The sequence below is a fragment of the Neochlamydia sp. AcF84 genome, from assembly GCF_011087585.1.
Taxonomy (GTDB): domain Bacteria; phylum Chlamydiota; class Chlamydiia; order Chlamydiales; family Parachlamydiaceae; genus Neochlamydia.
On record NZ_VJOT01000021.1, the window covers coordinates 57,672 to 166,531 of the forward strand.

Here is a 108,860-nt window from a genome sequence, read left to right on the forward strand (position 1 = left end):
CCTATAGGTTTATCTATAAGCAAAATACCTTGAGGGCTAGGAGCTATGGAGCCTGCTGAACGATTAATCATTGCCTCGCGACTCACGCTCACTGCTAATTTCTTCGAGGAGCTGCTCGATACGCATATGCTTATCTACGCTATCATCAAGCTTAAAGTGAAGCTCGGGAAAATAACGCATGACCACTTTTTTTGAGGCTGTAACCGCGACAAACCCCGCTGCCGTTTCAAGAGCTTGGATAGTCTGATCTTTTTGCTCTTGATTGCCAATCACGCTGATAAATACTTTGGCATGGTGCAAGTCTTTAGTAATCTCTACCCTTGTGACCGTCATAAGCTCATTGACGTGCGGGTTGCGCACATCTTTACGAATAACATCTGAGATAACTTCTTTAAGGAGGGAATTAAGTCTATCCGTGCGTTGTTTTGCCATGATTCATCTGCCTCTATAAAGAATCTTATAATTCTTGGGTAATGTAAGTAACTTCGTACGCTTCAAATACATCGCCTTCTTGTGCAGTATCAAAATTGGAAAGAACTATACCACATTCAAGGCCTTTTTGAACCTCTCTTACATCGTCTTTTACGCGTTTTATTGAGGAAATCGATGATTTTCCAATCAGCTGGCCATTGCGTATAATGCGCATCTGGTTATTACGATTAATCGCGCCTTCAGTAACAATTCCTCCTGCTATTTGTCCATAGTGGGAGGACTTAAAGAGCGCTTTCACTTGGAATTTTCCTTTTTCTGTTTCAATAGCAATCTTATCCAAAAGATCTACGAGCATGGCTTTAACATCATCAATAGCATGATAAATGATGTCATGCATTTTAACCTGTACTCCATGTTGTCTAATAAGGGCATCAGCATGGCTTTCAATCTGGGTGTGGAAGCCTATAATGACCGCTTTGGAGGTCGAAGCCATTTGCACGTCTGATTCCGAAACTTCTCCTACTCCTGCAGAAATAATATTAACTTCGGCTTTTTTCGAATAAATTTTCAGTAACCCTACTTTAAGGGCTTCAAGAGAGCCTTGTACGTCAGCACGCAAGATAATATTAAGAATTTTCTTAGAAGGCTCCGAAGCTTGCATCATCAAGTTTTCCATGGAGAGCTTCTTTTTAAGCAAGTTGTTTTGGCGCATACCTACCATACGAGCTTCAGCAATCTCACGAGCCTCTTTTTCATTTTTAACTACAATAAACTCTTGCCCTGCTTCTGGGAGGCCCGAAAGGCCTGTAATGGATACGGGTGTGGAAGGTCCTGCTTGCTGAATATTATGCCCATATTCATCTTGCATAGTTTTAACACGTCCCCAATATTGATCAAATACAAGAGAGTCGCCTATTTTTAAAGTTCCATTCTGAATAAGCATAGTAGCCACAGCGCCCATGCCTTTATGCATTTCAGATTCTAAAACACGCCCTCGAGCCCGGTTAGTAGGATCTGCGCGCAATTCCAACACTTCTGCTTGCAAAGCTAGCATTTCTAGCAGTGTGCTAATGCCTTCTTTAGTGACTGCAGAACAATTAACAGTAATAGTTTGCCCACCCCATGCTTCTGGAAGAAGTTCTTGCTCTGCTAGCTGACGGTAAACATTTTCAACGTTGAAATTAGGCTTATCACATTTGTTAATAGCTACTACGATGGTAACTTTTGCTTCACGAGCATGCTGGATGGCTTCCACTGTTTGTTGGCGAAGGCCTTCATCACCGGCTACAACTAACACCACGATATCGGTGACATCCGCACCACGGGCACGCATAGCAGAAAAGGCTTCGTGTCCTGGAGTATCAAGGATGCAAATTTCTCCTACCGCTGTTTTACATTTAAACGCTCCAATATGCTGAGTAATAGCTCCTGCCTCGCCAGCTGCACGGTTGCTGCTTCTTATAGCATCAATTAAGCTGGTCTTACCATGGTCTACATGTCCCATGAAGGCAACTACAGGTGCCCGAATGTGAAGCTTTTCTGGAGAGGTTTGTTTGATCTCTTCGCTAGCACTTTGATCAGTAATGCGGATCCTTTTTTCTTCTGAGGTATCAATGCTAATCTCGCATCCAAATTCATGTCCTAGCAGTTGAATAGTCGTCTCATCTTCTAACAAATCATTAAGGGTAACGACAAGCCCTTGCATGAACAATTTAGAGATTAGCTGGGAAGACTTTAATTTCATTTCAGCAGCCAAATCTTTAATGCTAATAGGCGTTCTGATTTTGAGCGCAGTAGGTCGAATAGTAGTATCTTCCTGAACCTGCTTGATTTGTCTGTTGCGCTTTTTCCTCCATTGAGAAGTATCATCCTCTGCTCGCAAGCCTTGTCTATCGCGTGCATCAAATGCTCGCGTGGGTTCAAGACGCCGGGTAGGTTTCAGATCACGAAATTCTTTAGCTTTACCTGGAAAGGTTTTCTTAGGAAGATTTTCATCACTAACAGCGGTTTCTTCACCCTCTTTGGGCTTAAATTTGTCTTTCGTAGCTTTAGCTGCTGCTTCTTTATCAGGAGTGGAAGCTGCCTCTGCTTTATGTTTTTGAGGTGGCTGAGGAGGAACATAAGCAGGCCGCGGAGCCGGTTTTCGAGGTAAAAGATCCTTAACATGCCGACCTGTAGGCCCCAGCTTGACATATTCTGGCATAGGCTTAATTGCAGGTATAGGGGCTTCTTGACGGGCTACTGCTACAGGTTTTTCGCCTCGAGAAGGAATAAATTCTTTTGCTATAAGAGGGGTTTCTTCAGCAGGAGCAGGAGTTTTTTCATTTTTAACTGCATCAGCAAAAATTTCTTCCGCCGCTGGCTTTTCTTCAAAAACTTTTTTCTCAGATAGCTCTACCAGTTCTTCAGCAAAAATTTCTTTACGTAGCTCTTCACTAGATTTTTTAATCTTAATGCCTTCTTCCTCGACCTCTTCAGCTGCACCTGCGCTTGAAGTCTCTGCAAATTCTACCTTAGGCTTAGCTTCAGGGACAGCACCTTCAGCAAAAGCAGATTTAGAACGCGCGCGAATTCGAGGTGTAGTTTCTTCCTTAGTTGGAGAATGAACTGAAGCGTTTTTCGTAGATTCATTTAGCTCTGCTTTAGGTGCTTTAGTCAGCGTACTTTTTTTAACAGGCTTTTCTTCTTTATCTTCTAAAGCCTTATTTGCTGCTATTTTGCTTTTAATTTTACCTAAATTGATGGCTTCAGCAATTTGAGTGTTTTTAATGGTTAGCTTCAGGTTTTTTGCCAAGGCTTTCTATCCTTTGTTTTCTAATTTGTTCTATAATCTTGTCGGCGGTATCTAGGCTTATGCCCGGAATTTTTGCCAATTCTTCTGGGGTTGCAATCAAAAGAGATTTGAGAGTAGTGTAGCCTTCGGCAATCAGATGCTGGAAAATCAGATTGTTAAGACCATCGATCTCTTCTAAGGGTTCGTTGAGAGAAGGATCATCGGACTCGGCTAGCTCTGTGCGTTGCAAAGCCATGGTACGGTTATAATCCGTCATCCGCTGCACTTCTAGCTCATAACCAATCAATTCGCTGTTAAGCCTTGCATTCATTCCTTTTTTACCAATCACAGCGGCAAAATCTTCATCATCCACGACGATAGAGATGGTGTGATCATCTTCGCTAATATTGATTTTACGAATCTCAATCGGCGATAGAGCATTCTGCAGAAGTTCAATAGGGTCGGCGGAAAAAGGAACAATATCGATTTTCTCATTATGTAATTCTCTGACTACATTTTTAACACGTACCCCACGCATCCCTACACAAGCACCTACTGGATCAACTTTAGGATCTGTAGAACGAACAGTTAATTTAGTTCGGTAGCCGGGATCACGAGCAATTTTGTCGATAACAACAATATTATCATTAATCTCAGGTACTTCTTGGATGAGCAATTGACGAACGAATTCTGGATGGCTACGTGAGAGAATAACTTCTGCGCCGCCATTTTCCGTATCATTCACTTCTAGCAGTAAGGCCAAAACTTTATCTCCAAGATTATATTTCTCAGTTTTAGGATAGTGCTTCATGGGCATTAAAGCTTCTACTTTACCTAAATCGATAATTAAATTAGCTCCTCGGACAAAGCGTTTGACAGTACCAGAAATTAATTCATTTACCCGATGGCGGTACTCTTCATAAATAACATCGCGCTCCGCCCCTCGCAACTTTTGAGTAATAATTTGGCGTGCTTTTTGGGCTGCAATACGACCAAAATCTCTAGGAGTGGCTATCACATCAATAAATTGGCCCACTTGGCTCTCAGGATCAATTTCGCGAGCTTCTTCTAATGAGATTTCTTGAGCAGGCACTTCCACTTCGTCTACAATCTCTTTTTCGCAGTAAACGTCAATATTACCTGTTTTGGGATGAATAGTCACAGTAACATTTGAGGCTCCGCTAATACTTTTACGGGCGGCGGCACGAAGAGATTCTTCTATGGCGCTGATTACGATTTCTCGCTTAATGCCTTTTTCTCTTTCTAGGTACTCAAAAATAGCTATGAGATCTTTATTCATCGTTTTTTTTGCCTCAAATTCTTAAGATAGGAATTATATATTAAAGAAGATTTGTAAAGCAACTTACAAGAGGGTATTTTATCTATGTAAGGTGTGTTAATCGGTAGAAAAGCTAGCTTTTCTACCGATTGAATGCGAGTCAGAAGGTATTCTAATCTTCGCTATCTTCTCTATCTTTTTCAGAAGATTTCTTTTTGCGCTTATTGGAAGTTAAAATGATGTCGTCATGACTGGTGTGATTTTGATCAATTAAATATTCCTTGATAGAAAGAGCAATCTTTTTATGCTCAGGATCTAATTTAATCACCTTAGCTGTTACATCATCGCCTTTAGAAACAACATCTTCAACTTTGCCGAAGGCCTGATCAGATAATTCAGTGACATGGATGAGTCCTTCTATACCGCTATCGAGTTCTACAAAAGCTCCAAAGGCAGTAATTTTAGTTACTTTTCCTTTAACTAAAGATCCCACTGGCATCGTTTTCTCAATACTTTCCCAAGGGTTATTACTTAATTGCTTAACACCTAAAGTAATTTTCTTGCTATCTCGATCAACGGATAAGATGCAGGCATCTACGACATCGCCTTTACGGAGAACCTCGGAAGGGTGGGAGACTTTTTTAATCCAGCTTAGATCTGAAATATGTATTAATCCCTCTACTCCTGGTTCTAATTCGACAAAAGCGCCATAGTTAGTTAAGCTGCGGATTTCTGCTTTCACGTTAGTACCCACTGGATATCTTCTCTCCACATCGTCCCAAGGGTTATGTTCAGCTTGTTTAATTCCTAAAGAAATTTTCCCTTCTTCTTTTTGTACCGAAAGAACTACAGCTTCCACATCATCACCTTTTTTGACCACTTCGCTAGGATCGGTGACGTTTTTTACCCATGACATTTCTGACACATGAATAAGGCCTTCAATACCTGGCTCAATTTCAATAAAGGCACCATAAGGGAGCAAGTTAACAATCTTACCTTTCACACGCGTTCCAGGTGGGTATTTTTGCTCGATTTGATCCCAAGGATTAGATTCTTTTTGCTTTAAGCCTAAAGCTACACGACCTTTTTCGCGATCGACGCTTAAAATCATCACTTCTAGTTTTTGCCCCAGTTGGACCATTTCAGAAGGATGCTTAATACGTTTCCAAGTCATATCCGTAATATGCAATAGTCCATCAATGCCATCGAGGTCAAGGAAAACCCCGAAATCGGTAATGTTTTTAACAATCCCATCGCGCACATCACCTTCTTTAATATTTTCCAAAAGCTCAGCCTTTTTAGAAATTCTTTCAGCTTCTAAAAGCTCACGTCTGGAGACGACTACGTTCTTACGTTCAATATTAATCTTAAGGATCTTAAATTCATATGTCTTGCCGAGATATTCATCGAGGTTTTTAATGCGCTTGTTATCGATCTGAGAGCCAGGTAAGAATGCTTCCATCCCAATATCAACCATTAAGCCACCTTTAACTTTACGGAGGACGCGGCCCTTGACAATCGAACCTTCTTCGCAATGTTCCAGAATATATTCCCATTGACGCATTCTTTCGGCTTTTTCACGAGAGAGAACAATCTGCCCATTATCATCTTCAGCTTGGTCAAGAAGCACTTCGACTTCCCCATCTAATACCACATTTGAAGGATCAGAAAATTCCTCAATAGGGACTAGACCCTCTGATTTTAAGCCTACATCTACGACAACATGATCTTTTGTAATTTCGACAATCCTTCCTTTGAGGATAGTTCCTGGGATCAATGCAGTGCTGTCTTCAACGTTATTATTGGATGACTGACCCTCCAATAAAGCTTTAAAAAGTTCTGCATCTGTTTGCTGGTAAGAGACATCATCGACGATCTTGCTCTCATTCCAGGTGTGTTGGGGGTTTTTAGACATTTAAAGGTTACTCCTATTTTTCATACTAATGGAGTAAAGATATCAGATGTGAAAGAAAAATAGCAATATATAAAACTGAAGTGAAAACAGGAGAGGGCAGGAAAGGAAATAAGGATAAAACCGAATTGAGAGAATATATAGAATGCTTATTTAATTTAATAAATTTTTTTTCATCAAATATGCTCTTCATTAAAGATGCTTCAGAATGAAATTAACGCGTAGCTATCTAGATCACTTGGAAAAAAAACGTTTATATCCAGTAAGTCGCTTTTGAAGAGGCCGTTTCATAAAGGGTGATAGCATACAGCTCGGGTAGTATAGGCTTAAGATAATCATAAATCCATTTGCACACAAATTCTACAGTCGTAGAATCTGACTGTAGGGTCTCATTCAAGCACTGATGATCTAAATATTTTTTTATCATAGGCTGGACAAGATCAGTAAGATCCTGAAAATCTATTACCATATTTTTCTTGGGCCCCTCTTTTTGTAAAAACTCCTTTCGAATAATGACATGGAGACTATAGGAGTGGCCATGCATACTTTTGCATTTACCATCATGATGGCTTAAAAAATGAGCCGCTTCAAAATAAAAAATTTTTTCTAATTCATGCATCTTGCTTCATTTGCCTTTGGAATATAAGGATTTAAATTGACAGATGGGAAGGCTTTTTTTTATAAGTAATTCAAGCTTATCAGAAAAAAAATAATAAAAAAGTAAAAAACTACTCCTATGCAGACACTTGTAATGAAATTTGGGGGGGCAGCAGTAGCTACTGCTGAGCATTTTTCCTATATAGCCGATCTTATCATTTCGCGAAAAAAAGATTTTCAACGTCTTGTAGTCGTAGTAAGTGCGATGGGAAAAACCACCGATCATTTGATTGCATTAGCTAAGCAAGTTAACCCTGACCCTCCTCGCCGAGAATACGACATGCTAGTGACCGTAGGCGAAAGGATAAGCTGTTCTTTGCTTGCAATGGCCTTGGCCGCCAAAGGATGCGAGGCTTTAAGCTTCACAGGTAGCCAATCAGGAATTATTACTTGTTCAAGGCATACGGAAGCAAGAATTATCGATGTGCGGCCTACGCGTGTTTTGCCCTTGCTAGATTCTGGGAAAATCGTTATTGTAGCAGGATTCCAAGGGGTAAGTAGATTAGGAGAGATTACTACTTTAGGACGAGGTGGCTCAGATACTACAGCAGTAGCTTTAGGAGTGATTTTAAAAGCCTCCATCGTAGAGTTCTTTAAAGATGTCTCAGGAGTTTATGCAGAAGATCCTAAAAAAAACCCTCACGCAATTTTTCATTCAAAGCTTACTTATAAGCAAGCTTTAGATGTAGTTGGTAAAGGTGGAAAGATATTACATCCCCGTTGTATAGAATTAGCCTATAAGAATTATTTGCCCTTAAAGATAAGATCTTTTAAGACATATGGTTTGGAAGAGAATGAAAGGTGCACAATAATTTTTGAAGATTCTTGCCAGCCGGATAAGCATTTGTTTGAAGATGAAACTTAACAATACATGCCTATAAGTAGCTTAAATCATGCAAGATAATGAGTGTTTTCCCGAAATAAAGATTCATGTTGAGGATCAAGATAATGACATAGGTATACATCTATTCAAAGAAGCTATTCATAGCATATTGAAGAAAATTATTCCTCTAAATTTTTTCAAAAATAAGAGTTATGAAAGTGAATTTCCCATTGTTAAGACTTTAGTTTCAAATCAGGCCCCTGGCTATCTAACCTTTTATTATTTTGGCAAATCTCAGGAACATACTCTAAAGTTCTTTATCGAAATGCTTTCGAATTGGCTAGTGCCAGGGCGACGTTTAAATCAATCGATGATATTTTCTTCTGAGTTTAGCATTCCTTCTCTAAGCCCCTTAGTTTACCGATTATTCAAAGTGGTCATCCATCTTGATTTAGTTTCCGATGTAGAGCAGATCCAAGCTAATTTACCTATTATCGAAGCAGAAATCCGCTTAGGAATGGATTCTTCTTATTATGCTAAAAGAATTTTAGAAATTAAAGGCTTAAGCATTGATGCTAAAACAGCTCTTATCCAAGAAAATATTGCCTATTTGATTGAGCGTAAACCTCAGTTTTTTGATTTTGATTTGCTGACAGAGATGCAACATGTGTTGGTAATATGTCACGATGATTTTAAATCTCAACGAAGTAGCCGCCATCTTAGTCGCATTATCTGCATTCAATATCTTTTTAGAAGATATCTTTTCGATCGACTTCAAATTCAAAATAAAAGGCATTTCTTCTTGAAAATATTTAAAACCTATTTGCGCGACCAAGAGCAAAATAAGCAGGTTTTAGGGATTATCGTTGGCTTTAATTTTTTAAGAGAAAAAGAAATTTTTGATAAACGGCATTTAATTCGAGCGATCCAAAATCATATTCCCAACGCCCTTATGGTAGAAAATTCTTTTATCGATAATCGGCGCTCTCCAGAAAATTTTTGTACTGTCTACATAGAAATAGAAAAAAGTATGGGAGAGAAATTTACCCACCAGGAAGTCTCTCAACTACGTAAAACTCTGCCTATAGATTTGCTAGATAGCATTGAACATATAGTGCATCCTATCTTCATGCCACGCAACGAAGAAGAGATTATGCGTAACATCTTTAGCTTAAGTAGCCAAGTTAAATTTGTACGAGACTTACCTCAAGTCATCATTAATTTTGACGAGCAAACCTACTCCAAATTGGTGTTTACTATCATTGTGGTCAGAGTGGTTGAGCCTAGTGGCGCTTCCATAAAAGAACTCTTTGATAAAAGTGAAACTTTTCTAGATTATACCCATGATCGTTGTAAAACTTTAGGATACTTGCGAGGAAAGCATAGTAAAGAAGCCACAGTATTTACTGTAAAGATTTCAAAAGATGATTTCATTAGACGAGATAATTCTATTGATCTAAATAAAGCCCGCCAAAGTGTAGTTTTTGAATTGCTAAGAATTTTAGGGGAATTTAGAGATTTTAATGGAGGAATGATCTCAAAACAGAATGAACTTCTAGCCGAGCTAAAAGCGCTCCTTGAAGAAGAGACGGATTTGAATGAATTGTTATTAGAAAATTTCTTCTTTTCTATTACTCCTATAGTCATGCGTACCGTTTTAGAGGCAGAAACTTTAAAAATGTTTTTTAGCTTGCTAAGAGAAACAATCGAGGAAGAAATAGTGCCACCTCTCTCTTATCATGTGAAAACATTGGCCAAGACGCCTTATATATATGTAATAGTGAAATCTGAAGAGCGTTTAAACCGGGAAGATTTAGCTCAAGCTTTAAATGTTTTACAAGCTAAATCCTCAGAAATTGCCACTGCTTACATGCAGGTGCATGAGATCAATTATAATTGTTATCTTTACCGCTGCTTGGATGGAAAGCGGCAAAAATTATTTGGCTCAATTATTCAAAAGGCAGTCGTCAACATGTTTGATAATAAAGTCTCCTAAGCTTTAAGTTTAATCCCTTATTTTGAGTTTCAAACGGGGACATAGTGAGTTTTGGCTTTAAAATTTTTGAATAAAGTTTGTATAAAGGCTTAAGAGGTTTTCTGGGTGGCCTTAAGAGAGGAAACTGGCAATAAGGCAAGCGACCAAGAAGAAAATTTATATACTTTGTTAGCATTCTTTAACTTAAGCATTAAAGGGATAGCGAGAAGGGATTTAAGTAGAGCTCTTTAGCTACCCGCACTTTTAACAGCCAGTGATCACCTAGGGATTGTATTACTTGACAAGCTCGTGTTGCTTAAGCTAACCTCTCTACACATAATTTTGACCAGGCATTAACAATGACAAAAACAAACCCAATAAAAGTGGCTGCCTCTATTTTAGCAGGTGACTTTGGCTACTTGGCAGATACGGCTAAGAAAATTGAGGACTCGGGGGCAGACTCTTTGCATATCGATATTATGGATGGAAATTTTGTGCCCAATTTAACGATGGGGCCACAAGCTGTTGCTGCTATTAATCGTGCTACGAATATGTTCTTAGATGTCCATTTAATGGTTTATCATCCCTTTGATTATATCGAACGTTTTGTGGAAGCAGGTGCAGACAACATTACTATCCACTTCGAGGCTACCGAAGATGTAGATGAAACTTTGGAATATATTCGTAAGTGCAATATTAAGGCAGGCCTAGCTTTTTGTCCTGAGACGTCGGCCTCTATGATTCCTAAATATTTGAATAAGTGTGACCTTATCTTGCTTATGACTGTTCATCCAGGTTTTGGGGGGCAAGAATTTATGCCTGAAGTTCTAGAAAAAATAAGCTTTACGCGTGAATGCTTGACTAAACTTGATATTTGCCAAGGGGGGATGACTGCTAAGAAAGATTCTCCTGAAAAGCTACCTCCTTTCGATATTCAAGTCGATGGAGGAATTGCTCCAGAAACTGCTAAGTTATGCGTAAAAGCAGGAGCTAACATCTTAGTGGCAGGAACATTTTTATTTAAGAGCCCTAATATGCATGAGGGAGTAAATAGCTTACGCGGCCTTTGAGAGATCTAATAAATTTTTTTATTTTCGGGTATCCGCAAGTTTGTTTTTAGTAGATATAAAAAGTTTTACTCCCTCTTTTTTATCGCATTGTGAAAAATAAGCAGTTTGCCTTTGAAAGTTTCTATAAAGGCGCTCTTAAGGCTTTATAGGCTGGGAAAAATAAATTTTTTTTAAAGTTTTGTCTCTATTTTTCTCTTTGACATTTGAGCCCTAGTTTCTTAATATGTCAAGGATAGCTTAAATTTTTTACTGAAGGACAGAAACGTCTATGGTTATGAGTAACCAGCTAACTCCTGGAATGACAATTTCTATCAATAATAAACTTTATCGCGTGGAAACTACGGTAAAAGTGATGGTACCTAAAGGTGCACCTTTTATAAAAACAAAAATACGCGATTTATCATCTAATGAGCTTATTGAAAAGAATTTTAAATTAAATCAATCAATTAAAGATGTTAATCTTGCAGAACGACGTCTAGAATTTCTTTATTTAGAAGGAAAAGATTATCTTTTTTTAGATATTGAAAACCTTAATCAAATTTTAATTCCTCAACATATTATAGGCAATAGCATCAACTACTTGAAAGAAGGCGTAGAAGTTAAAGCTTCTTTTTTTGGTGAAACTATTTTTGCTGTAGAGCTACCTCAGTTTTTAGAATTGATGGTTGCAAAAGTGGAGGGAGGAGAAAATAAATCTATATTAGCAAATGCTTCTAAGGCTGCTCTATTAGAGACTGGAGCTAAAATTGAAGTTCCACCATTTATCGAAGCAGGTGATATCATAAAAATAGACACGCGTTCATACGAATACATACAGAGGGTATAGGGAGGATTGTTGCGTGGAGCTAAAGCAGATAAAGGAATTGATGGGGGCGATGGGACGTACGGGAACCAAACGCGTAACTATCAAAAAAGAAGGCTTTGAAATTGAGATTGAAAGATATGATGGGGGAACAATGAAGGTTCCCGAGTCAATGTTTGAGTCGTCAGAAGAAACTTTTAATAAAACAGACGAAGCCTTGCGGCGGGCAAATATTAGTGTGGCTTCTTTGGCAGTACCTCCGGGTCAAGCGGTAGAACATAAGGAAGATGCAAATACATTTTTTGTCACTTCGCCCATGGTAGGAACATTTTATAATACACCTTCTCCTGAAGAACCTCCTTTTGTTAAAGTGGGTAGTAAAATTGATAAAAATAGCGTAGTCTGCATTATAGAAGCTATGAAAGTAATGAATGAAATCAAAGCTGGAGCAACAGGAACGGTGGCGGAAGTGCTAGTAGAAAACGGACATCCTGTAGAATTTGGAACAAAACTCTTTCGAATTACGTAGTATTGAAATATGCAAAAAGTTCTTATTGCTAACCGAGGCGAAATTGCCGTTAGGATTATCCGTGCTTGTCACGATTTAGGCTTACAAACAGTAGCAGTTTATTCGCAAGCAGACGCCGAGGCTCTGCATGTGTTGCATGCCGATGAAGCCATTTGTATCGGCGAAGCTCCTGCTGCTAAATCTTATCTTAAGATCTCCAATATCCTCTCTGCTTGTGAAATAACAGGAGCAGATGCCATACATCCAGGCTATGGTTTTTTAAGCGAAAATGCTAATTTTGCTTCCATTTGCGAAAGTTGCGGCTTAAATTTCATCGGGCCTGCTCCTGCTTCGATTACGTTGTTAGGAGATAAAGCTAAGGCTAAGGCCACGGCAAAAAAGGCGGGCTGTCCTGTTATTCCTGGCTCCGAGGGAGTTGTAAGCGATCTAAAAGAGGGCCTAGAAGTAGCCAAGGAGATTGGCTACCCGATCTTCATTAAAGCTGTATCAGGAGGAGGGGGGAAAGGAATACGCATTGCTTATAGTGAAGAAGAATTCATACGCCTTTTTCCTGCTGCACGTGCTGAGGCAGATGCAAGCTTTAGTAATCCTGATGTCTACCTGGAGAAGATGATCGTTGATCCTCGGCATATTGAAGTCCAAGTTATTGGGGATAAATATGGCAACTACATTCACCTTGGAGAGAGAGATTGTTCTATCCAAAGGCGTCGTCAAAAACTTATTGAAGAGGCCCCTAGCCCACTATTAAATAGCAAACTGAGACAAAAAATTGGCCAAGCAGCGATTAGTGTTGTTAAAGAGGCTAATTATCATTCGGTAGCTACTGTTGAATTTCTATTGGATGCTAATCATCGTTTCTATTTTATGGAAGTAAATACAAGGATTCAGGTAGAACATACGGTGACTGAGGAGCTAACAGGAGTGGATCTTCTTGGAGAGCAACTAAGTGTAGCCATGGGTAATAAACTGAGGTATGCCCAAGAAGAGGTTAACTTTAAGGGGCATGTCATCCAGTTTCGCATCAATGCAGAAAACCCTGCCGCAAATTTTTCACCTTCCCCTGGACGGCTTGAATATTATTTACCTCCTGGTGGTCCCCATGTTCGCGTGGATAGTGCTTGTTATTCAGGCTATCAAATTCCTCCTAATTACGACTCCATGATTGCCAAATTAATTGTCCATGGCAAAGATCGTTTAGAAGCGATAGCTATAGGCAAACGAGCCTTACGAGAGTTTCATATTGGCGGCGTAGACTCAACCATTCCTTTCCATCTCTATATGCTTCATGACAAAAAATTCCTTCATTCCGATTTTCATCTAAGCTACATTGATGGCTTGATTGCAGAAGGGTGCTCTTTTAGCCTAGAAGAGTAAAAATTGCTTAAAAAACAATACAGCGAGTGCAGGTAATTTAGATTGATAAGGCAGAGAATAGACATTCACATTCTTATACGTTTGCTATTCGTTTAAAAGCTCTATCATTGGGCCTGCTTAAAGGATGTCTTAAGCCTTCTTCGTTTTTGCTTTATCAATTCGTCCTCACATCAGCTTAATCATTAGATAGATCCCATTTTCACTTGTAGGGATAAAGCTACGAAAAGCGATTCCTTTTAGCGCTCTTAACCCTTAAGATCAACCCTCGCAGCTATAAAGTTTTATGCCCTATCTACTAAAGGGGCTTTAGCCTGATTCTTTTTCTTGCCTATACTTTGCTAAAGATGTTTTTTGTCTAAAGTCTTACTTCAGCTTTAAGCTCGATTTCACTCTTACTTTTAACTTAAAAATTCTTTTAGCTCACTTATTTCTTGCATTTACTTTCTCCTGGCACGAAAAAACAGTATAAGTTTTTAGATAGGTTTTTTAATTTTTGTTCTGCAAAGAATCAAATAGACGAAATAAAGCATGCCAGGATGCTCAGAAGATTAAAGGCTTAGTTAAAATTAAATTCCCTTCCTTTAGAAAAGAATTATACGCTTTTGAGCTACTCCTTATGTGCTCCCATACTTCATAAAATCCCTTTCGTTAAGCAGAGAGGCATCTTTTAGAGGGTTGGGTATGTATGCAGACTAAGTTTTTTAAAGCGTATTAGCTGCTCTCTTTAGGCATTTAGAAGCTGGGCTGTTGACCCTCTAGTAAGGATAGGGTAAGAAAGATAAAAACTCTTCCTTCGTTCAGATCTTCTTTCATTTTGTAAGAGTGCTTCTAGGATTAGCTTTACTTTTACCTACTTCCTTCTTAGCGATGCACTTGATAAGAAGTCTATTAGCACATCAACTTATTTAAAAGTAGAGAGTTAAGATGCGTTTACAGATAGAAGAAAGAGGATAACTTAGTAAATTCGGGAAAAGGAGATTGATAATTGCTCGTTTTAAAAGGCGATTTACAAACGCTATTTGGGCTTCTAGAGCTAACCATTTTTATTAAGCGAAGAAATTAATGGAAATGAGTGAACAGCTTTAAGATAAACTGCTTAGTCTATTCAATGAACAAAGCAGCCAGTAATTTTAACTTAAATTTTAAAAATTTTTTAGAACATGATTACGCTGGTAATGGCGTTCAATACCATTAGCTACTTCTTCTGGATCATCTGTCAAAGAAATTAACTTTAAATCATTTTCCGAGATACATTGTTGCGCAAGCATGGTAGATTTAATCCAATCTATTATTCCCTTCCAGTAATCCTTACCCATTAGATAGATAGGGAAGGGGTGAATCTTATGAGTTTGAATAAGTGTAAGAGCTTCAAATAATTCGTCCAAGGTGCCGTAACCACCGGGCAAAAAGACAAATCCTTGAGCATAACGAATAAACATGACCTTACGTATAAAAAAGTAGCGAAAATTTAGGCGATACTTTCTATCAATAAAAGGATTTAGCTCGGCTTCAAAAGGCAGGTCTACTCCTAATCCACAAGATTTACCCTGGGTCATTTGAGCTCCCTTATTAGAGGCTTCCATAAGGCCTGGCCCACCACCGGTAATAATAGCAAAACCTTTTTTGGCAATATGTCCTGCCACATCAATGCCTAACTTGTAATAAGGATGGTTAGCTTGTAATCTAGCGGATCCAAAGATAGATACCGAAGGCCCGAGGGTGGTCATATTTTCAAAGCCTTCTACAAATTCGGAAATAATTCTAAATAAGCGCCATGAATCGGTTTTAAACAAATGAGCTTCATCTTCGACATTATTATATAGCATGTAGCTCCTCAATGAAATTAGGCATAAGTTTAGCTGTTCGTGAGTGTATGTATATAGAGATAATTTTCAACTAAAAAATTTACAATAGGCCTTTATCTCATAAAAAGTCGCTTAAAAAATGCGCAGCCATTATTATTCACAGAAATAAAGATTAAATTTTATGTGTAGCAAAAAAATACGCTCTTGGAGCAGCTCTTGATGTAATTATATATTCAATAGAAGACTCGTGTTTAGGAAAAGCGTTAGCTTAAAAAGGGTTGATTCCTCTTTGGACTATACAGACGCGTTTACTTTAGAAGGCATGACTTAGTGATTAGAGAAAATGAAAGCAAAAGGGCTATTTATTTACTTTAGTTTTAAGGTTTCGGCAGTATATTTTAATCCTGTAATCCCTCGGCGTTGTAAAGGTGTGCCAAATAACTTCTCAGGATTTTTCTCACATTCTTCTATCTTTTTCAAATCTAAATAAATTCCATTGCCGCTCGCGGGAGAAAAAGCTGCCGTGAGAGAGGGTAAAGTTCTTTGGTTATGAGGACAAGCCTCTTGACAAATGTCACAGCCAAAAATATAACCTGGATTTTTTTGTTGTATTTCTAGAGGAATTGGTTTTTTAGATTCGATGAGGTGATAAGATAAGCATCTAGCAGCATCTAGCTTATAAGGGGAAGTTAAGGCCTGAGTAGGACAAGCATCTATACAACGTGTACAACTTCCACAACGCGGTAGTCGTAGAGAAATTACCGCTCCAGGTATCTCTAATGAGGTCAATATGCCTGAAAGCAGGGTGTAAGTGCCAAAACGTCGGTGGATAAGTAAAGTGTTTTTACCAAACCAACCCAATCCAGCCTGTACGGCCAAAGCTTTTTCTAAAAGGGGGCTAGAATCGCTAAATCCTTTAGCTATTCCTTGTGCACCTGCGCGTTCTTCTAGCCATTGAATGAATTTTTTTAACCGTTTACGATGCAGATGATGATAGTCTCTTCCTCTTGCATAGGAAGCTATCAAGCCTTGACCCGTAAGGAGATCTTCTTTAGGTTGCTTATAGTAGCTAAGAAAAATAAGTGCCGTCTTTGCTTGGGGGAAATATTGCTGAGGATAACAGCGTATTTCTTTTTCCATGTAGGCCAGATCTGCATGCTTTCCTTCGGCTAGCCATTCTTTGTAGGCTTGAATATCTTCTTGGCGAATATTTGCAGGCGTAATTCCTACATCATCCCAACCTAATTCTAATGCTTTTACTTTGATCTCATCAAAGGATAAAGTCATTTTTTTATACTTAACATCCGCGAAAATAGCTCTTTCATACTTGTTTTTTTGTATTTTCCGGTTTGATTGCCATTGGCTACTTCATGAAGATTTTCAATAGCAATAAAAGCTGCGGGATCCTCTCTATAAATAAGCTCTTTCAGATCAGCAAGCTGAAGGCGTTCGGCGATTACATAAAGAATCTCTCGCTCATCTCCTGAAAAGCCGCCCCGTCCATACATGATGGTTAGCCCTAAACCTAGTTCATGTACGATAGCATTGGCAATAATTTCTGATTTGGAAGAAATAATAATGACCGATTTAGTTTCATCTAAACCTACAATGACAGTATCCATAATTTTGCTAACTACCATGTAGGTAATTAAAGAGAGAAGAGGAGGATGCCAATCTTTAAAGGCAATTCCAGCAGCACTAAATACAAAAATATTAATAACCAAGACCACCTGTCCAACGGTAAAGCCAGTGAGGCGATTACTAATAATTCCTAAAATTTCTGTACCATCAAGACAGCCACCGTAGCGAATGATTAAGCCTATGCCTATTCCCAAAAGCGCCCCCCCAATCACTACTACCTCAAGCGTTTCTCCTTTAAATTCTGCCCATGGCATATAATGCTCAATAAAAAAAATAAAGCCGGTAAAGAAAAGAAGAGCAAAAAACATATGAAGGACAAAAACTTTGCCTATGTATCTGTAAGCCAGAAAAACAAAGGGCAAGTTTAAAGCAAAAGTAAAATATCCTAAATATTGAGTGCCAAAAATATTAGCGCATACCATGGCTATTCCTACAATTCCTCCATCGATTAAACGGTTGGGAATCAGAAAAACTTGAATCGCAAAAGCAGCTAAAAAAGCACCTGCAATCAAAAAGATATAAATAATAAGCTCTGAACCGATGGATTTAGCGCTAGCTGAGGTAGGATGGTGCATAATCTAAAAATAGTTAAGGGTTTGTCAAAGAAAACATTATAAATAAAATCTAACTAAATGTAAAGAAAAAGATGAGGCTATTTTGAAGATTATTGACTACCCTTAAGGATTTTTTTTTAGGCTCTTTGCTTAGCTCATTAAAAAGGATAAATTTTTTATAATGAGTTGGTTATTAGCGCAGAGCACTAATTTTCCTAAGAAATTGCGAAAATGCTTGAGATTAAATAACCCTAAAATGTATATTGAATGCTTCCTTTTGAGGGCGTATAGCTCAGTTGGTAGAGCTCCTGTCTTACACACAGGTGGTCATAGGTTCGAGTCCTGTTGCGCCCAACTATGCATACGCGGGAGTAGTTCAATTGGTTAGAGCACCGGCTTGTCACGCCGGAAGTTGCGGGTTCGAGTCCCGTCTCCCGCGTTTCTTTTAATCCTTTCACTTAATTTTTCTTAAAAAAGTTAATTTACCTTAAACCTTAGTATCACTAACCATCCCCCTTTATTAATTGAGTGATTTTCCTCAAAGCTTTTCCAAGCTGGCGAGAAGGAGAGCTCTAAAAAGTTGTGAATGCACTTTTGAGATACTTTTTATGCAGCTTTATACAAACCCCTCGAACTAAGTAGAGAGACATGTTTCAGAGGGTTGGTTATGCAGGCTAAGTTTTTTCAAAGCTTATCACTATTATTACTGCATATTCAGTAAACCTTTAAAAATAAAGAAGACAAGATGCGAGCCCAAGATTTTTTACCGGACATTATAAAGTCTTAAAAATTGAGAGTAAAAGCAAGAGCTGCTGGAATTGATAGCCAAGTAGGAAAGTTTTTACTAGAGTTGATATAATTCATTAAATAAAAAAAGCTTTATTTTTAACTTCTCTTATTGTTTTTCTTAAGGTCTAGCTTGTAAATTTAGATGATTTTCAAAATGGCTTTTTGCATCATTGAGATGAGCTAAATCTGTTAATTCTCCTACATGCACAGGTACTGCCGCAATATATCCACGGGCAAGCCAAGAAATATCGCTATCCTCATGTTCTTCGAATTGCTGCAGTTTAGCACCTAACCAATAATAAGAATGTCCTTCCGCAGGATGATTACGCTCTAACGGATCTTCAGCCCAAAATTCTTTCCCTTGGCGAGTCAGCTTGAAGCCTTTAATCTCATGTTGATAAGTGGGAAAGTTAACATTTAGCAAGCTACCCGAGGGTAGTGGATGCTTTACCACATACTCCACTAAAAGAGGTACATAGTGTTCTACCTTTTGATAGTCAGTATTGAAGTAATCTACGCAAGAAAAGGCAATGCCAGGCACACCTTGAATAATACCTTCAATAGTACCTCCTACGGTGCCACTATACATTAAGTTGCGGCCAGCGTTGGATCCACGATTAATCCCCGAGACAATTAAATCTGGTTTCTTATCAAGAATTACTTTAAGTCCCATCTTTATGCAATCAGCAGGAGTGCCTGTAAGACTCCAGGCTTGGGTTTGGCCCTCCCATTCAACCTGATGCAAACGAAGAGGGTTACGAACGGTAATGCTAACACCGACTGCTGATTGTTCGGTTGCAGGCGCCACGATCGTTATATCTGCAAAATCTTTTAAAGCATTCCAAAGATGTCGAATACCAGGGGCATAAATGCCATCATCATTGGTTATAAGTAAATGAGGCCGTTTAGACATGTTAAAACCATCTCAGTTGAACAGCAAATATAAATGTTTTTTAATGATAAGTCAATCATAATAATCATATTAACTTCTTTAAGAATTATCGCCTGACAAAAATAAAACTATGCGGTAAAGTGCGTTTTTACCGGATATTGATATAATTTTATGGCACCCAAGAAACCTAATCCTTCGACTGCTCGAGATTCCTTTATAAAAGAGCCTACAAAAAAACGTTTGACCATTTTGGCTCGCTTTGTAGATAGAATACGTTCAACTTTTCAAAGATTTCAAAGTAAACCCCCACAGGAGCATCCTCTGGTGGGGAGAATACAGGATCTGCAATCTAAAGCTAGCGCGGTGCTAATTCAATTACAAGCTATTAAGAATGAACTTTATAAAGAAATTGATGCAGAAGCTTTTGTTTACATTGAAGAGGTGATAGATCCGCTGATTAAGGAGGTTTCTCGTCTACATAAATCTATAGAGCAGCCACGCTCGGTTTTGCATCAAGCAAAAACTTATCAGCGTTATAACCAATGGGTAGAAAAAGCTAAGTTATGGATTCAAATTTGTTCGAAGACTACCGATAAAGAAGCTCTTTTTAAGGCTGTTATCCGCTATACGATCGATGAATTTCTTGAAGTGATAGACAGAGATGTACAAGTCATCACTGATTATCAAGAGCATATGCTAGAGGCTCTTTCGATAGATGAAGAGGAAAAGATAAATTTAGCCCAACGTCTTGATGTTCGTTTGCAATCTTATCTTCATGCTCTTAACGCCCTAAAGATAAAACCAGAAAATCTTCCCTTAAAAGAGATTGCTGTATGGAAAGCTCAAGTTGACAAGCGCCGCGAAAAATATTTCGATGCAGCTCTTCATGCAATTGATAAAATTGTGAACCAGTCATTACCTGACTTACATGGTGATGAAGAAAATGAAGAGTTGAAAGATGTGCTTATCCAGATTGCCTACTTAGAGAAACATATTCCTCCTTGGTATGATGAAATTAACCTAGCCGAAACGCTAACTTTTAATCAGAAAGCTGCTTTTAAATCTCAACTTGAATTATGGGAACAAAAAATCCATCGTTTAAATTTAGATCTACGTTTAACCCCTGAGCTAATTGAGCGCCTTAAAACTCTTAATGAAATCATTCATTATGCTCAGCATAAGCTGATGCCTTAAAAAGAAATACTCGTTCAGCTAATCAATCTTTTTATCTTTAAGCTTCTAAGAGTTGTTGGCTGGTAAAATTTTAAAAAATATAGTCGCCAGCAATTTCTCGCTTGCTTTGCCCATCTAATACATGAAATATGCGTAGCTTATTAAGGGTAAGGGGGGATAGTTGCCCTGAAGGGATGTAAACTATCTTTTTGCCATAGCGGCGTGCAAAGCTTTTTAATAGGGAGCGGGGTGGCTGATTGGCAACATAAACTACTAGCGATTGGACAGCATAGTCAATAGCCGCCATAAGAAGCACTTCAGCTTTAGAAGTACAATTTTGATAATCAGCGTCGGACCATATATCAAACATTCTACGGGGAGGATATGACATCATAAAACCCCCATACTGGCAACGCGAGATGCCAGGTCCGACCACATTGGCATGGAGATCAGTAGCGTAAAAAGCCATATCGGATTCCTGACTATGTTCTCCTAGCCAAGTCGTGCGCCAGGGAAATTTTTCTAGGTAAAGTTCATTTTCTTTAGGGGAATCTTCATCAAATATTACTACTATTGACCCTACTCCGCCTGGAGGCTTCCCTGAAACTTTGACATACAGCTTCTTTTCATGCCAATGGCGAATCGTTTCTCTAGTATCGATCCCATCTTCTAGGCTTGAAGAAAAAGGAATGATGCGAGCAGCTTCTTCGCGCATCAGCTGAGTGCCCTTCTTCTTTAAGAAATCCCCAAATTTTTCAATCACTAGGTCTTCTGGAGGATACGAACAAATACTAAACATGGGAGGGGGTCTAAAATGAAGCTGTGCGCGATTTTTGCGTTGCTTATGAAAGGTTAAATCTTTCCTGCTTTTTTCTTTCCTATGAAAACGAATGCTTTTACTAGCTCCCCAGATATCTTCAATAGATAAATCAATTTCAGGAAGCTGATCTACGTTACGTCTATAGGGATACTCTGTTGCCAAAGCCCATACTTCATAGGCATAATTGTGATCTACACATCCTTTGGCAGCGCTGATTAGCTGATATAAATCGGGTAAAAGTTGCTGATGGAGTAAGGCATAGTTGCGAGAAAATTTCATGATATTGCGCAAATTATAGCCTGGAAAACTGTTTCCTGTATTCTTAGTATAATTTATAGCGGCACCTTTAAAAAGATTATAAATGAGCTTTTGACGGTCAGGGGGAAAAGAAGAAAAAGCAAGCTCTTCTCTATTTTTTAAAGGAAAAGCATACCTGGCTTGTTCATAATTTTTAGTGATCCATCCATATTCTGCCATAACTTCTTGGGTAGATGATTCCGACAGGGTAAGTAGCTCAATATGCTCTCTTGGTGCATGCTTTAGGGGAGCAAAAGAAACTCTATCTATCAATGAAAGGATATTTTCTATGTGCGACATGCCTGCTATAAAAAGTATTCTTTCATAGCTAAAAGAGAGTTCTTTTAGGCGTCTTGCCATGAACAACTCCCGCTGTTGATCAACAGTACTTTTGATTGATTTTTCTAAGAAGAAATCCTTATATGCTTTGTAATAATTTTCTAACCCTATTTTGTGTATGGCATAAGTATCAGGCATATATTCTATATTATCAGGATAATCATCGACATCAAGGTCGATACAATAGGCAGGAATTTGAGCCTCCAGGGCACTGCGCAAACCTTCAAAAGCAGGATCGCAAGGTTCACACATATAATAGATAGGCGCATGATCTTTATTGTAGCACATCACTACACTAATATCGGGTAGACGAGAGGCGGCATGCAATAATTGTAGCTGCATAGTTTCTGCAAGTTCCACTGCAACGCAATCAGGTTGAATAACCTCAAACGCTATACGTACCTGAGCTGCCATTTCCATCTTATAATGAAGAATGGGGACTGCAAAGACAGCTCCTTTCTGAATATAAAAGGCTTGTAGATTGTTCATAAATTTTACATGAGGTGAGTAAGTGCTTCATCGCCAAGCGTCATAAGAACAGCTTGACGTAGCAAATTATCAATATTGATTTTACTGTTTTCTAAAGTTTTTAGCCTTTTCGCAGCATAACGGGCAATATTGATGCCATCCCTAATAGTATAATTTTCAGCGTTAGTATGGGCTTTTTGTAAAAAATTAATAACATAATCAACAATATACTCATCAATAAAAGGTAGATTTTCTTTAAGAATGCGTTTTTCTTCCTCAGCTTCGGGAAAATCTAGATAGATCTGAGGTTGTAAACGGCTGTGAATATATTCCGGAATTTCAAAAGTCGAAGCATCATCGTTCATCGTAATACAGATGCGGAAGCCAGGGTCTGCCGTTACTTTAAGGCCAGCTACAATGGATTCAATATAGCGTCTTGTGTCGAGAAGGGGAGCAAGTGATGCCCATGACTTTTCACTCATGCGATTAGCTTCATCAAGAATACAGACACCCCCTCGTAGCATGGCGGTAACTAAAGCGGAAGCTACATAGCGGATTCCGCCTGCTTTATCTATCACAGGGCTAATAAGTAAATCTTCTGGACGTGTATCCATCGTGCATTGAAAAATATAAACCTCCTTATCTAGCTTTTTTGCTGCCGCATAGGCAAGGGTAGTTTTGCCGACTCCCGGCTTGCCAATTAAGCGAGGGTTTAAAGGGATATCTTTTTCATCAATTACCAACCAAGCTGCTAGAAGTTGATCCAATACATCAGTTTGACCTATCCATTGAAAGCTGAATTGGTCAGGAAATCCTAAAGCAATTTCGACTCCTTGAATAGTGATATGATTTTCGTGCTCATTGGGCCTGGAATAAGCCATATGGATCTCCTTTTTGATAAAAAGTGTATGAATATGCAGAACAAATGTAAATAGTAAAAATAAAAGTGATTAGCTTTTTGAAAGAACTAAAAAAATCAAAATAAATTTTTAAAGAAAATTTTAAAAATTGATAAAAAACGATGGCTTTTCTATAGATGAAGTTAATCTTATGTTTCTAACTAGCTGAACATTTTATAAAAAACACTCTAAAAGTTTTTATCGATCTTTCGAAACTATGCACTAGGGCTTAGCAGCTTTATGCGAGCCGTATAAAAGAGATGCTCGGGCAATATTTTCGCTAGCATAAGGGTAAAGAATCTCCATTTCTTTAACTAGTTCCTTTACCTTCTTGCGCATGGAATTTTGTCCTACAGGACAGCGGCACATAATTCTGATGAATCCATACTGTTCTGCAAAAGCACGAATCTCTTCTTCTGAAATGTAAATAAGAGGGCGTATAATCGTTATCCCATATTTTTGCATATAAATTTTGGGTAAATTTCCTGCAAATTCACCTTTATGCAACAAATTCATTAAAAAGGTCTGAATGTTATCATCCCGATGATGACCAAAAGCAATGTTAGTGGCTCCTACACTTTTGGCAGCTTCAAAAAGAAGAGATCTCCTTTCGCGAGAACAGCTGTAGCACTCAAGGGTTTCGAGTTTTTGCTTAGATTCTTTAACAATAAAATGGACGCCTAGCTGATCGCAAATAGCTTTTAAATAGGTGACATTTACGCCTGCACCGCAAGAAAATTCACCATTAACAAGGATGGCATATATATCTAATTCAGGAAAGCCCCTACCTGCTATAGCTTTTAATAAAAATAATAGCGTTAAGCTGTCTTTTCCCCCCGATAGGGCTACCGCTATCTTATTATCGCTTTCTAGCATTTGATAGTCATAAAGAGCTCGGCGAAAAGTGCTTTCTAATTTTTTACCTAAGCGGGACCAGGGCGGTTGAGCTATAGGTATAGAGATAGTCATAAAAAATTAACTTTTATTTAAAAATAATTACCAAATACTTTATAGTACCCTTAGAGGCGGAGTCAAGGCATTTCTAAAATTTACTCTAAATCTTACCAATAAGTCTAAAGGATATGGATATGACAGAAAAAGTGAGCCGTAATGATCCCTGCCCCTGCGGATCAGGAAAGAAATATAAAAATTGTTGCTGGGGAAAAAAGTATACTAAAAAGAAACTTACCGCGAAATGGTTAAATCAGCCTGCTATGCCTAATCTTATGGAACGCACTTTCGGAGATTCTATTGCTAAAACTTTTAAGCAGCAGCCGCCCCTACTCCATGTAGAAAAGGAAGTCTCTTCTGCAGAAGCCCCTTCTTTAGAGAAGACGGAATGATCTATCAAGAGCTTTTTATAGCGTAAGTTTAAGGCTTTCCTTAAGCTTGCCTATAGCCTGCTTAGAATTGTTAAGCCAAACGATTCGTGAAAAAAATACACTAACTTGTTGAGCGCAAAAAAATTAGAATATCCCATTGTTTTTTTATAAAATGACTTGCTGCTAATCATGCATTTTTGCTATAAGTTACGCATAATTAAACGCTATCTTTTAAGCGAGTATTCTGTAAGCTGACATAGCTCAATTGGTAGAGCACCCGACTTGTAATCGGACGGTTGTGGGTTCAATTCCTACTGTCAGCATCCCTCTGGGGGTGTCGCCTAGTGGCAATGGCAAGAGACTGTAAATCTCTCGACTTCGGTCTGCGTTGGTTCGAGTCCAACCGCCCCCATTCTTTTGGACGTTTCTTACCGTCCACTAGTTTTGTAAATACTTCACACGCCTTTATAGACAGGTTTTCCTATCCAATTTTACGTTCTGGAACACAGAATCTAACCGTTGGCCTTTTTCATTGACTTCAGCGCTCTTGAAAATCTCCTTAGCACAAGCGGTTAAATTCATCACCCTGTTGGCGGTTATATAAAAGTTTTAATCTGCTTGCTCATAGCAAGCCATCTGCTCAATTTATTTTCTTCAAATCTTGATTGTAATTCTTTGCGATCAATTGCAGAATAAGCTCTATTCAAAGAATCTTCCCAAGATTTGTATTCAAACTTGCTGCCATCACCCCAAGAATCATAAGAGCAGCGAAGATAAGGCTTTCCAGAAGAAAGAAAAGCTAAATTGAGCTACATACCATTCATCGGATTAATTTTTTTTTAGTGTCTCGAGAAAAGCGATAGATATTTCCGTCGCAAATCAGGGGATCTTGGAAAGGAATATTATTTTCACTCATATGTCGAAGGCAATTTGATTCATACTTATTTTTTACCTCTTTAAATTATGCGATTGAGTGATCTCCGAACATCTCTTCAGCTTTATTGCAAATGGCCTGCTCAATTGCCTTGCTTAAACAAGGCTCAGTTGGATGGGAAAGCGTGAGATTTTGTTCGCCAACTTTCCGAGTAGGATAAGTGATTCTATAGTCAGTTTCATCGCGCCTTTTGAGGACACCAATAGAGCTGATGTAGAACTGATGATCAATCTCTACGCATGCAAATGCGATCAAGCCGTTTGGGGGCTTGATTGAGAGAAGCTCCGCTTTGGTGAGGCTCATAAGGCTCCGGATGGATTACGTTTGTCTATTTGGAGAAGCAAATCAAAAAAAGCTCCAAGGCGGCAAGATTCAGTCACTGCTAAAGGTTTAACGGTAGCCTTCTTTTTTGGTGGCTTGTGAGCTTTGAATTTGTTTTGTTTCATGTCTCCATTTTAAAAAATTTAGAAAAGAGGTACCGAAACCGGACAACGTCAGAATTCTTGAAAAGAACTCCGCGTGAAGGGATAGAAAAAGCCTAGCTGTTTGTCGGAAAAGTGTCGCAAAAACTGGAGAAATTAAATCCGATTAACAGAGTAGTTAAGGTATTTGTAGTGGTTAAAAGAGGAAAGAAGTTGTTTTTTTGAATTTTTGACAAAGGAAAGGTGCTATATTATTCGTCTGGCGTCAATTGGATAGTCAATTGCACCCAGTTTAGCTATAGAATCAAAAAACTTACCTTTAGAGAAGAATACTTTTTTTAATTCATTTTTGATCCCTAGCTCCCCAAGAGAATGTGAAAGAGCAGGAAAGTCGATGCAGGTATAGGAGTCCGTATTCAGCATTAATTTTAAAAGCTCATAAGGGCGCGAGGAGCGTGAAAATCTCTTCATAAAGAAGGGCTCCCTATCGTTACTTTTACTTCCCATATGAGCAATGATCCAAAACTGGTCTTCTTTATCTAAGTAAAATTCTAGGGCTGCTAAACATATTTTCCTACTAGGAATCAAGGTATCCACTCTCGAGAAAAAGACATCTCTAGCCTTACAAACGCTTAACCAGAAGTTCACCTATATCTTTCATACTTCTTTGCTCCTAAAATTCAGACTATCAAGTGCGTGTATATCTAAAATAAAAATGGTTTCTAAGGCATCAATCTCTGGAGTTTTCATAAATCCCCTAATACTTAAGGGTTTTATACAAGAAAAACCTCATAAGCCATCAGGGAATCGAAAATAAAAAATCTAGAAATTATTTTATATACCAAGCAATACTAATATCTCTTAGATCTCTTATAATTTTTTGTAAGAAAGGCCTTAAGAAGGCCCTTCTTACAAATAAAAGCTTAAAGGCCATCCGAGAGAAGTTTTTCATATCTTCTTATTAACTTCCCTTATGCCATTTGGTACTTTAGACTCTTAGCAAAGCTTGGGGCAGAGGGGCTTAAGACAGGCAAAGTAAGTGATCTAAAAAAATGTGCTTTAAATAGCAGAATTTAAAGCTTTTTTCATTATCATTTATCCTTTTCTGTCGATTAGCTTTTTACTTCATTTTCTGCCCGAGCTTGAAGATTGTAGAAAAATCGCATAAAGAAGGGGGTAAAGACTGTAGTAATGGCAATCACAATGATCATCGAAGCGTATAAATCGTTATCAAAAACTTTGCTATCTTTCCCCACCTCTGCAAAAATTAGTCCCACTTCTCCTCGAGGCACCATCGCAATACCCACAGCCCATTTGATCCATTTATTTTCTTTAAAAAGAAGAAAGCCTGAGGATAGCTTACCCACTATGGCGGCGATAAGTATAGAAATAGAGAGTAGCCAAATGAAAGTTGATCCCCAATTGATTTCGCTAAGGTTTAAAGATAAACCTATCGTGACAAAAAATAGAGGAGTAAATAGATGCACGATTGGCTTCATTTGGGTTTCCACTTTATGAGAAAATTCTTCATTAAAAGGAGAATAAGTTCCCCAAGGTAGAATAAATTGCCGAGAAAGAGCAAGACCTGCTGCAAATCCTCCTAAAAGTGCAGGAGCCCCCATTTGATGAGCTAGCCAAGCAAACAATAATATGAGAGAAACGATAGTAGTGGGAAGAAGCCCAGGAATTTCACTTTTCTTTTCATAATGTTTGATGACATTAGAAATAAATTTAGCAGCTATAGGTGCCAATATAAGAAATAAACAGATGAATACGAGTACCTTGCCAATATTTATAAAGCTGATCCCTCCTCCTTGAGAAAATTCATAAAGAACGGATAACAAAATGATTCCGATGATATCGTCGATGACAGCTGCGCCGAGCACAATTTGAGCTTCATCGCTGGTCTGTCTTTTAAGATCAGTAAGTACTCGAATTGTTATTCCAATGCTAGTTGCTGTCAATGTGCTTGCAATAAATAAAGATACGAGCAGGCTTAAGTCAAATAGCTGGTAGCTGACAAGAAAGCCGAGCGTAAAAGGAATGACAACGCCTCCTACTGCCACTATAAAAGGCTTACTACCTGTCTTTGCTAACCTTCCCATATCCGTTTCCAGTCCTACTTCAAAAAGAAGGAGAATGATTCCAATTTCTGCCAATAACTTAATCATCTCGTTAGGCTCTATTAAGTTAAAGAGGCTAGGGCCAATGAGGACGCCGGCAAAAAGTTCACCGATAACAGAGGGAATATTAAACCTAGCGAAAAATTCTCCTAATACTCTAGCCATAAATAAAATAATGACAAGCTGGAGAAAAAAGTTGTGAATTTGCATGATAATGTTTCCTTAAGGCTTGTAGATTAAGTTTTTCAGCTTTTCGTTTAAAGGGTCAGCTTCTGAAATAGAAGTGGACTTTTTAAGTAATGCCCTAATATTGCAACCTAGTATTTGAGAGAGTACAATAAAAATGATACTTATGCTAAATAAGTGCTTGGTTTATGTCAAACGCTTGGCTTACTCCTTTTACATTTTTTGCCTTTTTTATGTCATCCAAGTTCGTGGAAAAAGATAGTAATTATATTTTCTACTTGCTGCTTTAGCTTGATTGCAGCCAAGTAGAAAAGGCTTCAAAGCATGATTTCAGCAAAGACCCAGCTATATAAATGTAATTTCTTTATAAGGCCCACCAGCTGGACTTTAACGGAAAGATGGTGGGTAAAAATTTACAATAAGAAAGAAAAGCTATTCGTTTGTTTTAAAGCTTTTGAAATTTACCCCATGTAAGCTTTTCTTTTCTTCGACCAATTCTTTTCTTAAAATAGCCTTTACCTACCTAATTCTAGGAATTAGGAATCAAGCTGCCACATTATAATAAAATGTAGGAGAAAATGCTCTCACGTCATCCTTTTGCATAAGCGCTTAGTTGCGGACCAGGCTTGTCAACAGTGCCAAAAGAAAAAGATGCCCCAAAATTTACCAGGAGCGATGAGAAGATAATGACGCGAGGGAGCAGAAGGGGCATCCAAGAAGTTTTCTTGCTGGCACCGCCCCCGATTGCTTTAAGCGAGGCCATGGAGGAAATCTTCATCTTATAAAGCCGACCTATCAGCGAGCAGGATCCCCTTAGCCTTTAACTATAAATAAAAAATGAAATCGATTAAATATTCAAAGTCTAAGAGGGACTAATAGAGGGAATGAGGCCTAGCATGAGAGAGGCCATAAAAGACAATTGACTAAGTTGCTTACACAGCAAGCTCGAAAAATTACGAGCAACCTGCCGAGCAAATTTTTAGATTATTAACGAGACATATGCTTTTGACAGTTAATCAGTAGATGTGTTAAAAAGATATTAATTTATATCGTTCGTTTAATCCTATAACTGATTTTAAGGAGGTATAAAATGTCTTTTAATCTATTCCCTTCCATTTTCAATCGTGACCCCTTATTCCGTTTTCCAAAAAATCTTACGCGAGAGCTTGAGCAATTTTATGGTGAGGAAAGAGATCAAGACCTTACCATTTATGAGGACAAAAATAACAACATTGTCGTAGAGGCCGCTATGCCTGGTTTAAATCCGGAAGACATTGAAATTAATTTGAATAAAGGTGTTCTGTGGATCAAAGGCGAAAAAAAAGAAGAAGAAAGTGATAGGGATAAAAAATTTTATAGACGGTCGATGCGTTCGTTTTCTTATAGCGTAGCTCTTCCCGAACAAGTTAATGATCGTGAAGAACCTCAAGCCTCTTACAGAAATGGTGTTTTGCAGGTTAGCTTTCAAAAAGCGAAATCTTCGGAAGCTAAGCGGATCTCTATTAAAAGCGAAAAATAAATAATAATGAGGGGGAAGGTAAAAAACATATTACCTTCTACCCACCAAAATCTTAAAATAAAGCTAATGGAGCAGGCTGAGTAATTTTAAGCATACTCAGCTTCTCCTAGAATGATTTCATTTCTCCAATTGGCTTTTTTCTTCATGGAAAAGGCATTTTAAGTCCCTTTTCTGCAAAAAAGATGGCGCGATAGGAAGAAAAATCGGTGGATTGGCTATCAGATTCAGCTAAAATCTACTTTTATCTCAAGTAAGATAAAAATCTTTATACCTGATTCTTATTCTTTACTGGTTTTCATCCACTTCACGCCTAAAATGGCAGACGACCATTAATTAAAGCTCACCTGCTCTGAATATACTTATAAAGCTCGTCTGCTGCCGCTTTATCCGGAAATGACTGTTTAGCTGTAGGGGGTGGGGGTGATCCATAAAACCCGCCATAAAAGCCAGGCGGATTAGAAGGGGGCATATTGCTAGGATTAGCAGAAGGATCAGTGATGTTATTATAATTTTGATCGGCAGATGGAGGCATATAAGCTTGCGATTTCTTAGAAGGGGGTGGAGGATATTGCGAAGGAGTAGGCTTGCCTTGATCACTAGGATCTGCCTGAAGAGGTAATAAAATTCCCCATAAAATGAAAAGATAAAAACCCCAGCAACGAGTAAAGCTTATATTCATAAGACCTCTTTAAAAAAACTATGAGTGTTAACTTCAAAATACCTTAAAATTTATTTTATCTACATATAAATATCATTAGCAACTTTTTAGGCTATTTAAATTTTTTATGCAACCTCTTAAGCCTGCATACAATAGAAAGAATAGGAGAGGCTCGCGGATAGGATGCTTTTTCATCCAAGAATCCTTTTTTATTGGCTTGCTGGAAAATAAAAATTATTCTTTTTATTTATCTTCCTTAAGTTGCCTTTAAGAAAGCTTACCCAACAAGCTCTTCTTTAAGTTTTATCCTTTAAGTTAACTTTGAAAAATAAGCTGTAAGAAGTTTTTTTATTTGTTTTTTTTTGTTGCATGTCAGATTGATTGGAAATTTAATTATTTTTATCAAGCCCTTATAGATAAACGAGAGCAAACTTGTAACTCTTTTATATGAAGATCGTAGCAACTAAAAGGCTTTTTATTTGGGGATCTTAAGGTGGGTAAGGCCGAGAAATAAATTGTGAAGATAATCATTCATAGGCTATGAATGAAAGCCTAGCAAAGAGTAGAAAAAGGTTTTTTTATGAAAGTCTTACCTTTAACTTGTCTTAATCATTTAATTAAAGATAAAAAAAACCAAGAATTGCAGGAGAGTTTAAAATCTCTTTCAGGGTTTGAAATAGCCGATCTGATAGAAAAAAAAACTATGTCCGATCGGTTATTTGTGTTTACTTTGCTATCTCCTCAACAAGCAGCTGAAACGTTTGATTACCTTTCCGATAAGCATAAAAAGCAAATTTTGCGCTCCTTATCTTCCACGCAAATTGCGAGCATGCTAACAGCAATGCGATCTGACGATCGTACCGCTCTTTTAGAGGAACTACCTCAGCAGGTAGTGGAAGATTATTTAAAACTTTTGCCCGCCGAGCAACGCCTTGAAACTTTAACCTTGTTAGGCTATCCAGAAGATAGCGTAGGACGGCTGATCACTACGGATTATATAGCAGTCAAGATGAATTGGAGTATAGAGCAGGTTTTTGATTATATTCGCGAGTATGGAAGAGATAGTGAAACGATTGATGTTATCTATGTGGTGGATGATGCAGGCATCTTGATTGACGATTTAAGGCTTAAAGAGATACTTTTCCACCCTAAAGAGTATAAAATTGCTCAAATCACGGATCAAAAGTTTTTAGCTTTATCCGTTCATGAGGCAGCTGAAGAGGCCATTAATATATTTAAAGAATATAATCGCGTGGCTTTACCCGTTGTAAATGATGAAGGAGTTTTATTAGGCATTGTCACCATTGATGATATTTTGCGATTAGCTTCTGAAGAGAATACTAACGAAGTCCATAAAATTGGAGGAAGCGATGCTCTCGATGAGCCTTACCTGGAGACGCCTTTTTTTGAATTGATAAAAAAAAGAGCGCGCTGGTTGGTCATACTATTTGTAGGCGAAATGTTTACAGCTACAGCCATGAGTTTCTTCGAAAATCAAATTTCAAGAGCCGTCGTTTTAGCTTTATTTCTTCCTTTGATAATTTCCAGCGGGGGAAATGCTGGCTCGCAATCTTCTACCCTTATTATTCGCGCAATGGCTTTAGGTGAAGTAAAGCTTAAAGATTGGTGGAATATTATGCGGGGAGAATTTCTTTTAGGCGCCTCCTTAGGCTTAGTATTAGGAGTGGTAGGCTTTATTCGGGTTTCGCTATGGGGAACTTTAGGGCATGTATATGGTGAACATTGGTTTTTAATGGCTGTGACTATCTTTTTTTCTTTAATAGGCGTTGTTTTGTGGGGATCCCTTTCAGGAGCTATGTTGCCTTTTGTTTTACGCCGTCTAGGATTTGATCCCGCTACCTCTTCAGCTCCCTTAGTGGCTACCATTGTAGATGTAGTAGGAATTATCATCTATTTTACCTTGGCGATGGTGATACTTAAAGGCTCATTATTATGAATAATTTTAAAAAGAATGAGTTTAAGCCTCTTTTAGAGCGTTTTTCCTGATTTTCTAATCTATTAATTTGTTTTTTGAAAAAGCATTTATTTAACCAAGGAAGCAACATTTACTGTAGACAAAAATTACTTTAAGATAGATTGTATATCTCATACAGCCTAATTGATAAACTTAAAAATTAAGAGAAAATATTTTAAAGGTTAAAGCACGGGAAAAAACCTTAATTAAATAAGGACTTTAATAACAAAAAAGCTGTGCCGACATAACCATACTTTTATAAATCTAAAAGAATAAGTGAGTAAAGTGCTAAAAGCTGAAGTACTACAGCATGAGGCTTTACTCTAAAGAGTTTTGCTAGTTTATTTTTTTATTGAAGCGTTCCCTATCCTGCCATTTCCTGCTACTAAAGTTAGGTCTAGAAGTGGCGTTCGATAGGTAACAGTGTGCCCTGTTGTTAATTTGATCTTGCAAGGAAAATTTTTATTCTACTGGGTGTGTTTTTAGATAATGCCACCATGTTAGATTGAAATTAAGATGTGTATATAAGTTTCTATTCATAAATTTATGGTTAACTTTTAGGAGGTCTCTATGAAAAAGATTTTTTTAATGATGCTGTTATCTTTAGCTTTTATTTCTTGTGGTGGCAAGGATAAATCTGTCCCTTCTTCCTCCAAAGGGGAGCAGTCAGATTATTTAAGGGATAAAGCTGATCGCCATGCAGTAGAAAAAACTCCGTTAGATCAATCGGAAAGTGAAGCAGATCGTACCATTACCCAAAAAATTCGTCAGGCTATAGTGAAAGATGATTCTTTGTCTATGAATGCCAAGAACATTAGAATTATAACAATTGATGGAGTGGTAACTTTACGCGGCCCTATTGCTACGCTAGAAGAAAGAGAAATTATTATTGGAAAAACCAAAGAGATTCCTGGAATAAAAAAAATAGAAAATCAACTAGAAATAACCGGAAAAAAATATTAATTTATGGAGGCTGTTATGAAAAAAGTAGTTTTTGGCTTAGCTAGTAATGAAGCTCAGGCTCAACGAATTGTATCCCAACTTTTATCTGCCGGATTTCATAATAAGGATATTTCTATTCTTTCTCCTGATCAAAATCAGCCGACAGCTACATCCAATAGGTATGGCGAAGCTAGGGAGGGAGACTTGGCAAGAACGGCTGATAAAGATATCCCTTCTAGCAGCACGGGTTCCAAAGCTTCTGAAATGGGAGCAGTAGGAGCTGCGGCAGGTGGTGTGCTTGGTGGTTCTTTAGGATTGCTGGCTGGAATTGGCACTCTAGCTATCCCGGGGCTAGGCGCTCTTATTGCTGCTGGCCCGATTATGGCTGCTTTAAGTGGTTCGGCTGTAGGAGGAGGCTTAGGCCTTTTGGTAGGAGCTATTGTGGGTGCAGGAATTCCAGAAAATGAAGCAAAAAGATATGAAGCTGGCTTAAAAGCTGGTGATATTTTAATTAGTGCTCAGGCTGATACCCGCGAGGAATTGAATCGTGCTTACGAGATCATGAAAAATGAAGGAGCTAAAGATATCTCTACCACAAACGAGACATCGGAAAGCAAACTTTAAAAATCGATCTTCAGGGGTGCTTTAAGGCACCCCTGAGTAGTTTTTTTCTTAAAAATTAGGATAATAAAGTAAAAGTTACTAAAGACCTTATTAAAAGGCAGATTATTGTACCTCTATTCTCTTTTCTACCGTTCTCTTCATGGATACTCTACCTCTAAATACTGATCATTTCTTAGGTTGTTTTCTTGTAATTATTGGCAGGCAAGTAACTAGGCTCTTCTTAAGCTCTTACGGCCGCATATAAGATTTTAGAGAGGGTTTTTTCCGCCCTAAAAATGAATGGTTTGAAAAGAGATCTCTATTAAAAAGCTTTCCTTAAACTTTAAAAAATTCTAGTATCATCAGATATTTTTACAAAATCTATCGATTTTTAATAGCCCTTCTAAAGCAATTTCTTTAGATAATAGGAATAGGATAATGGTAATGAATGAAGTCGCCTTATATCTTCCATCCATAGCAGATGGAGAGGATAAAACTTCCCCTTTTAAAAATCGCCTTAGAAAGAATTACCGTCATATTCGCAAATGGGCAAAACGCACGACTACGGATTGCTTTCGCATTTATGATCGTGAAATAAGACATTATCCTTTAGCGATCGATTTTTATGCAGGAAGGTTTTGTGTACATTATTTTTCTCGCACGAGAGAAGCTCCTGAACCTTCGGCTGAATTAAAGGAAGAAATTGAGCAAACCTTAAGCTCTCTTTTTGGTGTGACCCCTGATTTGATCTATTGGCGTACACGCGTGCGGCGACAAAAATTGGAGCAATATGAAAAAAAGGGGAGCACTAAAGAGTATTTTATCGGGCATGAATATGGGGTGAGGTTTAAAATTAATCTTCGCGATTACCTGGATACAGGGCTTTTTTTAGATCATCGGGAGACTCGCCAAATAGTGGCGGCAGCCTGCCCAGGCAAAAGGGTTTTAAATCTCTTTGCCTATACTTGCGCTTTTAGTGTCCATGCGGCGATAGCTGGAGCAACTTTTACAAAAAGCGTGGATATGTCGAACACTTACACTGCCTGGGGAGCTGGCAACTTCGAGCTTAACGCTCTTCCATTGAAAAAAAATCCTATTATTCGTGAAGATTGCTTAAAATTTCTAAGCCTAGAAAGCCGTACCGGCACTAAATACGACGTTATTATTATCGATCCTCCCACTATCTCGCGCTCGAAAAAAATGCTGGAAATGTTTGATATCCAAATCGATTATGTGGACCTATTGTCTAAAGCTATTAAACTTCTTTGCAAAAAAGGAGTAATATTTTTCAGCACTAATTCGCGCCACTTTGTTTTTGATAAAAGCCTTTTTAGCACTTGTTCGATTATCGACATCTCTGCTAAAACTTTGCCTTTAGATTTTCACGATCCTAAAATTCATCGTTGCTGGAAAATTACTCCTTTCTCTCCGTAAATAAACGCATATTTTTTGATACATCTTTTTACTGTAATTTTCTCGACAAAAAGTAGTCCTATTTTTAATTTGCTAGGGGTAAAAAATATTTTTTGATTTTTGAAAACGTTTTTATTGAGGCAAAAAGAGCCCTTCTATTTACATTCTCTGCCAGATTTCATAAACATGTCCTTGCTTAGCAGAGAAAAAGTTAGGTCTGTCTATCTCTGGAAAAGCAAAATTTGCCTTTAAGATATCATGGTCGAGTTCGAATATACCTTTAAAAGCTTTTTCGGCAAAAGGCCCTGAATGAGGAATTAAATCTATCTGGTAGGGTTGAAAATTAACATTAATGGATATTTTTCCCTTATCACTTTTAGGAAAGCCTCCTACATAGTTGGGAAAAGTTAAGTCCCCCCAGGCTAATTTAAAATGTTCCACATCAGGGAAGCTATAGATAAAGTTCTCAAATATAGCAGAGGGTAACCACAGGCCATTAAGTTGGCAGCCTATTACTTTCCAATTTCCTTTCAATGCCTTGTCTATTTCAGGCTTATTAATTTTATTTGTGGTCATACAATTTCCTTATCTTGTTGAATTGCTATTTTTACCCAGCTGTTAAGGGCTTCGTTCATTTTTTGCAAAATTTGAAGGTTTTCTTTTATCCCATAGTTGGCTGCTAAATAAGTAGGATCTTTATAACCAATTTGAGTAAGGCCTTTATCGTCTTGCCATACAAGAATTTTTAGAGGCAGTTCTATCCCAATCGCAGGATTTTCTTGCATGAGTAAAGTGCCTGTTTTAGGGTCTCCAAAAATCAGTAGTTGTTCATAGGGTAACTCTAATCCTTTTTTTAAAGCTTCTCCTGCATGATCGATAGTTGTAAATAACGTAACATTACTAGCCTTAAAAAGGCTGATTAGCTTTTCGACTATTTTCAAAGGTGGTTCAGCACTAGAATAGGTGATAAAGGGATCGGAAGGGATGCTCATGATGAAAATCCTTGGTGCAGCCTAGATTGTAAAGTTAAGTTGAATATGACAAAATTAAATTTTAATTTAAAGTTTTTCTTAAGTGATGGGATAAAAGAAATTCATAAGTGTTAGAGCTCCTGCTTTTTACTCATACTTATTTTATCTTACGTATAAGGTCTAGCTAGTGATAAAAGATGGGGGGAATAAGAATAAAATAAAAAGATCATTTACACCTTTAAAGAAGGCGGCCTTATATCATGAATGATGCTTTACCTTTTTTTGAGCAGGTTCTTCGTACAATAGCTAGGAGATAGCCATTTCTCCCTTTATTGTATATAAATACAGTTGTGCTTTAGCTGGATTTGAAATAGGGTTTAAGGGCATGGAGGTGAGAAAAGTAGGAGGTAGCAAAGCCTTTTTGAATTTATAGGTTTGTACAGGATATCAAAAAGTAGCGAGCAAACTTTTATCCGGATAAACTTCAGGTTGGGTAGGAAAGTAAGATTAGGGAAATAAGGAGAGGGGAGAAAAACTCATTTTTGGATAACCAATAAAGCATTATCGAAATGATTTAATTTTGAAGGAATAATGATCACTTCTATATATTTTAATTGATACTCTTTTCTCAGGTAAGGGATAAGCTTTATAAAAGCTACTCTTGAATGAGCGGTAAGATCTTCAATAATATATATTCCTCCTTCTTTAAGTTTGTGAATACTGTGTTGCAAAAAATTGAGGTTAGCGTCAAATTCATGCAAACCATCCTCGATCATAATATCAAATTGAAGGCCATGTAAATCCTCATTGCTAAACAAATTGTGAATCGAGCTCTTCTGACGTTGGTCACAATAATAGGTTTTAATCGTTGGAGTCTGAAATAGAATTCTTTGATCTATATCGGCGCCGAAAATGTGTGCTTTGGGAAAAAAAAGAGCCCATCCATGCAGCGAAGCTCCAGGGGTGCCTTCTTTTCCCATATTATAGGGGATATCTGAATAGTTAGTCCCAATCCCTAACTCAAAAAGATTAATGTTATTATGCCTCCACGGGCCGAATAATTTAGCATACAGTGTGGTGTAGTTGTGCCTTTTATCTCCTTTATCACTGCCATATGAAGTCATGATGGCACATAAGGTCGTCGAGGTTTTATATTCTTGATGGGATAAATATGCATTTACCCATTCTTCCACGGGAATTTTTGCTAATCTATTCATTAGCTCCAAGGGTGATTTTTTTTATGTGTAAAACGCAATTCAGACTTTAAAAGATCTTAGAAATAATGTACCATAAAATTTTTGATTTTTTAAGGGGTCTTAAGATGTCTGTTCTTATTTATCTGCATGTAAAATGCTCTACTTGCCAGAAAGCTTTACGCTTTTTAGATAAAGCTGATCTTTCTTATACAGCAGTGGATATCGTGCAATCTCCCCCTTCTTTAGAGGAATTAAATAAAATGCTCGCTTATTATAAGGGGGATATAAAGAAGCTTTTTAACTCTTCTGGTAGGCTTTATAAAGAACTCCAATTGAGTCAAAAATTACCTTATATGCCTCAAAATGAAGCTTTATCTTTATTGCATGCCCAAGGAATGCTTGTTAAGCGGCCTTTCTTATTAGGGGATGGCATAGGCTTAGTAGGCTTTCAGGAAGAGCATTGGAAGCATGTTTTTTTAAGGTAGCGTAAGCTTTGGTCCTGCCATCATGCATTTTAAGATAATTTATTAATTTTGCTCTTAACCTTATCCTTCTATCATTCTTGAAAAATTTCTTAGCGAGTAGATCCATTTTTGTTCGTGAGTTGAGAAAGCTTTGAAAAAATTCTTGTTAGCTTCGCAAATATGGACTTTAAAGAGAATAAGGCCTCCCTCCTACAAAGTTGTAACTTCTTTCCCTCTATGAAAGAGGGATGTAGACTTGTATCTTGATAAGGTTATTTGATGTTTTTTTTAAATAGGCTCTAGTATATGAGCTATAAAAGCTATATCAAAATTTTTTGAGGGTCAAATATGCCTATTACGAAGCCAGGGGATGGTGTTATTGTGGGTACTTCCCATCGTTTAGAGTGGATGCTACCCTGGTGGTGGGCACATTTTCGTCAGCATAATGAGCATCCGGTATTATTCGTAGATTATGGGGATATGTCTTTACAAGCAAAAAACTGGTGTCAGCAGCGTGGGGAGTTGATAAAGCTAGAGTTAACTGATACATTTATGGCCAGGAAGGATCAGATAGACCCTATGCAAGCTTGCCTATGGGAAAAAATGCAGCCTCAAGTATGGGACCTGCGTTTTACCTGGTATAAAAAACCTTTTGCTTTGTTATTGTCACCTTTTAAAAGAAGCTTATGGCTAGATCTAGATTGCCAGGTACGGGGATCTTTGCAGCCTCTATTTGAAGGGTGTGAAAATGAAGCTGGTTTTGCTGTAGCGGCTGAACATGCACTTTCTCAAGAGTTAAATCTACATAGAAAAATAATTACTCCTGGTCAAATCATGTACAACGCGGGAGTCATAGCCTTTGCTAAGCATTCTAAGATAATTAAAGATTGGGCAGCCCTTGCTGTAGAGCAAAACCATTTGTTTTGTTCAGATCAGCAATTGATGGCCCATATTTTAAATTCGCACCATGGCTCCTTTACCGCGCTTCCTGCAATTTATAATTGGACAGCGGATCAGAAATTTTCTTCTGATGTAGTAATTTTACATCGCTGGGGCGATGAGGGAAAAAGAAATATTGCCAAAATAATGGAGATTTTAACCAGAGAGATGAACTTTAACTTTTCTTTCTAATAATCGAGAGGGACACGCATCACCCTCCTAACTTTTCCAAATATAGAAGGGCGAACTTTTTTAAGGGTAAAAGCTGGCCTCTGCTAAGTTTCTTAAACGATAAAAATAGTGGAATTTAGTTAAATTGAGGCTAAAGTAGAAGTTTTTTTATACTGTTTTTTTTCCATTTAATGATTTTGTTCCACTTACTCAATTTTTAATTCTTTAAAGAGATCCTATATCTATCCTAAGCAAGCATGAGGATAAAGAAGAAGTTTAGGGTAAGCTTTTTAGCTATAAGAATTTTTCAGGTAAAAGCAAAATCATCCACCGCTCCAGGAAGCAGCAGCCAAAGGAAGCTTATTCTTTTTCTCCTAAAATTAGTTTTTTTACTTAAAGCCTATGACTCCTTTTTCCAAGCATGCATGTGTGAGGGATAATAATGACTAAGCACCTACACAGCTATCTAACTGTTTAGATCTTTAAAATTTAGGCAAGGAAGAAAAATTTTTGAGATAGCTTCTCAGCAGAATTAATAGACAGATGGGTATCACCAAGTTACCAAACCATACTAAAATACCGCTATTATAAGGAGCTTTATTATGGTCCAGATAGGAAGCCATGTGTATGCAAAAATTGCCCATCAAAAAAATAGCAGAGCTTAACACGGTGGCCACCCAAAATAAACCCCGGAAATAAAGGGATAGGATCCCTAAGACTCCAAAAGCTAGGTCAGCTACGCCTACTTCCAACTGAAAAGGACTGCCGGGTGACCATCCAATTAAAGCTGCAATCTGGTCAGACTTGAAAATATGCCCACTAAAAGCAATAAGCTCCATTATTCCAATATTAAAAAAGAGGAGATAAGAAAGTAAAATCTCCCGAAGCTCAGCATGTTTAATTAATCTCTTATGGATAAGGGTAAAGACTAGTGCCATTCCAAAAAGTATAAAACCGATCATTTAAGGTCCTTAAGCAAGCAAAAATCAAAAGTCATTTTTAAATTTAATTGATTGGCAAGATTTCTATTCTTTTTGCTCGTTGTAAAATTTTCCTTTCTATAGCTCTTTAAAGCCGTTCTTCTTTTCACGCTAAATTTCTTTCTCCTCGCTTTCTAAAAAAGAGGCTTTGCTAATCTATGCATACCATATTTTTTTAGAATATCCAAGTAAAAGTAGAAAAAGTTGCTTTTCTTCTCTTTTTGTTTTATCTATAAAATAAAAAGAGGTGCGGGTACTAGAGGAAGCCTTGTCCTCCTTATCAAGGAAATTCATAAAATTTTTTATCTAAATTAAGTTTTCATGTTAAATCCTATCAAAAATGATAGATTAAGCCTTTTGATAGCCCCTGGCTTGGGATTAGCTTAGACGAGTAATTGCTGACATGGGATCGTCCATAACATTTTAGATAGGTTGAAAGTTAATCATTAAACTCATGCTATTTTCTAACATGCGCTTAATCTAGGCTCTCAATTATGCAAATATTTTTAGATGCTTATTGAAATTATTATAAAAAACTATTGGAGTTGAATATATGAAAAATTTTCTTTTGTTTACCTCGCTTTTTTTACTGATACTTTGCCAGGGGTTCGCGGGAGAAGAAATTACAGGTTTTTGGAAAACCATCAATGAGAAAACCGGCCGGGCAGAAAGCACTCTAGCCATTTATGAATATCAAGGGAAATATTATGGACGTATTGTGGCCACATTTGATGAGCAAGGTGAAATTGCGGATACTATCGATCATCCCCATGACAGAGCCCCAGGCGTCTTAGGTAATCCTTATTATGCTGGTTTAGATATTATTTGGGATCTGCAACAAAAAGGTAACAAATATACCAATGGAAAAATTTTAGATCCTGAAAAGGGCAGAGTGTATGGAGCTGAACTATGGCGTCAAAACGATAAGCTAGTGGTGCGGGGAAAATTGCTATGTTTTGGTAGAAATCAAATATGGTTGCCTCTTAATGAGGATGAGCTAAGGGGGCTGTTCCCGCAAACTGGCTTGCCTGCCTTTATACCTAACATCCCTAAAGTAAAATAGGCTCTCTGCCCTTTTTTAAGTAGCTAAAGAAAATTCTTTAGCTACTTCTCGTTTAATGAATTAATTCTTAAAAAAATAAAATTTTTTTCTTTAATTAAAATCTGGCATTCATGGCACGCATGAGCCCAAACATATCGCGCGCCATAAATTTTTTATTGGTAAAAAGAAGATGGCTGCTCTCGTAATAGGGCTTATATTTTTGCCAATATTTTCTTTTGCCATCGAGCTTAAACATCCAATTAGCACCTTTAAAGGCCGTTTTGGTAAACCAATTAGAAAAAGCACTTAAGCCGGTTATTCGATCAATTTTATCTAAGGGAACCATACCAAAGGTAAGATATTGACAATTTTCCTTGCGTAATTGTTCTAATATGGATACAACAAGGAGTTCAGTGGTCCCCCCTGAAGCCTCTGGGGTAGCCATTAAGAGATTGATGACCCAGCCACCCCTTGCTTCTAATTGATTTAACATGCATTGCCCCACTAAACGGTTTCCTTTAATAGCATAAAACCATCTTTTTCCTGAGCGATTATTAAATAGATGAATATTTGAAAGATAGATCTGAGGCCCTTTCCTGCCCTTTAGCCAAGTTTGCTTAGCTTGCTCCATGGCTTGTTCTAGTTCTGCTTGTGGTGAAGTGTACTCATGAATAGAAGTTCCTTCAGTTAAGGCATGCTTAACTTTTTTACGCAACATCCTTGCATCACGTCCTGCTGTAGGATCAAGATGAGGATCTACAAAAAAGTCATGCCCTACCTCAATTAGCGCGCCATTATAGTGTCGCACCCCCCAATCTCCAAATTCTTGGGAAACTTGAGTATAAACGATATTTTTTTTATGTTTTTTACAATGCTCTTCAAATTCTAGAGCCAATGAAACTTTTAAAGCAGGATCGCATACAGGCTCACCGAACACAAAAGCGGCACCTGCGGCAAGGCGATAACCAATAACTCCTTCAGCATAACGAGAGGTAAAGATCTGACAGCGCGGATCAAGTAAAGCGATAGAAGGGGAGCCTCCCCAACGTGTGACGTAATCGGCTATTTGCGGGCTGCTAAGTTTTTGTTGAGATGGTAATTCTTGAAGCTGCATTTTTTTTATCCTTGGCTTTTTTTTGCCAACCTAAATTTTAAGAAAGAAATTGTCAATGGATTATTTTAGTTGGGTAAAGGAAGGTCGTATCAAAGTGAAGGGTCTAGAATTTTCAGAGACTTTAAAAAGAGTACTAGAGTACGTGAAAGTTATCCTGACGACTTGGAACGACGAAGCATGGAAGTAATAAACCCAAATTTTAGCTTTTAATACAAAAGGAGGAAAGTTTTGCAAGTCTTCCACATTTATAAGCCTCTTTTTCTTTGTAAATCTTACCAAAGGCTAATGGAGATATTGGCTCCATGAGTTGCCATCCCACAAGATTACTAAATTATTGTTAAGATGAAGGCTTGCTTTAGCAATTTGTAAGCGGTCACGGGGGTATCAATTATTTTCTGATAAGTAAAACAATTTTTAGAGTTTATGTTTAGTTAATCATATATTGAATAGTATGCAGCCATCATACGAGCAGCTATTTACAGAGAATGCGCAGCTTCGAGCTGAAAATGCTCAGCTAAAAGCCATGGTGAATAGATTAGAAAGGGTAATCACCAAGCTTGAAGTGCGCATTGCTCAGTTGGAAGAACAGCTTAATCAAAATTCTAAGAATAGTTCCAAGTCACCATCGACGGCTTAAAAAGCTAATTGTTCATCATTACCTACAGCATAAAATCGACCTTATCATCCTGGCGCTAGACGTCAACTGCTACCTACTAATGCGGTTACATCGCATGAAGTTCGTAGTGTAAACTTTGTCCATGTTGCCGCTCTGCTATGCATGCAATTGATAAGGTTCTTTCATGGCAGCAGATCGAACTTACTGAAATTAAGCCTTTGGTGCATCAAATAGATTTGGTGACGAACAGATGCCCTTGCTGCCATCTAGAAACACGGCCTGAACTTAAAGAAAATGAGCAATTCTTGCTCGGCCCTAGGCTGGAAGCCTTTATTAATCTGCTGATGGGCCAACATCCAAGGCCATCGTGCCGTGCGCATCATGATTAGTGCCTTGTTGCCTAACATAGCTTTAAGCCAAGGCCTTATTTCTAAAGGTAAAGCTCGCGCTGGCTTACTTATTTTGTCTTATGAAACACTCGTTAAAGCAGCTATTACTACAAAGCAGCCTTTGCATATAGATATGACGAGTTGGCGTCACGCCGCCACTCATAAACATTTGCTAGCCCTGTGTGTAGGAAATGTGATTGCTAATGCATTAAAACCTTATCAAAATGGCGCTACTCTAAAAACATTAGTCGGCCACGGAATTCATGCTAGTGAGTGATCAAGGCTAAAGCTATTCATCAAATTAGGGTAAAGATCAAACAATATTGCTTAGCTCATCTGCTCTGTAATATACAAGGGCAAGCAGAACAATCCAACATATCGTTAGATGAGGTGCAGCGTTTAGGAAACCTATATGATGCTTTGCAAGAGCTTTTTAAAGATAGACATCGTCTAGAAAAAGGACAAATTAGCCAATCTACTTGGCAGCAGAATGGATATCTTAATTGGTGTTATATATAAGAAGAATTACAAGCATTGCAGTGCTGGAGTAGTACTAAAAAGCTGCGGAAGTTTTGCCACAAGCTTTTAAAGCAGATCAAACATTTCCGCGTCTACTTGAAAGATCTTGCTATTCCTATGACCAATAATGCTGTCGAAGAATCTTTAAGAAATCTAGCCATTGCACGTAAGTTATGTCCTAGGCAGCCAATCTATCTATGGCAAAAGATGGAGGGAGGTGCTGCATAGCTGTATCGAAGCTCTTTATCGACAAGGAAAATCTATTCTAGATTTCCTAGCAGATGCTATCCAGGCCGCTCGTACCAAGCAACCTATTCCTTTAATTGCTTTACATAAGTTTATAAAGATATGTCTTATAATAAGCTTTTTTTCTTTTTTTTTTGCTTATATTGTTTTCATTTTTAAAGAAATTTCGTATGTAATAGTAGTTAAAGATATAAAGAGTCTTTTATTAAATTCAAATAAGAAGAATAATTGAGGACAAGCAAAGGTTTGGAAAGGAGGAAACCATGTTTGTAGCTTCTTATCATACAATTAAGGAATTAAATGCTCTGTCAAAAAAGAAAGCCTATGCTAGTTATAGCTTTAAATTAAGAGCAGTAGCCATGGCGATGGAAGGAGAGAGTGCTTCTCAAATAGGAGAAACTCTAGGTTATTGTACAAGTGCTATTCAGAAATGGATAAGAAGATACAATCATCACAGCTTAGAAGGATTAATAGATAGAAGGCCTATAATAAGTGGAAGAAAAAGAGCGTTAACGCCTGAGCAAGAGAAAGCCTTTCTAGACCGGGTAGAAAAAGGGTCTGGGCCTAGCGAGCTGCTCAAGATATATCACTTAAGCGACCTTCAATTCATCCTAAAAAAAGAGTTTGGTAAAAACTTAACTTTGCCTGGTGTATGGGGGATTTTACGTCGCTTTAGCTGTACGCCCTTGACCCGTCGCCTTCAGCGTTATAAAGCCAATCCTAAGGAACAAAAAAACCTTAAAAAAAGTCGAAAGCCATCCATGCATTAAAGAATCAATCTTCTAAGCTAAAGATCTAAAGGCAGTAGGAGGTTGCATTAAGCTTAGTAGGATAACAATGTACCTAATAATTCACCCTTTCTTGCTATCTTCCGATAACTCCTAAGCTTAATCAGTCAAAAAACTTATGTTCTTATTTGCTTAGTCACTTTTAATCTAATCGTTCCTACCAGCGTTACACTGAGTTAGAAAAGCAGGTTGTAACTCATTAAAAAAATATTTGGTTACACGAAAAGAAAATAGAAAACTTACAAACTGTCTTCTACGTCAATTACGTAAACATTTGATTAAAAGTAAGTTGAAAATTTTTTTTTGCCCCCATATCAACACGAATTTTTTGTTGACAACTTGTTGGGAGAAAGCTGAATATTAATTTATGAAATCATAGAGATAGATCATGAAAATGATTCAGGCTATCCTAGCAAGTGACTTTAATCACGTGAGCTATTCTATAGAGCCACTTGCTAAAAATTTACTTGATAAACCCGCTTTCTCTCTAGTGGAAAGAAAGAAAGCGTGGTTTATACTATTTCTTATAAACCATTTTTCTCTCTTTATAGATAAGAAAAAAAATAGCAAAGTATCTTGCTTTTCTTATAGCCAGAACGAAAATAAAGCTTTCTACCATGTTCCTTATTGTTTTTCCTTTTCTAAATTTTATTTTATTTGGAAAGTAATAAACTATTATTTCCATCATAAAACTTCTCTATTTGCTCAGACAGTTTTTATCCTAACTAGGAGCACATTCCATGCTTTTCTAAAGTTTATGTCTAAGCTAAAGTTGTTAAAAAGAAGAGATGTAAGGTTAATTAGGCAAAGTACTTATTTGTCTACATGCTTTCACCTTACCATCTTGCGGCCTCCAAAAAATAAAAAAATTATACAAGGCGTATGTATGTTTAAAAATAGACACAATAATACTGCCTAGGAGAAAAAAGTTACAAAAAGGGGTAGCATATGACAATTAATCAAAATTGTTTAACAGGACAAAATGATTTTTACCACACACTTGTAGGTAAAAAGCAAGTTAAGGAAAATACTTTTAAGACCGAAGCAGCACTTGGCTACGGAAAAGCGGCTTTAGTGAGTAAGCTAGCAAAAAGCAGTTTAGATACTCCAAATGCTAGTAGGCAAAATAAAATAAAAGGGAAAAATTGGGTTCAGAGATTACCAGCAACCAATGGCCAGATGGTTGAATTTACGTATGGGGATAAGAAGGAGATCGTCATGGCTTACATTTTACCTGGTAAGAATGGTAAGTCTATTTATATTTATCCAGAGAACCTTCCTAAAGAGCTAAAAATTATTCAAAGTGTCGAAACATTTTTTAGTTTTTTTAAAAATGTGAGCGTAAGAATTGCCGAGCTAAGCAAAGATGAATATAAGCTTTATGTAAGCGGTAAATTGTTAGGAGGCATAGTAATTGGTTCTGAAGATACTACTTCTCCCAATTCTTACCAAAAGGCCTTAGGAAACTTTAACACTCATCTCCTTGACTTAGCCAATCCTCTTCTCTTAAAAGATGTAAAGGAAAAATTGGCGCAAATTTCCCAGGATGTCATAGATTCCAATGAAGGCATTGAAAATCATTTTTCCCATTTGTTTTTACCTCAAGATACACTGCATTTCCTTCAACAATTTAGTACGCAGATAATAGCTTGGGCCACTTCACAACCAGACCAAACTTCTGCAATCGTTCAACATGTCAAAAATGATTTAAGCCAATTAGCTAAACAAAAAAGAGAAGAGGAATATCCCCTATGGAAGCCTTTGGTTATTTTATTTAATCTTTCTCAAATTAGAGGATTAACAAACGATAAGATTAAGCAAATTATCCATTGTATTAATCAAGGAAGGGTGGAGGCGTTACGAAACCTAGTCAGCAGTATACTAGAGAGTAACCATGTAGAAGAAGATGCTATTAATAAGCAATTAAGAAAAGAAGGTAAATACAAGGACATTAAAACACTGCTAGGCCAAGTGATTAAGAAAAAACCTCAGCCAAAAGATGGCATTGTCACCCACTGGCATAAAGGCTGTGACTTTTTTGTTAATAAAACTTTTTCTTTAACTGATCCCAATACAGAAGAGCTTTACACCGGGAGCATTGTGAAATGTTTGCGGGAAGAAAGCGATCATAGCCTTATTTTTCATTTGCACGATCAGTCTAAAGTCCACATTACATCCAATACTTATAGAGTAAAAATAATAAACGAGCCCCGTTATAAATTGTGGACAGCTCTGTACAACAACCTTTTATCAAACCAAGAGATTTTTAAAGTTGAGTGCGCACCTGAACGACGAAAAGAGATTTGCCTCCAGCCAGGGTTTTATTTTATTAGCTCTTCCAAGAGCGAGAATGGCGGGTTTTTCTCTTCAAGTAGCTCGATAAGCATAGATCTAAGAGATGCGCTAACAAAGAAGCAAAAATATATTCTTCGTAATTATTATGATCGAGAGGATATTTCTAAAATTGAAATCTTTCAGTGGAAGGGTCCGAGGAAAGGATACATTGCATTAAAAACATATACATCTTCAGAGTTGAATAGAATATATACTGTGAGGAGGAGAATAGAGAAAACTATCTCAGGCATTAATTCAACGAATGCTGATAAGCAGGTTCGTATTAAAGATGAAAAAGATGAAAATAAGATTAAATTATTTCACTTTAATCAACTTAAAGAACAAACCGAGGCTCTGCGTGCAGAGCTTAAAGGCCAATCCGATCTCCTAGAGCGATTGATCGACAATTTAGTCTCTCACCAACTCACTAAAGTGGATTGGCATCTGCTGGCTTCCCAGAAACAAGATTTAGCCGATCGCTTAACAAGCCTATCTAAAAAATATGCTCAGGATTTAAAAATAACCTATCGACCCGAAGATATTTTGAAGAAATTAGTAGAGGAGGCTAACTATGCTTCTCTTATAGAAAAAGAGAAAAGTGTAGTCGTTTCTAAGACCATGGAATTATTACAGGAAGCCTATCAACATATCAAGAAGATAAAAAATAAGGATGCCATCTTTTTTGTAGGGAATACAGGCTCTGGCAAAAGTACGGCTGTTAGCTATTTTTTGGGTGCTGAGATGGAATCTTTTCCAAATCGTGTCGGTGATAAGGTGGTGCGCGTCAAGAAGAGCGAAGAAGCAGAAGAAACATACCCTACTATTGGGCAATCCTTAGGTGAATCTGAAACGCTTTATACCCAAAGTTATGCACTTCAAGGCTCTTCCCTTATGCTCGCCGATTGCCCAGGGTTTAATGATACGCGGGGAGAAGATTATGAGATTTGTAGTAATCTAAGCATTGATCAGGCAGTGCAAGTAGCTAAGCAGATTAAAGCCATTGTTCTAGTCGTACCTATCCATGCTTTTTTAACCGATCGAGCCAATGCGATTATTGACCTTATTGATACGGTCAAAGAGAGGTTTCCTCATCTTTTTAACTCGGATAAGCTCGAAGATAATTCTCGTGTTTATTTATTGATTACCAAGCAGGCGCAAGTGTTACCGGAAACAGTGGATAAACTTGTAGATGGCACTCGAATTAACGAGCTTTTTAAGGAAACTCAAAGAAAAATTGAATCTCTCCTAGAAAGCCAAGAAGCTGGGGAGGAGATAGATGACTTTGAATTAGAAGGGGTGCAAAGGAGAGGTAATATCTGGAAAGTGATCAAGCACATGCAAGAGAATAAGCAAGTCGACTTTATCGACGTAGAGGATGATTGTGAGAGGACAAAAATATTGAAAAAATATGAGCGAACATCGCAAAGGATTGCTAAAGATCAATATGTACCCGCTATGCAAGGAAGAGACATGCGGATGAAATTTGGCAAATGTATCGAAATGTCCACAGATACTTGGACTCATCATATCTTTACGCCTTATTTGCAAGTCCTTCCTCAAGCTATTCAATCATCAAAAAAAGAAATTAAAGAAAGAGAGAAGCAACTAGAAGAGCTGCAAGAGGAGATAAAAGATAGGCAGGCTAGCGTAGAGCAATTGCGTGTTTACCAGCAAACGATAGAAGAGACAATCAAGCATTTGGAAAGAGTGCAAAGCAATCCTACTGGATTGGATGCTGCGTTGCAAGCTGATCTACAAAGGCGTGTTAGCGAATGCTCGTCTAAACATTTATCTGAATTAGAAGATATGATTTCGAATTATAAGAAAAAGATCCAAAACGCTAATAAACATTTGCAAACAATGGAAAGCAAGATTGAAAGCCTTTCAGAGTCAATCCGAACTAAGGAAAAGTTAATAGCCCAATTAAATAAGGATATGCAAAACCTCTCCACCGGTTCACGTATTGAACAGCTGTGGAAATCAGCTTCGCATCCTGAGGAGAATATAACTCTTCAATCTCTAAAACCTGGAGCTAGGGAAAATGCCTTTCGGGAAATACGTGAGTTTCGAACAGATGAAATTACTAAGATCAGGGAGGTAAAAGCTAAAAATTACAGAGGCGTTATGACACATACAGTACTGATTGAAAAAGAGTTTAAACTTGTACCTACTGATGAGAGGATGAGAAAGGCATTCGAACAGTCAGGGATAGGTGGTAATTATATAGCTACCGTGGAAGGTGAAAGGTATGACCTAGATTTAGGAAGAAAAGCCTCACCGAATGGAAAAAAAATTATGTATGGCTTTATAACTCATTGGAGAGGCGATGTACTTCCTTGGTTTAAAATTTCTCATAGTATTCCTAACATTGATTACAATGAGGCGACAATCATTAATAAGGAGGGGCAGAAAAAACTTCTAGAGCAGGAAGTAGTGAGATTGAGATTAGATCGAGATGGCGGGGGAACAATAATAGGTAAAAACCAACTAAAACAACAATTAGAGAATGATATTCAACAACTTGAAACTAGCCTTTCGCATCTCCACAATGAAATGAAACAATCACGTGATCGCTTGGCCTTGGCTCAAATAGGCGAGATGCTGAAAGCTCAAAAAAAGGAGTTAGAAAATACAAGCAAAAAGATACAAAAGTTAGAAGACCACAAGGAGATAGAAGATAAAATAAAGGCTCTTGAAAGAGAAAAAGAAACAGAAGAAAAGAAACTTCAAGCGACCGAAAAACGAAAAAGAAACCTTGCCATCATCATCCAAACTCATAAAGAGACAGCAAAGCTTTTAAGGGAATTTTCAGCACTTGTTGTCGGTCAGTATATGGGAAGGGAGGAAAGCAACCAGCGAAACGAAATGGTAGAGGCATGTCGAAAGTTTATAATAACTTATGATAGCAATATTATAAAATTAGAACAGCAATGCCACAATGATCTAAGCTTTGCTAAATAAAAAAACAAAACAAAATGCAAAAGTTTAAGGAGGATTAAGTATGCAAATTATTAATTTTAATGCATCACCTGACAAGACAGCCATGCCCGTTTTTTACGAACCTAACAATGTCGCGCCTTCAACCGCCAGTATCATTACCAATCTTGGCTTAGCTTCTTTAGTCGATTTTAATGAAGTGAGTCTTAGCACGTATGAGTCTTTGCTAAATGATAAAAGAATTGAGGTATTATACAATCATCAAACTGGCCTATCTGCTATTATTCATTTTTTAGATTCTCAGGGTAATGTTATAAGTAAAAGTCTACCGCTTCCCTTAAAAGGCATGCCAACAGAACTAGCAGAACTAACTGCTCAGAAGGATGTTAGCCAAATTAAGCGCTTTTTTGAAAATACACATCTAATTGCGGAAAAAGGTTTAGAGGGAAGCTACGCTTATATATCAGTCCATGTCAGTGGCAGGGGAGGCGGAAACGGAAAAATCCCCTTCCAACCGGGTCTTGCCCTGGGCTCTGTCGTTAGGTGCGATACGTTGATAAAAATGGAAGAATATGCGCAAAAAATGGCAAACGAGGAAGCTATGATGGAGCAAATCACGTCTGCTGAACAAAGAATTGAAATATTAAATGCTAAAATTAAAGCTAGACAGGGCGTAGCAGGCTATGGCAAAGCTACGGCGACTCTCATCTCCTGTTGGAACACACAGATAAACGCGGCAACAAACCTTATAGCGGCGCTAAGTGATAAGCTGGTAAAGAGCACAAGCGGCGAGATTCCTGTATTTGAAAATTTTTATCAGGGCGTTGAATCTCCTATAGATATGGCTAGATCTCAGATGGAAGTGCAGCCACGAGGTTTTGACAGCCTTCACTACAGTTCCCAATACATCGACATGAGGGAAGAGCTTTCTGAGATTCATGATAGAATTACTCATAGCTCTAGTGCTACCAGCGCCTCAGCAGGTGGGGGATGGCTGCTGTTTGGTGGCAGCGCCTCTCTTGCTGCGTCTAACGCAACTTCTGAACGCTTGGCTCAAATCAAAAAGGAAAATATAGCTGAAGGGGTGTTAGTGATCAACGCTTTGGCTACCACTCGTCATGTGCGCTGCTTTACTGATCTTCAATATGATAAAAGAAAGCTACAAGCCATTCTGAATGCTATGCGTGGAAGCAACAAAGATGAGCTTAAGAGATATGGAATTTCAACGCGCGACAATGATACCAAGGAAATTTATTTATTAACAGAAGCGGTATTAGGCGGCTCATTTACAGCTCTTGTGACTTTCTTAAATGAGTCAAAAATGAATAGGAGATTGGATAAATACACCCATGAGCATGAAATTAGCACTGTCGTAAGGGGTGGAGTAAACTTCGTGGATTGGGGAGTATCGGCAGGCTACTCCAATGCCAGCCAATATGGAACCCAAACGGAAGATGATGTATTAAGAAACGTAGCAGGCACAAAAGTAACTATCGAGATTATTTCACAAGGTGCTATGCCTGTTTTTGCACGGGAAATTATTGAACGTGAAATTATGAAACATTTGGAGCTCAATCCTTCGAAATTTGAACTCACCAAAAAAGATGAAGGAGATGCAGAAATAATGGCTACTGGTAAGGAGAAAGAAAAAGCCATGGTTGTCTATAAGCGTCGAATGAAAATGGAAAATGCCCAGGTCGCAGTGATGAATACTTATCGAGGTCTAACTTCCACAAAAGAGAAACAAAATATTCATTCTGCTCAAAGTGTCATGGAAGCTTACGAGAATTTTGCTACCCAAATGACAACTGATCCTGACTGCGGAATACCTATTGGATTTAACTATCAGAAATTGAACCAAGAAGAAATTAAAGAGATTTTAGAGCAACTCAGCTCTCCTGCTAAGGAGGCAGAGCAAAACAAGCCAAATGAAGGTCAAGCATCCCAGGAACCTGAAAAAGATACAAAAGGAAAGCAAAGTGAAGGCCAAGCATCTTAAGGAACCTACATAAGCTCAATAAATTTTAATCTTTCTGGCGGCCAACTTGGCCGCATTAAATTAACTTAAAATTTAAAGAAACCAAGGGAGTCTTATATGAGTGCTATCATGAGTCAAAGAGATGTATTGCCTATGCACCCAGGCTATGCACTTGGAAGTATTATTAAGAAAAAGGATTTTTTATTACCTCTGCAGAATAAAGTCCGTTTAAACTTAGAAGAAGAACTTGAGAGGGCAAATATTGAAAAAATTGAGATGACAGCCTCTTCCTCTTATAGACAAGCTAGTAAAGAAGAGCAACAAACAAGGTTAAACATTGTAATCGCCAAGGCAAATAAAATTAAAAAAGACTATACAGAGGTGTGCAGCGAAATAAGTAAATTGTATGAGTCGCGGCGCTTCTTTTCCATTGAAGAAATGCTTCCTATTGATCCTACTTATTCTAAAGTCAAGATTGAAGAGCGTTCTTTCCCCTCAGAAAAAATGTCGCACCTTGTTTTTAGAAAGACAGATGCAGGTACAGATTTGCATAAAAAAATAGAAGTGTTTGTTTCCCAATTGTTTTCTCAGGATGCTCCCTCCAGTCTTCTCTCCTCTAGTATGTTAGGAGCTGTAACGAGCAGCATAGAAAATATGCTAGAGACAGAAAGTCAAATCTATTTGGTGGGCTCTTTTATTACTTTGCCGCGGGTCCGAGTTATGGATCCTATCGTACTTAGAAGAAATGCTACGATTAGCAATACGCTAAAAGAACAAGCCGGGGATTATTATGTATTAACTGAGGCTGTCTTAGGAGCGGTCTTTTTAGGTTGTGGAAAGCATGTGTCAGGAGGTGAACAAGGTGATACGCAAGCGGTTAAGGAGAAAAAATCCTTAATGTCTGGTATCTATACGGTTTCATATATTAGCCAAGGAGCTATTCCTCGGCCGGGTAAAGAGGCGGAAGATGTAAACATGTGGAACATATATGCCCAGTGGAAGCAAGTACTACAAGAGGATCCTTTAAGTGGATATCCTATTGGATTTAAGTTTAGAGAGCTGCAAGATGTGTTAAGAGAAAATAAAATTTCTATAAGCAGAGAAGGTGAAGCTGAAACTATTATCTAGTTTTTCGTTAAGCGCCAATCTAGAGCTATTGGCAGGCTAAATGTTGGTGTTGTTGCTTTTTCCACTAGAGGATAGGAGCATGTAAGGGAAGGATAAAGGTTTTAAACAGGCCCTAAAGGTGCATGAACTGACAGACAAGGATTAACTGGCAGGTAAGTTAGGACTGCCAGCTTTAATGTTAATTTGTAATGGATAGGACTTAATCTGACACCTGTGATAAAAATAAAGGAAACACGATTCAAAATTATAGGCGATCGTTAGGCATAGGTGCAAAAAATTTTGGTAGGGTTCAATCTAATCGCAGGAATTTATAATTTAGATTTGATTGGATGGATTTTGAGAGAGGTTTATTGAGAAGGCTCTTCTTAGATTATCATGCGTATCCGCCGAAAGATCTTTTCCCCTTCCTTTAATTTCTTTTGCTACGACATGGCCTTTTTGAGCCGCCTTTCCTGCCTAACAAGCTTGCTAGCGACAATCTCTATTGCTGCGGTAAAAGCTCTTTTCTACTTTCTTGAGATGCCTTAATGCGATAAATTCACTATTTTCCCATACTCCCATCATCTGCCAGTCTCATAAATGTGGACAGGCTGTTTGTTATAGAGGAAAATTGTAGGGAAGGAGCCTTATTGGCATTCTAGGTGGTTTGAAAGATAGCTTTTAATTTTTTAAAACATAGGCACCATTTTCTTATGTTTTTTTGAAAGCTTAAAATAGGCTTCCTTCCTTTTTTTTCTTTATTGCTTCATGTTGACAGGCGTTATGCATTGAACATTGAAAGATTGATTGCTTTTTAAGTTTATTCGCTGACAGGGCCTGTGAATAGCATTAATACTGCCACTCCAGCTAAGATAAGAGCTGTCCCTAATAGATGCATCAGGGAAAAAGCTTCGTTAAAAAAATAAACACCAATCAAAATAATGCTTACAATCCCTAATCCTGACCAGATGGCATAAACCACGCCGACAGGTAAGGTTTTAAGAGCAATGGAGAGGGACCAAAAAGTAAGCCCATAGCCCACTAATACTACTAGTGAAGGAAAAAGCTTAGTCATCCCATAAGAGGCTTTTAATGCACTGGTCCCTACAACTTCGCCGGCTATGGCCATTAAAAGATAAAGATATGCTTCCATAAAGACCCCGTTTAGGGGTACGATAAATCAAATACGATATAAAAGTAAATGGCGCTCAATAATAAATTTGCCATTCATAAGGAAGGCGATGAAACAAAATTTTAAAAATCAGACAGTTATAATTACAGGTGCAAGTTCAGGGTTTGGAGCAGCTTTTGCTGAAGCCTTTGCACGTGAGGGAGCTAACTTAATTAATATTGCCAGGCGTAAGGATCGCTTGCAAGCTCTTGAAACCTCTTTACGAGGAAAATATGGTGTCGACATCCTATCGATAGAATTGGATATTTCAGATGAAAAAGGGGTGGAAGAAAAATTGGGCCTATTGGCAAAGGATTCTATATTACCGGATGTTCTAATTAACAACGCTGGCATGGTAAGAGGGTTAAATAAAGTATGGGAGACGCCTACGCAGGATTGGAATGAGATGATTGATATAAATATTAAAGGATTACTCAATGTTAGTGCTCAGATTATTCCTCACATGGTTAAGAAAAATGCTGGGCATATCATCAATGTAGGCAGTATTTCCAGCCATGATACCTACCATGGAGGAGGGATTTATTGTGCCACTAAATTTGCTGTTAAAGCTATTACGGATACATTAAGGAAAGAGCTGGTGAATACTCCTCTTCGTGTTTCTATGATTTCTCCTGGGATGGCTGAAACAGAATTTAGCTTGGTTAGATTCGCTGGTGATAAGGATAAAGCTAATGCCGTTTATGAAAACATTCGACCTTTGACAGCGGAAGATGTGGCCGAGATTGTCCTTTTTATGGCTACGCGCCCTCCTCATGTCAATTTAGCTGATGTAGTAGTTTATCCTACTCATCAAGCTTCAGTATCGCTTGTTTATCGAGGAGAAGGAAAAGCAAAGAGCTAGGGAAAGAAGTCATTTTTTAAGCTGTAGCTATCAAAAGGATAGGGTGCTGATGAAGAAAGTTAAACTCTATTTTCCATGGCTTTCATAGGTCTTTTTTATTATTCTTAAAAAATGAGAATAATTTAAAGAATTTTATTAAAAAATTATTTGCGAGATTTAAAAAAATTAAAAATAGATCGGCTGGCTAACCATAGCTTGAGGAGCTACGCACATCTCTAAAGCAATTCCATAACTTTGAAGTTTATCTTTAACCACGCCAAGGGCAGTTTCAGGTGTATTGCATTCGCTAGAAAGATGGGCAAGGTAGACATGTTTCAAATTAGGATGGGCAACTTTGCTTAATAGCTCAGCGCATGCTTCATTAGAAAGGTGGCCATTCCTGCTTAAAACGCGCTGTTTATACACCATAGGCCGTGAACTGGCATGGACCATAGAAGGTTGATGATTAGCCTCTACATAAAGGTAATCACAAGCTTGCAATTGATGAAGGACTAACGTGGAAACAAATCCTAAATCTGTACAAAATCCAAGCTTTAATCCATCCAGCTTTAAAGTAAATGCTACAGGATCTAGTGTGTCGTGTTGAATATTAAAAGGATGAATTTCAAGGTCGCCAAATTCAAAACTTTCTCCTGTGGAAAATATTTTGAACTTAGGACATTCATGTAATTGCTCGACAATTCCTTTGGCGGTCTCATGATTGGCAAACACAGGAATACCCATTTTTAAGGCTAAAACTTTAAGGCCTTGAATATGATCACTATGTTCGTGGGTAATTAAAATAGCATCTAGCTCTCGAAAGTCTACTCCTATTTCGGCAAGTTTTTCTTTGGTGGCTCTTGCACTTAAGCCTGCATCAATAAGCAACTTAAGTTGCGGCGTTCCTAAGTAAACGCAGTTGCCTTTCGAGCCCGAAGCTAGAGGACAGAAACCAATCATTTGTCACATACCTAATCAATATGAGGAACGTTTTATCATATAATCATTTCCTTAGGCAAGTTTTTTAAGGCTAAAGATGAAGAGGTTAGTCTCTAAAAAAACATAATGTTTAATTTAAATACCAAATATTATACATAGAACTATGCATACATCATAAAGAGGAGACCTCATGGAAACAGCCGTTCAAGTTTTAGAAAAAATGGAAAATGTATTAGATCAGCTAGTGAGCAATGCCGAGGGTTTAAAAGATTTATCGATGGAGGAATTTTCTGAAGAAGCAGTTACTCCTTTACAACAAAAGCAAGAACTTTTGGTAGAACAATTAAATGGTTTAGAAGGAAGCTTTGAAGCTTCTGAAAAAGAGGGCCAAGAAGAAGTTTTGGCTAAAATAGGTGATCGCATAGCAAAAAAACTCCGTTATTTCCAGCATCTAAATGCTGTATTTGTGGAAAACATTACGGAGGGGAATTTTATGGAGGACTATGCTAAGAGCGATTTAGAAATGCTCGAGACAGGAGTTCCTCATCGTCGACATGAAAATACTGACGAAGAATAAACTAAAAAATCCAAAACATAAAATTTTAGCTAAAGCGGCTATAAAAGTTTAATCCTTGGCTCTTTGCAATGAAGTTAGGGTTGAGAAGAAAGTTTTTTTATTTGATTATTTAAAAATTTTCTTCCTCCTCTAATAAATCATCATCTGCTTGCATCCCTTGCTTAGCTGCTAAGATCTTTCTTGGCTTGCTTCCTTCTGCAGGGCTTACAACCCCTTGGGATTCGAGCTGGTCCATTAAGCTAGCTGCACGGGCGTAGCCAATTTTTAGCTTGCGTTGCAGAAAGGTGGTGGAAGCATTGCCTGTACTGAGCACGATATCTAGGGCCTGATCATATAAGGCATCTTGGGGCGCATCCGTCGAAACTATTGACCCACCGGAATCTTCAATAGAGATAGAGCCGATGGTATCAAAGGACTCAATGACATAATGAGGGGGGGCTTGATCGCAGATATATTTAACAACACTGTGGATATCTTCATCTCGTATAAAAGCCCCTTGAGCTCTTACTAAATGAGAAGTACCTGGAGGAAGAAAGAGCATATCTCCATTTCCTAATAAACTCTCTGCGCCTGTCTCATCCAGGATAATTTGACTATTGATGCGGCTAGCAACCTTAAAAGAAATCCTTGTAGGAAAATTGGCTTTTATTAATCCCGTAATGACTTCTCGAGAGGGACGCTGGGTGGCTAGGACAAGATGAATACCAATAGCTCGTGCCATCTGAGCAATACGAGCAATAGGTGTTTCAATGTCGCTACTAGCAACCATCATTAAGTCGGCGAGCTCATCGATAATGCCTACAATATAAGGCATTTTTTCAGGCACTTCGATGTTTAAAGAATCTTCAAAGTCTTTATTGATGACACGGTTATTAAAGCTTTCAATGTTTCTTACCCCGGTTTGTTTTAAGATCTCGTAGCGTTTTTCCATTTCTTTTACCATCCAGCGCAGCGCAGCGCAAGCACCATGGGGCTCGGTAATCACTGGCGCTAACATGTGAGGAAGGCGAGTATAAGGGGTTAGCTCTACTTTCTTAGGATCCACCATGACAAGCTTAATCTCATCTGGTCTAGCATTTAGCACAATGGACATGACAATCGTATTAATACAAACAGATTTGCCTGAACCGGTAGCGCCTGCGATAATGCAATGAGGCATCTTGGCAAGATCACTCATTACGTAGTCTCCATTGACAGCTTTACCAAGAAGGATAGGAATGTGAAACTTTTTTGTACCCTGCTGATAGGTGGTTAACATATCTTTAAAGCTGACTTCTTGAGGAGAGGGGTTAGGCACTTCGATGCCGACAGCAGCTTTTCCAGGAATGGGAGCAATGATCCTAATTGATCTGGCTTCCATATTAAGAGCAATATCATTCTCTAAGGTTTTTATACGTTGAACTTTAACGCCTATAGCGGGATGAACCTCAAATGAGGTGATGGTAGGTCCGCAATTAATTTGACCCACTTTAGCTTCAATGCCAAAGCTTAGCAGTGTTTCTTCTAATACTTCAGCTTGCTTTTTTAAATCTTTCTTTAAAGAAGTTTGGTCAAATTTCTTTGGGTTGGTTAATAAATTAAAAGAGGGGAGATTGTAAGCGGAAAAATCCCCATTATGCACGCGTTGTGCCTTAAGGGCTGCTTCTCTTTTGTCTAGTTGTTCATTTGCCAATTCTTTCTTTTTCGCCGGGGGAGAAGGCGTTTGCAAAGGCTGTGCTGGTAATTGAAAAGAAAGCTGATCTTCATTTTTTTCTTTACGGGAGACAGAAGGACGCGCAGTCAAATTAATTTCTGGACGTATAGCCAGCAATTCTGGGGAGGGAGGACGATCCTGGGCTATAGAGGTATTATCCGAATGGGTGCTTGCCAAAAACCCAGGGATACGCAATTTAACATAGCGCATGAAGTCACTATCTTTTTTAGCTTCCACTTCCACTTTTACTTCTTTTTTTTCTAATGGCGCTAAAGCACTCAAAGCATTTGAATTATTTTTGGATAGCTTAGCTTTAAGTTTAGAAAAAAGGCGTGAAATGCTTAAGATTAAATTTTGAGGCATAATCTTAAAAATAAAAAACAGGCTGGCTAGTAAAGTACTGGTAAATAAAACCATCACGCCTGAAACCCCTATAAAACGATAGAGGTTAAAAATAGGTAGATCTTTATAGAGGTAAAATAAAGGGGCACCACCTAGATGATAACGCTGACGTTTTAACCATAAATTAGGATAAAAAAATTGACTGAGAGTATTGCCTAACAAAGGATAAAGATCTTCGACGACGTTTAAAATCATGCTGGAGGAAAGGATTAGCAAGAAAGTAAAGAAGAGTTTACTACCGATATGGCGGATGGGTTTATCTATAAGAAGCCTCCAACCTGCCCATGTGCAAAAGCCACATATAATGTAGCTTGATAGTCCAAAAATTCCATGGAAGACCATGCCAATACTATAGCCTAATAGCCCCACCCAATGATGCGTGCGTTCATTGTAAGCAAAGCTTACCAAACTTAAAAATATTAAAAACGTAGAAGCAAGAGCAATGACTCCATAGATGCTGCTATGCATAGGCACTGGAGGGGCTTTTTCAGAAGCTGCCTTTGCTGCTTTCTTTTTAGCCATAAGATCCCTTATAAGTTTCTGAAAAACAGAGTTGTTACCATGCCTACCAACAGGCAATATCCTATAAAATACATAAATAGGCGTTTAGATGCTAGCTTTTGAAGATAATGCAAAGCAATTATTCCGAATAGGAAGGAAAAGAAAAAGCCTGCTAGATACTGTACCCAAGAGATAGCGGGTAAGATATACTCGTTTCTTTTTAAAATCAGTTGGCCTAATTCGACTATAATGCTAGCCATAAGTGTGGGAATAGCTAAAAGAAAGGAAAAAGTGATCGCATGTTCATAGTTCCAACCTAACAAGCGTGCTGCCGAAATAGTAGCTCCACTGCGGGAAATTCCCGGAAACACAGCCATCGCTTGAAAAAAACCAATCGTTAAGGCCTCTTTCCAAGTATGCTTCGACATCTCTGTAACTGAGGAAGTGTTTTTACTAAAACGAATTCCTAAATACATAAGAGCAGCTGTAAAAAGAAAAAAATAGCCTAAATATTCGATGTGATCAAAAAAAGCTTTAATGAATTTAAGAAAAAATACCAAGGGAAAAAGCGGCAGCAAAGCAATAAAAAGAAGGTATAGCACTTTTTTTTCACTTGTTAAAAGTGTTTTAATCTTTTTAAAAAAGGCAATGAAGAGGGCTAATAATGTCCCCAAATGACAGATAAGATCAAAAGCAATGAGATCTTTGAAATTACGCATGCCTAAAAGGTATTGAGCTAAAATCAGGTGCCCAGAAGAGCTGACAGGTAAAAATTCGGTAATACCTTGAATGAATCCTAAGAAAATTGCTTCAATTGTTGACACAGCAGCTATTTGACTTGTAAAAAAGGGCGATCGACGGGATTCGAACCCGCGACATTTGGAACCACAATCCAACGCTCTAACCAACTGAGCTACGATCGCCGCATAACAAACAAGTTATTTAACTTAAAATCACTATTTAGGTCAATAGGTTTTTCCATAATTTTTAAGAAATATATTAAGATATAGCTATGGATAGCAGCCACTTTTAGGATCTCTCCTTGAGGCGTCATAAAAAGAAAGCCAACAACGACGTGGCTTTAAAAAGTTAAAACCCTGCTTTCTTGTAGTGATTGGAGAGGGATGGCTTTAACCCGCTGCTAATAAAAGAATAATGGAAATTGATAAACATAGCCAAGGGCTATTGGTTCCATTTGCGGTGGTTCTATCTATATTAATCCTCTCTCCTCTCCAACTTAAGTAGGCCTAACCCCCAAGGCCCTTAGAGTTTACTGGATTTCCTTTAACCTAAAAAATGCCACTTAAGTAGCTGCCCAATCTTTACAGGAAGGAGGGGCAAGATAGCTGCTGCTTAAGCAAAGCCATTGTAGCTGAGAAAATGGCCTATCTCTGCAGGAAGAAGAGTGAGCTGGATAACGTTCAAAGAAAGTATTTTTAGGCGAGGCTTTAGTCCTATTCTGGATGTCAAAATAGGTTAAGCCAATTCTCGGTAATTTTAAAACTAGGGTCTTTGATCTATACCTCTCAATTCAACTCTTGAAAAGTTTTTCTTGCTTTAAACGTTTATAGGTCCCTTTCTATTTCTTTGCCTATGCCTTGCTTGATAGAGTTACTTTGTGATAACCAAGCCTAGCTTTATCCTCACATAAAGCTTGGTTATCAGCTAAAGAGATTTGGAGGGTTTAGGAAAGGTAGACGGATAAATGCTAGACACATGACTTTCGGCAAAAGCCTAATAAAGCAAAGTCAAGGCTATTTGTGTGCACGAGGGATAAATAAAATTCTCGTGTAGGGTTCATTACAGCTTCACGTAGATGCAAGGGATGTTTAAAGAATAACAGCAGAGTATGAGGGGAGAAATTCATCAAGGTGTGGATAAATGGCAGGTCAATAGAAATGCTGTAAGCATTACTTATAATCAAATTTGTGAGAATGGCAAATTGGCAACGTCTAGCAGCAGAAGGGCTTCTTTTTCACTTGAGAAAAAAGGAGGGTAAAAATTTAAGAGGGAAATAAGAAGAAGAAGTAAACCTCCAACTATCAGCATAGGCAACAAGCTTGTCAAGAGCTTGCCTAAATGCAGCTATCCATGTGAGCCCATCCACCCGGTAAACTTTTTAATTGGTCCATGTATAATATGATTTAGATAGAAGAGAAGTGGATTTACAATTTTCTTTCCTAGCAAATAAAGAATAAAATGTTGAATGTTTATGAAATAGGCTGTTGATGTATAAATTTTTCCTCCGAGCTATAAGTGAAAAAAAACCGTGCAAATGGCCAGGAAAGTATTTTACTTAAAAAGTGAGGGGGTTAGTTGAAACAATCAATAAATTGATGGTATAGAAAATTTAGCCAAATGCCAATTAGAGGGAGAAATTAGCAAAAAAATGAAAAGCTTTCCCTATATCAAGTTTACTAGGGTTTTAGATAGATCAATTAGAAGGGCTGCATATGAATGATAAATAAGTTTACACATTGCATTAAAAGGCAAATTGGATGCTAAAAATGAATGACAGGCAGGTAAGCTTATGGGTGCTATAAATCTATACCTTAATTTCTCTTCATTCTCGGTTATTAAGGAGAGTCAAAAAAATTCTATCCCTTCTTCTTTAAACAGGATCGAATATGCAAAGATTGGATTAAAAACCTTTGCAGAATTAAAATTGCAAGATTGGTGTCTAGCAAGTCTTACTTGTAAGCAGTGGAAGCAGCTTACTCAAGAGCCTAGCACATGGAGAGAACTTTATTCCCAAGCGATAAAGAGGGAGGGTATTAAAGAGCAATTTTCTAGCAACCTTCTTGAGAATGAGGTTTCCAATCACCCTCATGCTAACGCCTTAACTTTTCGCCCTACAGCAATTTATAAAAATATTTTTCTTCCTATTGTCCCTCTCACTTACATCAAGGAAAAATGCTTAGAAAAAGAGGGCTTTTTATCGAAAGATAAAATAGAAGAAGTTGAAAATACTTACGCGCTAATATTAAAAGGTGCTGCTCAAGAAAATAATTCTATCCAGCAAAGCTTTTGCGTTGAAAAGTTAGGGGATATCTATGCTGCAAAAGAAACCTCTGAAACGCTTCTTCAAGCCGCAGGGCTTTATAATTATGCTTTACGCCTCTGCTCTTCGGGCCAGCAAGAAATCATTAGAGAAAAGCTTTTACAAGTTGAAGGTTTGCTTGCCAAGCTTTGCAAGGGAAAATCTTTAGAACCTTCTTTAATGAAAAAACGATTTGTAGACAATCGTCAAGCCTTGAAAAAGTTTAGAGATATAACAGAAGAGAAAATTTACAACTTGCCTGAAAACCCTTCTCCTCAAGAAATAAAAGCTCTTTATCATGAGATTTCTCGAGGGATAAAAGTTTTTTTCAAGTTACTTGTTAACCAGGCCTGTGAGGCTTTAGGACCACCCTCTTGCGAATACGCGATGATAGGCTTTGGCTCCTTAGCTAGAGAAGAGATGACTCTTTATTCCGATTTAGAATTTGGTATTCTTATAAAAGAGGATACTTTAATAAATAGGGAATATTTTAAGCGTCTAACAACTTTAATTCACTTGAAGGTGATTAATTTAGGGGAAACTATCCTCCCTGCTTTAGATATTCCTTGCTTAAAAGAGATTGATTTCTTTGATAGCATAACTCCAAGGGGTTTTGCCTTTGATGGGGCAGGAGTAATAGGAAAAGGCTGTAAAACCCCTTATGGCAATCGTCAAACATTTGAGCTTATTCAAACCCCTGAAAAGATGGCGCAATATATAGCTAAAGATGAAGAGGGCCACTGGTGGCATCAGCAAGAACCTCATCTTCCGCTGGAGCTTGTGACCTACACTCATCTATTAGGTTCCTTTAAATTAACAGAACAGTACAAACAAGCATTACAAGAAAACCTGGAGACTTGTTATCAAAAAAGCCTTACTCTTCGTCAATACTTAGCTAAGCATCATCTGGTTGAAGAAGATATGATGGTTTTCGAACCACGAATAGGAGAGCTAGAGTGTCAGGGTATGCTTTTCAACACCAAACATGACTTTTATCGTTTCCTTCATCTAGCTTTAGATAGGCTAGCGCTTTTTAATAAAGTGGCAGCTGTGGATACGTATAGTAGGATCGATCAATTAAGCAAGCAAGGGGTCTTGGCTCAGGAAGCTGCTGAAAAGTTAAAAGATTGGATGCTCACAGCGTTACTAATGCGCCTTAAAACCTATTCCTATTATCAAGCCCAACAGGAAACGATGAATCCTCTCATTAAGGTTTTTGATATTGACGAATCTACCCTTATACAAAAGCAGCTTGGCTTAGATGGGAAAACATTAGCAAAGATAAAAAAAATCTATCATGTTTTTATTCCCTTTTATCAGGCTATGAAAGAGTTTTTATTAGGGAGTGAGGATAGATTAAAATTTTCAATGCTAGATGAAAACTCTCCTCAAATGCAGGGAGATATAGCCCTAAGGTTTTTCCAACCCGAGGAAGCTAAAAATTGGTATAGTTTAGCAAGGAATGAAACTTCAGGAAACTCTGATTTATTAAATACTTTGGGAATGATTGATGGAATCCAAGGAAATTTCGAGCAGGCGATTGAGCATATCTATCAAGCGCTTGAAATAGACCTCAAGCTTGAGGGGAAAGATAGCCTGCAAGTGGCAAGAGATTATAATAATTTAGGAGTTTTCTACCAAAACCAGGGGAAACTAGGAAAAGCTGTTAACTATATAAAGCTAGCCCTTAAAATCACTATTAAGCTGTATGGCAATAATAACTTAAGGGCAGCCAATTGTTACAACAATCTAGGATGCATCTATTTAGAAGAAGGTAACTTGAAAAAGGCAGTTAAGTATATCAAGCAAGCGCTTGAAATAGACTGCAAGCTTTACGGAAAAAACCATTCTAGCCTAGCTATATACTTTAGCAATCTAGGACGAATCTATCACGAGCAGGGGGATTTAGCAAAAGGAGTAAAGCTCATTAAGCGCGCGCTTGATATAGACCTCAAGCTGTATGGAGAGTATCATCCGAATATGAGCAAGAATTATAATATTTTAGGGTTGATGTATCATGCACAGAAGGATGATGAGCAGGCAGCCAAGTATTTGAAGCAAGCTTTAAAAACCGATCTCAAATTATTAGGAAAAAATCATATAAAAATAGCTATTCGTTATAATAACCTAGGAAGTATCTATCAAAGCCAAGGTCATTCAAAAGAGGCTTTTAAATGGATCCGCAGGGCTCTTATAATAAGTATTAAATTATTCGGAGAGAACCACCCTCATGTAGCCACAGGTTACAATAATCTTGGAACAATCTATCGAGAGCAAGGAAATTTTGAGCAGGGCATAGAGAATGCCATAAAAGCACTGAAAATCCGTATCGAGCTTTTTGGCAATTATCACCCTAGCGTAGCAAGAGTTCACAATAATCTTGGAACGATTTATCAAGAACAAGGCAATGTTGAGCAAGCTGCTAAGTCATTCACTCAAGCACTAGGTGTTCTCCTTAAAGTATATGGTGCAAATCATTTAGAGGCAGCAAATCTTTGCCATCATTTAGGGCAAATTTATCAATCTCATGGAGAACTAGGAAAAGCAGCTAAGTACATCCATCAGGGGCTTCAGATTAATATTCAGCATTACGGCGAATATCATTCTCGGGTAGTTGAAGATTATAAGAATTTGGGGCTCATCTGTCAAAAGCAAGGGAAATTGAAGCAAGCCGGCATCTATATCAAGAAAGCACTCAAAATTAATATTAAACTTTTCAGTGAAAATCATCCTCTCGTGATAAGAGATTGTAAGGACCTTGGAATGGTTTATCAAGAGCAAGGGAAGTTAGGAAAAGCGCTTGATTATACTAAGCAAGCCCTTCGAAGTGGCATTGTTACATATGGCATTCATCATCCTGAAGTAGCAAACATTAACAGCAACCTACAGAAACTCAAGTCACTTTTTTCAACATCTGAGGTGAAAACAAACACACTTCTTAAGAGGCAGGGTAAGTCAACAGGAAGGGAAGCGTTGTGTTGACTTGGAGAATAAGAATATAACTTTGTGTAAAAGGCGCTGCTATGATAATAACTTAACGAGGAAGAAAATTAGCTATCAAATGTTTTTTTGCTTATATAGGCAAATGAATGAAAAATAAAATTTTCTCATACTAATGCATGCTTACTTAGAGCCAAATCAAACCAAATTAAGATAAAAGGCAGCTAATTTAATGATTTCAGAAAGTTCACTCCTTACGCCTATTGTATTTCCTGAGTTAAAGGCGAGAGAAGAAGCCCCTTCTCAGTCTTTAGAAAATTCGATTAAATATGGAAAAATAGATTTAAAAATATGCGCAGAACTTAGCTTGCGAGATTTATGTAGTTTAAGGCTTGTGTGTAAAGAATGGAAGCAAATTGCTCAAGCAACTGATTTATGGAAATGGCGTTGGTCAAAGGATTTTAAAATTAACTTTTCTACTATTAAACAACCACGTTCTTCTGCTAGTAAGAAGGGGACTTTTAAGGAATCTAGCTCCTTCAACCCTTTGTCTTCTAAAATTTATGAAAAGTTGCTTCTTTCTTTTGATAATTTAACCCCAGATGAATTAAAAAAAAATATAGAAAGCAATGAATTTTTATCAAAAGCAAGCATTGAAAAAGCAGAAAAAGCCTATACGCAAGCTTTAAAACGTGCTATCCAAAAGAAAGATCCCATCCAAGAAAGCCTTTATATAGAAAGATTAGGTGATCTGCATGTAAGAAAAGCCACTTCTGAAACACTCCTGCAAGCCGCTGGGCTTTATAATTATGCTCTACATAATGCCCCTTTAGGCGAGCAAGCAATTATTAAAGAAAAGCTATCAAAAGTAGAAATTTTGCTTAGCAAGGCTTGCACAGGAGAACCTGTAGATATTCCTAAAATCAAAAAGCAATCTGGGAATAATCGAGAAGGATTAAAAAAATTTAGGGATGAAATAGAAGAGAAAATCCAAGCTCTCGGCCCCGATCCTTCCCCTGAAGAAGTTCGAAAGCTATTTGGTGAGATTACTCAACAGATAAAAGCTTTCTTTGAAATCCTTGTAAAACAGAGCGTAGACGCTTTAGGAGCTGAGCCTTGCGAGTATGCCATGATAGGCTTTGGCTCATTAGCTAGAGAAGAGGTGACACCTTATTCCGATTTAGAGTTTGGCATTCTTATAAAAGAAGATAATCCAACAAATCGAGAATATTTCAAACGTTTGGCCTCTTTGATTCACTTGAAAGTCATCAATTTAGGCGAAACTATCCTTCCTGCTTTAAATATTCCTTGCTTGCAAGCTATGGATTTTTTTGATGGCATTACGCCACGTGGCTTTGCCTTTGATGGAGCGGGTGTAGAAGGAAAGGGGTGTAAGACTCCTTTTGGTAACGACGGCAATACATTTGAGCTTATTCAAACTCCTGAACGGATGGCGCAATATATTGCTAAAGATGAGCATGGAAAATGGTGGCATAAAAAAGAGCCTCACCTTCCTATGGAATTGCTAACTTTTACTCATCTACTAGGCAATCTTGAATTAACAGAGCAATATAGTAAGGCACTCCAGAAAACACTTGATATTCCTTGCCAAGGAGATCTCAGCCTTCGACAGTACTTAGCCAAACAACACCTTGTGCTAGCTGATATGGAAGCTTTTGATCCGAGATTGGGCGATTTAGACAGACATGGAATGCTTTTTAAAGTTAAAAATGATTTTTATCGCTTTCCTCATTTAGCTTTGGATAGGTTAGCCCTTCTCAAAAGAATAGCGGCTTCCAACACCTTTACTAGGATTGATGAGCTAAATAAGTTAGGAGTTATAACGGAGGGCGCCACTGATAAGCTAAAAGAGTGGATGAGTATAGCGTTATTTATGCGTCTTAAAACTTACTCCCATTATCAAAAGCAACAAGAGATAATGAACCCGTTGGTTAAACCCTTTGGATTCGAAGATCCAGCTCTCATCAAAAAGCAGTTTGCTTTAAATCAGGAGGAATTAGAAAAGATAAAAAAAATTTACTCTATCTTTATTCCTTTCTATCAAATTATGCAAAAGTTTTTAGCAGGCAATGAAGAGGATCTTAAATTTTCAGATTTAAATGATAACTCATTCCAGACTTGTGGAAGTATAGCCTTAAGGCTGTTTCAATATGAAGAGGCCAAAAATTTCTATCTTTCAGCAAAATTAGACGATCCTGAAGCGTTAAGTGCCCTAGGGTATATTTACCGAGTTCGAGGTGATTTTAGCTTAGCTATAGAATCTGCTCACAGTGCGCTCGAAAAAGATAGAAAACTATATGGTGAAGATAGTCCACATGTAGAAAGAGATTACAATAACTTGGCATCAGTATATAAAGAGCAGGGGGATTTAGATCAAGCGCTTATGTACGCTGAGAAAGCGTTTCAACTTAATAAAGGGGCTAAAAGAGAAAATGATTTAACACTTGTAAAAGTTTACAACAATTTAGGGCAAATCTATCAAGCCAAAGGAGATCCAGATAATTCGGCTAAGTATTCTATGGAAGCGCTCAATATGGGCAGTAAGTTTTTGGATAAAAATCATCCTTCGTTGGCGATAGTGTGCAATAATTTGGTAATGGTGAGCCAAGAACAAGGTAACCTACAGCAGGCGTCTGAGTATGCACAGAAAGCTCTCAAAATTGATAATAATCTTTATGGTGAGAATCATCTAAATGTAGCAATAGATTATAATACTTTAGGGCAAGTTTACAAGGTGGAGGGTAAGTTAGAGCTGGCAGCTCAATATACAAAAAAAGCATGCGACATTGCCATTAAGATTTTAGGTAAAGATCATTATGATATATCAATCTATTACATTAACCTGGCAATGATTTATAGGGACCAAGAAATAATCAATGGGGACCAAGGAAAGTTGAATCTGGCCGCAGAGTATATTAATCGGGCGTATGAAATTGAGCTTAGGGTGAAAGGGGAAAATAATCCGCAACTAACTTCGCTTTATATTAATCTGGCAGTGATTAAAAGAGATCAAGGAAATTTAAATGAAGCGCTTGTGTACGCCAAGAAAGCGCTTAAATTAGATGAAAACCATCATGGGAAAGAAAATGTTGCTACAGTAGCAGATTATTACACACTAGGGCTTATCTATAAAGATAAAAGGAATTTTGACAAAGCAATTAAATATGTTATGAAAGCGCGTAAAATTAACCGAGATCATTATAAAAAGGTCCTTCATGATGAAGCAAATTATTATAATATTTTAGGCGAAATATATCATGCGCAGACAGATTTAGAAAAAGCTCTTAAATATACACAGAAAGCTCTTGCCATTGACCTTAAGCTTTTTGGTGGTGATCATTCCAGTATAGCAGATGATTACTATAAACTGGGACAAATTTACAAAGAAAAAGGTAATTTATGCTTAGCTATCAATCATACTAAAGAAGCGCTCAGAATTAGTATCGGGTTATATGGCATCCATCATCCAAGAACAGTAACAATAGATGCTAATTTACAGGAACTTCATAAAATCTTTTAAGCTAACCTATGAAAAGGAAATCATCTTTTCCCCCTTTAGCATTCCATACTCGTCAATAAGATAACTTTTTCGCTATAAAATAGCAGAGTAAATATTAAAAAAATTGCAAATAGTTATAGGCGATAGTGCAAGCCAGGGTATTTAAAAAATGAGTTCGTGGCTAGTAATCTTTTGTTTCTGGCTCAAGTAATGTCGTCCATAAATTCCTGCTAGAAAATATATTCCTAGCCATAAAATAGCTATTTCCTGATTTACTAAAAGGTTTATGTTATAATCCAGGCTTTTGGGCATACCATAGGCGTAATCTAAGACAAAGTTAGTAAAGGATTCATTAAAATTATGGATGAACTGAGCTAGACTAAAGCTTAAAATTCCTACCATTAAACCAGCTAATAAAAACATGAGGGCAACACTTACCATCCAAGGAAAAAAGAAATTATAGATTATACTCCACAAGGGAAACTTTTGAAAATAATAGAGGGTTAGAGGAAGAGCTGCTAAAGTAACCGCTATGGAGAGTGCTAATGCTTGGCGGAATAAAGTAAGAATGATAAAGCCATGCTGGTTGGCAAGATTCATGGCCATTAATTGATTAAAGGTTTTCTTAGCAAAAATCTTTTGGAGTAAATAATCGAAGGAAAAATAAGAGACTAGAATAGCTGCTGTCACGGCAAAGCTAAATTGGAAGCCTATATGAAGCGCTAATTCTGGGTCAAAAATAAGAACGATTAACAATCCTATTCCCAAAGAATTGAGGCCAGAAGGAGGCTTTTCTAGTAGGGTAGCACCAAAGCCTAGCATGCAGCTGACCCATGCTCGAATGATAGAGGGGGAAGGCCCTAAAAAAGCAAAGTAGAGAGTCATAAAAAGCATAAGAAGACTTACACTCGTTTTGGGGCCTACTATCCAAGATAAAATAAAACCCAGCATGCCCGCTACGATGGCGAAATGAAAGCCCGAAATAGCCATGATATGTTGCAAGCCGAAACGTGAAAATTCAAAAGCCATAAGACGATTTTCAAATTCGCCCGTTGTAATGCCTGAAAGAAAGCTGCTGCTAGGGCTATTTGGGTTTTTAGATATTTTTTGAGAAATATATTTATTAACGGCTTGTTTGGCATTAAAGCGCCATTCTGCTAGACCCCAACTATTTGCTAAAGGGTGCCAGGGCTGGTATTTATCTGGCTTAAAAATAAATTTACCATTTTTAGACTGTTTAAGCCTACCTTGTAAAAGGTAGGTTTTATTAGCTAAAGGACGATTAAGCGCTGCATGATCTAGCAAAGAAATGATTACAGAAATGTTAGGATAGATATTTAAAGATTCATGCCCGGTAAAAGAGAGCAGCTTACCTTGATAGTTCCAGCTTTTACCTATGAAGGTGGCTTTCCGCGATAAAGAAGAGATATGAATAAGCGCAGTACCTGTAACTCCTTGTTCAGGTAGCTGAGGAGGTTGGAAGGCTAGAGAAGAATAGAAAGCAGCACTTAAAAAAAGAAGGAAGTTAAATACTGCAGCTTTGTATTCTTGGTGAAAGACAAAAGCGAGCAAAAGGATGGTTAGAAGCAGGCTATTTATAAAGAGGGTAGAAGATGAAATCCCTAAGCCACTATAGACTCCTAACAAAAATGAAAGGCCATAGAAAAGAGCAGGATAACTTTTACAAAATAAATATAAGGGGTTAAGGATATCAAACTTGAACTTCGTATAATCTCTTGTTTGGGTTGTTAAGGGAGCAAGTTAAACCTCGATCTTTCAACTTATTTATTTTACGAGACTGAAGGGCTTGGAGAGATGGAGGAAAGCTTAATGTTTTAGTTCCTTTTAATTTAGGGCGTTCTTTAGCTTGGCTAGTTTTGATTGGGTCGGGGAAAGCCGCAGGAATTTTTTTGCGGACTCGAAGAGCATCTATTAATGTATGGATGCCCGCTAAAAAGGCATAGTTAATTAAAGCGTAATGGTTGCTAAAAGTGATAATTAGATAATTATAAGAAATTGAATTATTATCTTTTAATAAGATGTATTTATGAATTTTATTAATAGCTAATACTTCACCGATAGGGTAAAAAGCTGCTCTATCTAAGGTGGAAAGTAGGTATTGAAAATTTTCTGGTAGGACTTCATTAAAAATTTTATCATTTTTTAGGATATAACATAAGGGGGCTGCCCCTCCAGGGATATGCTCTATAAGAATAAGCTCAGCAAAAGCATGCTGGGACATATTTCCAGATTGCAAATCTTTAAATTCGACATTTAATCTTTCTAGTTTTACCCTATTTACCTCCACGTCCGGCCATCCTTTTTTTTCTAAGTATCTGAAAATCAGGAAATAAATATAATTTTAAAAAAATTAGCCCGTTTGCTTTTCATCTTAATTTTTTAACATAATTAATGCAAACCCTTCTTAATTAAATTCAAAGAAATCCAAAAATTTGGTAAAAGTATGAATGGAAAGTTTTTAAGAAAAAAATAAAAAATTTGCTAGCATTTTTCTAATCATTGAGCTCCATGCTAAAGGCTTATTTAAGGAGGATAAAAATTTAGAAAATAGTTCAAATATAGCTTTTAGCACTTAATCCCCCTCAATTTTAAGGAATAAGTCGATGAATTTACCTGTTAAAGATTACCATTCTCAGTTATCTGTGCCTAGTGTCCGAGAAAGTTTTCATCAAGCGTTCTTTTTAGAAAAAAATTTAAGTTTTTTCTGGAAAATATTAAGAGCTAACTTACTTAAATTTTTAAGACCCTGCTACAACCCTATCATTTGATTACCGGTCGTCTTAAGTGGTTGTAAGTTTTTTTGTTTAGAGCATTTAATTGGCGAGTGGCTTTTAAAAAACTGTGGGGGCAAAGCGCGGCTACCATTAAAATCTTTATCCTGCAAAAACAGCTTGAGAAAGAATGGGAAGGATAAATGCCAGAGTGTTACATAGTTTTTCGACTGCTTTTGTAAGAGATAAGGATAAATTTTTGTTAGTGAAAGAAGGAATTTAGTATTAACCGTATAACTTTATTAAATTTATGATTTTCTTGGAATACTGCTTTTTCGATTGTTTATGGGGTAGCCACTATTTGGCTAACAGTAGATTAGTGCCACGAAATCTTTATCCTTCTATTCAATTGAAAAAGATAAAAGAGCTATCAAATTTTAAAGATTTTTCCTCCTCTAAATGGGCTATTACATCTTTTGTAGAGGAGCTAACATTTTATCATGGAAGAGTAAGCTAGCAAATATGATTTACAAGGTAGAGGAACTTTTCCAAAAACATGGTCATGATTTAGGTCTGGTGCTTGTAGCAGGTCATAAAGGACTCAAGCGTTCTATCAAAGTACCTGAGTCTCATCGCCCGGGACTTAGCTTATGTGGTTTTATGAAAAATCATGCTTACAAGCGTATTCTTGTATTTGGGCGAGTCGAAATGGAATATTTGAGAGACTTAGATCCTGAACTACGTGTCAATCGCTTAAAAGAGATCCTTACGACTGCTACTCCTGCTGTAATTGTGGCTAGAAGGCTATTGCCCTTAAAAGAACTAGTCGCGTTATGTCAAAATAAAGGTATTTCTCTTTTCAGGTCTAGCATGAGCACGATGAGCTTGCTTAGCAAGCTTACGCTCTTATTAAGTGAAGAGTTTTCTCCTAGTATGACCTGCCATGGTACATTGGTAGAAGTTTTTGGGGTAGGGGTCTTGATTAAAGGCGATTCATCCGTAGGGAAAAGTGAAGCGGCTTTAGGTCTTATTGAAAGAGGCCATCGACTTATATCGGATGATGTAGTCAAAGTTAAAAAAAGGGAAGACTCTTATGTGGAAGGATTTGGAGCAGAATTGACTCGGCATCATATGGAAATTCGAGGAATAGGGATTATTAATGTCGCTCACCTATATGGGGCTGTATGTGTAAGAGATAACAAAAGTATAGATATTGTGGTTAAGCTGGAAGCTTGGGACGATCAACATTTTTATGATCGAGTAGGTTTGGTAGAAAATTACTGTGATCTGCTAGGATTAAATATTCCCTATCATGTGCTGCCTGTGAAACCAGGTCGCGATGTAGTATTATTATTAGAGACCATCGCTCTTAATCATCGCCTAAAAGCAATGGGATATAATTCTGCAAAAGAGTTTAATAATAAGTTGTTAGATATGATTTCTTCTAAAAATCAAACAAGGAAAAGGATCCGTGAAGCTATCGAGTCAAGTGCAAGTTAAAAATAAAATGGGCCTTCATACCCGCCCTGCAACAGTTATTGTGAAACTGCTGCAAAACAGTAAAAGTGATGTAACCTTTAAACATAAAAAAGAGGAAATCAACGCTAAAAGCATTCTTAGTATCCTCATGTTAGCTGCAAGAAGAAATTCTAAAATCACGATCGAAGTGGTGGGTGAAGATGCTAAAGAGACTTTAGAAAGGCTTGTTCAAGCATTTGAAAATCAATTTGAGGAGTAAAATTGCCACACTCTAATCTAGAAGAAATTCGGTTAACTGGCAATGTAATTTCCAGTGGAATAGCGATTGGAAAGCCTTTTTTTCTAAAAACTTTACAAAAAAGTTTTCCAGATGAAAACATTCCGGCTTATAAAGTCGAGGCTGAAACCGAACGTTTTCAAGCGGCTGTCCAATCAGTCATCAATGATTTACAGTCAATTAAAAATCAGCTTGAACTAGATGGCATGGAGGAGGGGGCTGCCATTTTAGAAGCGCAATTACAACTTTTGTCCGACCCTTTATTAATTACCGAAGTTAGCAAGCAAATCCATTCTAAACGCAAAATTCCTGAATATATTCTTCATCAATTGATTCAAGAGTATCAGAAAAAATTTGATACCTTAGAGGATATGTTTTTTCGAGAGAGATTTAAAGATGTACAGGATATCTCTCGCCGTATTATAGCCTATCTTCATAAGGAAACAAAAAGTGCTTTTGATGAGCTTTTACCAGACTCGATACTTTTCGTAAAGGATCTAAGTCCCGCGGAAACTGCAGAAGCTAGCCAGAAATGTGTAAGGGCTATCGTATCCGAAAGAGGAAGTGCTACCGCTCACGCTGCCATCCTTGCCCGGGCTAAAGAAATTCCTTATATGACCAACATAGCATTTGACGAAGTGTCGAGCTGCTCGGATTACCTAGTGATTGTCGACGGAAGAAATGGGGAGCTAATTTTTAATCCTTCTTCCGAGACATTAGCCCAATATGAAAGGTTAAGTGAGGAGTTAAATGCTAGACGTCTTCGATTAAGGCAGACAGACTCTCATGATATAGAAACTTATGACGGCTATAAAATGAGACTTCTAGCTAATATAGAAACCAGCAGCGAAGTTAAGAAAATCCATGAATATGGTGGTGAGGGGGTAGGATTATACCGCTCTGAAAATATTTTAGTAGGTCGGGAGCGCTTACCCACAGAGGATGAGCAGTTCGAAATTTATCGAGAACTCGTGGAAAATATGCAAGGTCTGCCTATTACTATTCGAACTTTTGATGTGGGGCGGGATAAAGCAGGCATTGAAGCTTCTCCAGGTCAAACAGGAAATGCTTTCCTGGGATTTAGAGCGGTAGGAAGTTTAGAACGAGAGAAAGATATTTTTATGACCCAGCTGCGTGCTATCCTACGTGCCAGTGCATTTGGTGAAGTTAATATTCTTTTTCCTATGGTCTCTTCTTTATCCGAGTTAATTGAAGCTAAACGCATGACCCAAGAGGCTGCTAGGCAAGTAAAAGTTAATTCTTTAGTTAACTTAGGGTGCATGATTGAAGTGCCCTCAGCAGCTATTATTTCTGATCTTCTGGCGCGTGAGTCTGATTTTCTTTCTATAGGAACTAACGATCTTATCCAATATACTTTAGCGGTGGATCGCTGTGATAATACCATGAGCCATTTATATCAACCTATGCATCCATGTGTCTTAAGATTAATACGACATGTGGTCATTGAAGCTAATAGGCATAACGTGCCTGTCAGCATTTGCGGTGAAATGGCTGCTAATCCTAAATATATTCCTTTATTGATGGGATTGGGGATCCAGGAAGTGTCAGTAGCTGCCCGCTATATACCTTTAATCAAGCAGGCGATTCGCTGCTCAAGCATTATCTCATGCTGTAAGTTAGCTGAAAAAGCGCTATCTTTAGCAAGCACTTCTGAAATACAAGCCCTTTTGGATGAAACTTTTTATGCACATTTCGCTCGTGCTTCTTTAGAAGAGCTGATGTGAAGCATGGAAATTTTTCTGCTTTTCAATAAAGGTAAATAATATCGCTTGTTACTCTACGCCTATGCTTTAAAGCTATGTCTCTATTTTCAAAGGAAAACATCTCTTCAACTTCTACATTTGCCTAAAGGTATGGTTTTTACATCTATATAATTGCTTAAGAAGTTTCTCGGAAGCATAGGATAAAAAATACCGGAGTATAAAAATGTCAAAGGTGATTTAGAAAAGTAGAAAATCTATCTATCTTATAGCTTGCCTATCATTCTTTATTTTATTTTTCGTGCCCTTTTTCTTTCGCATTTGCCAGGCAGTGAGAAAAAAACTTATAAAATTCCTAAAATAAATTTTTGATTTTTATAAGGAAAGAGATGGCTTTAGAAGCCAAATCCACCTAAATTAGGCATACCAGGTAGGCTAGGTATTTTGGGGTTTTGCTCTTTAAGCTTTGTAAAAGCATCTTTATAAGCGGCTTTAATAAGATCTTCAAGTCCTTCCACATCTTCAGGATCTACACATTCAGGCTTAATTTTAATCTGCTTTAGTTCGTGCTCGCCCGATAAAGTAATCGATACAAGACCGTTACCAGCACTTCCTACCACTTCAGTGGCTTGTAATTGAGTCTGCAATTTGGAGAATTGATCCTGTAGCATTTTAGCTTGCTTTTTTTGCTTTGAAAAACCTGTGCCCATATATTTCCTTAACTTAATTTCTTTTGAATGGTTCCTTCTAATTCTACGGCTGCAAACTGCATAATCGTATCATAGCGACTGATCTTGCTAGGATCCAGCTTCTCCTTTGTGACTTTACTATTGGCAAGCAAACCTTTTTTTTCTACTATTTCTACGATTCCAAGGTCAGCAGGGGAAGGAGTAGGATCAACACTAGTAGAGGCAAGCTTATCGCTAGTTTTAGAGAATGAAGGAATTTCTTTTGCAGCTCTATCTACTAAGGGTTCTAACTTAGGAGCAGGAGAAGGCGCTTCTGGCTTGATAGGTGAACCAAGTGGCGCAGAAGAGATAGCTGGTGTAGCACAAGGAGTGGGATCAACACTAGTAGGGGCAAGCTTATCGCTAGTTTTAGATAATGAAGGAATTTCTTTTGCAGCTCTATCTACTAAGGGTTCTAACTTAGGAGCAGGAGAAGGTGCTTCTGGCTTGATAGGCGAACTGGGTGGCGCAGAAGAGATAGCTGGTGTAGCAACAGGTCGCACAGCTGTAACTTTAGAAGGGTTTTCTAGTGAGGATCCTTCTTTGCTTATCTTTTGCTCTAGATCCACTAAGCGACGCACAAGAATGTCTACAGGAATTCGGGATTGAGCACGAATGATCCGCAAGAGTAAAGCTTCTAGAGTTGTTTTAGGTGAAGGAGCGAATCGGATTTGATGATGAGCTTCTACTAAAAAGTCTAAAATCATTAAGCAAGCTTCTTGAGAGTACACTTTAGCAGAAACTGCATATTTCTCGCGTTCTTCCTCGGATAGATGCAAGAAAGGTGCTTGCGTGCCCGAGAGCTTGACAACCAAGATATTGCGAAAGTGCTCGGTTAATTTCTCAACAAAATAAACTATATCCTTACCCTGAGAAAATATCTCTTCGCTAATGTCAAACGCTACCGCTAAATTACTTTCTTGGCTAGCTTTATCTAATTTGAAAAAATAATCGCTTTCTACAATACCTAACATGCAAGCTACCGTGGAAGCAGTAATCAAACCATCATGAAAAGATAAGACTTGGTCAAAAAGTGATTCGGCATCTCGCAGCCCTCCCTCTGCATGATTAGCTATTAGACGAAGGGCCTCATCTTCGACCTGAATATTTTGCTCTTCTGCAATCTTACGCAGCTTTGCTTGGATGAGTAGAGGAGAGATGCGTTTAAGATTAAAACGTTGGCAGCGACTTAAAATAGTAGGCAGAACTTTATGCGCCTCGGTAGTAGCAAATAAAAATTTAACTTTAGGAGGCGGCTCTTCAAGAGTTTTCAACAAAGCATTAAAAGCTTCTTTAGTGAGCATATGGACTTCGTCGATAATGTAGATTTTATATCCACCCGCTGAGGCAGCATACCCCACAGTTTCATTAATTTGACGAATGTCGTCAATCCCCCGGTTAGAAGCTCCATCAATCTCTAGAACGTCTAGGGAATGGCCAGAAGTGATTTCTTGGCAAGATTTACATCGATTGCAGGGCTCAAACTGCTCAGTAAGATGATGACAATTTAATGCTTTGGCAAGGATACGAGCTAGGGTAGTCTTGCCTGTTCCTCTAGAGCCACAAAACAGGTAAGCTTGTGCCAGGCGATTATTCTTAATGGCATTTTTAAGCGTTGTTACAATAGCATCTTGGTTTAGAACTTCCGCAAAAGTTTGAGGTCGATATTTTCTAGCCAGGACTTGATAGGAGGTCATAAAAGATGTTTGAATGTTTTTTTATCTATTTTACTTGCCTTGAGTAATTTTAAGGAAGGAGGAATTTGTGCTAAGCAAAAAAACTTCTTATAGGCCTACTTAGGATGGGTCCTTAACATAATTAAGCTCTTCTAAGGTGTAATTCTTTTATGTAGAAAAATGGCCAATTTTAAGCCATCTTCTTAAGAAAAGGGAAAGATTAAACCTAACGGCTAAAGAAGGTATAACTCTATCTCCCAAAAAGAAAATTTAGCATTTGCAGGCTAACTCTTTCCTTAAAATTAGGCTTTTATTAAATATAGGACTGCCTTAACTACAAGGAGCCTATTGCAAACTTAATAGTCAGTGAGTGCATAAGCTGCTAAATACAAATTAATAAAGAGAATGCCAATGAAAAAAGCAGCTTTAAAAGATAGATAGATAGATAGATAGATAGATAGATAGATAGATAGATAGATAGATAGATAGATCAAATTAATTTTTAAATTAAAAGGCTAGCTTTCCATCTAAAGACCAAGTGATTGTTTTCTTTATTACTGTTCCAAAGAGGCCCAAGCGTGGTCAATCATCTCTTCAAGGCTAGGGTATTTAATCTGCCAGTTTAACTCTTGTTTAGCTTTATGAGCATTGGCTAAAAGGTAAGGAGGATCTCCCGGACGTGGGGGGCCTTCAAGGACTTGAATTTTTCGCTTTGTCACCTTTTCAGCGACTTGAAGAACTTCTTGTACACTAAATCCCTTTCCATTTCCTAAATTATAAATTTCCGTGGGGCCTCCAGCTAATAATTTCTCCATGGCCCTGATATGTGCAGTAGCTAAGTCGTAGATATGAATGTAGTCTCTTAAACAAGTTCCATCGGGAGTAGGGTAGTCTTTTCCAAAAATAGTGACAGGTCGATTATCTAAAATAGCTTGAAGAACGATAGGAATAAGATTGGAGGAGGCAGAGAAATCATTTTTGATTTTTCCTTCCGGATCCCCACCGGCCGCATTAAAGTAGCGCAGTTTAGCAGATTTAATTCCATAAGCTTTATCCATATCATCTAAAATTTTCTCAATAATAAGCTTGCTTTCACCGTAGGGATTAATAGGATGAGTGGGATGATCTTCAGAAATGAAGTTAGCCTGAGGTAAACCATACACAGCTGCGGAGGAAGAAAATATAAAGACCTTAACACTAAATTCTTTAATACATTTCAATAAATTTAATGTAGAGGAAACGTTGTTAATATAATATTTTTCTGGGCTATGTACAGATTCACCTACATTAATAAAGGCAGCAAAGTGCATCACAGCATCAAACTGCTGGTTAGCAAAAAGTTTTTTTAAGAGAAGGGGATCACCCATGTCGCCTTCAATAAAAGTTCCCCACTTTACACGGTTGCGTTTGCCCTGGCTTAAGTTATCCAAAATGACAGTATCGTAGTCAGCTTCGTGAAGTAACTTGTTCACAGTTGAGCCAATAAAGCCAGCTCCGCCGGTAACTAACACTTTTTTTTTATTACTCTTACGCATATGTAGATCGGGCGACTAAAGGAATTGAGTAACTGATTCTGAAGAAAGCTGCCAATATGCTGCAAGAAATAAATAATAAAATAGATAATTTTGACCTGTCGGCAAAAAATATTTTTTAGCTAGGATAGGGCTTGGGTAGGCTTTTTGCAAAAAAGACGTTAACAAGAAAGAAATAAGCTAGCAGCTGTAAATTAGGGCACCTAGCCTCTAAAAAATTGTCTCATTTATCTTTGCAGCATGGCATGGCTCATGATTTGAGGGGGCAGCAACAAATAAAAGTGGGGATTAATTTTAATTAATATGTTATGATGGTGACTTGATGTAACTCTTGGTTCACTAAGCATTTTATAGGATGGGAACAAGAATTTATAGAAGATTAGGATAAAATAATATGAATGACAAAGCGAGCGAGATTGCCAACTATAATGAGTTAAAGTTTTCCCGCGAGCAAGGTTTTTTTGACAAAAGTTTTGGAATACGTTTACTCATTGGTACTATTTTTTTCATTTGCTTTTTTGCTTTTCTCCACTTTCGAGAAGTTCGTGTAGAAGTGCTTGAGTTAAATAGTATTGCTCCTAACTATACTGTTACACAAGTAGATTTTGACTTTTATGATGAAGAAGCCACCATCATTTTAAAGCAAGAAGTAGTTAAAGATGTAGGCAAGATTTATGCTTTATCTGAAAAGTATGTACGGCAAAGACGAATAGAATTTGAAAACTTTCTTATTTATAATCAGGATTGGCGCAAATACTCAGAAAAAAGCACTTTTGAAGAAATGTATAAAGGGGTAGATGCCCTGGAAAAAACTCTGTTAAAACTGCGTTTTACTGATCCTCGTACGATGCAGAAGATGCAAGATATAGGGTTATCAACGGAAAATTACTTAGCTTACACTCCAGAAGAAATGGAGGATGTTATCATTCCTTCATCCGTGTGGGATTATGTCAAAGAATTTACTTTTCCTACCACTTTTATATCAAATGTAACGGCTAATTTTATTATTGATTATTTTCAAGCTAAAACCTGGAAAGTTCAAGAAGATTTTCCCGCTTATCGCTACATTAGTAGAAAAATTCAAGCTTTAGTGCCTGATAAGTATACGCATGTAAGTGCAGGAAGTCGGATAATAAATCAGGGCGATAAAGTAACTGCTCGGCACATTGCCATGTTGCAAGCCATGAAAAAAGCTTTAGGGGAAAGCCGCAACCTATGGCATCCTTTGACTTTGCTGGGTAGCTTTGTTATGGCTTTACTTTTGACAGGTATTTGCGTAGCCTATTTTCATGTTAATAGCCCCTCTATACTAACCTCTAATCGTAAGCTATTTCTCATTGTTACCATTGTGCTCCTCACTCTAGGGTTAACTAAGATTACCGAGTTTTTTTTACTTAACTCTAAAATCAATTTAATTGAAGTGGTGCGATATCCTCTATTCGTTCCCTTTGCAGCTATTTTACTTTGTAGTTTGATGAATTCAGCTGTTGCCACTTTTGTAAGCGCTCTTTTAACCTTTATTTTCACTATGACCCTGGCGTTTGATCGGCAAGGGTTTATGATTCTAAACTTAGCCACTGCCCTAGTGGCCATCTTAAGTACTCATTCGCTGCGTAAACGTAAAGAAATATTTGTAGTCTGCGGCAAAGCCTGGATTAGTGCAGTGGGACTGATATTAGCCATGTCTTTCTATAATAATTCTTTATGGAATTTTTCTCTTTTCCCCGATATTATGTGTGTAGCTTTTTTTCTACTTTTAAGTGCTATCCTCGTGGTAGGGCTTCTACCTCTTTTCGAATCAGTCTTTCGTATCATGACCGATGTCACTTTAATGGAGTACATGGATCCTAATAACGATTTGCTACGCCGTCTGACTATAGAAGCCCCCGGTACCTATCAGCATTCGGTAGTTGTGGGTAATCTAGCAGAGTCAGCTGCTTCTGCTATAGGAGCCAATGGACTTTTTTGTAGAGTGGCCACCTTGTACCATGATGTGGGCAAGTTGGCAACCCCTCAGTATTTTACTGAAAACCAACAAGGAGGGATGAATATTCACCAATTGCTAACGCCTTTAGAATCAGCACAGGTGATTTTGGCTCACGTCAGTGAAGGTGTAGCTATGGGACGCAAAGCAGGTCTGCCTGAACAATTCATCGATATTATTAAAGAACATCATGGCACTACACGGGTCTATTATTTCTATCGTAAGCAATTAGAAAAAATGGAGGGGGATATCGATCGGGTGGATGAAAAAGATTTCCGCTATTCGGGACCTAGGCCACGTAGCAAAGAATCTGTCATCATTATGATTGCGGATACCCTAGAGGCTGCTTCAAGATCTTTAGATAAAGTGACTGAGCATACTTTATCCGAGTTGTCTAATCGCTTAATTCGTGAAAAAGCAGATGATGGGCAGTTTGATGATTGTTTACTGACTTTTGAAGAATTAGCTATGGTGAAAGAAACATTGATTAAAACACTGGTGGCTTCAGGTCACTCTCGTGTCAAATATCCTACCAAAGAGCTTAAAAAAGAAACAGCTAATGGTGAAACAATTCCTTCCTGTGAGGCGTAGAGTGCCAGCCCCTTCTTTAGCATTAGTGACCGGTGCCACCTCAGGAATTGGCTATGCTCTTTGTGAGGTTCTAGCTTCTGAGGGCATTCGTTTAATTATAAGTGGCCGTCATCTTGTTCAGCTGGAAAAAGCTGCGCAAGTCTTAAGGCTAAAAGTAAGCGTGGAAACTGTCCCAGCAGATCTTTCTACCTCAGAAGGAAGGCAAGCTCTCGTAAAGATTATTCGTCAACAAGCTCCGGATCTAATTATCAATAATGCCGGTTTTGCTTTATATAATGAAGCTATTAACTATACTACAGAACAACAGATGCAAATATTAGAGGTTAACGGTGTGGCTTTACTTGAATTAAGCCTTGAGGCCGCTAAAGCTATGGAAAAAGCTAATAAAACAGGGGTAATTATGAATGTCTCTTCGGTGGCTGCATTTTTTACATTTCCTTATTTCTCGGTATATGCTGCCTCCAAAAGCTTTGTGAATAAGCTGTCCTATTCTTTAGATTATGAGCTGCGTTCGAAAGGAATAAGAGTTTTGGTAGCTTGCCCAGGCATGGTTGACACTAATTTTAGAATCCGCGCAGGCGGAAATCCTGCGATTAATAAAAAGGGTATTATGACTTCTCAGTTTGCTGCTGAACAGATATGGAAGCAAATTAAAAGCTTAAAAACTATCAATGTTTTTAACTGGAAATACCGCTTAGCTGTCTTCTTTCGTCATTTTATCCCTAGTTTTATATCTATAAAAATTCTTGCGAATAATATTAAAAAACGGTGCCAATGACATTATTTGAAAATATGAACCTTGATCCTTTGATTCTTAAATCTCTTGAAAGGATGCAATACAAACAACCTTCTGCTATTCAAGCCCAAGCTATTCCCTTGATACTACAAGGAAAAGACCTTATCGCTTTGTCTAAAACAGGCTCAGGTAAAACAGCCGCCTGTGCAATCCCGATTTGTAATAAAGTAAATCCTGACTCTCCTCACGTACAAGCTCTTATCATTGTTCCCACGCGTGAACTGGCTATGCAATATGCCACGGAAGCTCAAAAAATTGGCTATGAAAAAAAAGTGAAAGCTTTTGCTATTTTTGGAGGAGAAGATGCGACCATGCAGCAAGCTAAACTAAAATCGGGTGTGCAAGTGTTAGTAGCTACACCAGGGCGTTTAATTGACTTTATCTATAGCCGACAAATCGACTTGACACAAGTAGATATCCTAGTATTAGATGAAGCTGATGAAATGCTTGGCATGGGTTTTTATGATGACTTGGCTTTCATTATTAATTGCCTGGTCCATGAGCATCAAACGCTATTATTTTCTGCAACGATGCAAGAAGAGATTCGTAGCATGGCAAAAAAACATATGAAAGCGCCGCAAGAAATCTCTTTGTTGTCAAATGAAGTCTCTCCAGAGTCGATAGAGCATCGCTTTTTATATTGCCGTTATGATCAGCGAGATCAAGCTTTATGTAGCTTATTAGAAGAATTAAAGCCTAAGCAAACCATCATTTTTTGCCATTCAAGAATCCAATGCGAAAAAGTTTGCCGAACATTGCAACGTAAAATGGGGGACGTCGATTTGTTGCATGCGGGATTGGGTCAAGATGTACGTTCTATAATTACCAATAAATTTCGCCATGGCAAAATACGTCATTTAGTAGCTACTGATATTGCGGCACGAGGCTTAGATTTTTCTAATATCACCCATGTGTTTATCTATCAACTTTCTGATAGCCCCGATGTATATGTCCATCGCTCTGGCCGTACGGGCCGCCAAGAGCGGGCAGGAGTTGTCGTTACTTTGGTGACAGATAAAGAGCTAAAAGCTTTAAGCCGCGTCTTACACCACATTCGACGCAAGCCTATCTGGATAGGGAGTCCTCCTCCTGAGCGTAATCATCCTAGAAAACGGGCGGTTGCTCATAAAAATAATAAATCATAGGCTTTTTAAGTAGCTCCCTTAATCACTCATTCATCTTAAAAAAGTAGGCTTTAAAGTAGAGGGAAAATGATCAGAGAGGAGATTCTTTTTTCAGGCTATCCGTATAATTTTTTTAAAAAACCTCATACACTTTTGAGTTGCTCCTTATGCCGCCCGGTACTTTATAGAATTCCTCTTGTTAAAGTAAAGAGAAGCTTTTTAAAGGGTTGGGCCATATAGGCTTAAGTTTTTTTAAATGTATAATAAGCCTTTTAAGCTGCTCCCTATTTATATCTCCTCTTCTTAAGTAGAGAAATAACTATTAGAAAGTTTACTAAGTAAGCTTAGCTTTGCAAATCTATAATTGTATTTTTGAAAGATGCCAAAAGTGCTCCCAGAAAAAATTATCGATGAAGCTTTACAGAGTTTTTTAAAGCCGCTAAGTTAATTTTGCGGTAGCGATGGGTATTCGCGCTGTCAAAAAATATTTTCCAAAAGAGATCGTTTCTTTTAGACAGAAGGAAATTTAGAGCTTTATCAATTAGCTCTAAAAAAAATGTGTGAGCAGTCTGGGCTTTGAGAAATTCAGGGTGAAATTGCAATAATATTAGGGGCACGGCTCCCGAGTATTCAGTTTCAGAAGCCTTCACTAAGCCCTTATATTCTATTAAAGGCTCAATAAATTCAGTGGCTGCAAATTCTGTGGGAACTCCTTGATGGTGGGAGCTTAAGCTAATCATAGGCTTTTTTAAGGCTTTATAAGTAAGCCCGTGATAAGATTTTTTCGCACGATGTAATATTTGTAAGACATTGTTATGTCCCTCCACATGCTGCTCAAGCTGGGCTCCAAAATAAACATTGGCTAGCTGGAAACCTCGGCAATTAGCCATTAAAGGAAGCCCTTGATGATGGACGTAATGCATCATCGACAATTCTAGAATAGAACGACGATAATCTCTATCCCATTCTGTAGGCTCTTCCTCTTTTCTTCCATAAAGGGCAGGCGGTATATCTTCACCACCAGGCAAAAAGAAAGAATCTACTTCAGAGGCTAATGTATGAGCTTTTTTTAAAATTGAGGCACAGCTGGGGTAGAGATGAGGGTTTTCAGCTATAGCCTGCATGATGCGTTGAGGAATAGGAGTTTTACTTTTGTGATAGGGGCCTACCTTATTGATTAGAATGTTAGCTTCTTGATTTGTAGCTTCTTTAGTAAGCTTTTGTGGTTGAACGGTAATACGAAGCGGCAGCAAGCCAGCAATCTTATCTAATTTGATGAACACTTTGGGAACACTTAACCCTCGATTCTCAGGATGGACTAAAATAGCTGTAGCGGGTTTAGAAATTATAGCACTTTGACGAGATAGATCATTGGCAGGAAAATCAAACTTATCTAAGTTGCCAAAAAATACTGTATTTTTTAATTCACTTTTTTGGATGGTAGTATCAATGACTACTGCTTCAAGAAAATGCGTGGCTGGCATGATAACTTTATGAAAAGAACATTGGCGTAGAGCGGCGTCCTCAAAACTACAAGTAATAAGCGAGCTGCTTTTAAACGCCGTGCTATGCAGCTCGGCTGCTGTAAACATCACTTCGCGCATTTCACAGTGATTAAAGAAGCAATTTGTAAGAGAGGTATTCATAAAAGATATATTTGATAAATTACATCCCTGAAAAACCACATTTTCTAATTTTGATTTTCCAAAATGATTCCAGCGAAGGGTACAATGGCTAAAAACAATTCCTTCCAAATCAGCATTTTTAAAAAATTGAAAGTCAGCAGAAAATTCAATATTTTTAAATTCGGCAGCATAGCCATGCTCGGTTAGTAATTTTGCAAAGTTGATTTTATGGTTACCTTCCTGAGAGCTGGGGATTGTCTGGAGAAGTTTCAGAAAAGCCAGTTCAGTAATGTAGGGTTTTTGTTCTACGGAAGTTTTATTTTTAAATAAAATCTTTTGAGCCACTAAGTGAGTAGCCATAGCAGTCATAATATTGAAAAAAGCTAGTAGATGCTTTACGAAGGCTTTGCATTTGGCAAGCATTTGAGAGAGAATAGAATAATTGCGTGTGCTCGTTAAATTAGGCATTAAATGATGAATGTTTTTTACTTGGCTTTTTAGAAAAAGAAAACTTTCTTTACTAACTTGCGCTTTAGCACCCTGACGAATGATTTTAAGAAGATCTTCTCGCTGGGAATAAGAGAGTTGATTCAAAAATAGCTTTTTTCGAGCAGGATCTATTTCTAAAAAGCTTTGCCTTAAGCAACTAAAAGGCTCATCTGAATTTATAGGCATCATACAAAAATTTTTCCTTAAGCTATCTTCAAAATAAGGAGCTTAATTATGTTGAAAAGTTAGTTATTTCTTACTAGCTTTGCTATTTACCTTCACTAAGAGCATCGCTTGGAAGAAAAAGTGGGGCTAATCATTACTTATGCTTCCTAGATAACTTTTATAAAGCTGGCATTGAAAGGCTGTTAGAAGAAATTGAGCATGCTTTTTTCCTTCCGCTGCAGCCTCTTCCACATTTATAAAATTTTTCTTTCTCACCCCACAGTAAACTTTAAGCTTGGGTTCTGTTCCTGAAGGGCGAATGGCTAGTTTAGACTCATCAGCTAAATAAAATACCAAAAATTCCGATTTATTAAGAAAAATTTCCTCACTTTTTCCTGTTTTCAAATCCATTCGTTTGGATGTCAAGTAATCTTCCATCCTAATCACTTCAATCCCTCCAATTGTTTGGGGAGGATTTTTTTGTAATGCACTTATTCCTCTGAGTATTTGCCCTTTGCCAGCGTTAGTATCCTTAAATTTTAAAACAAAAGTTTTTTCTACATAAGTGCCATACTTTTGCCAAAGCTCGTGGAGTTTATCTATTAATGTTTTGCCTTGAAGTTTGGTGTGTAAAGCCATTTCACAAATTAATAGGGAGGTGAGGACTGCATCTTTATCGCGTGCTAAAGTTCCATAAAGATAGCCGCAAGACTCTTCAACACCAAATAAATACTGATAACAAGGCAATGAGCTTTCCCATTCATGAATTTTTTCTGCTATATACTTAAAGCCTGAAAGTACATTAAAGCATGGTTTACCATAGCTTTCACATATTTTTTGAAAAAGTTCTGAGGTAACGATAGTTTTCACAAAAGCAGCATTTTTAGGAAGACCTTTTTGCTTGGAAAGTGCTTCTAAAATATGATCCAGCAATAAACAAGCCAGCTGATTACCATCAACAGAATACATGTGGCCGTGATGATTAATCACGATGCCGACGCGATCGGCATCCGGATCAGTAGCGATTAAAATTTCTCCCTTAACATGCTTAAGAGTGTTTTTACCTAGTTTTAAGGCTTCTTCTTCTTCCGGATTAGGTGATTTTACTGTAGGGAAATTCCCATCAACAGTTACTTGCTTAGTCACTAATTTTATAGTTGAAAATCCCCAGCTTTTCATAGCCGTAGGCACAACTGTAATCCCAGTTCCATGCAAGCTAGTGTAGACAATTTTTAAAGTACTGCCTTCCTTTTTATTTTCTTCTGGATAGAGTTGCAGGGGCATGATAGCTTTTAAATACGCTTGATCGATTTCATCTTTTATCCATTTTATAAGGGGGTGATTGAGCTCTTTTTCATACTTAATCATTTTAAGAGCGGTAATTTCATTGATTTCTTTAACAATCAGTTGATCATGAGGAGGTGATACCTGTGCTCCATCCTTTCCATACAGTTTATAGCCGTTATACTGCGCAGGATTATGCGAAGCTGTTAGCATAATAGCAGCGTCACATTTTTTATAACGACATCCGAAGGAGACTAAAGGAGTAGGGCGAATATCTTGATAGATATATACCTGAATGTTGTTGCCTGCTAAAACTTTAGCGCATTCTTCTGCAAACTCACGCGAATAATGACGGCAATCGTATCCAATTAATACAGAAAGCTGAGCAGCGTGGGTAGGCTGTTTATTTAAGTAATTAGCCAGGCCCTGCGTACAAGCCCTAATGGTATACTGATTGATGCGATTGGTTCCTATTCCTATGAGCCCCCGTAGGCCTCCTGTACCAAAAGAGAGATTGGTAGAAAATGCATCAGCTATTTCCTCAGGATGTTCTTTGAGTAATTTCTTTATGGTTAACTTTGTCTGTTCATCATACCCTTCTTTAAGCCAGGCATTGATATTACGATTAGTCACCGCATCAAACTGGGTAACGCACAAAATTTGGGTCATAAATAAATGAATAATAGTGGAGTATTAGTTTAAATAAATGATTTTAATATAAAAACATATAAATAAAAAGTAAAAAAAGTTAATTGCTTAGAGAAAAAGCAATTAAAAATCTAAGTTAAAAGCCTATAAGCTTACTGGATTTTTTAGGGTAGGCATATTGCCTGAAAGATAAGAAAGCTGCTTGTATGATCAAATAATAATACGCTTTTTGAGCAACTCTTTATGTAGTTATACACTTAATAAAAAGCTTGTTTTTACGGGGAGAGTCAGCTTAGAAAAAGGCTAATTTTTTTGACTAAACAGACGTAGTTGCTTTAAAAGGTGTAAGCTAAAATTTAAGGTATTCATGCAAGAAACAAAGCTATTCCTTTAAAAGCTCCCTCATAGGTGGGCTATTTCAAACACTTCGTAAAGCAAAGAGGAGGATTTCATGGCGGCAAAGGGTCCTTGATAGAAAAGACATCCCTGCTTCAAAACGGCTACTTGATCGCAAAAACGTTCAGTAGCATATAAATCATGGTTGGCTACAATAATTAATTTATCTTCTTGAGACAATTGGCGCAGTAAATTCCATATTTCTAGTTGATGTTTGATATCTAAATTAGAGGTAGGTTCATCTAATACCAATATAGGCGATTGCGTGACTAACGAGCGAGCAATATAAATTCTTTGCCTTTCTCCTTGCGAGATTTCAGTTATACGTTCATCTCTTAAATGCCAACCATTGACTAATTCTAAAGCCCACTGAACTTTAGCTTTTTTTTCTTTTTTTCTAAGGTCATGGCGAGGATAAGTGCCCATTTCGACCATTTCAGCTACGCTAAAAGCAAAATGGGGCTGTGGATTTTGAAGAACGAGGGATAAGGTGCGGCTAATTGTTGTCCTATCCTGAGAGAGGAGTTCTTGGTTATTCCAAAATACCTCTCCCGCGGTAGCTTTCCATATACCTGTCAAAGTTTTAAGCAAAGTACTTTTTCCTGCACCATTAGGGCCAATAATACCATAGATAGAGCCAGGTATAAATTTTAAAGAAATATTATCGATTAGGACTTTATGGCCTACTTTATAAGTTAAATTCTTTAATTCAAGCATTAATTTCCTGTAAGTTAGCAGCCAGAATGAAAGCTAGTGGAAGCATACACGCATAGTCTCCTTTTCTGAACAAAGCGTGCCTATAACGACTTCCCATTAATATACAAAGAAAAAAGATTCCTCCCATTATACCTGAGATATTTCCTATAGAAAAAGCTTGCAAGGAAAAAAAGCGCAAGCCTACATCCATAGCAGTTAAAATAGCACCACCACCAAGAATAGCAAGAGGGATCAGTTGCTGGTTATTAGGACCTGCAAAGCGGCGAATAAGATGGGGGAGTAGAAGACCAAAAAATGCTATATTTCCCACCGCGGCAACAGCGCCGCTAATTAATAAAGAGATACTTAAAAATAGCCGCCAGCGAATTTTATCTACTTCTACCCCTAGATTTTTAGCTTCTTCCTCTCCAAAGGCCATGATATTGATTTCTTTGCTATAGAGCCAGCAACTTGAGAGGCCAAAAAGAGTAAGAGGAAGTTGCAAATGCACATGCATCCAGCTGCGATCAGAGGTAGACCCAGCTTCCCATTCGGTTAAAGTTTGTATAATATGCCAGCGATCTCGAAAAGCATAGATAATAGAGCTTTGAATAGTAACTATAAGCGTAGACACAGCAATACCTGTCAAGACCATATGGGTTAATTCCACATACCCTTTTCTACGAGAAAGAGAGTAGACGACAAGCAGGGTACCTAAACAACCAATAAATGCGGCAATAGGGATAGCGTAGGGATAATGGTAGTGTAATTCACAAATAAAAATTATCACGACAAGTAGGCTGCCTCCCGCTGGGATTCCTAAAACACCAGGAGAGGCTAGAGGGTTTTGGAAAAGGGCTTGCGTGACCGTTCCTGCTACAGCTAAAGAAGCTCCTGTACATAACAATACAATAAGCCTTGGAAGCCTCTCGTCTAAAAGAGGATTCCAATAGGATGAAGAACCTGATAATTGTGCTAACGCATCTTTCCACACTTGAATAAATTCTGTCTCGCCACTTGTTAAAGTAAGGATGATAGATAAAAGGAGAATCAAATAAAGGATAACGTATAAAAGATGCTTATGCATTTTAATTGACTCGCGTTAACGCTGTATACAAATCATAATAAGCCAAAACCATATACTGGGAAGGACTTTCTTGAATGGCTTCATTTACAAAAGCAATAGGTTTATTTGTCTTTTCTTTTAATAGGCGGAAGAGTTGGTTTTTAAGGAAATTACGCTTATTAATATCCATATCAGAGGTAGCAATAATGATATAATCTGGATCCATCTGTCTAATGTGCTCTTGATGGATGGGTAGTGTCCAAGTGTGCTTATGTGAATTTCCCGCGCTGCCCAATAATTGTTTAACGCCCATACGATTGAGTAGCTTGCCTGTAAGGGTATGAGAGGAAGGCGTTGAAAAGGTCAGATGGTGCTTAAGGAAAAGAACTTTAGGGGGTAGATGGGTAGAAGGGAAGGTACTGCTTATCATGTTAAAGCGATTATCAATAGCTAGCATAGCCGCTTCAACAAAATAATTTAGTAGCTCAGCTTCTATCGGGCGATTGATGATGTGTCCAATACGAAGTAGGGCATTTTGAACTTCTTCAGGTGAGTTAACATGCTTTAAAGTAAAGAGGGGGATCCCTTGCTTTTTTAAGGCTTCCAGTGTGGAGGGGTTTGAATAGTCTGCTACAAAAGCGATATCAGGGTGGGCATTGTACAATTTTTCTGTATGATAGCGATCTGCATCTAAAGCAATAAGATGGGTGAGCTTTTTAGGATAGATAGCGGCCTGCTTGCGCATTCCAGCGGGTAAAGCAACGATCAATTCGGGCTCACTAAGCGCTAACAAAAAGCTTGCTGCCACAAAAGTTTGCGGAAGAAAGCGTTTATAAGAAGTTGATAAATCAAATATGTTCCCATTATCATCTTGAATAGAGGGAAGACGGTAATGATCATGAAGAAGGTTAAGATCTTCTCTAGTACTATTATTAATTTGCCTTGCCAAAAGCTGGCATCTTAGAAAATCCTCTCTTAACAAGCGCTTGACAGTGTTATAGCCATACTGCTCCATGATTTGAGCATCATGGTCCCAGTCAGTGATGAGCTTACTCATCATGGAGTAATCTCCATTTAACGCTTGATGAATGTTTTCACGTTGGAGAGTAGAGAGGTATTTAAATATAGAGGGTAGGGGCTTAGAGGAAGGACAAGGGGGATACAGGTCGGATAATTGATCATTAGATGGTTTAAAAGCTACAGACCACCAGATGAGCATGATACTAACTGGAAGGACATAAAAAGCAAAGGGGCCAAGAAAATATTTTTTTTTCATTTTTAGATAAAAGGAGGCTCAAATTGAAAAACAAGAGAAGTAGAAAAGCAAGAGGAGTGTAAGGGATGCTAAGCTAGAATGTTTTAGTTTTTCTATCCTCTATCTGGCTTACACTCCACCCTTATTATTTCTGTTTTTCTTCCTCTTCTTCAGCATCGCCGATAAGCGCTTCAGAAATCAGCACAATACCTGCTACGGAAGCCGAATAGGTTAATGCATTTTTTATGACTTTAGCCGGGTCTACTACGCCACTAGCTACTAAATCTTCAATCTTTTCACTCATTACGTTGAAGCCAAAATTGGCGCTTGCTTGTCGCACTTCTGCTAGCATTACTAATCCATCATGTCCAGCATTAAATACGATTTGCTTAAGAGGTGCTTCGCAGGCAGTGGCCACAATTTTAGCTCCAAGGGCTTCGTCACCTTCCAGTTTAAGGGTAGGGACAATTTGGCTAGCACGAATAAAAGCCACCCCTCCACCAGGCACAATGCCACCTTCAATAGCAGCTTTGGTGGAGTTTAAACTATCTTCGAAAAGTTGCTTTTTGGGCTTGAGCTCGACTTCAGTCACTGCTCCTACACGAACGACTGCTACTCCACCACTTAATTTAGCTTTACGTTCTTCTAGCTTTTCTTTGTCATAAGTGCTAGTGGTGTTATTAATTTCGTTTTCAATTTGCTTCACTCTGGCTTGGATAGCATCGGGCTGGCCAGCACCATTCATAATAGTGGTATGCTCTTTAGTGATAATAACTTTTTCGGCAGATCCTAGGACATGATCAGGAATTTCTTTCATGGAAATTCCTGTCTCCTCCGACACTACTCCTGCTCCAGTCAAGATAGCAATATCTTCTAGCATAGCTTTGCGTCTATCCCCAAATCCGGGAGCTTTCACAGCGGCTACTTTCAAAGTTCCTCTTAGTTTGTTTACTACCAGCGTAGATAATGCCTCTCCTTCTAGATCTTCAGCAACAATGAGTAGATTTTTACCTGTGGTAGCGACTGACTGCAAGATGGGCAATAATTCATGAATGCTATTAATTTTACGATCGATAAGGAGAATCTGAGGATTTTCCATTTCGACAATCATTTTGTCGTTGTTCGTACAAAAGTAAGCGCTCAAGTAGCCACGGTCAAAACGCATCCCCTCTACCATCTCTAAAGTTGTATCTGTCCCTTTGGCCTCTTCAATGGTGATTACGCCATTCTTACCTACTTTTTTTATAGCTTCGGCAATCATTTTGCCCACTTCTTCATCACCAGAAGCTGCCACATTGGCAATAGAAAGGATCTCCCGATCACTTTGTACAGAGATAGCTTGCTTATCTATTTCGTTCACTATTGCTTCAACAGCTTTGTCAATCCCTCTTTTCACGCTGATAGGGCTTGCACCGGAGGCAATTAATTTAATGCCATTTTCTACCATCGCTCCTAAAAGTAAGGTGGCTCGCGTAGTTCCATCCCCACAGGTTTCCTTCATCTTCTGTACGACTTCTTTAGCCATGGAAATACCCATGTTTTTATACTGATCTTTTAAGCTAATGTCTTTGACAATCGTACTTCCATCGTTAGTGATGGTAGGCGCTCCCCATGATTTTTCTAAGCCAACGTTTCGACCCCGTGGTCCAAGAGTGAATGCTACAATTGTGGAAAGTTCTTTAATACCCGCAAGTAGCTTTTCGCGGGCTTCTTCTTCAAATATAATTTGTTTTGGTGCAGAAGACATTGTTCTTTACTCCTTGTTGTCAACGAATTGTACAAGTTATTTAAAATACAAAAAAAGTTTGTTTTAATTGCCTATTATAGAGTTAGGGGACTAGATAAACTGAAACCATTCACTTGTTAATCTATCCATCCTAAATACTTTATCCTACGCTTGTAAGGTAGATATTATAGTAACCTTTATGTCCGCTTAGCCTAAATTTTGGTTGCTTTTTTAGCTTTCAAAGGATAGAGACCCCTTTATCAAAAGGCAGATCCATTCTAAGAGGTTGTCCTAGTCTTTAAAAAGTTCTGTAAATTACCAAGATTCCTAGTTTCAATTTCACTTGGTGAGCGAAGATAGTGTTTACTTAATTTGCTAGCTAGAAAAGCGGGAAATAAAAGATTGCCTATGCGTCTATTTTTAACAACCAGTAAGCTTGCTAGGCGATGAATCGCAGAAGTTAAATTCATTTTTCTACCTTGATTTGAAAACCAAAAGATATAGGAATCGAGAAAAGTTTGCAAGGAGTTTTAGATTTTTTTAGCACTTCAATCAAAAGAGTGCTAGTTGTCAAAATTTATTCTCGAAGGTTTAATTTTCTAAATCTTTTATAGAAGGGAAGAAAAATTTAGATGCGCTTGAAGAGCATCAAAATCGTTCCCCACTACTCCTTTTTTCCCTTCGATGCCTTGAGGAGAACGTATAGTTTCAGGAGAAATACGCATCATCCAAAGTGAATAGTCGAAAAGGTCATTTTGGATTCCTTGGTTTTCTTTAAGAACGAATATATAAGGGTGTAAAATGTATTTAAGGTCTTTATGTGGATGGAAGGCCATAGCTAGAATCTCCAGGTGAAAAGTTTAATCAACATAGCAAAATTATAAGTAGTGTGGCAAGTAAAAAGCTTATCGGAGTCTCTAGGGGAGGGCATAAACAAAATTGTTGGCAATCTTTTCTAAGCAGCAGCTTTATAAGAATTCCAGTAAGCTTCCCAATGAGATCATCTAATCTACCTATTTTTAAGTTCAGCATTGCATGAACATTTTCTATCTTCCGCCACGCTCCCGCTATTTTCAGCCTCGTTTGGCATACCTTAAGGTTATCTTCTATCTCGCCTAAAGCCAATGGATAAAACTTTATCTAAAGCACTTTTATAATTCATCAAATCCAATCTTTATTCCATATATCTATAACATCTTACTAAACCATTTTCGAGCATATGCAATCTCATTTTGCTACGCTTTTAGTATGTATTCATCCTTCCTTATCTTCTTCTTGCCAATACTTCTGTTTACATCCATTTGATATTTCACTACTTCCAAACTTAAAGGCTAAGGGTCTTGTTTCTAATATTTTCTTGTATGTTTTGTGTTCTTTTCTATATATTGCCTAAAAAACGATTAAAAATATGCATGACAATTAAAGAGACTATACAATGAACCCTAGCTCTTCTGCCAACATTGAGCATTTACCTAATGAAATACTAGTCCCTATTTTAAAGGCTTGTGCTAGCCCTTCCTTATTTAGCGTATGTGGAAGATGGCGCCATCTGCTAACTAACGAGGTCATGCCTTCTCTTTATTGGCAAATAGGTAAAGTGCATGTTCCTCAAGGAGATGTTGCTAAGCAGGTTATTGTTCTAGATAGGATTTATAAGCTAGAAGAAGAGCTTTCCAAAACAGCAAAGGTAAATGCCATCTTTAAACAAACCTTCACTCTAGCTAGCTCTCTTTCACCTTTAGAATTAGAATTTAAATGGATAACCGAGGAAAAAAGATATCTTACTCTGACTAATTACTCTTCTTATCTGGTGAATATTAATCGCCTGTTAGTGTGGAAAAAAATTCCTGGTGCAGAGAAATACTTAGACCAAGAAAAAATCAAGTATTTGCCTTTAGAAAAGAAAGGAGAGCTGTTTAGAGAGTGGATCATAAGATATGGCAAAAATATTACGAGCTTAAATTTAACAGGGACTGGCTTGACTTCTTTACCCCCAGAGATAGGGCAGATATCACAGCTAAGAGGCCTTTACTTAAGCAGCAACCAGCTTGTCTCCCTTCCAGCAGAGATAGGACACCTATCGCAACTGGAAATGCTTAACTTAGAATACAACCAGCTAAACACTCTACCTGCGGAAATTGGGCAGCTTTCTCAGCTGCAAGAGCTTTACTTAAACAACAACCAGCTTGCTTTCCTTCCAGCAGAGATAGGGCAGCTTTCTCAGCTGCAAGAGCTTTACTTAAACAGCAACCAGCTTGCTTTCCTTCCAGCAGAGATAGGACACCTATCGCAACTGGAAGTGCTTAACTTAAGCAATAACCAACGCACCGCCTTTCCCGCAGAGATAGGGCGGCTATCGCAGCTGCAAAAGCTTTACTTAAGCAGCAACCAGCTAACCTCTCTTCCTGCGGAAATTGGGCAGCTTTCTCAGCTGCAAGAGCTTTACTTAGAAGGCAACCAGCTTGCTACTCTTCCTGCAGAGATAGGGCAGCTATCTCAGCTAGAATATTTTCACTTAGAAGGTAACCAGCTTGCTACTCTTCCTGCAGAGATAGGGCAGCTTTCTCAGCTAGAATATCTTCACTTAGAAGGTAACCAGATAGCTACTCTTCCTGCAGAGATAGGGCAGCTATCGCAACTAAAAGTGCTTTACTTAAAAAACAATCAGCTTACTGGCCTTCTTGCCGGAATAGGGCAGCTTTCTCAGCTGCAAGAGCTCTACTTAGATAACAACCAGCTAACCTCTCTTCCTGCCGAGATAGGACAGCTTTCTCAGCTGGAGTGTCTTTACTTAAACAACAACCACCTTACCTCACTCCCTGCCGAGATAGGACAGCTACCAGCTCTACGAAAGCTTCAGGTGAAAGAAAATCCGCTGGAAAATATTCCAAATATAATAAAGCAGCGTTTTTGCTTGTAACTGAAATGGCTTGCGTCTTCATCAGCTAATAGGTTAAAGGAACAAATCATATGCTTAAAAGATTCCAAGAATGTAGAGAGCTTTCCGTCTCATCAAAAGTCACTAATAGCTTTTCTTCTTTCTTAGGTAGCATTCATCTCCTCAAATTTCTCAGCAAGCTTCTACCTAGAAAAACAATCAAACATTGTCTTTCAAGGAGGAAAATCATGAGGAAGATGTCTCCATTGGCATCCTGTATAGTTCATATAAAAGATAGCATCAATAAGTCTCATTTAGAAGATTTACAGTGCTTCCCTTCTTTTTCATAGAAAACAGAGAAAATAGGCTTGATTTCTTCCCACTCTTTATCACTTTAAATCATCAGGATAGCTTTCACGCATGATGCTCCTCCTTTTTGGAGTCTGCTTTCATTTTATCAATAAGCAAGAGTTTCGAGGTACATTCTTAGAGATGATTGCAAGCTTTTGCTTCAGAAAAAGTTTATAAAAAGGCATTAAAATAAAAAAGGGCTAAAACAAAAGTTTTAGCCCTTAAGTGTTTAATTCATAGCAAGATTGAACTTGTCTAATAGGTATGGCCCCAAGAGATGCCAAATACATCGTCAGACTGTTTAATATTGGCTTCTCCTAAGCCAAATGAAGAGGGAATAGAGTTTTTACCCTTAATCTTATGGCTGAAACCATGTCCATAAAATATCGAGATTTCATTACTCGAGTTAAGGCAGGCGGTCGCACCTAGTGTAAGGTAATCTTCGATGGTGTCAACAGTCAAAACATTGACAGCTGTTTGAGAGCGTTTGATAGGAGCCCGAGTATGGCGATAGCCAGCACGAACAGTTAACCATTCGGTAAGTTCGTAATCTAAGCCTAAACGATAAAACCATTGATCGCGGAAACCAAAACCGGTACCGTTATGGGCACCAAGCTTATGAGCAGTTAAGTTGTCCTGTAAAGGCCTGTGAAGGGCTTTTACTTTTCGCCAATTGATATATTCGACATCAAAGGCTAAGGTTGCATAGGGGAGTAGACGCCAAGCAAAACCTGCCCCAATTTTTTGAGGGATATTAAGTCTTCCTTTTCCTGCTAGGAAACCCTTGTATTTTTTAAATTTGCTCATGTAAGTTTTTGGCTGATAGGTGACACCAACGCTTAATCTATCTGCCACTTGGCATCTATAACCGAAGGTAAAGCCTACCCCTTGTGAATAGCTATATTTATGGTTCGTCACATATTTTGGAAATTTGCTGAAAATGCCTACGCCAAATGCTTCTTTAGCAAAATTTTGCAACCCTTGAACCCATAGACGTTGAATCATATAATTAAGAGAAACACCAAAATTATGTTTTTCTAATAATTTGATGGAGAATGTGGGGGAAATTGTTTCATGAGCATATTCCATACCTACTTTGGAGGTGCCAAACAAAGGTAATGCATGTTTATATTTGGTCTTGCTAAAGTTGCGGTTATAAACAACTAAGCCTAACGACATGTTGTTTCCCAACATTTTGTTGATACCAAAATCGCCGTTGTAAGCATATTTTGCCTTATGGTTGGCGTCAAATTTGCCATTTACACCGGGAAGAGGTGAAAGATTACCTCTAACTGTAGCTTGGCGAGAGGTACGGGCTACTTCAAATCCTAGATCATAGCGATATCCCACGTCAGCCATCCCGGCAGGATTAAAAACAGCTGCTTGAGCATCTTGAGGGTAAGCAATACCGGTAGCTGCCATACCAAAGGTTTTTACGCTAGCAATAACAGCGTGGGCACTTGTAGGTGTTAGGACAAGACAGGGCACGAAGCACAGAGAGGCTATCATTTTTTTAAATGAAAACTTTACCACTTTTTCTCCTTTATGTTTGGGCTGCTTTAATTAAATAAAGCAGTTTTTAGTGGGTACTGTAGAGTATAAAGGTAAAAAAATCAAATAAAAACTAAAGTTTTTTAGGATGATGAATTTTATTGTAAACTTGTCGTTTAGGAATAGAACGCAGGGTAGCGACCTGTTTGATGGCTTCTGGTAAAGAGATAGCATTTTCTTGCTGAAGCCTAAAAACATGTGCTTCAATCGGTAGGTCGGCCCATTCTTCATAAGAAGGACCAGAATTTTTAGCAATGAGCAACACAATTTCACCTTTGAATTTCTTCTCTAAATGACGGGCAATTAATTGCTGGGCTGTGCCGCGCACTACTTCTTCAAATTTTTTGGTAAGCTCACGGGCGATAACGACTTCGCGATGAGCATCTAGACGATGGATGGCTTCTAATGCCTTCTGAATGCGTTCAGGGGATTCATAACAAATGGAGGTAAAAGGTTGGTTTAAAATTTCTGCAAGAGCTTTTATTAAGGCGCCTTGTGGACGTGGCAGAAAGCCATAAAATAAAAAATGGTCGGTCTCCAATCCTGAAATGCATAGAGCGCTTATGGCTGCACAGGCGCCGGGAATAGAGGAAACTTTTAAATTTTCTTGTAGGCATCTTTTAACCAGGCGAGCACCTGGATCAGAAATACCAGGGGTACCAGCATCGGAGATTAAGCAGATGGTTTTGCTGTTTTTTAAGTCCTGGATAACTTGTTCTTCTTTATAAGCTTCATTAAATTTATGAAAGCTAATTAAAGGCTTATGAATCTCATAATGTTTAAGTAGGATCAGGCTATGACGTGTGTCTTCACATAAAATATAATCGCAGGCTTGCAGAGTTTCAATTGCTCTTAAGGTAATATCTTTTAAGTGACCGATCGGTGTTGCAACTAGGTATAGCAAATTAAATACCTCGAAGAGAGAGGGTAAAGAGCTTTTAAGAATGAGTTAATGTTAAGAGAGAGCTGGAAAGCCTAATAAATTAAGGTGGCACCCAGATTCGAACTGGGGATCGAAGCTTTGCAGGCTTCTGCCTTACCACTTGGCCATGCCACCTTAGTTAAGCAAGAGAACCTTATATCCTATCACCTTTTATACCGTCAATATAAAAATGTTGGACTGGTTTTAAAGACTTAAGCTTAAATTTTTTTATTTATAAAAATATATTTTTAAATAATATTAACTTTTATTTTTTATTATATTGAAGTTTATAAGATGGTTAACTATAATGTTTACCATAAATATAGATTTATTGCTAATATGGAGATAAAATGAACATTTCCCCTAACGATTCTTACCTCAAGAGTCTTTCACCCCCTCGTGAGCCTAAGCAACCCCCACCTACGCCAAGTAGAAATAGCGCTTGTAGAGGAAAACATCCTAGAAACGAAGAAAAAGATTTGCTTTTACCTCCTTTTAAATTACCTAAATTAGAACAGGAGGATACTCCTTCACCCAAAACCAGGCTGGGGATAAAATTAGACTTCGGGGCTGCTTTAAATGAGCCCGAAAAGCTATCTTTCCCGCATTGTACAAAAAGAGCAAGGACCATCGAAGAGCTTAGCCATGATGAAAAGGATGTAGATAGCCTCAATTGTAAGCATCGCAAATTAGATTTTGATGAGATAGCTTTGCCTAAGAATAAGCCTGCGTTAAAAATCGCTTTCGGTACTTCTTCTTCCCTTCCACCTTTGCCCTTTGCTGGCACTAAACCTACGATGCTTTCAAAAAGCTCTGTTTTGGCTCGGAAACTTTTTTCCCTTCCTGGTGCAGGTAAAGCTGCTGAGAAGCCCCAGCGCTTGCAATTTTCGCTTCCTCCGCAAGAGGAAAAAAAACAAAATGCTTTAACTCAAAGTGCTGTTCTTCCTCTTTCCTATTATAAACAAGAATTAGTAAAACCTAGCCTGGAGCTATTGCCGGATGATAAAAAAGGTCTGCTTTATGAGGGTCCTGACTTAGAGGATAAATTAGGGAAAATATTGATTAAAAAAGGGGAGAGATTAATTTTAACTTATCTAGGCCATGGAGATTTTCATCATGTATGGAAAGTAGAAAATGTTGATCTGGTTATTAAAATATTAAGAGATGATACTTTAAGTGAAATGAAGAGAAAGCAATCGATTATTACCACTGAAAGGGCCTATAAAAAATTGCTAAAATTGACTCCCCAGATGAAAGGAATATCTGTGGCGCATATTTATAACATTGAGGATATTTGGGAGAGAGGCTACTACATTTATGAATATATTGCCGGTGAAACCGCTTTTAAAGATATAAAGGATGTGTTCTCTCAAATATTTGCTAACCCGGACTATTATATTGCGGACTTATCTCCTGGCAATGTCCGTACCAAAGAAGATCACAGTGTTATTATTGATCCTTATGATGAAGGAGAGATCCCTTTGCAGCATCAAGCCATTGATCTTGCGCGGGTGATTATCCAATGGATAAAGCATGAGATCAAGGTAGCTCCTTCCTTTGCTCCAAATATTGCCGAGTCTGAAACCAAAGAAGATCATCAGCAATTCTATGGTGAGCTAAATAAATTTTACAAAGAGATAGAAACCTATTTGAATGAGATGTCCGCTAAAGAGGATGGACTCTGGCAAGAGACTAAGAATAAAATACAAGATAAGTTAGAAGCGGGGATAAAAAAAGCAGACTTTAAAATTGAATCCATTTACCTATGAAAACAAAAGCTTTATAGGCTTTTTTCCTTTGAAAAGCTTTGAAAGCGTTGCCTACACGCCGCATTCAAAGCTTCTTTTTCTTTAGGCATGGGTCATTATTGTTTTAGAAAGCTGCCACCATTTTTTCCAGTCTTGACGAAGGCTTTTTTGTAAGGCTTTCATTTCCTTTTTAATCTCTTTTAATAAAGGAGTTTCGGTGCACTGCGCTTTTAACTCTCCATAACGGCTCTTAAGCTGAGAAAAATCTGTCATCTTTCTGACTATGTTACTAGACAATTCATTAATGATAGGCTCCCATTCTATCCTTTTACTTTCCCATGACTTCACTAATTTTTCTCGAAGCAAGTAGGCATGTTCTGTCACCATCCGCTTTTTGATGGTGTACTTATCTGTCTTACGTAAATGATAGGTTAAACCTAATTTGCTAAGTAACCAGATCAACCATTTCGTAGGATCAAACTGATACCAATAGATACCATTGCGATAATCGTTAGCGTAGGTATGGTGATAGTTATGGTATCCCTCTCCAAAAGTCAAAAAAGAAATGATATAATTGTTAACGGCCGAATGCTCCTGTGAAAAGGGTTGATCTCCCCAGGTATGAGCAAGAGAGTTAATGAACCAGGTGGAATGATAAAGACAAAATAATCTTGCTCCTACGGCAAAGGTTAAAGCCCCTGTATAATCATTTAAAAACCAGCCTAAACTGAAGAAAACTAATGAATTGGTTAAAATAAATAAAAGCGGGTAAAAGCGGTGTTGGAAAACAACTAAAGGATTGCTGATTAAATCAGAAACTACTTTAGGGTTGATGGGCTGAGGCTTCTCGATGATCCACAAGAAGTGAGCGTACCAGAAACCTTTTTGGATAGAATATGGATCCTGGTCAGTATCTACATATGCATGATGCAGACGATGATCATAAGACCAGCGTAGCGCACTTCCTTGGCCTGCCATGGAGCCAAAAAACAGTAAAAACCCTTCTAGAAAAAAATTTGTTTTATAAGAGCGATGAGAATAAAAGCGGTGATAGCCGCCTGTAATGCTTAAGCCTGTAGCATATAAAAGCCCCACGCTTGTCGCCACCATCGAAAAAGTAGGCTTATTATAATAAAAATAAAAAGGAAGCCAGATAATTAAAGCTGCCTGGAAAATGATAAGAAAAATGGTGGGAGACCAATTAACTCCCTTTTTTAAATTTATCATGGAAAACCATAGGTTATAAAGAATAGGTGTTTAAGAGGGGGAGTATAATGCGCTAAAGTATAAAAGTCAATGTAAGAATAAAATTTATTGTTTGCATTTTCATCTTATGCTACAAAATAAAAATTTTGATCAAGCACGTAAGATGACAGATTATGATAAAAGTAGATTTTTTACGCCCCTTTTTATTAATAGCTTTAATATTTTTGCTAGCTGCTTCCTGCGGAGGCGAAAAATCCTTGCCTCCTCCTCCCTTTGTAGAAGTAAGTGCTTTAACTATTCAAAAAACCACTATTCCCTGGATTTATGAATCGGTGGGCTATGCCGAAAGTTCTCACCAGGTTGAAATCCGTGCGCGCGTAGAGGGCTACTTGGAAGAGATTGCCTATATAGAGGGGGCCGAAGTAACAAAAGGGCAGCTGCTTTTCAAATTAGACCAAACTCCTTTTATAGCGGCTGTTGAACAAGCCAAAGGAAACCTAGCAAGAGAAAAAGCTCTTTTAGGGAATGCACAACAAGCTGTAGAGCGCTTAACACCTTTGTATGCCAAGCATGCCGCCAGCAAAAAAGATTTAGATGAGGCCACAGCAAATTTATTAGCTTCCCAAGCTAGCGTGCAAGTAGCAGAGGCCGCGTTAAAAGTGGCAGAAATTAATTTAAGCTATACCCTCCTAACTTCTCCTATTAATGGTCTTTCGGGAAAATCAAGCTATCGTCAAGGCGCTCTTATTTCCCCTGGCTCTAATCAGCTCATGACTTCTATCACTGTTTTGGATCCTATCTGGATTTCCTTTAGCATTTCTGAAAATGAGATTTTAAAAATAGATAAGGAGGTTAAAAATCGTACGTTAGTTTTACCCCAGGATAAAAATTATGGGGTAGAGGTGATATTAGCGGATGGCAGCCGGTATCCTTTTCGCGGAGAAGTTAACTTTTCTGCTCCCACCTATGATCAAAAAACAGGCACCTTGTCGATGCGTGCCCAGCTTCCTAATCCTAAGCTTATTCTTAAGCCAGGCCAATTTGTTCGCGTCAAGGTTAAAGGAGCTATTAAACCTAACACCATCTATGTTCCTCAAAAAGCCCTGTTGGAAAGTAAAACAGGAATGTATGTTTACATCGTAAGGGAAGGGAAAGCTGCCATACAAAATGTGACCGTAGGAGATTGGTATGGTGATGACTGGATTATAGAAGAGGGATTGAGAGAGGGGGACCAAGTGATTGTCGATGGTATTAACAAAGTGGGACAGGGCACTCCCATCAAGGTCACCAAGGAAATTAAGGTGGATAAGAGTCACAAGCAAGAGCTTATCTTGCCCCAATTAGGGGAATAAAGGATGAAAATTTCCAACTTTTTTATCGACCGTCCCATCTTTGCTAGCGTTTTGTCCATTATTATCATGTTTGCCGGTTTTATTGCTTTAATGAATTTGCCGATTGAGCAGTACCCCAATATTACTCCTCCTCTTATCCAAGTTTCCACCTATTATCCAGGTGCGGGTGCCCAAACCATTGCTGATAGCGTGGCCGCTCCTTTGGAGCAGCAAATCAATGGGGTAGAAAATATGATTTATATGTCTTCCCAAAATTCATCTTCGGGTAATTATCTTTTGAATGTTTATTTCGAAGTGGGTTCTGATCCTAAAAAAGCCCAAATTGATGTCAATAACAACGTAAGTAAGGTGTTGGCTCAATTACCTGAGGAAGTGCAGCGTCAGGGGGTAATCGTGCAAAAGCAGACTCCTAATATTCTTTTGTTTGTAGCTTTGCAATCGCCGGATGGTCGTTATAACGATATTTTTATGAGCAATTATGCCACTATTAATGTGGTAACTGAATTACAGTTGATTCCGGGAGTAAGCCAAGTTAGCATTATAGGAGCTCGAGATTATGCGATGCGCATATGGCTTAAACCTGACCGCATGGCACAGTTGGGAATTACTACGTCCGATGTTGTGGACTCTATTAGGGAGCAAAACAGCCAAGTACCCGCTGGTATGATAGGAGGGAACCCTACCTCTCTACCTATTGAGCTAACTTTACCCATGCTAGCTACAGGGCGACTGACGACGGCAGAAGAATTTGAAAACATTATTATCAAAGCAAATGCCGATGGTTCGATGGTCTTTGTGAGAGATGTAGCAGAGGTCGAGCTGGGTGCTGCTAATTATGATGTCAATGCTAAGCTTAATAATAAGTCGATGACAGCCATTGCTATTTATCAGCAATATGGAGCCAATGCTCTAGAAGTTGCCGATAAAGTTAAAGCGAAGATGAAAGAATTAGCTACCAGCTTTCCCAACGGGATCGAATATACTATTCCTTATGATACCACCAAATTTGTAAAAGCCTCTATTCATGAAGTGGCCATCACTATTTTAGAAGCTGCCATTTTAGTGGTTTTAGTCGTGCTTCTTTTCTTGCAAAATTTGCGGGCTACCTTAATTCCGATGCTTGCCATGCTTGTATCTATTGTAGGAGCATTTGCAGGGATGCTTGTACTAGGATACTCCATCAATACTTTAACATTATTTGCTATGGTTTTGGCTATTGGCATTGTAGTCGATGATGCAATTGTCGTTATTGAAAATGTTGAACATAATATGCGCGCCTTAAAATTGCCTGCTCCAGCAGCTGCTAAAAAAGCCATGGCCGAGGTATCGGGTCCTGTAATAGCCATTGTTTTTGTGCTGTGCGCAGTTTTTATTCCGGTAGCCTTTCTGGGTGGAATTACAGGCGAGCTCTATCGTCAATTTGCTATTACTATTTCCATTGCCGTGGTGATTTCAGGTGTTGTCGCCTTAACCTTAAGTCCTGCGCTGGCCGCTCTATTATTAAAGCATAAAAAAGAGGATTCAAAATTTACGATTAAATTTAATCATGCTTTTGAAAGGTTGGGAAATCGATATGTAAAAATTGCACGCCTACTCCTTATGAATCCTCTATGGGCTCTATCTATTTTTGTGATCGTTTGCTCTGCTGTAGGTTTTATGTATAAGCTAGTCCCTTCTAGTTTTGTTCCTATCGAAGATCAAGGCTATATCATGGCCGTCGGCATGCTACCCGATGGGGCTAGCCTACATCGCGTCGATGCTGTAACTAGCCAGATAGATAACCTAACCAAGACTCATCCTGCTGTCACCGATGTGGTTGCCCTAGATGGTTTTGGATTATTAGATGGTTTAAATAGAAATAACCAATCTAGCTATTTTATCGTATTCAAAGATTGGAGTGAGCGAACGGGCAAGAATCAAGCGGCTCCAGCCTTATTGCAGCAGTTAGCTCCTAAATATGCAGCTTTGCAAGAGGCGGTGGTTATTCCTTTCAATCCACCTGCTATTCAAGGCATAGGCAGTGTGGGCGGCTTTGAATTTTGGGTACAATCCAGGTCTTCAGGTAATATTGAATCATTGGAAAAATACGCAAAAGAAATTGTTGCTAAGGCTAACCAAAGCCCTATTCTTAGGGGTGTTTCTACCAATATCGACGCTACGGCTAAACAGTTTTTCCTTTCCTATGATCGTGAAAAATCTAAAAGCATGGCTGTCTCCATTGCTGAGGTTTATCAAACTCTACAAGCCATGATGGGCTCTTTATATGTTAATAATTTTAACAAATTTGGCCGCGTATATAACGTCTATGTTCAAGCAGAAGATATTTACCGTAGCACTCCTTATAAGCTTGGAGAAATCTATGTCAGATCTTTAAATGCAAGCATGGTTCCTTTGAAGTCTTTGATAAATATACGCAATATCAAAGGACCTTCCCTGATTAGCCGCTTTAATAGTTTTAATGCCGCCAGAATCAATGGAAGTGCAGCGGCAGGCTTTAGCTCGGGTCAGGCTATGGCTGCTATGGAGGAGATAGCGCGGGAGATACTCCCCCCTGAAATGTCATTTTCATGGGGCGGGCAATCCTATCAAGAGAAAAAAATGGTAGGCACAGGCCTTAAAGTCATGGCGGCAGGTTTGTTCATGGTTTTTCTCATACTGGCAGCCCTTTATGAGAAATGGTCTTTGCCTTTTTCCATTTTAATGGTGGTGCCTTTTGGCCTCTTGGGAGCCTTTTTGGCTGTGTGGATGAATGGAATGAGCAATGATGTCTATTTTCAAGTAGGCTTAATAACCTTAATTGCTCTTTCTGCAAAAAATGCAATTCTCATTGTAGAGTTTGCAGTGATCAAGCACCAAGAAGGCTTGCCTTTAGCAGAAGCGGCTTTAGAAGCTGGAAAGCTGCGCTTAAGAGCCATTTTGATGACTTCATTAACATTTATATTAGGCGTTGTGCCTTTATTCATCGCCAAAGGAGCAGGAGCTGCCAGCCGCAACTCGGTGGGTACGGGCGTCTTAGGAGGAATGATAACAGCTACCTTTCTAGCTATTTTTTTTGTTCCTTTTTTCTATAAGTTATTAGAAGAAATAGCAAATTGGAAAGGAAAGAAACAAGGCTATTTATCCTCACATACTTCTAAAGAAATATCGGACAAGACAAATGTATAATTTAAAGACAAAGGCTTATCAAGGCGGGCGTTTTTTTCTCGCCTGTATAGGTTTATTAATAATTTCCTCTTGTGTTTTTAGGCCCAATTATACGCGCCCTCCCGTGAATATACCAGAAAATTGGCGCTTGCCTATGCATGAGGCCTGTAGCTTAGCAAACATCTATTGGTGGCAGCAGCTTGGCGATCCGGTATTAGAGGCTTTAATTAGGGAGGCTTTAAAAAATAATTACACTCTGCAAGCAGCGATGGCTTCGGTAGAAGCCTATCATAGCCAATTCAGAGCTACCAATTCCCAGCTTTTTCCTCAAATTACGGGGGATGGTAGCGCCTTAAGGCAAGGGCTTTCGGCTCAGTCTAATTTAGGTCTTGCGCAAAACTTACGCTTAATAAACAGCTTTTCTGCCTTGTTGTCTTGTGCTTATGAATTAGATATTTGGGGGCGTCTAGGTTCTGCTTCTGATGTGGCTTTAGCTCAATATTTAGGAGAAATTCAAGCACGCCGCACCGTTATCCTTACCTTAGTAAGTGCGCTAGCCAACAGCTATATCACCTTACGGCAATATGATGAGCAATTGCAAATAGCGCAGCAAACTCTAAACTCCTTTCAAGAGTCTTTGCAATTAATGACAGACCAATGGGAGGAAGGGGAAAGCTCTGAATTACCTATTATGCAAGCAAGCGCTGAAAGAGATACAGCTGCTAGCCTTGTTAAACAATTAGAAATTAATGTAGCTCAGCAAGAAAATCTTTTGTGCATTTTATTAGGGCGTAATCCCGGTAATATTAGGCGGGGTAAAATACTTGAAGAGCTTGCGCAACCTCCTTCCATTCCAGCTGGATTGCCTTCCGACGTGCTAGAACAAAGGCCAGATGTGATGCAAGCCGAATTGAATTTGATAGCTGCCCATGCCAATGTGGGAGTGGCTAAAGCTAACCTATTTCCTCGTATATCTCTTACCGGATATTATGGAAATCAAAGCTTTGCATTAAATACGCTTTTTAAAGGTGCTGCTTGCGCTTGGCAAGTCGGTACAACTTTTAGTGAGCAGATATTTAATGGGGGGCTTTATATTGCTCAATTAGATCAGGCGCATGCGCAAGAAAAGCAAGCTCTGTTTTCCTACTATAACACTATACAAACTGCTTTTAAAGAAGTGGAAAATGCGTTAATTGGTCATTCTAAGAGCTTAGAGGTATTAGAAATACAAAAGGATCAGGTGCAAGCTTTGCAAAAATCTCTTGCTCTGGCTTTACTAGCCTATGACAATGGCCAGGTGGATTACTTAAATGTTCTAGATGCCCGAAGAAATCTGTTGTCTGCACAGCTTAACTTAGTTCAAGCTCGCAGTGCTACCTATACTACCTTTATTGGAGTCTATAAAGCTTTAGGAGGGGGATGGGTACAAGAGGCGGATACATTAGCTACTGAAGGGTAAAAGTGCGTTTATCCCTAAAAAATTATGTTTTTATTCAAACTCTTTACTCCTTGTTTAGCCTAAATTTCTAATTATCAGAGGATTATAAAATATTTAACTTCTAAAGATTTAAGCTTGTCTATTCAATAAATCGAAAAAAAGTGAAGGGAATTTAGTCTAAGATATAGCCGTTTAAATTTTATTTTTCTAAGGATATATGTATAATTAAATGGCATGGTATAGTCACACGATTTAAGAAAAAAAGCTTTAAATTATATAGAGAATGGCGGCTCAATCACCACAGCTAGTGAGGTGTTTGGCGTAACAGTTCGCACGTTAACAAGCTGGATTAAGTGGAAAAAACAAGGTTGCCTAGCTCCTAAAAAAAGACGGCAGAGCCCCAGCAAAATTAATAGTGAATAGCTAAAATTGTATATGAAACAAATAGCTGAAGCAATCAAAAAAAGGATTAAAAATGAGTAAGTTATTTAAAGGGCTTAAAAAAGGGCTTGAAGAAGCTCTAGCATTCACAGAAAGAAAGGTTACGCTTAAGTCAGAGCTTATCGAAATCCCTGAGCCTCCAAATGAATATAAGGCTATCGATATTAAGAGAATCAGAGAGAAAAATCATTATTCCCAAGGAATTTTTGCAAAAGTATTAAATGTAAGTGTAAAGACAGTTCAATCTTGGGAATCCGGAACCCGCGCTCCAAGCCATGCAGCGCTGCGACTTTTAGAAATTGTAGACAAAGGTTTTTATGATCCTCAAATTTTTAAGCCTCTATAATGGTGATAGTTTCATGGTCGTTTTTCCAATTAAAAGCTGAGTCTGCTTACAGAATGTAGGGATTAGCCAAGTAGGTTTTTGAAAATGCTCGGTTTCTTCCAAAGTTGAGATGTTTGGGTAGGCTATGATAATTAGCGAAAATTTTTCTATTACTTAAATTTGTTATACAAGTACTTGTAATTCCTTTTCATTTTACTTTTGGCTAGGAAAATATTGATGCCACAGCTTAAAGCAGGTCAGCTTGTAATTATGGACAATACTATCTTTCATAAATACCAAACCACCCATGAGCTTATCAAAAAGGCAGGATGTAAGATTTTGTTTTTGCTGCCTTATTCTCTGAATTTAAATCTTATTGAAATCTTTTGAGCTAATTTGAGAAGGTTACTATAGCGAACTTAAATAAATTTTCTACTCTTGCTTAAACCATTGATTTCTCTTTTTTAAGTATACGTTAATGGAAAGAAATATAGGATTTAAATCACTATTTTTTCTCCTACTCTGCCAGTTATGCATAACATCCTTTTTACCAAAAAGTTTGCGAAGAGACTACTTTTTTCAACAGGAGCATGCCGACTTGGGTGTAAACAAAAGTGTTGGCAATTCTTTTTAAGCAGCAGCTTTGTAGGAATTCCAGTAAGCTTCCCAATAACCATTTAATCTACCTATTCTTAAGTT

The 108,860-nt window shown here is 38.0% G+C and carries 85 protein-coding genes, 6 tRNA genes and 2 pseudogenes (1 of these 93 only partly in view); 48 read left to right on the forward strand and 45 right to left on the reverse strand.

The features are described from left to right. The 6 genes from truB to queD all read right to left on the reverse strand — a co-directional run. A protein-coding gene (gene truB, locus NEOC84_RS01595) for a tRNA pseudouridine(55) synthase TruB (RefSeq protein ID WP_166154817.1) crosses the window boundary here: on the reverse strand, positions 1-71 show its 5' end (the start). The gene continues 652 nt to the left of window position 1, outside the view; only the first 71 of its 723 coding nucleotides appear in the window; the start codon lies at positions 69-71; its stop codon lies beyond the left edge, outside the window. Then, entirely contained in the window at positions 64-432 is a 369-nt protein-coding gene (gene rbfA, locus NEOC84_RS01600) for a 30S ribosome-binding factor RbfA (RefSeq protein WP_166154650.1), read from the reverse strand. The genes truB and rbfA overlap by 8 nt, the downstream gene beginning before the upstream one ends. Positions 433-457: 25 nt before the next feature. Beyond that, on the reverse strand, positions 458-3,226 hold the full coding sequence (gene infB / locus NEOC84_RS01605; protein WP_166154652.1) for a translation initiation factor IF-2: 2,769 nt from the start codon (positions 3,224-3,226) through the stop codon (positions 458-460). Beyond that, the gene (gene nusA / locus NEOC84_RS01610) at positions 3,198-4,505 is read right to left on the reverse strand and encodes a transcription termination factor NusA (RefSeq protein ID WP_166154654.1); all 1,308 of its coding nucleotides are present in this window, start codon (positions 4,503-4,505) and stop codon (positions 3,198-3,200) included. Before nusA ends, infB begins: the two co-directional genes overlap by 29 nt. A 151-nt stretch (positions 4,506-4,656) precedes the next feature. Further along, positions 4,657-6,399, reverse strand: a complete 1,743-nt coding sequence (gene rpsA / locus NEOC84_RS01615) for a 30S ribosomal protein S1 (protein ID WP_166154656.1) — start codon at positions 6,397-6,399, stop codon at positions 4,657-4,659. A 250-nt stretch (positions 6,400-6,649) separates the two neighbouring features. Next, entirely contained in the window at positions 6,650-7,015 is a 366-nt protein-coding gene (queD, locus tag NEOC84_RS01620; RefSeq protein WP_166154658.1) for a 6-carboxytetrahydropterin synthase QueD, read from the reverse strand. Positions 7,016-7,132: 117 nt separating this feature from the next. Here queD and NEOC84_RS01625 point away from each other — a divergent pair, with 117 nt between their 5' ends. The 6 genes from NEOC84_RS01625 to accC all read left to right on the forward strand — a co-directional run bounded on the left by NEOC84_RS01625 (position 7,133) and on the right by accC (position 13,626). Then, on the forward strand, positions 7,133-7,918 hold the full coding sequence (locus NEOC84_RS01625; protein ID WP_242678159.1) for an aspartate kinase: 786 nt from the start codon (positions 7,133-7,135) through the stop codon (positions 7,916-7,918). A 28-nt stretch (positions 7,919-7,946) separates the two neighbouring features. After that, positions 7,947-9,872 carry a hypothetical protein gene (locus tag NEOC84_RS01630; RefSeq protein ID WP_166154660.1) on the forward strand — a complete coding sequence of 642 codons (1,926 nt, stop codon included), beginning with the start codon at positions 7,947-7,949 and terminating at the stop codon, positions 9,870-9,872. A 338-nt stretch (positions 9,873-10,210) separates the two neighbouring features. Beyond that, positions 10,211-10,921 (forward strand): ribulose-phosphate 3-epimerase, encoded by a 711-nt coding sequence (rpe, locus tag NEOC84_RS01635; protein WP_166154662.1) that lies wholly within the window; start codon positions 10,211-10,213, stop codon positions 10,919-10,921. A gap of 268 nt (positions 10,922-11,189) precedes the next feature. Next, positions 11,190-11,747, forward strand: a complete 558-nt coding sequence (locus tag NEOC84_RS01640; RefSeq protein WP_166154664.1) for an elongation factor P — start codon at positions 11,190-11,192, stop codon at positions 11,745-11,747. Between the two features lie 13 nt (positions 11,748-11,760). Further along, entirely contained in the window at positions 11,761-12,252 is a 492-nt protein-coding gene (gene accB, locus NEOC84_RS01645) for an acetyl-CoA carboxylase biotin carboxyl carrier protein (RefSeq protein WP_166154666.1), read from the forward strand. A 9-nt stretch (positions 12,253-12,261) separates the two neighbouring features. Next, on the forward strand, positions 12,262-13,626 hold the full coding sequence (accC, locus tag NEOC84_RS01650) for an acetyl-CoA carboxylase biotin carboxylase subunit (RefSeq protein ID WP_166154668.1): 1,365 nt from the start codon (positions 12,262-12,264) through the stop codon (positions 13,624-13,626). 1,142 nt (positions 13,627-14,768) lie between these two features. Here the strand turns inward: accC and NEOC84_RS01655 are convergent. From NEOC84_RS01655 to NEOC84_RS01665, 3 genes are all read right to left on the reverse strand, one after another. Further along, positions 14,769-15,452 (reverse strand): TIGR00730 family Rossman fold protein, encoded by a 684-nt coding sequence (locus tag NEOC84_RS01655; RefSeq protein ID WP_166154670.1) that lies wholly within the window; start codon positions 15,450-15,452, stop codon positions 14,769-14,771. A 345-nt stretch (positions 15,453-15,797) separates the two neighbouring features. Further along, complete coding sequence (queG, locus tag NEOC84_RS01660; protein ID WP_166154672.1) at positions 15,798-16,718, reverse strand: tRNA epoxyqueuosine(34) reductase QueG; 921 nt, start codon at positions 16,716-16,718, stop codon at positions 15,798-15,800. Further along, positions 16,715-17,647 carry a YitT family protein gene (locus NEOC84_RS01665; RefSeq protein WP_166154674.1) on the reverse strand — a complete coding sequence of 311 codons (933 nt, stop codon included), beginning with the start codon at positions 17,645-17,647 and terminating at the stop codon, positions 16,715-16,717. Before NEOC84_RS01665 ends, queG begins: the two co-directional genes overlap by 4 nt. A 260-nt stretch (positions 17,648-17,907) precedes the next feature. On the opposite strand from NEOC84_RS01665, the gene NEOC84_RS01670 reads away from it, so the two are divergent. Further along, a tRNA-Val gene (locus NEOC84_RS01670) sits at positions 17,908-17,980 on the forward strand. An 11-nt stretch (positions 17,981-17,991) separates the two neighbouring features. Further along, a tRNA-Asp gene (locus NEOC84_RS01675) sits at positions 17,992-18,065 on the forward strand. Positions 18,066-18,533: 468 nt separating this feature from the next. On the opposite strand, the gene surE is transcribed toward NEOC84_RS01675, so the two are convergent. Then, a complete protein-coding gene (gene surE / locus NEOC84_RS01680) occupies positions 18,534-19,328 on the reverse strand; it encodes a 5'/3'-nucleotidase SurE (protein WP_166154676.1) in 795 nt (264 codons plus the stop codon). Positions 19,329-19,478: 150 nt separating this feature from the next. Between surE and NEOC84_RS01685 the strand changes: the two genes are divergently transcribed. After that, entirely contained in the window at positions 19,479-20,501 is a 1,023-nt protein-coding gene (locus tag NEOC84_RS01685; RefSeq protein WP_207391761.1) for a hypothetical protein, read from the forward strand. Positions 20,502-20,571: 70 nt separating this feature from the next. Here the strand turns inward: NEOC84_RS01685 and NEOC84_RS01690 are convergent, their stop codons facing one another. The 3 genes from NEOC84_RS01690 to NEOC84_RS01700 form a co-directional block, all read right to left on the reverse strand. Beyond that, positions 20,572-22,425 carry a hypothetical protein gene (locus NEOC84_RS01690; protein ID WP_166154680.1) on the reverse strand — a complete coding sequence of 618 codons (1,854 nt, stop codon included), beginning with the start codon at positions 22,423-22,425 and terminating at the stop codon, positions 20,572-20,574. A gap of 5 nt (positions 22,426-22,430) precedes the next feature. Continuing rightward, positions 22,431-23,285 carry an AAA family ATPase gene (locus NEOC84_RS01695; RefSeq protein WP_166154682.1) on the reverse strand — a complete coding sequence of 285 codons (855 nt, stop codon included), beginning with the start codon at positions 23,283-23,285 and terminating at the stop codon, positions 22,431-22,433. Between the two features lie 240 nt (positions 23,286-23,525). Further along, the gene (locus tag NEOC84_RS01700) at positions 23,526-24,272 is read right to left on the reverse strand and encodes a tRNA 2-thiocytidine biosynthesis TtcA family protein (protein ID WP_166154684.1); all 747 of its coding nucleotides are present in this window, start codon (positions 24,270-24,272) and stop codon (positions 23,526-23,528) included. Between the two features lie 119 nt (positions 24,273-24,391). Between NEOC84_RS01700 and NEOC84_RS01705 the strand changes: the two genes are divergently transcribed. From NEOC84_RS01705 to NEOC84_RS01715, 3 genes are all read left to right on the forward strand, one after another. Continuing rightward, complete coding sequence (locus NEOC84_RS01705; RefSeq protein ID WP_166154686.1) at positions 24,392-24,646, forward strand: SEC-C metal-binding domain-containing protein; 255 nt, start codon at positions 24,392-24,394, stop codon at positions 24,644-24,646. A 229-nt stretch (positions 24,647-24,875) separates the two neighbouring features. Continuing rightward, a tRNA-Thr gene (locus tag NEOC84_RS01710) sits at positions 24,876-24,948 on the forward strand. 7 nt (positions 24,949-24,955) lie between these two features. Continuing rightward, positions 24,956-25,037, forward strand: a tRNA-Tyr gene (locus tag NEOC84_RS01715). A gap of 549 nt (positions 25,038-25,586) precedes the next feature. On the opposite strand, the gene NEOC84_RS01720 is transcribed toward NEOC84_RS01715, so the two are convergent. The 4 genes from NEOC84_RS01720 to NEOC84_RS01735 form a co-directional block, all read right to left on the reverse strand. After that, positions 25,587-25,814, reverse strand: a complete 228-nt coding sequence (locus NEOC84_RS01720; protein WP_242678160.1) for a hypothetical protein — start codon at positions 25,812-25,814, stop codon at positions 25,587-25,589. A 44-nt stretch (positions 25,815-25,858) separates the two neighbouring features. Next, positions 25,859-26,005, reverse strand: coding sequence for a hypothetical protein (locus NEOC84_RS01725; protein WP_166154690.1), 147 nt, complete (start codon positions 26,003-26,005; stop codon positions 25,859-25,861). A gap of 222 nt (positions 26,006-26,227) precedes the next feature. Beyond that, entirely contained in the window at positions 26,228-26,452 is a 225-nt protein-coding gene (locus NEOC84_RS01730) for a hypothetical protein (RefSeq protein WP_213155956.1), read from the reverse strand. 641 nt (positions 26,453-27,093) lie between these two features. Continuing rightward, positions 27,094-28,314 (reverse strand): cation:proton antiporter, encoded by a 1,221-nt coding sequence (locus NEOC84_RS01735; RefSeq protein ID WP_166154691.1) that lies wholly within the window; start codon positions 28,312-28,314, stop codon positions 27,094-27,096. 300 nt (positions 28,315-28,614) lie between these two features. On the opposite strand from NEOC84_RS01735, the gene NEOC84_RS01740 reads away from it, so the two are divergent. Together NEOC84_RS01740 and NEOC84_RS01745 are read left to right on the forward strand one after the other, a co-directional pair. Further along, complete coding sequence (locus NEOC84_RS01740) at positions 28,615-28,764, forward strand: hypothetical protein (RefSeq protein WP_166154693.1); 150 nt, start codon at positions 28,615-28,617, stop codon at positions 28,762-28,764. Positions 28,765-29,380: 616 nt separating this feature from the next. Continuing rightward, positions 29,381-29,809, forward strand: a complete 429-nt coding sequence (locus tag NEOC84_RS01745; protein WP_166154695.1) for an Hsp20/alpha crystallin family protein — start codon at positions 29,381-29,383, stop codon at positions 29,807-29,809. Between the two features lie 340 nt (positions 29,810-30,149). Here NEOC84_RS01745 and NEOC84_RS01750 read toward each other — a convergent pair whose 3' ends face one another. Continuing rightward, a complete protein-coding gene (locus NEOC84_RS01750) occupies positions 30,150-30,488 on the reverse strand; it encodes a hypothetical protein (RefSeq protein ID WP_166154697.1) in 339 nt (112 codons plus the stop codon). Positions 30,489-31,047: 559 nt separating this feature from the next. On the opposite strand from NEOC84_RS01750, the gene mgtE reads away from it, so the two are divergent. The 4 genes from mgtE (at position 31,048) to NEOC84_RS01770 (ending at position 35,421) form a co-directional block, all read left to right on the forward strand. After that, positions 31,048-32,424 carry a magnesium transporter gene (gene mgtE, locus NEOC84_RS01755; protein ID WP_166154699.1) on the forward strand — a complete coding sequence of 459 codons (1,377 nt, stop codon included), beginning with the start codon at positions 31,048-31,050 and terminating at the stop codon, positions 32,422-32,424. A gap of 588 nt (positions 32,425-33,012) precedes the next feature. Then, complete coding sequence (locus tag NEOC84_RS01760) at positions 33,013-33,405, forward strand: BON domain-containing protein (protein ID WP_166154701.1); 393 nt, start codon at positions 33,013-33,015, stop codon at positions 33,403-33,405. A 15-nt stretch (positions 33,406-33,420) separates the two neighbouring features. Continuing rightward, complete coding sequence (locus NEOC84_RS01765) at positions 33,421-34,008, forward strand: hypothetical protein (RefSeq protein ID WP_166154703.1); 588 nt, start codon at positions 33,421-33,423, stop codon at positions 34,006-34,008. A 423-nt stretch (positions 34,009-34,431) separates the two neighbouring features. After that, the gene (locus NEOC84_RS01770) at positions 34,432-35,421 is read left to right on the forward strand and encodes a class I SAM-dependent methyltransferase (protein ID WP_166154821.1); all 990 of its coding nucleotides are present in this window, start codon (positions 34,432-34,434) and stop codon (positions 35,419-35,421) included. 138 nt (positions 35,422-35,559) lie between these two features. Here NEOC84_RS01770 and NEOC84_RS01775 read toward each other — a convergent pair whose 3' ends face one another. The 3 genes from NEOC84_RS01775 to NEOC84_RS01785 form a co-directional block, all read right to left on the reverse strand. After that, the gene (locus tag NEOC84_RS01775; protein ID WP_166154705.1) at positions 35,560-35,976 is read right to left on the reverse strand and encodes a hypothetical protein; all 417 of its coding nucleotides are present in this window, start codon (positions 35,974-35,976) and stop codon (positions 35,560-35,562) included. Beyond that, on the reverse strand, positions 35,973-36,392 hold the full coding sequence (locus NEOC84_RS01780; RefSeq protein WP_166154707.1) for a DUF302 domain-containing protein: 420 nt from the start codon (positions 36,390-36,392) through the stop codon (positions 35,973-35,975). The genes NEOC84_RS01775 and NEOC84_RS01780 overlap by 4 nt, the downstream gene beginning before the upstream one ends. A 515-nt stretch (positions 36,393-36,907) precedes the next feature. After that, complete coding sequence (locus tag NEOC84_RS01785; RefSeq protein ID WP_166154709.1) at positions 36,908-37,588, reverse strand: class I SAM-dependent methyltransferase; 681 nt, start codon at positions 37,586-37,588, stop codon at positions 36,908-36,910. A gap of 104 nt (positions 37,589-37,692) precedes the next feature. On the opposite strand from NEOC84_RS01785, the gene NEOC84_RS01790 reads away from it, so the two are divergent. Together NEOC84_RS01790 and NEOC84_RS01795 are read left to right on the forward strand one after the other, a co-directional pair. Beyond that, positions 37,693-38,052 carry a Spx/MgsR family RNA polymerase-binding regulatory protein gene (locus tag NEOC84_RS01790; RefSeq protein WP_166154711.1) on the forward strand — a complete coding sequence of 120 codons (360 nt, stop codon included), beginning with the start codon at positions 37,693-37,695 and terminating at the stop codon, positions 38,050-38,052. A 327-nt stretch (positions 38,053-38,379) separates the two neighbouring features. After that, positions 38,380-39,162 carry a hypothetical protein gene (locus NEOC84_RS01795; protein WP_166154713.1) on the forward strand — a complete coding sequence of 261 codons (783 nt, stop codon included), beginning with the start codon at positions 38,380-38,382 and terminating at the stop codon, positions 39,160-39,162. Between the two features lie 461 nt (positions 39,163-39,623). Here NEOC84_RS01795 and NEOC84_RS01800 read toward each other — a convergent pair whose 3' ends face one another. Then, a complete protein-coding gene (locus NEOC84_RS01800; RefSeq protein ID WP_166154715.1) occupies positions 39,624-40,103 on the reverse strand; it encodes a DUF6790 family protein in 480 nt (159 codons plus the stop codon). A 571-nt stretch (positions 40,104-40,674) separates the two neighbouring features. On the opposite strand from NEOC84_RS01800, the gene NEOC84_RS01805 reads away from it, so the two are divergent. Beyond that, positions 40,675-41,184 carry a DUF2147 domain-containing protein gene (locus tag NEOC84_RS01805; RefSeq protein WP_166154717.1) on the forward strand — a complete coding sequence of 170 codons (510 nt, stop codon included), beginning with the start codon at positions 40,675-40,677 and terminating at the stop codon, positions 41,182-41,184. A gap of 94 nt (positions 41,185-41,278) precedes the next feature. Here the strand turns inward: NEOC84_RS01805 and NEOC84_RS01810 are convergent, their stop codons facing one another. After that, positions 41,279-42,277, reverse strand: a complete 999-nt coding sequence (locus tag NEOC84_RS01810; protein WP_166154719.1) for a phosphatidylglycerol lysyltransferase domain-containing protein — start codon at positions 42,275-42,277, stop codon at positions 41,279-41,281. A gap of 523 nt (positions 42,278-42,800) precedes the next feature. On the opposite strand from NEOC84_RS01810, the pseudogene NEOC84_RS09850 reads away from it, so the two are divergent. The 9 genes and pseudogenes from NEOC84_RS09850 to NEOC84_RS01855 form a co-directional block, all read left to right on the forward strand. Next, positions 42,801-42,908 (forward strand): annotated as a pseudogene (locus NEOC84_RS09850) (DUF6444 domain-containing protein); the annotation flags it as partial. A 131-nt stretch (positions 42,909-43,039) separates the two neighbouring features. Then, positions 43,040-43,282, forward strand: a pseudogene (locus NEOC84_RS01820) (hypothetical protein); the annotation flags it as partial. Next, positions 43,275-43,559 (forward strand): hypothetical protein, encoded by a 285-nt coding sequence (locus tag NEOC84_RS01825; RefSeq protein WP_166154725.1) that lies wholly within the window; start codon positions 43,275-43,277, stop codon positions 43,557-43,559. The pseudogene NEOC84_RS01820 and the gene NEOC84_RS01825, both read left to right, overlap by 8 nt. Next, a complete protein-coding gene (locus tag NEOC84_RS01830) occupies positions 43,556-43,801 on the forward strand; it encodes a hypothetical protein (protein WP_166154727.1) in 246 nt (81 codons plus the stop codon). Before NEOC84_RS01825 ends, NEOC84_RS01830 begins: the two co-directional genes overlap by 4 nt. 15 nt (positions 43,802-43,816) lie before the next feature. Further along, positions 43,817-44,029, forward strand: coding sequence for a transposase (locus NEOC84_RS01835; RefSeq protein WP_166154729.1), 213 nt, complete (start codon positions 43,817-43,819; stop codon positions 44,027-44,029). A 281-nt stretch (positions 44,030-44,310) separates the two neighbouring features. Beyond that, positions 44,311-44,817 (forward strand): helix-turn-helix domain-containing protein, encoded by a 507-nt coding sequence (locus NEOC84_RS01840; protein ID WP_166154730.1) that lies wholly within the window; start codon positions 44,311-44,313, stop codon positions 44,815-44,817. Positions 44,818-45,783: 966 nt separating this feature from the next. Then, on the forward strand, positions 45,784-50,130 hold the full coding sequence (locus tag NEOC84_RS01845; RefSeq protein ID WP_166154732.1) for a hypothetical protein: 4,347 nt from the start codon (positions 45,784-45,786) through the stop codon (positions 50,128-50,130). Between the two features lie 40 nt (positions 50,131-50,170). Further along, complete coding sequence (locus tag NEOC84_RS01850; RefSeq protein ID WP_166154734.1) at positions 50,171-52,105, forward strand: hypothetical protein; 1,935 nt, start codon at positions 50,171-50,173, stop codon at positions 52,103-52,105. A gap of 96 nt (positions 52,106-52,201) precedes the next feature. After that, entirely contained in the window at positions 52,202-53,212 is a 1,011-nt protein-coding gene (locus tag NEOC84_RS01855) for a hypothetical protein (RefSeq protein ID WP_166154736.1), read from the forward strand. A 799-nt stretch (positions 53,213-54,011) separates the two neighbouring features. On the opposite strand, the gene NEOC84_RS01860 is transcribed toward NEOC84_RS01855, so the two are convergent. Then, positions 54,012-54,344 carry a multidrug efflux SMR transporter gene (locus NEOC84_RS01860; RefSeq protein ID WP_039383991.1) on the reverse strand — a complete coding sequence of 111 codons (333 nt, stop codon included), beginning with the start codon at positions 54,342-54,344 and terminating at the stop codon, positions 54,012-54,014. A gap of 88 nt (positions 54,345-54,432) precedes the next feature. On the opposite strand from NEOC84_RS01860, the gene NEOC84_RS01865 reads away from it, so the two are divergent. Further along, positions 54,433-55,224, forward strand: coding sequence for an SDR family NAD(P)-dependent oxidoreductase (locus NEOC84_RS01865; protein ID WP_166154738.1), 792 nt, complete (start codon positions 54,433-54,435; stop codon positions 55,222-55,224). A gap of 165 nt (positions 55,225-55,389) precedes the next feature. Here the strand turns inward: NEOC84_RS01865 and NEOC84_RS01870 are convergent, their stop codons facing one another. After that, positions 55,390-56,163, reverse strand: coding sequence for an MBL fold metallo-hydrolase (locus NEOC84_RS01870; RefSeq protein WP_166154740.1), 774 nt, complete (start codon positions 56,161-56,163; stop codon positions 55,390-55,392). A gap of 169 nt (positions 56,164-56,332) precedes the next feature. Between NEOC84_RS01870 and NEOC84_RS01875 the strand changes: the two genes are divergently transcribed. Further along, complete coding sequence (locus tag NEOC84_RS01875) at positions 56,333-56,719, forward strand: hypothetical protein (protein WP_166154742.1); 387 nt, start codon at positions 56,333-56,335, stop codon at positions 56,717-56,719. A 109-nt stretch (positions 56,720-56,828) separates the two neighbouring features. On the opposite strand, the gene NEOC84_RS01880 is transcribed toward NEOC84_RS01875, so the two are convergent. The 3 genes from NEOC84_RS01880 to NEOC84_RS01890 form a co-directional block, all read right to left on the reverse strand. Beyond that, positions 56,829-59,336, reverse strand: coding sequence for a DNA translocase FtsK (locus NEOC84_RS01880; RefSeq protein ID WP_166154745.1), 2,508 nt, complete (start codon positions 59,334-59,336; stop codon positions 56,829-56,831). A gap of 8 nt (positions 59,337-59,344) precedes the next feature. Further along, the gene (locus NEOC84_RS01885; RefSeq protein WP_166154747.1) at positions 59,345-60,139 is read right to left on the reverse strand and encodes an undecaprenyl-diphosphate phosphatase; all 795 of its coding nucleotides are present in this window, start codon (positions 60,137-60,139) and stop codon (positions 59,345-59,347) included. A 25-nt stretch (positions 60,140-60,164) separates the two neighbouring features. After that, positions 60,165-60,238 (reverse strand) — tRNA-His (locus NEOC84_RS01890). Between the two features lie 1,607 nt (positions 60,239-61,845). On the opposite strand from NEOC84_RS01890, the gene NEOC84_RS01895 reads away from it, so the two are divergent. Together NEOC84_RS01895 and NEOC84_RS01900 are read left to right on the forward strand one after the other, a co-directional pair. Then, complete coding sequence (locus NEOC84_RS01895; protein WP_166154749.1) at positions 61,846-65,337, forward strand: tetratricopeptide repeat protein; 3,492 nt, start codon at positions 61,846-61,848, stop codon at positions 65,335-65,337. 190 nt (positions 65,338-65,527) lie between these two features. Beyond that, the gene (locus NEOC84_RS01900) at positions 65,528-68,836 is read left to right on the forward strand and encodes a tetratricopeptide repeat protein (protein ID WP_166154757.1); all 3,309 of its coding nucleotides are present in this window, start codon (positions 65,528-65,530) and stop codon (positions 68,834-68,836) included. A gap of 141 nt (positions 68,837-68,977) precedes the next feature. Here the strand turns inward: NEOC84_RS01900 and NEOC84_RS01905 are convergent, their stop codons facing one another. Continuing rightward, positions 68,978-70,462: a ComEC/Rec2 family competence protein gene (locus NEOC84_RS01905; RefSeq protein WP_166154759.1), complete on the reverse strand. Its 1,485-nt coding sequence runs from the start codon at positions 70,460-70,462 to the stop codon at positions 68,978-68,980. Between the two features lie 64 nt (positions 70,463-70,526). Further along, complete coding sequence (locus tag NEOC84_RS01910) at positions 70,527-71,123, reverse strand: hypothetical protein (RefSeq protein ID WP_166154761.1); 597 nt, start codon at positions 71,121-71,123, stop codon at positions 70,527-70,529. 316 nt (positions 71,124-71,439) lie between these two features. Between NEOC84_RS01910 and NEOC84_RS01915 the strand changes: the two genes are divergently transcribed. The 4 genes from NEOC84_RS01915 (at position 71,440) to ptsP (ending at position 75,048) form a co-directional block, all read left to right on the forward strand. Beyond that, the gene (locus NEOC84_RS01915; RefSeq protein ID WP_166154763.1) at positions 71,440-71,604 is read left to right on the forward strand and encodes a hypothetical protein; all 165 of its coding nucleotides are present in this window, start codon (positions 71,440-71,442) and stop codon (positions 71,602-71,604) included. Between the two features lie 465 nt (positions 71,605-72,069). After that, entirely contained in the window at positions 72,070-73,047 is a 978-nt protein-coding gene (gene hprK / locus NEOC84_RS01920; RefSeq protein WP_207391762.1) for an HPr(Ser) kinase/phosphatase, read from the forward strand. Next, complete coding sequence (locus NEOC84_RS01925; RefSeq protein WP_039384027.1) at positions 73,019-73,285, forward strand: HPr family phosphocarrier protein; 267 nt, start codon at positions 73,019-73,021, stop codon at positions 73,283-73,285. The genes hprK and NEOC84_RS01925 overlap by 29 nt, the downstream gene beginning before the upstream one ends. A gap of 2 nt (positions 73,286-73,287) precedes the next feature. Next, entirely contained in the window at positions 73,288-75,048 is a 1,761-nt protein-coding gene (gene ptsP / locus NEOC84_RS01930; protein WP_166154765.1) for a phosphoenolpyruvate--protein phosphotransferase, read from the forward strand. A gap of 371 nt (positions 75,049-75,419) precedes the next feature. On the opposite strand, the gene NEOC84_RS01935 is transcribed toward ptsP, so the two are convergent. The 3 genes from NEOC84_RS01935 to galE all read right to left on the reverse strand — a co-directional run bounded on the left by NEOC84_RS01935 (position 75,420) and on the right by galE (position 78,963). Next, complete coding sequence (locus NEOC84_RS01935) at positions 75,420-75,734, reverse strand: YbaB/EbfC family nucleoid-associated protein (protein ID WP_166154767.1); 315 nt, start codon at positions 75,732-75,734, stop codon at positions 75,420-75,422. Between the two features lie 8 nt (positions 75,735-75,742). Further along, on the reverse strand, positions 75,743-77,449 hold the full coding sequence (dnaX, locus tag NEOC84_RS01940; RefSeq protein WP_166154769.1) for a DNA polymerase III subunit gamma/tau: 1,707 nt from the start codon (positions 77,447-77,449) through the stop codon (positions 75,743-75,745). A gap of 533 nt (positions 77,450-77,982) precedes the next feature. After that, positions 77,983-78,963: a UDP-glucose 4-epimerase GalE gene (gene galE / locus NEOC84_RS01945; protein WP_166154771.1), complete on the reverse strand. Its 981-nt coding sequence runs from the start codon at positions 78,961-78,963 to the stop codon at positions 77,983-77,985. A 391-nt stretch (positions 78,964-79,354) separates the two neighbouring features. Between galE and NEOC84_RS01950 the strand changes: the two genes are divergently transcribed. The 3 genes from NEOC84_RS01950 to NEOC84_RS01960 are packed head-to-tail and all read left to right on the forward strand — an operon-like array spanning position 79,355 to position 83,476. Beyond that, positions 79,355-81,535: an HDIG domain-containing metalloprotein gene (locus NEOC84_RS01950; protein ID WP_166154773.1), complete on the forward strand. Its 2,181-nt coding sequence runs from the start codon at positions 79,355-79,357 to the stop codon at positions 81,533-81,535. Further along, on the forward strand, positions 81,504-82,313 hold the full coding sequence (locus NEOC84_RS01955; protein WP_166154775.1) for an SDR family NAD(P)-dependent oxidoreductase: 810 nt from the start codon (positions 81,504-81,506) through the stop codon (positions 82,311-82,313). Before NEOC84_RS01950 ends, NEOC84_RS01955 begins: the two co-directional genes overlap by 32 nt. After that, the gene (locus NEOC84_RS01960; protein WP_166154777.1) at positions 82,310-83,476 is read left to right on the forward strand and encodes a DEAD/DEAH box helicase; all 1,167 of its coding nucleotides are present in this window, start codon (positions 82,310-82,312) and stop codon (positions 83,474-83,476) included. Before NEOC84_RS01955 ends, NEOC84_RS01960 begins: the two co-directional genes overlap by 4 nt. Before the next feature lie 383 nt (positions 83,477-83,859). Here the strand turns inward: NEOC84_RS01960 and NEOC84_RS01965 are convergent, their stop codons facing one another. From NEOC84_RS01965 to NEOC84_RS02000, 8 genes are all read right to left on the reverse strand, one after another. After that, positions 83,860-85,758, reverse strand: a complete 1,899-nt coding sequence (locus NEOC84_RS01965; RefSeq protein WP_166154779.1) for a gamma-glutamyl-gamma-aminobutyrate hydrolase family protein — start codon at positions 85,756-85,758, stop codon at positions 83,860-83,862. Positions 85,759-85,881: 123 nt separating this feature from the next. Next, positions 85,882-87,651 carry a phospho-sugar mutase gene (locus tag NEOC84_RS01970; RefSeq protein WP_207391763.1) on the reverse strand — a complete coding sequence of 590 codons (1,770 nt, stop codon included), beginning with the start codon at positions 87,649-87,651 and terminating at the stop codon, positions 85,882-85,884. A gap of 417 nt (positions 87,652-88,068) precedes the next feature. Further along, the gene (locus tag NEOC84_RS01975) at positions 88,069-88,779 is read right to left on the reverse strand and encodes an ABC transporter ATP-binding protein (protein WP_166154783.1); all 711 of its coding nucleotides are present in this window, start codon (positions 88,777-88,779) and stop codon (positions 88,069-88,071) included. Then, positions 88,772-89,845, reverse strand: coding sequence for an iron ABC transporter permease (locus NEOC84_RS01980; protein WP_166154785.1), 1,074 nt, complete (start codon positions 89,843-89,845; stop codon positions 88,772-88,774). The genes NEOC84_RS01975 and NEOC84_RS01980 overlap by 8 nt, the downstream gene beginning before the upstream one ends. Before the next feature lies 1 nt (position 89,846). Next, positions 89,847-91,043 (reverse strand): ABC transporter substrate-binding protein, encoded by a 1,197-nt coding sequence (locus NEOC84_RS01985; protein WP_166154787.1) that lies wholly within the window; start codon positions 91,041-91,043, stop codon positions 89,847-89,849. Between the two features lie 181 nt (positions 91,044-91,224). Beyond that, complete coding sequence (gene groL / locus NEOC84_RS01990; RefSeq protein ID WP_166154789.1) at positions 91,225-92,826, reverse strand: chaperonin GroEL; 1,602 nt, start codon at positions 92,824-92,826, stop codon at positions 91,225-91,227. Positions 92,827-93,083: 257 nt separating this feature from the next. Continuing rightward, entirely contained in the window at positions 93,084-93,275 is a 192-nt protein-coding gene (locus NEOC84_RS01995; protein WP_166154791.1) for a hypothetical protein, read from the reverse strand. Positions 93,276-93,413: 138 nt separating this feature from the next. Then, positions 93,414-93,641, reverse strand: coding sequence for a hypothetical protein (locus NEOC84_RS02000; RefSeq protein ID WP_166154793.1), 228 nt, complete (start codon positions 93,639-93,641; stop codon positions 93,414-93,416). 599 nt (positions 93,642-94,240) lie between these two features. On the opposite strand from NEOC84_RS02000, the gene NEOC84_RS02005 reads away from it, so the two are divergent. Further along, positions 94,241-95,725 (forward strand): leucine-rich repeat domain-containing protein, encoded by a 1,485-nt coding sequence (locus NEOC84_RS02005; protein WP_166154795.1) that lies wholly within the window; start codon positions 94,241-94,243, stop codon positions 95,723-95,725. Between the two features lie 564 nt (positions 95,726-96,289). Here the strand turns inward: NEOC84_RS02005 and NEOC84_RS02015 are convergent. From NEOC84_RS02015 to NEOC84_RS02025, 3 genes are all read right to left on the reverse strand, one after another. Continuing rightward, positions 96,290-97,567, reverse strand: coding sequence for an outer membrane protein transport protein (locus NEOC84_RS02015; protein WP_166154797.1), 1,278 nt, complete (start codon positions 97,565-97,567; stop codon positions 96,290-96,292). 91 nt (positions 97,568-97,658) lie between these two features. After that, entirely contained in the window at positions 97,659-98,489 is an 831-nt protein-coding gene (rsmI, locus tag NEOC84_RS02020; RefSeq protein ID WP_166154799.1) for a 16S rRNA (cytidine(1402)-2'-O)-methyltransferase, read from the reverse strand. Positions 98,490-98,571: 82 nt separating this feature from the next. Continuing rightward, positions 98,572-98,642: transfer RNA gene (locus NEOC84_RS02025), tRNA-Cys, on the reverse strand. 215 nt (positions 98,643-98,857) lie between these two features. On the opposite strand from NEOC84_RS02025, the gene NEOC84_RS02030 reads away from it, so the two are divergent. Beyond that, positions 98,858-100,276: a hypothetical protein gene (locus NEOC84_RS02030; protein ID WP_166154801.1), complete on the forward strand. Its 1,419-nt coding sequence runs from the start codon at positions 98,858-98,860 to the stop codon at positions 100,274-100,276. An 81-nt stretch (positions 100,277-100,357) separates the two neighbouring features. On the opposite strand, the gene NEOC84_RS02035 is transcribed toward NEOC84_RS02030, so the two are convergent. Next, complete coding sequence (locus NEOC84_RS02035) at positions 100,358-101,482, reverse strand: acyl-CoA desaturase (RefSeq protein WP_166154803.1); 1,125 nt, start codon at positions 101,480-101,482, stop codon at positions 100,358-100,360. Positions 101,483-101,634: 152 nt separating this feature from the next. Here NEOC84_RS02035 and NEOC84_RS02040 point away from each other — a divergent pair, with 152 nt between their 5' ends. The 5 genes from NEOC84_RS02040 to NEOC84_RS02065 all read left to right on the forward strand — a co-directional run bounded on the left by NEOC84_RS02040 (position 101,635) and on the right by NEOC84_RS02065 (position 108,551). Further along, positions 101,635-102,813: an efflux RND transporter periplasmic adaptor subunit gene (locus tag NEOC84_RS02040; RefSeq protein WP_166154805.1), complete on the forward strand. Its 1,179-nt coding sequence runs from the start codon at positions 101,635-101,637 to the stop codon at positions 102,811-102,813. A gap of 3 nt (positions 102,814-102,816) precedes the next feature. Beyond that, on the forward strand, positions 102,817-105,978 hold the full coding sequence (locus NEOC84_RS02045; protein ID WP_166154807.1) for a multidrug efflux RND transporter permease subunit: 3,162 nt from the start codon (positions 102,817-102,819) through the stop codon (positions 105,976-105,978). Next, positions 105,971-107,416 (forward strand): efflux transporter outer membrane subunit, encoded by a 1,446-nt coding sequence (locus NEOC84_RS02050; RefSeq protein ID WP_166154809.1) that lies wholly within the window; start codon positions 105,971-105,973, stop codon positions 107,414-107,416. Before NEOC84_RS02045 ends, NEOC84_RS02050 begins: the two co-directional genes overlap by 8 nt. 454 nt (positions 107,417-107,870) lie before the next feature. Beyond that, complete coding sequence (locus NEOC84_RS02060; RefSeq protein WP_166154811.1) at positions 107,871-108,182, forward strand: helix-turn-helix domain-containing protein; 312 nt, start codon at positions 107,871-107,873, stop codon at positions 108,180-108,182. A gap of 216 nt (positions 108,183-108,398) precedes the next feature. Further along, the gene (locus NEOC84_RS02065; protein WP_166154813.1) at positions 108,399-108,551 is read left to right on the forward strand and encodes a transposase; all 153 of its coding nucleotides are present in this window, start codon (positions 108,399-108,401) and stop codon (positions 108,549-108,551) included. Positions 108,552-108,860: the final 309 nt, after the last annotated feature.

What these genes read in the sequence shown, in the direction of transcription:
- NEOC84_RS01625 (WP_242678159.1), top strand. Translation starts at nt 7,133, where the DNA reads ATGCAGACACTTGTAATGAAATTTGGGGGGGCAGCAGTAGCTACTGCT.
- NEOC84_RS01985 (WP_166154787.1), bottom strand. Translation starts at nt 91,043, where the DNA reads ATGCTCATCTGGTGGTCTGTAGCTTTTAAACCATCTAATGATCAATTA.
- NEOC84_RS01805 (WP_166154717.1), top strand. Translation starts at nt 40,675, where the DNA reads ATGAAAAATTTTCTTTTGTTTACCTCGCTTTTTTTACTGATACTTTGC.
- NEOC84_RS01975 (WP_166154783.1), bottom strand. Translation starts at nt 88,779, where the DNA reads ATGCTTGAATTAAAGAATTTAACTTATAAAGTAGGCCATAAAGTCCTA.
- NEOC84_RS01705 (WP_166154686.1), top strand. Translation starts at nt 24,392, where the DNA reads ATGACAGAAAAAGTGAGCCGTAATGATCCCTGCCCCTGCGGATCAGGA.
- NEOC84_RS01780 (WP_166154707.1), bottom strand. Translation starts at nt 36,392, where the DNA reads ATGAGCATCCCTTCCGATCCCTTTATCACCTATTCTAGTGCTGAACCA.
- NEOC84_RS01730 (WP_213155956.1), bottom strand. Translation starts at nt 26,452, where the DNA reads ATGAAGAGATTTTCACGCTCCTCGCGCCCTTATGAGCTTTTAAAATTA.
- NEOC84_RS02000 (WP_166154793.1), bottom strand. Translation starts at nt 93,641, where the DNA reads ATGGCCTTCCATCCACATAAAGACCTTAAATACATTTTACACCCTTAT.
- queG (WP_166154672.1), bottom strand. Translation starts at nt 16,718, where the DNA reads ATGACTTTATCCTTTGATGAGATCAAAGTAAAAGCATTAGAATTAGGT.
- nusA (WP_166154654.1), bottom strand. Translation starts at nt 4,505, where the DNA reads ATGAATAAAGATCTCATAGCTATTTTTGAGTACCTAGAAAGAGAAAAA.
- NEOC84_RS01785 (WP_166154709.1), bottom strand. Translation starts at nt 37,588, where the DNA reads ATGAATAGATTAGCAAAAATTCCCGTGGAAGAATGGGTAAATGCATAT.
- NEOC84_RS01875 (WP_166154742.1), top strand. Translation starts at nt 56,333, where the DNA reads ATGGAAACAGCCGTTCAAGTTTTAGAAAAAATGGAAAATGTATTAGAT.
- NEOC84_RS01760 (WP_166154701.1), top strand. Translation starts at nt 33,013, where the DNA reads ATGAAAAAGATTTTTTTAATGATGCTGTTATCTTTAGCTTTTATTTCT.
- rbfA (WP_166154650.1), bottom strand. Translation starts at nt 432, where the DNA reads ATGGCAAAACAACGCACGGATAGACTTAATTCCCTCCTTAAAGAAGTT.
- NEOC84_RS01795 (WP_166154713.1), top strand. Translation starts at nt 38,380, where the DNA reads ATGCCTATTACGAAGCCAGGGGATGGTGTTATTGTGGGTACTTCCCAT.
- NEOC84_RS01630 (WP_166154660.1), top strand. Translation starts at nt 7,947, where the DNA reads ATGCAAGATAATGAGTGTTTTCCCGAAATAAAGATTCATGTTGAGGAT.
- NEOC84_RS01765 (WP_166154703.1), top strand. Translation starts at nt 33,421, where the DNA reads ATGAAAAAAGTAGTTTTTGGCTTAGCTAGTAATGAAGCTCAGGCTCAA.
- surE (WP_166154676.1), bottom strand. Translation starts at nt 19,328, where the DNA reads ATGTCTAAACGGCCTCATTTACTTATAACCAATGATGATGGCATTTAT.
- accC (WP_166154668.1), top strand. Translation starts at nt 12,262, where the DNA reads ATGCAAAAAGTTCTTATTGCTAACCGAGGCGAAATTGCCGTTAGGATT.
- NEOC84_RS01685 (WP_207391761.1), top strand. Translation starts at nt 19,479, where the DNA reads ATGGCACCCAAGAAACCTAATCCTTCGACTGCTCGAGATTCCTTTATA.
- rpe (WP_166154662.1), top strand. Translation starts at nt 10,211, where the DNA reads ATGACAAAAACAAACCCAATAAAAGTGGCTGCCTCTATTTTAGCAGGT.
- NEOC84_RS01915 (WP_166154763.1), top strand. Translation starts at nt 71,440, where the DNA reads ATGAATTTACCTGTTAAAGATTACCATTCTCAGTTATCTGTGCCTAGT.
- NEOC84_RS02030 (WP_166154801.1), top strand. Translation starts at nt 98,858, where the DNA reads ATGAACATTTCCCCTAACGATTCTTACCTCAAGAGTCTTTCACCCCCT.
- NEOC84_RS01950 (WP_166154773.1), top strand. Translation starts at nt 79,355, where the DNA reads ATGAATGACAAAGCGAGCGAGATTGCCAACTATAATGAGTTAAAGTTT.
- NEOC84_RS01865 (WP_166154738.1), top strand. Translation starts at nt 54,433, where the DNA reads ATGAAACAAAATTTTAAAAATCAGACAGTTATAATTACAGGTGCAAGT.
- NEOC84_RS01895 (WP_166154749.1), top strand. Translation starts at nt 61,846, where the DNA reads ATGGGTGCTATAAATCTATACCTTAATTTCTCTTCATTCTCGGTTATT.
- NEOC84_RS01810 (WP_166154719.1), bottom strand. Translation starts at nt 42,277, where the DNA reads ATGCAGCTTCAAGAATTACCATCTCAACAAAAACTTAGCAGCCCGCAA.
- mgtE (WP_166154699.1), top strand. Translation starts at nt 31,048, where the DNA reads ATGAAAGTCTTACCTTTAACTTGTCTTAATCATTTAATTAAAGATAAA.
- dnaX (WP_166154769.1), bottom strand. Translation starts at nt 77,449, where the DNA reads ATGACCTCCTATCAAGTCCTGGCTAGAAAATATCGACCTCAAACTTTT.
- NEOC84_RS02040 (WP_166154805.1), top strand. Translation starts at nt 101,635, where the DNA reads ATGATAAAAGTAGATTTTTTACGCCCCTTTTTATTAATAGCTTTAATA.
- NEOC84_RS01955 (WP_166154775.1), top strand. Translation starts at nt 81,504, where the DNA reads ATGGTGAAACAATTCCTTCCTGTGAGGCGTAGAGTGCCAGCCCCTTCT.
- NEOC84_RS02065 (WP_166154813.1), top strand. Translation starts at nt 108,399, where the DNA reads ATGCCACAGCTTAAAGCAGGTCAGCTTGTAATTATGGACAATACTATC.
- NEOC84_RS01825 (WP_166154725.1), top strand. Translation starts at nt 43,275, where the DNA reads ATGATTAGTGCCTTGTTGCCTAACATAGCTTTAAGCCAAGGCCTTATT.
- NEOC84_RS01640 (WP_166154664.1), top strand. Translation starts at nt 11,190, where the DNA reads ATGGTTATGAGTAACCAGCTAACTCCTGGAATGACAATTTCTATCAAT.
- NEOC84_RS01770 (WP_166154821.1), top strand. Translation starts at nt 34,432, where the DNA reads ATGAATGAAGTCGCCTTATATCTTCCATCCATAGCAGATGGAGAGGAT.
- NEOC84_RS01880 (WP_166154745.1), bottom strand. Translation starts at nt 59,336, where the DNA reads ATGGCTAAAAAGAAAGCAGCAAAGGCAGCTTCTGAAAAAGCCCCTCCA.
- NEOC84_RS01740 (WP_166154693.1), top strand. Translation starts at nt 28,615, where the DNA reads ATGATTTCAGCAAAGACCCAGCTATATAAATGTAATTTCTTTATAAGG.
- NEOC84_RS01790 (WP_166154711.1), top strand. Translation starts at nt 37,693, where the DNA reads ATGTCTGTTCTTATTTATCTGCATGTAAAATGCTCTACTTGCCAGAAA.
- hprK (WP_207391762.1), top strand. Translation starts at nt 72,070, where the DNA reads ATGATTTACAAGGTAGAGGAACTTTTCCAAAAACATGGTCATGATTTA.
- NEOC84_RS01800 (WP_166154715.1), bottom strand. Translation starts at nt 40,103, where the DNA reads ATGATCGGTTTTATACTTTTTGGAATGGCACTAGTCTTTACCCTTATC.
- NEOC84_RS02060 (WP_166154811.1), top strand. Translation starts at nt 107,871, where the DNA reads ATGAGTAAGTTATTTAAAGGGCTTAAAAAAGGGCTTGAAGAAGCTCTA.
- NEOC84_RS02045 (WP_166154807.1), top strand. Translation starts at nt 102,817, where the DNA reads ATGAAAATTTCCAACTTTTTTATCGACCGTCCCATCTTTGCTAGCGTT.
- NEOC84_RS01845 (WP_166154732.1), top strand. Translation starts at nt 45,784, where the DNA reads ATGACAATTAATCAAAATTGTTTAACAGGACAAAATGATTTTTACCAC.
- NEOC84_RS01725 (WP_166154690.1), bottom strand. Translation starts at nt 26,005, where the DNA reads ATGAAACAAAACAAATTCAAAGCTCACAAGCCACCAAAAAAGAAGGCT.
- rpsA (WP_166154656.1), bottom strand. Translation starts at nt 6,399, where the DNA reads ATGTCTAAAAACCCCCAACACACCTGGAATGAGAGCAAGATCGTCGAT.
- NEOC84_RS01840 (WP_166154730.1), top strand. Translation starts at nt 44,311, where the DNA reads ATGTTTGTAGCTTCTTATCATACAATTAAGGAATTAAATGCTCTGTCA.
- NEOC84_RS01995 (WP_166154791.1), bottom strand. Translation starts at nt 93,275, where the DNA reads ATGAATTTAACTTCTGCGATTCATCGCCTAGCAAGCTTACTGGTTGTT.
- NEOC84_RS01665 (WP_166154674.1), bottom strand. Translation starts at nt 17,647, where the DNA reads ATGCACCATCCTACCTCAGCTAGCGCTAAATCCATCGGTTCAGAGCTT.
- NEOC84_RS01745 (WP_166154695.1), top strand. Translation starts at nt 29,381, where the DNA reads ATGTCTTTTAATCTATTCCCTTCCATTTTCAATCGTGACCCCTTATTC.
- NEOC84_RS01700 (WP_166154684.1), bottom strand. Translation starts at nt 24,272, where the DNA reads ATGACTATCTCTATACCTATAGCTCAACCGCCCTGGTCCCGCTTAGGT.
- NEOC84_RS01860 (WP_039383991.1), bottom strand. Translation starts at nt 54,344, where the DNA reads ATGGAAGCATATCTTTATCTTTTAATGGCCATAGCCGGCGAAGTTGTA.
- NEOC84_RS02050 (WP_166154809.1), top strand. Translation starts at nt 105,971, where the DNA reads ATGTATAATTTAAAGACAAAGGCTTATCAAGGCGGGCGTTTTTTTCTC.
- NEOC84_RS01775 (WP_166154705.1), bottom strand. Translation starts at nt 35,976, where the DNA reads ATGACCACAAATAAAATTAATAAGCCTGAAATAGACAAGGCATTGAAA.
- NEOC84_RS02005 (WP_166154795.1), top strand. Translation starts at nt 94,241, where the DNA reads ATGAACCCTAGCTCTTCTGCCAACATTGAGCATTTACCTAATGAAATA.
- NEOC84_RS01965 (WP_166154779.1), bottom strand. Translation starts at nt 85,758, where the DNA reads ATGATGCCTATAAATTCAGATGAGCCTTTTAGTTGCTTAAGGCAAAGC.
- galE (WP_166154771.1), bottom strand. Translation starts at nt 78,963, where the DNA reads ATGCGTAAGAGTAATAAAAAAAAAGTGTTAGTTACCGGCGGAGCTGGC.
- NEOC84_RS01935 (WP_166154767.1), bottom strand. Translation starts at nt 75,734, where the DNA reads ATGGGCACAGGTTTTTCAAAGCAAAAAAAGCAAGCTAAAATGCTACAG.
- NEOC84_RS01690 (WP_166154680.1), bottom strand. Translation starts at nt 22,425, where the DNA reads ATGAACAATCTACAAGCCTTTTATATTCAGAAAGGAGCTGTCTTTGCA.
- queD (WP_166154658.1), bottom strand. Translation starts at nt 7,015, where the DNA reads ATGCATGAATTAGAAAAAATTTTTTATTTTGAAGCGGCTCATTTTTTA.
- NEOC84_RS01960 (WP_166154777.1), top strand. Translation starts at nt 82,310, where the DNA reads ATGACATTATTTGAAAATATGAACCTTGATCCTTTGATTCTTAAATCT.
- NEOC84_RS02035 (WP_166154803.1), bottom strand. Translation starts at nt 101,482, where the DNA reads ATGATAAATTTAAAAAAGGGAGTTAATTGGTCTCCCACCATTTTTCTT.
- NEOC84_RS01980 (WP_166154785.1), bottom strand. Translation starts at nt 89,845, where the DNA reads ATGCATAAGCATCTTTTATACGTTATCCTTTATTTGATTCTCCTTTTA.
- NEOC84_RS01870 (WP_166154740.1), bottom strand. Translation starts at nt 56,163, where the DNA reads ATGATTGGTTTCTGTCCTCTAGCTTCGGGCTCGAAAGGCAACTGCGTT.
- NEOC84_RS01850 (WP_166154734.1), top strand. Translation starts at nt 50,171, where the DNA reads ATGCAAATTATTAATTTTAATGCATCACCTGACAAGACAGCCATGCCC.
- NEOC84_RS01655 (WP_166154670.1), bottom strand. Translation starts at nt 15,452, where the DNA reads ATGCTATATAATAATGTCGAAGATGAAGCTCATTTGTTTAAAACCGAT.
- groL (WP_166154789.1), bottom strand. Translation starts at nt 92,826, where the DNA reads ATGTCTTCTGCACCAAAACAAATTATATTTGAAGAAGAAGCCCGCGAA.
- NEOC84_RS01855 (WP_166154736.1), top strand. Translation starts at nt 52,202, where the DNA reads ATGAGTGCTATCATGAGTCAAAGAGATGTATTGCCTATGCACCCAGGC.
- NEOC84_RS01750 (WP_166154697.1), bottom strand. Translation starts at nt 30,488, where the DNA reads ATGAATATAAGCTTTACTCGTTGCTGGGGTTTTTATCTTTTCATTTTA.
- NEOC84_RS01900 (WP_166154757.1), top strand. Translation starts at nt 65,528, where the DNA reads ATGATTTCAGAAAGTTCACTCCTTACGCCTATTGTATTTCCTGAGTTA.
- NEOC84_RS01735 (WP_166154691.1), bottom strand. Translation starts at nt 28,314, where the DNA reads ATGCAAATTCACAACTTTTTTCTCCAGCTTGTCATTATTTTATTTATG.
- NEOC84_RS01695 (WP_166154682.1), bottom strand. Translation starts at nt 23,285, where the DNA reads ATGGCTTATTCCAGGCCCAATGAGCACGAAAATCATATCACTATTCAA.